The organism is Pseudomonas sp. CP-1 (assembly GCF_021213715.1).
Taxonomy (GTDB): Bacteria; Pseudomonadota; Gammaproteobacteria; order Pseudomonadales; family Pseudomonadaceae; genus Pseudomonas; species Pseudomonas aeruginosa.
In genome coordinates this window covers 1-113,254 of the sequence record NZ_JAJQKY010000002.1, presented here as the reverse complement: position 1 = coordinate 113,254, position 113,254 = coordinate 1, and the positions used below count along the sequence as shown (strand labels likewise).

At 66.1% G+C, this 113,254-nt stretch carries 100 protein-coding genes (1 of these 100 cut by a window edge); 51 read left to right on the top strand and 49 right to left on the bottom strand.

Translation table 11 applies throughout. The features are described from left to right. The 3 genes from LT948_RS04365 to LT948_RS04355 all read right to left on the bottom strand — a co-directional run. On the bottom strand, positions 1–2,675 hold the 5' portion of the coding sequence (locus LT948_RS04365) for a nitrate reductase subunit alpha (protein ID WP_003092960.1). 1,111 nt of this gene lie to the left of the window's left edge; the window shows 2,675 of its 3,786 coding nt (coding positions 1–2,675); it begins with the start codon at positions 2,673–2,675; the stop codon falls past the left edge of the window. Between the two features lie 75 nt (positions 2,676–2,750). Next, entirely contained in the window at positions 2,751–4,157 is a 1,407-nt protein-coding gene (narK2, locus tag LT948_RS04360) for a nitrate/nitrite transporter NarK2 (protein ID WP_003092963.1), read from the bottom strand. A gap of 12 nt (positions 4,158–4,169) precedes the next feature. Further along, positions 4,170–5,465, bottom strand: a complete 1,296-nt coding sequence (locus LT948_RS04355; protein WP_003129535.1) for a nitrate/nitrite transporter — start codon at positions 5,463–5,465, stop codon at positions 4,170–4,172. Between the two features lie 174 nt (positions 5,466–5,639). Between LT948_RS04355 and narX the strand changes: the two genes are divergently transcribed. The 10 genes from narX (at position 5,640) to LT948_RS04305 (ending at position 13,388) form a co-directional block, all read left to right on the top strand. Then, the gene (narX, locus tag LT948_RS04350; protein WP_003092966.1) at positions 5,640–7,508 is read left to right on the top strand and encodes a two-component system sensor histidine kinase NarX; all 1,869 of its coding nucleotides are present in this window, start codon (positions 5,640–5,642) and stop codon (positions 7,506–7,508) included. Next, positions 7,505–8,164 carry a two-component system response regulator NarL gene (gene narL, locus LT948_RS04345; protein ID WP_003092968.1) on the top strand — a complete coding sequence of 220 codons (660 nt, stop codon included), beginning with the start codon at positions 7,505–7,507 and terminating at the stop codon, positions 8,162–8,164. Before narX ends, narL begins: the two co-directional genes overlap by 4 nt. Positions 8,165–8,248: 84 nt before the next feature. Next, complete coding sequence (gene anvM / locus LT948_RS04340; RefSeq protein ID WP_003092971.1) at positions 8,249–8,644, top strand: anaerobic/virulence modulator AnvM; 396 nt, start codon at positions 8,249–8,251, stop codon at positions 8,642–8,644. A 160-nt stretch (positions 8,645–8,804) separates the two neighbouring features. Further along, on the top strand, positions 8,805–9,269 hold the full coding sequence (locus LT948_RS04335; RefSeq protein ID WP_003092973.1) for a hypothetical protein: 465 nt from the start codon (positions 8,805–8,807) through the stop codon (positions 9,267–9,269). A gap of 15 nt (positions 9,270–9,284) precedes the next feature. Then, positions 9,285–10,034 (top strand): class I SAM-dependent methyltransferase, encoded by a 750-nt coding sequence (locus LT948_RS04330; protein WP_003111263.1) that lies wholly within the window; start codon positions 9,285–9,287, stop codon positions 10,032–10,034. 86 nt (positions 10,035–10,120) lie between these two features. Beyond that, a complete protein-coding gene (locus LT948_RS04325) occupies positions 10,121–10,951 on the top strand; it encodes an SDR family oxidoreductase (protein ID WP_023125347.1) in 831 nt (276 codons plus the stop codon). Between the two features lie 20 nt (positions 10,952–10,971). After that, positions 10,972–11,364, top strand: a complete 393-nt coding sequence (locus LT948_RS04320) for a hypothetical protein (protein WP_015502405.1) — start codon at positions 10,972–10,974, stop codon at positions 11,362–11,364. A gap of 87 nt (positions 11,365–11,451) precedes the next feature. Then, complete coding sequence (gene tpbA / locus LT948_RS04315; RefSeq protein WP_003111594.1) at positions 11,452–12,108, top strand: tyrosine phosphatase TpbA; 657 nt, start codon at positions 11,452–11,454, stop codon at positions 12,106–12,108. A gap of 104 nt (positions 12,109–12,212) precedes the next feature. Continuing rightward, positions 12,213–13,112 (top strand): TIGR01459 family HAD-type hydrolase, encoded by a 900-nt coding sequence (locus LT948_RS04310; RefSeq protein WP_033991743.1) that lies wholly within the window; start codon positions 12,213–12,215, stop codon positions 13,110–13,112. 30 nt (positions 13,113–13,142) lie between these two features. After that, on the top strand, positions 13,143–13,388 hold the full coding sequence (locus tag LT948_RS04305; RefSeq protein ID WP_003092978.1) for a YgjV family protein: 246 nt from the start codon (positions 13,143–13,145) through the stop codon (positions 13,386–13,388). A 58-nt stretch (positions 13,389–13,446) separates the two neighbouring features. On the opposite strand, the gene LT948_RS04300 is transcribed toward LT948_RS04305, so the two are convergent. After that, entirely contained in the window at positions 13,447–14,721 is a 1,275-nt protein-coding gene (locus tag LT948_RS04300; RefSeq protein ID WP_003092979.1) for a cation:proton antiporter, read from the bottom strand. 441 nt (positions 14,722–15,162) lie between these two features. On the opposite strand from LT948_RS04300, the gene LT948_RS04295 reads away from it, so the two are divergent. From LT948_RS04295 to LT948_RS04280, 4 genes are read left to right on the top strand one after another with little or no spacing between them, the layout of a single operon-like run. Further along, complete coding sequence (locus LT948_RS04295; RefSeq protein WP_003092982.1) at positions 15,163–15,885, top strand: ABC transporter permease; 723 nt, start codon at positions 15,163–15,165, stop codon at positions 15,883–15,885. Further along, the gene (locus tag LT948_RS04290) at positions 15,885–16,820 is read left to right on the top strand and encodes a glycine betaine ABC transporter substrate-binding protein (protein ID WP_003105663.1); all 936 of its coding nucleotides are present in this window, start codon (positions 15,885–15,887) and stop codon (positions 16,818–16,820) included. The genes LT948_RS04295 and LT948_RS04290 overlap by 1 nt, the downstream gene beginning before the upstream one ends. After that, positions 16,820–17,482, top strand: a complete 663-nt coding sequence (locus tag LT948_RS04285) for an ABC transporter permease (protein ID WP_033991326.1) — start codon at positions 16,820–16,822, stop codon at positions 17,480–17,482. Before LT948_RS04290 ends, LT948_RS04285 begins: the two co-directional genes overlap by 1 nt. Positions 17,483–17,494: 12 nt before the next feature. Continuing rightward, on the top strand, positions 17,495–18,658 hold the full coding sequence (locus LT948_RS04280; RefSeq protein ID WP_003113768.1) for an osmoprotectant ABC transporter ATP-binding protein OsmV: 1,164 nt from the start codon (positions 17,495–17,497) through the stop codon (positions 18,656–18,658). Between the two features lie 127 nt (positions 18,659–18,785). Here the strand turns inward: LT948_RS04280 and LT948_RS04275 are convergent, their stop codons facing one another. Genes LT948_RS04275 through LT948_RS04260 form a run of 4 tightly spaced genes read right to left on the bottom strand, consistent with a single transcriptional unit; the run spans position 18,786 to position 23,603 of the window. Further along, positions 18,786–19,694 carry an efflux RND transporter periplasmic adaptor subunit gene (locus LT948_RS04275; protein ID WP_003113767.1) on the bottom strand — a complete coding sequence of 303 codons (909 nt, stop codon included), beginning with the start codon at positions 19,692–19,694 and terminating at the stop codon, positions 18,786–18,788. A 36-nt stretch (positions 19,695–19,730) separates the two neighbouring features. Further along, on the bottom strand, positions 19,731–19,931 hold the full coding sequence (locus LT948_RS04270) for a DUF1656 domain-containing protein (RefSeq protein ID WP_003111589.1): 201 nt from the start codon (positions 19,929–19,931) through the stop codon (positions 19,731–19,733). Next, the gene (locus tag LT948_RS04265; protein WP_003119252.1) at positions 19,921–22,116 is read right to left on the bottom strand and encodes an FUSC family protein; all 2,196 of its coding nucleotides are present in this window, start codon (positions 22,114–22,116) and stop codon (positions 19,921–19,923) included. The genes LT948_RS04270 and LT948_RS04265 overlap by 11 nt, the downstream gene beginning before the upstream one ends. Continuing rightward, positions 22,113–23,603 (bottom strand): efflux transporter outer membrane subunit, encoded by a 1,491-nt coding sequence (locus tag LT948_RS04260; RefSeq protein ID WP_003105655.1) that lies wholly within the window; start codon positions 23,601–23,603, stop codon positions 22,113–22,115. The genes LT948_RS04265 and LT948_RS04260 overlap by 4 nt, the downstream gene beginning before the upstream one ends. Positions 23,604–23,848: 245 nt before the next feature. Here LT948_RS04260 and LT948_RS04255 point away from each other — a divergent pair, with 245 nt between their 5' ends. Together LT948_RS04255 and LT948_RS04250 are read left to right on the top strand one after the other, a co-directional pair. Further along, complete coding sequence (locus LT948_RS04255; protein WP_003092994.1) at positions 23,849–24,802, top strand: LysR family transcriptional regulator; 954 nt, start codon at positions 23,849–23,851, stop codon at positions 24,800–24,802. 94 nt (positions 24,803–24,896) lie between these two features. Then, positions 24,897–25,874, top strand: coding sequence for a 2-hydroxyacid dehydrogenase (locus LT948_RS04250; RefSeq protein ID WP_003092995.1), 978 nt, complete (start codon positions 24,897–24,899; stop codon positions 25,872–25,874). Between the two features lie 17 nt (positions 25,875–25,891). On the opposite strand, the gene LT948_RS04245 is transcribed toward LT948_RS04250, so the two are convergent. Further along, positions 25,892–26,794, bottom strand: a complete 903-nt coding sequence (locus tag LT948_RS04245) for a DMT family transporter (protein ID WP_003092997.1) — start codon at positions 26,792–26,794, stop codon at positions 25,892–25,894. A gap of 125 nt (positions 26,795–26,919) precedes the next feature. Here LT948_RS04245 and mdrR1 point away from each other — a divergent pair, with 125 nt between their 5' ends. The 4 genes from mdrR1 (at position 26,920) to fecA (ending at position 31,810) form a co-directional block, all read left to right on the top strand. Further along, entirely contained in the window at positions 26,920–27,801 is an 882-nt protein-coding gene (gene mdrR1 / locus LT948_RS04240) for a transcriptional regulator MdrR1 (RefSeq protein WP_073657111.1), read from the top strand. Positions 27,802–27,901: 100 nt separating this feature from the next. Beyond that, complete coding sequence (locus LT948_RS04235; RefSeq protein WP_003092999.1) at positions 27,902–28,411, top strand: sigma-70 family RNA polymerase sigma factor; 510 nt, start codon at positions 27,902–27,904, stop codon at positions 28,409–28,411. Beyond that, the gene (locus tag LT948_RS04230; RefSeq protein WP_073657109.1) at positions 28,408–29,361 is read left to right on the top strand and encodes a FecR domain-containing protein; all 954 of its coding nucleotides are present in this window, start codon (positions 28,408–28,410) and stop codon (positions 29,359–29,361) included. Before LT948_RS04235 ends, LT948_RS04230 begins: the two co-directional genes overlap by 4 nt. Positions 29,362–29,455: 94 nt before the next feature. Next, complete coding sequence (gene fecA / locus LT948_RS04225; RefSeq protein WP_019484967.1) at positions 29,456–31,810, top strand: TonB-dependent Fe(3+) dicitrate receptor FecA; 2,355 nt, start codon at positions 29,456–29,458, stop codon at positions 31,808–31,810. A gap of 95 nt (positions 31,811–31,905) precedes the next feature. On the opposite strand, the gene ivy is transcribed toward fecA, so the two are convergent. After that, positions 31,906–32,367 (bottom strand): lysozyme inhibitor Ivy, encoded by a 462-nt coding sequence (gene ivy, locus LT948_RS04220; RefSeq protein WP_003093002.1) that lies wholly within the window; start codon positions 32,365–32,367, stop codon positions 31,906–31,908. A 220-nt stretch (positions 32,368–32,587) separates the two neighbouring features. Between ivy and LT948_RS04215 the strand changes: the two genes are divergently transcribed. The 6 genes from LT948_RS04215 to tsiT all read left to right on the top strand — a co-directional run bounded on the left by LT948_RS04215 (position 32,588) and on the right by tsiT (position 37,346). Beyond that, positions 32,588–34,171 (top strand): peptide chain release factor 3, encoded by a 1,584-nt coding sequence (locus tag LT948_RS04215; RefSeq protein ID WP_003093004.1) that lies wholly within the window; start codon positions 32,588–32,590, stop codon positions 34,169–34,171. A gap of 384 nt (positions 34,172–34,555) precedes the next feature. Continuing rightward, positions 34,556–34,948: a PAAR domain-containing protein gene (locus tag LT948_RS04210; protein ID WP_022579764.1), complete on the top strand. Its 393-nt coding sequence runs from the start codon at positions 34,556–34,558 to the stop codon at positions 34,946–34,948. Beyond that, complete coding sequence (locus LT948_RS04205; protein WP_024947611.1) at positions 34,945–35,472, top strand: DUF4123 domain-containing protein; 528 nt, start codon at positions 34,945–34,947, stop codon at positions 35,470–35,472. Before LT948_RS04210 ends, LT948_RS04205 begins: the two co-directional genes overlap by 4 nt. Then, positions 35,465–35,848: a hypothetical protein gene (locus LT948_RS04200; RefSeq protein ID WP_024947610.1), complete on the top strand. Its 384-nt coding sequence runs from the start codon at positions 35,465–35,467 to the stop codon at positions 35,846–35,848. The genes LT948_RS04205 and LT948_RS04200 overlap by 8 nt, the downstream gene beginning before the upstream one ends. Continuing rightward, a complete protein-coding gene (gene tseT, locus LT948_RS04195; RefSeq protein WP_003104240.1) occupies positions 35,845–36,630 on the top strand; it encodes a type VI secretion system effector protein TseT in 786 nt (261 codons plus the stop codon). Before LT948_RS04200 ends, tseT begins: the two co-directional genes overlap by 4 nt. Further along, a complete protein-coding gene (gene tsiT / locus LT948_RS04190) occupies positions 36,627–37,346 on the top strand; it encodes a type VI secretion system immunity protein TsiT (RefSeq protein WP_003161898.1) in 720 nt (239 codons plus the stop codon). Before tseT ends, tsiT begins: the two co-directional genes overlap by 4 nt. A 319-nt stretch (positions 37,347–37,665) precedes the next feature. On the opposite strand, the gene LT948_RS04185 is transcribed toward tsiT, so the two are convergent. The 10 genes from LT948_RS04185 to moaC form a co-directional block, all read right to left on the bottom strand. After that, positions 37,666–40,008 (bottom strand): endonuclease/exonuclease/phosphatase family protein, encoded by a 2,343-nt coding sequence (locus LT948_RS04185; RefSeq protein WP_003132624.1) that lies wholly within the window; start codon positions 40,006–40,008, stop codon positions 37,666–37,668. 36 nt (positions 40,009–40,044) lie between these two features. Further along, positions 40,045–41,607 carry an alkaline phosphatase D family protein gene (locus tag LT948_RS04180; protein ID WP_003104245.1) on the bottom strand — a complete coding sequence of 521 codons (1,563 nt, stop codon included), beginning with the start codon at positions 41,605–41,607 and terminating at the stop codon, positions 40,045–40,047. A gap of 251 nt (positions 41,608–41,858) precedes the next feature. Continuing rightward, positions 41,859–42,374, bottom strand: coding sequence for a ubiquinone anaerobic biosynthesis accessory factor UbiT (gene ubiT / locus LT948_RS04175; protein WP_003104247.1), 516 nt, complete (start codon positions 42,372–42,374; stop codon positions 41,859–41,861). Then, positions 42,368–43,258 (bottom strand): U32 family peptidase, encoded by an 891-nt coding sequence (locus LT948_RS04170; RefSeq protein ID WP_003110916.1) that lies wholly within the window; start codon positions 43,256–43,258, stop codon positions 42,368–42,370. Before LT948_RS04170 ends, ubiT begins: the two co-directional genes overlap by 7 nt. Positions 43,259–43,269: 11 nt before the next feature. Next, positions 43,270–44,265, bottom strand: coding sequence for a ubiquinone anaerobic biosynthesis protein UbiU (ubiU, locus tag LT948_RS04165; RefSeq protein ID WP_073657108.1), 996 nt, complete (start codon positions 44,263–44,265; stop codon positions 43,270–43,272). A gap of 114 nt (positions 44,266–44,379) precedes the next feature. Beyond that, positions 44,380–45,603: a molybdopterin molybdotransferase MoeA gene (locus tag LT948_RS04160; RefSeq protein WP_003114306.1), complete on the bottom strand. Its 1,224-nt coding sequence runs from the start codon at positions 45,601–45,603 to the stop codon at positions 44,380–44,382. Beyond that, entirely contained in the window at positions 45,600–46,157 is a 558-nt protein-coding gene (moaB, locus tag LT948_RS04155) for a molybdenum cofactor biosynthesis protein B (protein ID WP_015502392.1), read from the bottom strand. Before moaB ends, LT948_RS04160 begins: the two co-directional genes overlap by 4 nt. Before the next feature lie 101 nt (positions 46,158–46,258). Then, positions 46,259–46,711 (bottom strand): molybdopterin synthase catalytic subunit MoaE, encoded by a 453-nt coding sequence (gene moaE / locus LT948_RS04150; protein ID WP_003093025.1) that lies wholly within the window; start codon positions 46,709–46,711, stop codon positions 46,259–46,261. A 4-nt stretch (positions 46,712–46,715) separates the two neighbouring features. Beyond that, entirely contained in the window at positions 46,716–46,967 is a 252-nt protein-coding gene (gene moaD, locus LT948_RS04145; RefSeq protein ID WP_003093027.1) for a molybdopterin converting factor subunit 1, read from the bottom strand. Further along, a complete protein-coding gene (moaC, locus tag LT948_RS04140; RefSeq protein ID WP_003093030.1) occupies positions 46,964–47,446 on the bottom strand; it encodes a cyclic pyranopterin monophosphate synthase MoaC in 483 nt (160 codons plus the stop codon). The genes moaD and moaC overlap by 4 nt, the downstream gene beginning before the upstream one ends. 217 nt (positions 47,447–47,663) lie before the next feature. Between moaC and LT948_RS04135 the strand changes: the two genes are divergently transcribed. Both LT948_RS04135 and LT948_RS04130 read left to right on the top strand, forming a co-directional pair. Further along, complete coding sequence (locus LT948_RS04135; RefSeq protein WP_003093032.1) at positions 47,664–48,092, top strand: arsenate reductase ArsC; 429 nt, start codon at positions 47,664–47,666, stop codon at positions 48,090–48,092. 162 nt (positions 48,093–48,254) lie between these two features. Next, complete coding sequence (locus LT948_RS04130) at positions 48,255–48,437, top strand: hypothetical protein (protein ID WP_003110789.1); 183 nt, start codon at positions 48,255–48,257, stop codon at positions 48,435–48,437. Between the two features lie 9 nt (positions 48,438–48,446). Here the strand turns inward: LT948_RS04130 and LT948_RS04125 are convergent, their stop codons facing one another. Together LT948_RS04125 and LT948_RS04120 are read right to left on the bottom strand one after the other, a co-directional pair. Next, positions 48,447–49,223, bottom strand: coding sequence for a CHAD domain-containing protein (locus tag LT948_RS04125; RefSeq protein WP_023092466.1), 777 nt, complete (start codon positions 49,221–49,223; stop codon positions 48,447–48,449). Positions 49,224–49,339: 116 nt separating this feature from the next. Then, a complete protein-coding gene (locus LT948_RS04120) occupies positions 49,340–50,731 on the bottom strand; it encodes a PhoH family protein (RefSeq protein WP_003093038.1) in 1,392 nt (463 codons plus the stop codon). Positions 50,732–51,234: 503 nt separating this feature from the next. Here LT948_RS04120 and copA1 point away from each other — a divergent pair. After that, complete coding sequence (gene copA1, locus LT948_RS04115; protein WP_003110791.1) at positions 51,235–53,613, top strand: copper-translocating P-type ATPase CopA1; 2,379 nt, start codon at positions 51,235–51,237, stop codon at positions 53,611–53,613. Positions 53,614–53,644: 31 nt separating this feature from the next. On the opposite strand, the gene LT948_RS04110 is transcribed toward copA1, so the two are convergent. From LT948_RS04110 to LT948_RS04095, 4 genes are all read right to left on the bottom strand, one after another. Further along, the gene (locus tag LT948_RS04110; protein ID WP_023092465.1) at positions 53,645–56,365 is read right to left on the bottom strand and encodes a LuxR C-terminal-related transcriptional regulator; all 2,721 of its coding nucleotides are present in this window, start codon (positions 56,363–56,365) and stop codon (positions 53,645–53,647) included. A gap of 333 nt (positions 56,366–56,698) precedes the next feature. Further along, positions 56,699–58,066, bottom strand: a complete 1,368-nt coding sequence (locus LT948_RS04105; RefSeq protein WP_003103009.1) for a DUF1329 domain-containing protein — start codon at positions 58,064–58,066, stop codon at positions 56,699–56,701. A gap of 60 nt (positions 58,067–58,126) precedes the next feature. Further along, positions 58,127–60,052: a DUF1302 domain-containing protein gene (locus LT948_RS04100; RefSeq protein ID WP_003132618.1), complete on the bottom strand. Its 1,926-nt coding sequence runs from the start codon at positions 60,050–60,052 to the stop codon at positions 58,127–58,129. A gap of 211 nt (positions 60,053–60,263) precedes the next feature. Further along, positions 60,264–61,946: a fatty acid--CoA ligase gene (locus LT948_RS04095; protein ID WP_003453903.1), complete on the bottom strand. Its 1,683-nt coding sequence runs from the start codon at positions 61,944–61,946 to the stop codon at positions 60,264–60,266. Between the two features lie 181 nt (positions 61,947–62,127). On the opposite strand from LT948_RS04095, the gene LT948_RS04090 reads away from it, so the two are divergent. Then, positions 62,128–63,303, top strand: coding sequence for an acetyl-CoA C-acyltransferase (locus tag LT948_RS04090; protein ID WP_003118278.1), 1,176 nt, complete (start codon positions 62,128–62,130; stop codon positions 63,301–63,303). A 56-nt stretch (positions 63,304–63,359) separates the two neighbouring features. On the opposite strand, the gene LT948_RS04085 is transcribed toward LT948_RS04090, so the two are convergent. Beyond that, positions 63,360–64,541 (bottom strand): MFS transporter, encoded by a 1,182-nt coding sequence (locus LT948_RS04085; RefSeq protein WP_033996229.1) that lies wholly within the window; start codon positions 64,539–64,541, stop codon positions 63,360–63,362. A gap of 101 nt (positions 64,542–64,642) precedes the next feature. Between LT948_RS04085 and LT948_RS04080 the strand changes: the two genes are divergently transcribed. Beyond that, positions 64,643–65,431, top strand: coding sequence for an AraC family transcriptional regulator (locus tag LT948_RS04080; protein ID WP_003137733.1), 789 nt, complete (start codon positions 64,643–64,645; stop codon positions 65,429–65,431). 274 nt (positions 65,432–65,705) lie between these two features. Here the strand turns inward: LT948_RS04080 and LT948_RS04075 are convergent, their stop codons facing one another. The 3 genes from LT948_RS04075 to cioA are packed head-to-tail and all read right to left on the bottom strand — an operon-like array spanning position 65,706 to position 68,367. Continuing rightward, positions 65,706–65,876 carry a DUF2474 domain-containing protein gene (locus LT948_RS04075; protein ID WP_003093052.1) on the bottom strand — a complete coding sequence of 57 codons (171 nt, stop codon included), beginning with the start codon at positions 65,874–65,876 and terminating at the stop codon, positions 65,706–65,708. 13 nt (positions 65,877–65,889) lie between these two features. After that, on the bottom strand, positions 65,890–66,897 hold the full coding sequence (cioB, locus tag LT948_RS04070) for a cyanide-insensitive cytochrome bd quinol oxidase subunit II (protein WP_003093053.1): 1,008 nt from the start codon (positions 66,895–66,897) through the stop codon (positions 65,890–65,892). Between the two features lie 3 nt (positions 66,898–66,900). After that, positions 66,901–68,367: a cyanide-insensitive cytochrome bd quinol oxidase subunit I gene (gene cioA / locus LT948_RS04065; RefSeq protein WP_003093054.1), complete on the bottom strand. Its 1,467-nt coding sequence runs from the start codon at positions 68,365–68,367 to the stop codon at positions 66,901–66,903. Positions 68,368–68,804: 437 nt separating this feature from the next. Between cioA and LT948_RS04060 the strand changes: the two genes are divergently transcribed. From LT948_RS04060 to betT, 3 genes are all read left to right on the top strand, one after another. After that, positions 68,805–69,584 carry a MetQ/NlpA family ABC transporter substrate-binding protein gene (locus LT948_RS04060; RefSeq protein WP_003093057.1) on the top strand — a complete coding sequence of 260 codons (780 nt, stop codon included), beginning with the start codon at positions 68,805–68,807 and terminating at the stop codon, positions 69,582–69,584. A gap of 175 nt (positions 69,585–69,759) precedes the next feature. Further along, complete coding sequence (locus tag LT948_RS04055) at positions 69,760–70,734, top strand: sigma 54-interacting transcriptional regulator (RefSeq protein ID WP_073657106.1); 975 nt, start codon at positions 69,760–69,762, stop codon at positions 70,732–70,734. A 189-nt stretch (positions 70,735–70,923) separates the two neighbouring features. Next, positions 70,924–72,885, top strand: a complete 1,962-nt coding sequence (gene betT, locus LT948_RS04050; protein WP_003119234.1) for a choline BCCT transporter BetT — start codon at positions 70,924–70,926, stop codon at positions 72,883–72,885. 108 nt (positions 72,886–72,993) lie between these two features. Here betT and LT948_RS04045 read toward each other — a convergent pair whose 3' ends face one another. The 6 genes from LT948_RS04045 to LT948_RS04020 form a co-directional block, all read right to left on the bottom strand. Beyond that, positions 72,994–75,030, bottom strand: a complete 2,037-nt coding sequence (locus LT948_RS04045) for an OPT family oligopeptide transporter (protein WP_003132610.1) — start codon at positions 75,028–75,030, stop codon at positions 72,994–72,996. Between the two features lie 162 nt (positions 75,031–75,192). After that, on the bottom strand, positions 75,193–76,026 hold the full coding sequence (gene tauD / locus LT948_RS04040; protein ID WP_003159356.1) for a taurine dioxygenase: 834 nt from the start codon (positions 76,024–76,026) through the stop codon (positions 75,193–75,195). Positions 76,027–76,132: 106 nt separating this feature from the next. Beyond that, positions 76,133–76,951, bottom strand: coding sequence for an ABC transporter permease subunit (locus LT948_RS04035; protein ID WP_003114312.1), 819 nt, complete (start codon positions 76,949–76,951; stop codon positions 76,133–76,135). Then, positions 76,941–77,732, bottom strand: a complete 792-nt coding sequence (locus LT948_RS04030; RefSeq protein ID WP_009313396.1) for a taurine ABC transporter ATP-binding protein — start codon at positions 77,730–77,732, stop codon at positions 76,941–76,943. Before LT948_RS04030 ends, LT948_RS04035 begins: the two co-directional genes overlap by 11 nt. A 63-nt stretch (positions 77,733–77,795) precedes the next feature. After that, positions 77,796–78,809, bottom strand: coding sequence for a taurine ABC transporter substrate-binding protein (gene tauA, locus LT948_RS04025; protein ID WP_033995680.1), 1,014 nt, complete (start codon positions 78,807–78,809; stop codon positions 77,796–77,798). 205 nt (positions 78,810–79,014) lie between these two features. Continuing rightward, positions 79,015–79,935, bottom strand: coding sequence for a hypothetical protein (locus LT948_RS04020; protein WP_023082203.1), 921 nt, complete (start codon positions 79,933–79,935; stop codon positions 79,015–79,017). A 324-nt stretch (positions 79,936–80,259) separates the two neighbouring features. On the opposite strand from LT948_RS04020, the gene LT948_RS04015 reads away from it, so the two are divergent. Then, the gene (locus LT948_RS04015; protein WP_223198316.1) at positions 80,260–80,586 is read left to right on the top strand and encodes an HU family DNA-binding protein; all 327 of its coding nucleotides are present in this window, start codon (positions 80,260–80,262) and stop codon (positions 80,584–80,586) included. A 123-nt stretch (positions 80,587–80,709) separates the two neighbouring features. On the opposite strand, the gene LT948_RS04010 is transcribed toward LT948_RS04015, so the two are convergent. From LT948_RS04010 to rocR, 7 genes are all read right to left on the bottom strand, one after another. Further along, on the bottom strand, positions 80,710–81,306 hold the full coding sequence (locus LT948_RS04010; protein WP_033995682.1) for an HAD family hydrolase: 597 nt from the start codon (positions 81,304–81,306) through the stop codon (positions 80,710–80,712). Beyond that, positions 81,303–82,172, bottom strand: coding sequence for an acyl-CoA thioesterase II (gene tesB / locus LT948_RS04005; RefSeq protein WP_003093084.1), 870 nt, complete (start codon positions 82,170–82,172; stop codon positions 81,303–81,305). Before tesB ends, LT948_RS04010 begins: the two co-directional genes overlap by 4 nt. 33 nt (positions 82,173–82,205) lie before the next feature. Beyond that, the gene (locus LT948_RS04000; RefSeq protein ID WP_003093086.1) at positions 82,206–83,801 is read right to left on the bottom strand and encodes a SagB/ThcOx family dehydrogenase; all 1,596 of its coding nucleotides are present in this window, start codon (positions 83,799–83,801) and stop codon (positions 82,206–82,208) included. A 2-nt stretch (positions 83,802–83,803) separates the two neighbouring features. Then, entirely contained in the window at positions 83,804–84,382 is a 579-nt protein-coding gene (locus LT948_RS03995; protein WP_003110395.1) for a GNAT family N-acetyltransferase, read from the bottom strand. 26 nt (positions 84,383–84,408) lie between these two features. Then, the gene (locus tag LT948_RS03990; RefSeq protein WP_003110394.1) at positions 84,409–84,999 is read right to left on the bottom strand and encodes a GNAT family N-acetyltransferase; all 591 of its coding nucleotides are present in this window, start codon (positions 84,997–84,999) and stop codon (positions 84,409–84,411) included. Between the two features lie 214 nt (positions 85,000–85,213). Beyond that, complete coding sequence (locus LT948_RS03985; protein WP_033995685.1) at positions 85,214–88,852, bottom strand: transporter substrate-binding domain-containing protein; 3,639 nt, start codon at positions 88,850–88,852, stop codon at positions 85,214–85,216. 101 nt (positions 88,853–88,953) lie between these two features. Further along, positions 88,954–90,132, bottom strand: coding sequence for a two-component system response regulator cyclic di-GMP-specific phosphodiesterase RocR (gene rocR / locus LT948_RS03980; protein WP_003106013.1), 1,179 nt, complete (start codon positions 90,130–90,132; stop codon positions 88,954–88,956). Positions 90,133–90,413: 281 nt separating this feature from the next. Here rocR and LT948_RS03975 point away from each other — a divergent pair, with 281 nt between their 5' ends. Continuing rightward, positions 90,414–91,043, top strand: a complete 630-nt coding sequence (locus tag LT948_RS03975; RefSeq protein ID WP_003093094.1) for a response regulator transcription factor — start codon at positions 90,414–90,416, stop codon at positions 91,041–91,043. A 292-nt stretch (positions 91,044–91,335) separates the two neighbouring features. Beyond that, positions 91,336–92,577: a TIGR03862 family flavoprotein gene (locus LT948_RS03970; protein ID WP_023092457.1), complete on the top strand. Its 1,242-nt coding sequence runs from the start codon at positions 91,336–91,338 to the stop codon at positions 92,575–92,577. A 22-nt stretch (positions 92,578–92,599) separates the two neighbouring features. Here the strand turns inward: LT948_RS03970 and LT948_RS03965 are convergent, their stop codons facing one another. The 3 genes from LT948_RS03965 to LT948_RS03955 form a co-directional block, all read right to left on the bottom strand. Next, positions 92,600–93,949: a DEAD/DEAH box helicase gene (locus tag LT948_RS03965; RefSeq protein WP_023092456.1), complete on the bottom strand. Its 1,350-nt coding sequence runs from the start codon at positions 93,947–93,949 to the stop codon at positions 92,600–92,602. Positions 93,950–94,026: 77 nt separating this feature from the next. Then, positions 94,027–94,530: a LabA-like NYN domain-containing protein gene (locus LT948_RS03960; RefSeq protein ID WP_003093104.1), complete on the bottom strand. Its 504-nt coding sequence runs from the start codon at positions 94,528–94,530 to the stop codon at positions 94,027–94,029. Positions 94,531–94,595: 65 nt separating this feature from the next. Then, positions 94,596–95,312 (bottom strand): DUF2076 domain-containing protein, encoded by a 717-nt coding sequence (locus tag LT948_RS03955; RefSeq protein WP_023092455.1) that lies wholly within the window; start codon positions 95,310–95,312, stop codon positions 94,596–94,598. A 99-nt stretch (positions 95,313–95,411) separates the two neighbouring features. On the opposite strand from LT948_RS03955, the gene LT948_RS03950 reads away from it, so the two are divergent. From LT948_RS03950 to LT948_RS03935, 4 genes are all read left to right on the top strand, one after another. Next, entirely contained in the window at positions 95,412–95,993 is a 582-nt protein-coding gene (locus LT948_RS03950) for a cysteine hydrolase family protein (RefSeq protein WP_065278638.1), read from the top strand. A 157-nt stretch (positions 95,994–96,150) separates the two neighbouring features. Continuing rightward, entirely contained in the window at positions 96,151–97,245 is a 1,095-nt protein-coding gene (gene sfnG, locus LT948_RS03945) for a dimethylsulfone monooxygenase SfnG (protein ID WP_003093107.1), read from the top strand. Positions 97,246–97,328: 83 nt separating this feature from the next. Further along, positions 97,329–97,985: a hypothetical protein gene (locus LT948_RS03940; protein WP_003093108.1), complete on the top strand. Its 657-nt coding sequence runs from the start codon at positions 97,329–97,331 to the stop codon at positions 97,983–97,985. Between the two features lie 66 nt (positions 97,986–98,051). Continuing rightward, positions 98,052–98,486, top strand: a complete 435-nt coding sequence (locus tag LT948_RS03935; RefSeq protein WP_031635768.1) for a VOC family protein — start codon at positions 98,052–98,054, stop codon at positions 98,484–98,486. Positions 98,487–98,492: 6 nt separating this feature from the next. Here LT948_RS03935 and LT948_RS03930 read toward each other — a convergent pair whose 3' ends face one another. After that, positions 98,493–99,329 carry an SDR family oxidoreductase gene (locus LT948_RS03930; protein WP_031685386.1) on the bottom strand — a complete coding sequence of 279 codons (837 nt, stop codon included), beginning with the start codon at positions 99,327–99,329 and terminating at the stop codon, positions 98,493–98,495. 61 nt (positions 99,330–99,390) lie between these two features. Between LT948_RS03930 and LT948_RS03925 the strand changes: the two genes are divergently transcribed. From LT948_RS03925 to drt4, 4 genes are all read left to right on the top strand, one after another. Continuing rightward, a complete protein-coding gene (locus LT948_RS03925; protein WP_003106827.1) occupies positions 99,391–100,530 on the top strand; it encodes an endonuclease/exonuclease/phosphatase family protein in 1,140 nt (379 codons plus the stop codon). An 89-nt stretch (positions 100,531–100,619) separates the two neighbouring features. Further along, a complete protein-coding gene (locus LT948_RS03920; RefSeq protein ID WP_065278637.1) occupies positions 100,620–101,354 on the top strand; it encodes a substrate-binding periplasmic protein in 735 nt (244 codons plus the stop codon). 23 nt (positions 101,355–101,377) lie between these two features. Further along, positions 101,378–101,785 carry a hypothetical protein gene (locus tag LT948_RS03915; protein WP_003093113.1) on the top strand — a complete coding sequence of 136 codons (408 nt, stop codon included), beginning with the start codon at positions 101,378–101,380 and terminating at the stop codon, positions 101,783–101,785. 342 nt (positions 101,786–102,127) lie between these two features. Continuing rightward, on the top strand, positions 102,128–103,771 hold the full coding sequence (gene drt4, locus LT948_RS03910) for an antiviral reverse transcriptase Drt4 (protein ID WP_231280955.1): 1,644 nt from the start codon (positions 102,128–102,130) through the stop codon (positions 103,769–103,771). Positions 103,772–103,881: 110 nt separating this feature from the next. Here the strand turns inward: drt4 and hrpB are convergent, their stop codons facing one another. Next, on the bottom strand, positions 103,882–106,404 hold the full coding sequence (hrpB, locus tag LT948_RS03905; RefSeq protein ID WP_033995689.1) for an ATP-dependent helicase HrpB: 2,523 nt from the start codon (positions 106,402–106,404) through the stop codon (positions 103,882–103,884). Positions 106,405–106,718: 314 nt separating this feature from the next. On the opposite strand from hrpB, the gene LT948_RS03900 reads away from it, so the two are divergent. The 5 genes from LT948_RS03900 to LT948_RS03880 all read left to right on the top strand — a co-directional run bounded on the left by LT948_RS03900 (position 106,719) and on the right by LT948_RS03880 (position 111,145). After that, positions 106,719–107,333 carry a hypothetical protein gene (locus LT948_RS03900; protein ID WP_033995691.1) on the top strand — a complete coding sequence of 205 codons (615 nt, stop codon included), beginning with the start codon at positions 106,719–106,721 and terminating at the stop codon, positions 107,331–107,333. 24 nt (positions 107,334–107,357) lie between these two features. After that, the gene (locus LT948_RS03895; RefSeq protein WP_033995693.1) at positions 107,358–108,422 is read left to right on the top strand and encodes an ABC-three component system protein; all 1,065 of its coding nucleotides are present in this window, start codon (positions 107,358–107,360) and stop codon (positions 108,420–108,422) included. Continuing rightward, a complete protein-coding gene (locus LT948_RS03890) occupies positions 108,407–108,859 on the top strand; it encodes an ABC-three component system middle component 2 (protein ID WP_124182268.1) in 453 nt (150 codons plus the stop codon). Before LT948_RS03895 ends, LT948_RS03890 begins: the two co-directional genes overlap by 16 nt. Further along, complete coding sequence (locus tag LT948_RS03885) at positions 108,856–110,718, top strand: AAA family ATPase (RefSeq protein WP_052150779.1); 1,863 nt, start codon at positions 108,856–108,858, stop codon at positions 110,716–110,718. The genes LT948_RS03890 and LT948_RS03885 overlap by 4 nt, the downstream gene beginning before the upstream one ends. A gap of 70 nt (positions 110,719–110,788) precedes the next feature. Next, positions 110,789–111,145, top strand: coding sequence for a histone-like nucleoid-structuring protein, MvaT/MvaU family (locus tag LT948_RS03880; RefSeq protein ID WP_033995696.1), 357 nt, complete (start codon positions 110,789–110,791; stop codon positions 111,143–111,145). 583 nt (positions 111,146–111,728) lie between these two features. On the opposite strand, the gene LT948_RS03875 is transcribed toward LT948_RS03880, so the two are convergent. Then, positions 111,729–112,304, bottom strand: a complete 576-nt coding sequence (locus tag LT948_RS03875; RefSeq protein ID WP_033995699.1) for a hypothetical protein — start codon at positions 112,302–112,304, stop codon at positions 111,729–111,731. A gap of 401 nt (positions 112,305–112,705) precedes the next feature. On the opposite strand from LT948_RS03875, the gene LT948_RS03870 reads away from it, so the two are divergent. Beyond that, positions 112,706–113,248 (top strand): PAAR domain-containing protein, encoded by a 543-nt coding sequence (locus tag LT948_RS03870; protein WP_103119294.1) that lies wholly within the window; start codon positions 112,706–112,708, stop codon positions 113,246–113,248. Positions 113,249–113,254 lie beyond the last annotated feature (6 nt).

Here is a 113,254-nt window from a genome sequence, read left to right as displayed (position 1 = left end):
TGCAGCGTCGGCAGGTTGCGTCCCGGCATCGGCTCGCACTCGCCCTTCTTCCAGTCATGGCCGTCGCCGCCGAACGGCTGCGCCAGCTCGGTGGGGGTGTCGTGCAGCAGCGGCACCGTGACCAGGTCCTGCTCCACGCCGAGGTGGCCTTCGGCGACGGCGGAGAACTTCTTGGCGATGGCCTTGTAGATCTCCCAGTCGCTCTTGGCTTCCCAGGCCGGATCGGTGGCCGCCGACAGCGGATGGATGAAGGGGTGCATGTCGGAGGTGTTGAGGTCGTCCTTCTCGTACCAGGTAGCGGTCGGCAGGACGATGTCCGAGTACATGCAGGTGGAGGACATGCGGAAGTCCAGGGTGGTGACCAGGTCGAGCTTGCCCTCGGCACCGTCGTCGACCCAGTCGACCTCGGTGGGACGCGGACCGCCGGCCTTGCCGAGGTCATCGTTCATCACCCCGTTCTTCGCCCCGAGCAGGTACTTGAGCATGTACTCGTGGCCCTTGCCGGAGGAGCCCAGCAGGTTGGAGCGCCAGATGAACATGTTGCGCGGGAAGTTCTGCGGATCGTCCGGCGATTCGCTGGCGAAGCGCAGGCCGCCGCTCTTCAGTTCGCGCACCACGTAGTCGGCGACCGGCAGGCCGGCGGCCTCGGCCTCGGCGGCGATGCGCAGCGGGTTGCGGTTCAGTTGCGGCGCCGACGGCAGCCAGCCGAGGCGTTCGGCCTGGATGTTGTAGTCCAGGGCGTGTTCGGCGAAGCGGCTGGCGTCGGCCAGCGGCGACAGCACCTCGTGCATCGACAGCTTCTCGTGGCGCCATTGCGAGCTGTGCAGGTAGAAGAAGCTGGTGCCGTTCATCTGCCGCGGCGGCCGGCTCCAGTCCAGGCCGAAGGCCAGCGGCGCCCAGCCGGTCTGCGGGCGCAGCTTCTCCTGGCCGACATAGTGCGCCCAGCCGCCGCCGCTCTGGCCGATGCAGCCGCACATCATCAGCATGTTGATGACCGCGCGGTAGTTCATGTCCATGTGGTACCAGTGGTTCATCGCCGCGCCGATGATCACCATCGCCTTGCCGCGGGTCTTGTCGGCGCTGTCGGCGAACTCGCGGGCGACCTGCGTCGCGCGCGCCGCCGGAACGCCGGTGATGCGCTCCTGCCAGGCCGGGGTATAGGGCGTGTCGGCGTCCTCGTAGGAGGTCGCCACGTTGTCGCCGCCCAGGCCGCGGTCGATGCTGTAGTTGGCCATCTGCAGGTCGTAGACGGTGGCCACCCGCAGGCGCTTGCCGTCCGCCGCGACGATCTCGCGGAACGGCACCCGGCGCAGCAGTACCTCGTCGTTGGCGACGCCCTTGAAGTGCGGGTGCTCCTGCCCGGCGAAATACGGGAAGGCCACCTCGCAGGCATGTTCCGGGCCATCGAGCAGCGACAGTTGCAGGCGCGTCTGGTCACCGCTCCTGCCGTCCAGCTCGGCGATGTTCCACTTGCCTGACTCGCCCCAGCGATAGCCGATGGCGCCGGTGGGCGAGACCAGCCCGCCGCTGCGCTCGTCGTAGGCGATGGTCTTCCACTCGGGGTTGTTGTCCTGGCCGAGGTTGTCCGCCAGGTCGGCGGCGCGCAGGTAGCGGGTCGGCTTGAACGCGCCGCCGGCGTGTTCTTCCAGCAACACCAGCATCGGCATGTCGGTGTACTGGCGGCAGTAGTCGACGAAGTAGGCGCTCGGCCGGTCGAGGTGGAATTCCTTCAGGATCACGTGACCGAAGGCCATGCCCAGCGCGGCGTCGGTGCCCTGCTTGGGGTTGAGCCAGAGGTCGGTGAGCTTGGCCACCTCGGAATAGTCCGGGGTGATGGAGACGGTCTTGGTGCCCTTGTAGCGCACCTCGGTGAAGAAGTGCGCGTCCGGGGTCCGCGTCTGCGGCACGTTGGAGCCCCAGGCGATGATGTAGCTGGAGTTGTACCAGTCGGCCGACTCCGGCACGTCGGTCTGCTCGCCCCAGATCTGCGGGCTGGCCGGCGGCAGGTCGCAGTACCAGTCGTAGAAGCTCAGGCAGACCCCGCCGATCAGCGACAGGTAGCGGGCGCCGGCGGCGTAGCTGACCATCGACATGGCCGGGATCGGCGAGAAGCCGATCACCCGGTCCGGACCGTAGGTCTTGGCGGTGTAGACGTTGGCCGCGGCGATGATCTCGGTGACCTCGTCCCAGCTGGAACGGACGAAGCCGCCCAGGCCGCGCTGGCTCTTGTAGCTCTTCGCCTTGGCGGCGTCCTCGACGATGCTGGCCCAGGCGTTCACCGGGTCGCCGTGCTGCGCCCGCGCCTCGCGCCAGAGCTTGAGCAACGGCTTGCGCACCTTCGGGTACTTCAGGCGGTTGGCGCTGTAGATGTACCAGGAATAGCTGGCCCCGCGCGGGCAGCCGCGCGGCTCGTGGTTGGGCAGGTCCGGACGGGTGCGCGGGTAGTCGGTCTGCTGGGTTTCCCAGGTGATCAGGCCGTTCTTCACGTAGATCTTCCAGGAGCAGGAGCCGGTGCAGTTCACCCCGTGGGTGGAGCGCACGATCTTGTCGTGCTGCCAGCGCTGCCGGTAGGCACCTTCCCAGGCGCGGCTCTCGTTGCTGGTCTCGCCGTGGCCATCGGCGAATTCGCCCTGCTTCTTCTTGAAGAACTGCAGGCGGTCGAGCAGGTGACTCATCTTGATCTCCTCACCCGGTCTGTGCCGGGCGTTACAACGCTAATCAGGGGTTGCCGCGGGCTGCTGCCGACGGACTCAACAGGGACTCTCCGCACCCTTGCGCGCGTACCACCACCAGGTGGCGACGATGCAGCTCAGGTAGTAGGCGATGAACACGTAGAGGGCGCCCTCGGCGCTGCCGGTCATGTGCAGCGAGGTGCCGAACGCCTTCGGGATGAAGAACCCGCCGAAGGCGCCGATGGCGGCGGAGAAGCCGATCACCGCGGCCGACTCCATGCTCGCGTTGCGCGCCGCGCCGGCTTCGTCGGCCTGGCCGTCGCGCACCCGCCGGGCCCACTCGTTGCGGAAGATCACCGGGATCATGCGGAAGGTTGAGCCGTTGCCGATGCCGGCGAAGAAGAACAGCAGGATGAAGGCGCCAAGGAAGCCGAAGAAGTTGCCCTGGCCGCCGTCGCCCGGCAGGAAGGCGATCACCGTGAACACCCCGCCGATCATCAGTGCGTAGTTCCACAGGGTGATCCGCGCGCCGCCGAACTTGTCCGCCAGCCAGCCGCCCAGGGGCCGGCTGAGGGCGCCCACCAGCGGACCGAGGAAGGCGTATTGCAGCGGGTTGATGTCGGGGAACTGGGTCTTGCTGAGCATCGCGAAGCCGGCCGAGAAGCCGATGAACGAGCCGAAGGTGGCCACGTACAGCCAGCACATCAGCCAGTTGTGCTTGCGCTTGAAGATCACCGCCTGGTCGCGGAACGAGGCCTTGGCGTCGGCGATGTCGTTCATCCCGAACCAGGCCGCGACCGATACCACGGCGATGAACGGCACCCAGATCCAGCCGGCGTTCTGCAGCCACAGGCGACCGCCGTCGCCGAGCTGCTGCGGCTCGCCGCCGAAGGCGCCGAACAGGCCGCCGGCCACCGCCAGCGGCACGGCGAACTGCATCACCGAGACGCCGAGGTTGCCGAGCCCGGCATTCAGGCCGAGGGCGGTGCCCTGCTGGCTCTTCGGATAGAAGAAGCTGATGTTGGACATGCTCGAGGCGAAGTTGCCGCCGCCGAAGCCGCAGAGCAGCGCGATCAGGGCGAACACCCAGTACGGGGTGCTCGGGTCCTGCACGGCGAAGCCCAGCCAGATGCACGGGATCAGCATCGAGGCGGTGCTCAGGGCGGTCCAGCGACGGCCGCCGAAGATCGGCACCATGAACGAATAGAACACCCGCAGGGTGGCGCCGGAGATCGACGGCAGCGCCGCGAGCAGGAACAGCTGGTCGTTGCTGAAGGCGAAGCCGGCGCTGTTCAGGCGCACGGTCACCGTGCTCCAGATCATCCACACGGCGAAGGCGAGCAGCAGCGCGGGGATCGAGATCCACAGGTTGCGGCTGGCGATGCGCTTGCCGTTGCGCGCCCAGAACTCGGGGTCCTCGGGGCGCCAGTCGAGCAGCAGCGGTCCCCGTGCGGCTTTCAGTTGGGTATTGGCGATCATGCCCATGACGGCATTACCTCAGGAGTGGGTGGGAAGGGTGGGAGGAAGGTCGACGTCGGCCGAGGCGGCCTGGCCGTCGATGCGGCGTTGCTGCTTGATCGCGTAGTGCATCCAGACCATGCAGACCACGGTCAGGCCGAACAGCAACATGAAGCAGGAGGAGCGCACGCCGATGTGGTCGGCGGCGTAGCCGAACAGGATCGGCAGGCAGAAGCCGCCGAGGCCGCCGATCACCCCGACCATGCCGCCGACGGTGCCCATGTTGCTCGGGTAGTAGTCGTGGATGATCCGGTACACGCTGGCCTTGCCGAAGCCCTGGGCGATGCCGACGACGAACACCAGGAAGGTGAACAGCCAGACGTTCAGGCCGATGCCCAGGCTGAGGTCGCCCTGGATGCCGTGGATGGTCATGGTGGTCTGCGGGTAGGAGAGGAAGAACAGGCACACCAGGCAGACCCAGAACACGCCCCAGTTCACCGAGCGCGCGCCGTAGTGGTCGCTGAACCAGCCGCCGAGGGCGCGGATCAGGCCGGACGGCAGGGTGAACAGCATGGTGATGAAGGACGCGGTCTTCAGGTCCAGGCCGTATTCGGCGATGTAGTACTTCGGCAGCCACAGGGCCAGGGCGACGAAGCCGCCGAAGACGAAGAAGTAGTACAGGCCGAAGCGCCAGACGCGCAGCTCGGCGAGCGGCGCCAGTTGCTTGGCCAGGCTCGGCCGCTGGCTGGCCTCGGCGGCACCCTTGAGGTGCGCCGGATCGGTCCAGGTGAACAGCCAGAACAGCACGGCGGTGACCAGCATGGCCACCGAGTAGACCTGCGGCACCATGCGCCAGCCGAAGGCGACCACGATCATCGGCGCCACCAGGTTGGTGATCGCCGCGCCGGCGTTGCCGGCGCCGAAGATGCCCATCGCGGTGCCCTGGCGCTCCTTCTCGAACCAGGCCGAGGTGTAGGCGATGCCGACCGCGAAGGAGCCGCCAGCCAGGCCGACGAACAGGCCGAGCACCAGGTAGTGCCAGTACTGGCTGGCGAAGGCCAGGCCGTAGATCGGGATGGCCACCAGCAGCATGTGGATGAAGAACACGATGCGGCCGCCGAAGCGGTCGGTGATCAGGCCCAGCGGCAGGCGCACCAGGGAGCCGGTGAGGATCGGCAGGGCGACCATCAGGCCGAACTGGGATTCGCTCAGGCCAAGCTCGTCCTTGATGCGGATGCCGATGATCGAAAACATCGTCCACACGGCGAAATTCACCGCGAAGGACAAGGTACTCATGCCGAGGACGGAGTACTGTTTCTGACGTAGGGAAGCCATGGCTAAACTCTCTGCACGGACAGCGTTCAGCGAGAGCCTAGGGAAGGTGTTCCTATGCAAATTTGATAGGAATCAATGAAATACCGGCCGTTCCGTGCCTAGATGCGCGCCCCTACCTCGAAAGAGGTATGGTCTGAATTATTGCGCAACCCACTGTTTTAAAAGGCTTTTTACATGAACAAGGCGACCGCGCCGGACGCTGACCAGCGGGACAGATTCTTTGGAGGTAGTGACAGGGCCGGAAAGCCGATCCTGCGCCGCTCCCTGGTAGTCCGCTTCGGCTGCTACCTCACCCTGCTGGTATCGCTGGCGCTGATCGGGATGTTCAGCGCCCTGCTCTTCGCCGACTACACGCACCAGGACGCCGCGGTGATCAACCACGCCGGCTCGTTGCGCATGCTCACCTACCGGGTCGCCCTGGAGCCCAGCCTGGAAGGCCGCCAGGCGCTGCTCGGGACCCTCGGCGAACGCCTCGACAGCGGCGACATCCGCCGCCTGCTGCAACGCCAGGACGCCGACGACCCGATCCGCCAGCTGCACCAGGAGCTGCGCGAGGGCCTGGCGCGCCTGGACCCGCGCGCGCTGCCCGGACGCGCCGTGCTGGACGCCTACGTCGGCGACATCGACCGTTTCGTCGGCATCCTCCAGGCCAAGGCCGAGCGCCGCTCGCAACTGCTCAGCACGGTGCAGGGCCTGTGCCTGTTCCTCAGCCTGCTGGTGGTGTTCGTCACCCTCTACGACCTCAGCTACCACGTCATCGGCCCGCTGCGCGAACTCACCAGCACCGCCCGCCGCCTGGGCCGCGGCGAGCTGGACGCGCGGGTCACCTACAGCGGCGAGGACGAACTGGCGCAACTGGGCGAGCGCTTCAACCAGATGGCCGGCGAGCTGAAGAGCATCTACGGCGACCTGGAAGAGCGCGTGGAGGACAAGACCCGCGCCCTCTCGCAGAGCCACCAGCGCCTCGAACTGCTCTACGCCAGCGCCCGCCGGCTGGGCGAGAACCCCTACGACAGCCGCACCCTGCAACCGCTGCTGAACCAGTTGGAGAAAGTGCTAGACGCCGGCCGCGTGACCCTCTGCCTGAACAAGGACGGGGTCGAGCGCGCCTACAGTTCGCTGACCACCACCGAGCGCCCGGCGGACTTCTGCCTGCAGGGCGACTGCGGTAGCTGCCGCGAGCAGGCCAGCGCCTGCGACCAACCCTCGTCCCTGGCCCAGCCATTGCTGATGCAGCCCCTGTCCATCGCCGGCCACCGTTTCGGCGAACTGTTCATCGAAAGCCGCAGCGGCCGCCTGGAGAACTGGCAGCAGCAACTGATCGAGACCTTCTGCGACAACATCGCCCGCACCTTCGCCCTGTCCCTGCAACAGGAACAGGAAAGCCGCCTGGCCCTGTTCGCCGAGCGCGGCACCATCGCCCGTGAACTGCACGACTCGCTGGCACAGTCGCTGTCCTACCTGAAGATCCAGGTCAGCCGCCTGGGCACCCTGCTCAAGCGCGAGGCGCCGGCGGAGAAGATCGAGGACACCCTCGACGAACTGCGCGAAGGCCTCAACGGCGCCTACCGGCAACTGCGCGAACTGCTCACCACCTTCCGCCTCAGCCTCGACGAGCCGAGCCTGGAAGCCGCGCTGGGGAACGCCGTGGCCGAGTTCGGCGAGCGCGGCGAGGTGGCGATCGAACTGGACAACCGCCTGCAACACGTGCCGCTGAGCCCCAACGAGGAAATCCACGTCCTGCAGATCGTCCGCGAGGCGCTCTCCAACGTGGTTCGCCATTCGCAGGCGCAACGGGCCTGGGTGCGCCTGAGCAGCCAGGCCGACGGCCAGGTGAGCATCGCCGTCGAGGACGATGGCGTCGGCTTTGATCCGCAGCAGAACCGCAGCGGCCACTATGGGCTTACCATCATGCAGGAGCGCGGCCAGACCCTCGGCAGCCAGTTGCGCTTCGAAGCGCGCGCGCCCCACGGCACGCGAGTGCTCTTCAGCTTCGTGCCGACCGCCCTGCAACCCTCCGCCGCCAAGGAGCCGACCCCATGACGGACATGCCAGCCACCGCCGACGAACCGGTTCGCCTGCTGCTGGTGGACGACCATCCGATGATGCGCAAGGGCGTCGCCCAGTTGCTCGAACTGGAAGACGACCTCAGCGTGGTCGGCGAGGCCGGCAGCGGCGAGGAAGCCCTGCGCCTGGCCGCCGAGCTGGACCCGGACATGATCCTGCTGGACCTGAACATGAAGGGCATGAACGGCCTGGACACCCTGCGCGCGTTGCGCGAGGCCGGAGTCGACGCGCGCATCGTGGTGTTCACCGTGTCCGACGACAAGGGCGACGTGGTCAACGTCCTGCGCGCCGGCGCCGACGGCTACCTGCTCAAGGACATGGAGCCGGAGCGCCTGCTCGAGCACATCCGCCAGGCCGCCACCGGACAGATGACCCTCAGCCCGCAGCTGACCCAGATCCTCGCCCAGGCCCTGCGGGGCGACGACCGCTCGAAGAGCCTCGACGAGCTGACCGAGCGCGAACGGCAGATCCTCCGCCAGATCGCCCACGGCTACAGCAACAAGATGATCGCGCGAAAGCTGGACATCACCGAAGGCACGGTGAAGGTCCATGTCAAGCGGGTGCTGCACAAGCTCGGCATGCGTTCGCGGGTCGAGGCCGCGGTGTGGGCGGTGGAGAACGACCTGGTGTAAGCCGCGCGCGGGCTTGATTCCGGTCAAGAAATCCACCGCGGCGCTGCGTCGATACTGGCGGCTTCCTTCCACGAGGCGCCCGTCATGATGTTCGAACGCAGCCCCGACGATCCCCTTCCCTTGGTCTACGCCTGCTCCGGCTGCTCCAACGTGGCGCAACTGGCCAACGATCTCGCGCTGCGCCTGGATCGCGCCCGGCTGGCGGAGATGTCCTGCATCGCCGGAGTCGGCGGCGACGTCCCGCTGCTGGTCCGCCGGGCCCGCTCCGGGCGACCGATCCTGGCCCTCGACGGTTGCCCGCTGCATTGCGTGAAAGGCTGCCTGGCGCGCCATGAGGTAGTCCCGACCCTGCACCTGACCCTCAGCGAACACGGCCTGAAGAAGCGCTACGGCGAGGACTGCGAGGCGCAGGACGCCGAGCGCCTGTTCGTCGAGCTGGAGCGTCTGCTGACGCCGGGCGGCAAACGCCGCTGCGAATGACGGCGCGGCCGGGGGCGGCGGCTATCCCCAGCCTGCCGCCCGCCTTTCGGCCTCCCTCGCGCATATCGCGGCTCCTCCGCCGCGTAAGCGTGCCCGTACCGCCTGCGATACGCAGCAGTGCGCTAGGATGTCCCCTCGGCTTCGAAGAAAGGACATTTCAATGCTGATCGGTGCGCTGCTGGTTCTCACCTGGGTCATCCTCCTCGTCCGATACCCGGCCAAGGCCCTGCCGGTCTCCCTGGCGGCTCTCGCCGGGCTGGGCCTGGTGGCGGCCTGGGTGATCTGGCAGGACAACGACGAAAGCCGCCACCTGCAACGCCAGGAACTGCGCCTGAGCTATGCGCCGGAACGCTGTCCGGTGGACCGGCCGCTGGCGGTCGAGCTGAAGAACGGCAGCGACCGTCCGTTGCTGGAGCTACGCTGGAGGATCGCCGCCTACCGCCCCGGCGACAGCGTCAACCTGGCCGACACCAGCTTCGACAGCCCGCGCTACCGGGCGCCGAACGCCCTGCTCGGCGGCGACAGCTGGCACGACTGCCTGCCGCTGCCGCCGCTGCGTCCGGGCTATCGCGCCAGCACCCTGGAATTCCGCGCCGAACGCCTGGACGGGCGTTTCGGCAACTGACCGAGGGAGGACCCGATGGAAACCCGCCGTCTGTTCGACCAGGGCTCCGCTGCCTACGCCAGCGCCCGCCCGCGTTATCCCGATGCGCTCTACCGCCATCTCGCCGGGCTCTGCGGCCAGCGCCGGCGCGCCTGGGACTGCGCCACCGGTACCGGCCAGGCCGCGCTCGGCCTGGCGCAGTACTTCGGCGAAGTCCTCGCCAGCGACACCAGCGCGCAGCAGATCGAACACGCCGTTGTCCATCCGGGTATCCGCTATAGCGTGCAGGACGCCGAAGCCACCGACTATCCCGACGCCGCCTTCGACCTGGTCTGCGTAGCCCAGGCCTGGCACTGGTTCGACCACTCGCGCTTCAACCGCGAGCTGCTGCGCGTGCTGCGTCCCGGCGGCGTGTTCGCCGCCTGGGGCTACGGCTGGTTCAGCATCGACGCGCAGATCGATGCCGCCATCGACGAGGAATACCTGCGCCCGATCGGCCCGTACTGGGCGCAACAGAACCGCCTGCTGTGGAACGCCTACCGGGATGTCGAGCTGCCGCTGGGCGAACTCCCCGCGCCGGCCTTCGTCATCGAGCAACAATGGAGCCTGGCCCGGTTGTTCGACTACATGGCCACCTGGTCGGCCAGCCGCCTGTGCCGCGAGGCGCAGGGCAACGCTTTCGTGCGCCAGGCCCTGCAACGGGTCGCCGCGCTCTGGGGCGAGCCGACCTCGACACGCAGGGTTCGCATGCCGCTGGCGCTGCGGATCGCGCGCAAGGACGCCTGACCGAGCCTTCGGGCGGTTTTCCGCGGCCGGCGAATCCAGTACGGTAGGCCGCCCTCCTTCCAACTCCCAGCCAAGGAACGCCGCCCATGAGCCAACCCGTCGCCTTCGTCACCGGCTGCTCCAGCGGCATCGGCCGCGCCCTCGCCGACGCCTTCCAGCGCGCCGGCTACCGGGTCTGGGCCAGCGCACGCAAGGAAGACGACGTGCGCGCCCTGGCCAAGGCCGGCTTCCAGGCGGTGCAACTGGACGTCAACGACGCCGCCGCGCTGGCCCGTCTGGCCGAGGAGCTGGAAGTCGAAGCCGCCGGCCTCGACGTCCTGGTCAACAACGCCGGCTACGGCGCCATGGGTCCGCTGCTGGACGGCGGCGTCGACGCCATGCGCCGGCAGTTCGAGACCAACGTGTTCGCCGTGGTCGGCGTGACCCGCGCACTGTTCCCGCTACTGAGGCGCAAGTCCGGCCTGGTGGTGAACGTCGGCAGCGTCTCCGGCGTGCTGGTCACGCCCTTCGCCGGCGCCTACTGCGCCTCCAAGGCCGCGGTGCATGCGCTGAGCGATGCCCTGCGCCTGGAACTGGCACCGTTCGGCGTCGAGGTGCTGGAAGTGCAGCCGGGCGCCATCGCCTCGAACTTCGGCGCCAGCGCCAGCCGCGAGATGGACAGCGTGGTCGACGAACGCTCGCCCTGGTGGCCGTTGCGCCGGCAGATCCAGGCGCGCGCCGCGGCATCCCAGGACAATCCCACGCCCGCCGAAGACTTCGCCCGCCAGTTGCTCGCCGCCGTGCAGCGCCGTCCGCGCCCGCCGCTGGTGCGCATCGGCAATGGCAGCCGGGCCCTGCCGGCGCTGGCCCGCTGGATGCCGCGCGGCCTGCTGGAGCGGCTGCTGAAGAAGCGCTTCGGCCTCGACACGCGCCTCTGAAACCGCCAGGAGATACCGCTATGGGCGACCGCCTTGCCGTACCCATCCGTTACTACGCCCTGGCCGGGATCGCCGCGGCGATCCTGCTCAACGTGCTGCTGCGCGGGGTGGTCCGCTTCGGCGGCCTGCCGGCCAGCCTGCTGATCGCCGCGCTGGTCGCCGGCGGCCTGGCCTGGTGGTTCGCCCGCGCGCAGCGGCGCTGGCCGACCTGGGGCGAGCGCTTGCGCCTGGTCGCCCTGTATGGCGGAGTGCTCGGGATCCTTTACCTGCTACTGGTCGGCCTCGCCTCGCTGAAAGGCGATCCCAGCCCGGCGGCACTGCTCATCGTGGTGCTGCACTACCTGTGCTATCCGGCGCTGTTGCTGGTGTTCTTCTCCGGCAGGGTCTATGGATTCTTCCTGCGTGACGGGTGAAGCTGCCTCAACGAATTCTTCACATTCTCTTCAGCTCGGCTTGACCCGCCCTCGCCTAGTGTTGGCCACCCACCGCACGAGGCCGACATGCACCGTTCACCGCTCGCCTGGCTCCGCCTGCTCCTCGCCGCCGTGCTCGGCGCCTTCCTGCTCGGCGGCCCGCTGCATGCCGCCGAGACTGCCGCCCCGCGTTCGCCAGCCTGGGCGCAAGCGGTCGACCCGTCGATCAACCTCTACCGCATGAGCCCCACCCTCTATCGCAGCGCGCTGCCCAACGCACAGAGCGTCGCGCTGCTGCAACGCCTGCAGGTGAAGACGGTGGTCAGCTTCATCAAGGACGACGACCGCGCCTGGCTGGGCCAGGCTCCGGTGCGGGTGGTCAGCCTGCCGACCCACGCCGACCGGGTCGACGACGCCGAGGTGCTCAGCGTCCTCCGCCAGTTGCAGGCCGCCGAGCGCGAAGGCCCGGTACTGATGCACTGCAAGCACGGCAACAACCGCACCGGACTGTTCGCCGCCATGTACCGCATCGTCGTGCAGGGCTGGGACAAGCAGGCCGCGCTGGAGGAAATGCAGCGCGGCGGGTTCGGCGACGAGGACGACATGCGCGACGCCAGCGCCTATGTGCGCGGCGCCGACGTCGACGGCCTGCGCCTGGCGATGGCCAACGGCGAATGCAGCCCATCGCGCTTCGCCCTCTGCCATGTGCGCGAGTGGATGGCCCAGGCGCTCGACCGGCCGTAAACACGCGCAGGGCCGAAAGGCTTGGTCCCGTCACGCAAGTTTGGCACCCTTGGGGCTCGCCGCCGCACGCGGCGGCCCACTTCGACAGCCGCGACGAGACTCCCATGAGCGATGCCCCGACCTCCCCGCGCTTCAGCGCCGCCACCAGCACCCGCCTGCTCGACCATGCGCAACTGGAAGCGCTCTGCGCCGACTATGACGGCTTCCTTCTCGATCTCTGGGGCGTAGTGATGGACGGCGCCGAGGCGTTCCCCGGCGCCCTCGCCTGGCTCGCCCGGCGGCACGCCGAAGGCCGCCCGGTCTGGTTCCTCAGCAACTCGTCCAGCAGCGTGGTGGAAATGAGCGCCGGGCTCGAGCGCCTGGGCATCCAGCGCGACTGGTTCGCCGGCATCACCACCTCCGGCCAGTTGACCATCGACGCCCTGCTGCAAACCGCCGACTACCGGCGTGGCGGCATCTACCTGGCCGGCGTCGGCCTGGCCCAGCAGAGCTGGCCGGCGGAAATCCGCGAGCGCTTCGTCGACGACATCGCCCAGGCGGCGCTGATCGTCGGCGTCGGCAGCTTTCCCCAGGAAGAACTGGAACAGCGCTTCGCGCCCCTGCGCGGCGCCACCGACCTGCCGTTCCTCTGCGCCAACCCGGACCGCGTGGTGGTTTCCGGCGGCCGCACGGTATACGGCGCGGGCATGCTCGCCGAGCTGTTCAGCGAGGAAGGCGGCCAGGTCAGTTGGTACGGCAAGCCCGACCCGGCGGCCTTCCGCATCGCCCAGCGGCAACTGGAAGCGCGCGGCGCGCGGCACATCCTGTTCGTCGGCGACTCGCTGGTGACCGACGTCCCCGGCGCCCTCGCTGCGCGCATCGATACCCTCTGGCTGGGCGCCACCGGCATCCACCGCGAAGCCCTGGGCGCCGAGTTCAACGGGGCGCTCGACGAGGAACGGGTCAGGTCGCTGCTGCACGGCTATCCGATCCGACCGCACTTTGCCGCGCCAGGGCTGGTCTGACCCCTCAAAGGTCGGAAAAAGGATGCGCGCATGCATTGGCTGGACTACCTGCAATGGCCCGCCATGCTGGTCACGGTGGTGGCCGCCTGGCTGGTGGCGTCGGCGCACCGGCGAAGACGCAAGGTCGGCTTCTGGGTGTTCCTCGCCAGCAACCTGCTGTGGATCGCCTGGGGCCTGTACGCCCAGGCCTATGCGCTGATCCTGCTGCAGGTCTGCCTGGCGGCGATGAACCTGCGCGGCACCCATCGCAACGAAGCGCCACAGGACAGCGCCTGATGGCCGCCAACGAAAACGCCCGCCATGACGGCGGGCGCTCGCCTTGCGAAGGCCGCGCTCAGTGCGCCCCCTCGCTTTTCTCCAGCGGCTGGCCGGCGTAGATACGACGCACCAGCGGGCCGATGGAAAGCCCCTGGAGCAGGATCGATACCAGCACCACGATGTAGGTCAGGCTGAGGATCAGGTCGCGCTCCGGCCCCAGCGGCAGGGACAGCGCCAGCGCCACCGAGACGCCGCCGCGCAGCCCGCCCCAGACCAGGATGCGGATGGTGCCCGCCGGTACCTGCCGGTTGGCGCCACGGAAACGGCGCAGGACCAGGATCGCCGGCCCCACCGTGAGCAGGCGCGAGACCAGCACCGCGCCGCCGAGAGCGAAGGCCGCCGCCACGTGCAGCCAGGAGAACGGCAACAGCAGCAGCTCCAGGCCGATCAGGGCGAACAGCAGGGCGTTGAGGATCTCGTCGATCAGCTCCCAGAACTTGTCCACGTAGCGCCGGGTCTCGTCCGACATCGCGTAGTGGCGTCCGTGGTTGCCGATGATCAGCCCGGCCACCACCATCGCGATCGGCGCCGATACGTGCAGGCGCGCGGCCAGCGCGGCGCCGCCGATGACCAGGGCGAGGGTCAGCATGACCTCCACCTGGTACTGGTCGATGCCGCGCATCATCACGAACACGCCGTAGCCGAGCACCGCGCCGAAAAGCACGCCGCCGATGGCTTCCTGGACGAAGAGGATCGCCGTGGCGCTGACCGTGGGCGCCTCGCCGAGCTGGAGGATGCCGAGGATGATGGCGAACACCACCACCGCGGTGCCGTCGTTGAACAGCGACTCGCCGACGATGGTGGTCGCCAGCGGTTTCGGCGCGCCGGCGGACTTGAGGATGCCGAGCACGGCGATGGGGTCGGTCGGCGAGATCAGCGCGCCGAACAGCAGGCAGTAGATGAAATCCACCTGCCAGCCGAACAGCGGGAAGGTGTAGTAGGCCAGGCCACCGATGACGAAGGTGGCGATCAGCACCCCGGCGGTGGCCAGCAGGCCGATCGGCCACTTGTAGCTGCGCAGGTCGGAGAGGTCGACGTGCAGTGCGCCGGCGAACAGCAGCGCGGGCAGGAACCAGGTCATCAGCACTTCGGAGAAGTCGATGCGGCGGATGATTTCCTGCATCTCCACCTCGAGGATCGGATAGCCCAGTTCCGACAGACCCTGGACGATCAGCGAGAACACCAGCGCCGTGGCCATCACGCCGATGGTCGGCGGCAGGCGGATGAAGCGGTAGTTGACGTAGGTGAGCAAGGTGGTCAAGGCAATGAATGCCGCGACGAGATCGAGCATGACGCGGGGTACTCCCTTAGCAGAAGGTAAAACACCTACCCCAAAAGGCCGATCCGTGAACCGTGGGGTGCGAATGTCTGGAAAAGCCCGAGAAAATTTCGGAACCCGCATCATAACCGCAGAAAAGCCCTGGGCGTCGATCGCACCGATACGGTGCATGGCGCGCCGCCGACGCGGCAACGCCCTTCTCGCCCGCTCCCCCGGGAAAATTTCTTCGTTCGCCGCCAGCCCAGGCGAGACGGCGGCTGCGGCCGCTTGCCCAGGCCCGGTCATGGCACAAGCATGGCCGTTTCGTTGAACCTCCGCGAACGACGAACGGTCAACCCTTTCAGGGTCGGCAATTCGGTGCCCATCCGAAGCCTTTGATTTCCGGCCTGTTTCCGCGCTTCGACGAAGCGCCCGACAGCGTAGCCAACGCTCATTCCGAAGGGAGTCCCGACCATGGTGAAAACCTGTGGCAAGGCCCTGCTCGGCCTCTGCGCCGCAGCCGCCGTACTGGCCTTGCTGATCCACTGGATCACCCCCGCGACCATCCTCCACTACCGCGAGGACCTGCTGTTCTACTTGCAGGCCCACCTGGTGCTGGTCTTCAGTTCGATGGCGGCCGCCCTGCTGGTCGGCGTGCCGGCCGGCATCCTGCTCAGCCGTCCCGGCATGCAGGCCCAGGCCGAACGCCTGATGCAGGTGTTCAACGTCGGCAACACCATCCCGCCGCTGGCGGTGCTGGCCATCGCCCTGGCGATCATCGGCATCGGCAACGGCCCGGCAATCCTCGCCCTGTTCCTCGCCTCGCTGCTGCCGATCGTGCGCAACACCTACGAGGGCCTGCGCAATGTCTCGCCGGCGCTGAAGGAAGCCGCCACCGGCATCGGCATGACGCCCAACCAGGTGCTGCTGCGGGTGGAACTGCCGAACGCGGTGCCGATCATCGTCGGCGGCGTGCGCGTGGCCCTGGCGCTGAACGTCGGCTCCGCGCCGCTGGCGTTCCTGATCGGCGCCAACAGCCTGGGCAGCCTGATCTTCCCCGGCATCTACCTGAACAACCACCAGCAACTGCTGCTCGGCGCCGCCTGCACGGCGCTCCTCGCCCTGCTGCTGGACGCCCTGGTGGTGCTGTTCAGCCGCATGTTCCTGGAACGCGGCCTGACCGCCAAGGAGGCCTGATGAACCGACTGATCCGCTCACTCTGCCTGGCCTGCGCCGGCCTGTTCGCCGCCGGCCTGGCGCAGGCGGAAACCCTGCGCATCGGCGGCAAGACCTTCACCGAGCAGCGCATCCTCACCGCCATCACCGCGCAGTTCCTGCAGAAGCGCGGCTACGACGTGACGGTCACCACCGGCCTGGGCAGCACCCTGGCCCGCGCCGCCCAGGAAAGCGGCCAACTGGATATCGTCTGGGAGTACACCGGCTCGTCGCTGATCGTCTACAACCACATCGACGAGAAGCTCGACGCCGCGGCTTCCTACCGCCGGGTCAAGCAACTCGACGAAGCCCAGGGCCTGGTCTGGCTGAAGCCGACCCGCTTCAACAACACCTATGCCCTGGCCATGCCCGAGGAACAGGCCGAGCGCCTGGGCATCCAGAGCGTCAGCGATCTCGCGCGGGTGCTCGCCGAACAGCAGGAGGCCGAGCCCGGGAGCACCCACCTGTTCGCCATGGACCCGGAGTTCGCCGGCCGCCCCGACGGCCTCGGCCCCATGAGCGAGCTGTACGCCCTGCACTTCACCCGCAACGACATCCGCCAGATGGACGCCGGGCTGGTCTACACCGCGCTGAAGAACCGCCAGGTGTTCCTCGGCCTCGTCTACACCACCGACGGCCGCCTGAAGGATTTCAAGCTGCGCGTGCTGAAGGACGACAAGCAGTACTTCCCCTTCTACAACGCCGCCCCGGTGGTGCGTAAGGAGGTCATGCAGCGCCATCCGGAGTTCGCCACGCTGTTCGATCCGATCATCGAGCGGCTCGACGACGCCACCATGCAGGCGCTCAACGCGCGGGTCGATATCGAGCAGCAGACGCCACAGAAGGTCGCCGCCGACTTCCTCCGCGAACACCACCTGCTCGACGACGGCCAGGCCGGCCAGGGAGGTAGCCAGTAATGGACTTCTTCAGCGTGCTTTCCCATCTCGACTGGTCCCAGGTCGGCCAGCTCACCCTCCAGCACCTGCTGCTGGTACTGGTCGCCGTAGGCCTGGCGATCCTCGTCGGCGTGCCGCTGGGCGTGCTGATGACCCGCTTCACGTGGCTGGCCGGCTCGTTGCAGGGCGCCGCCACGGTGATGCTGACCATCCCCTCGATCGCCCTGTTCGGCCTGCTGATGCCGGTCTACTCGGTATTCGGCCAGGGCCTCGGGCCGCTGCCGGCGATCACCGCGGTGTTCCTCTATTCGCTGCTGCCGATCCTGCGCAACACCTACCTCGCCCTGACCGGCGTCGAAGCGGGCATCCGCGAGGCCGGCAAGGGCATCGGCATGACCTTCTGGCAACGCCTGCGGATGGTCGACATTCCCCTCGCGGTGCCGGTGATCCTCGCCGGCGTACGCACCGCCGTGGTGATGAACATCGGCGTGATGACCATCGCCGCGGTGATCGGCGCCGGCGGCCTGGGCGTGCTGATCCTCACTTCCATCAGCCAGAGCAACATGCCGATGCTGGTGGTCGGCGCGGTACTGGTCAGCCTCCTGGCCATCGTCGCCGACCTGCTGCTGCAATGGCTGCAACGCATCCTCACCCCCAAGGGACTGCGCGCCAGCGCGCACTGACAGGAGCCGAACATGATCGAACTGGACAAGCTCAGCAAGACCTTCACCCAGAAGAACGGCAAGGAGTTCCGCGCCGTCGATTCCGTCAGCCTGACCGTGGAGAAAGGCGAGATCTGCGTCTTCCTCGGCCCCTCCGGCTGCGGCAAGACCACCACCCTGAAGATGATCAACCGGATCATCCCGCCGACCTCCGGCCGCGTGCTGATCGACGGCCAGGACACCGCGGACCTCGACGAGGTCACCCTGCGCCGCCACATCGGCTACGTGATCCAGCAGATCGGCCTGTTCCCGAACATGACCATCGAGGAAAACATCATGGTCGTGCCGCGCCTGCTCGGCTGGGACAAGGCGCGCTGCAAGGAGAAGGCCCGCGAGCTGATGAGCATGGTCAAGCTGGAGCCCAAGCAGTACCTGCAACGCTACCCGCGCGAACTCTCCGGCGGCCAGCAGCAGCGCGTCGGGGTAATCCGCGCGCTGGCGGCGGACGCGCCGCTGCTGCTGATGGACGAGCCGTTCGGCGCGGTCGATCCGATCAACCGCGAGTCGATCCAGAACGAGTTCTTCGAAATGCAGCGCAAGCTCGGCATGACCGTGATCATGGTCAGCCACGACATCGACGAAGCCATCAAGCTGGGTGACAAGGTGGCGGTGTTCAAGAGCGGCCGGCTGCTCCAGTACGACCACCCGGACACCCTGCTGGCGCACCCGGCGGACGAGTTCGTCAGCGCCTTCACCGGCCAGGACAGCACGCTCAAGCGCCTGCTCCTGGTGCGCGCCGAAGACGCCGCCGACAGCAGCCTGGTCACCGCCCGGCCGCAGACCCCGGTGGCCGAGGCGCTGGAACTGATGGACGAGAACGACCGGCGCTACCTGATCGTGGTGGATGACCAGGGCAAGGGCCTGGGCTACGTGCGACGCAAGGACCTGCGCCGCCAGGAGGGCACCTGCGCGCCGTTCGTCACCCCGTTCCGGGTCACCGCCAGCCACGACGAGCACCTGCGCATCCTGTTGTCGCGGATGTACGAGTTCAACAGCTCCTGGCTGCCGGTGCTCGACCCCGACCAGCAGTTCCTCGGCGAGGTCACCCAGGAATCCATCGCCGACTACCTCAGCTCCGGCCGCTCGCGCGGCGGCAAGGGCCTGATCGTGTCGCCGGCCGAACAGGTCGGGGCCTAGGCCGCCGGGTGGATATTCACCGCCGGCAGCCGCCAACCGCAGCGTATTCCTGGCGAGTGGCGCCCTCTTCCGCCCCGCCGAAACGAAAAAGCCCGGCATCCGCCGGGCTTCTCCCTGCCCCTTCCACTCAACCGGCCCGCCCCGGCGCCTGCGCCGCCGAGGCCTGGTCGTCGCGCCCTTGCGGCTTGACGATCACCGTGCAGGTGATCCCCGCCGAGAGCAGCACGCCGTCCGGCACTTCGTCGATGTGTACCCGCACCGGCACGCGCTGGGCCAGGCGCACCCAGTTGAAAGTGGGGTTGACGTCGGCGGTCAGCTCGCGGCTTTCCGGGTTGTCGCGGTCGTAGATGCCGCGGGCGATGCTTTCCACGTGGCCCTTGAGGTGTTCGCCGCTCATCAGCTGCATGTCCACCGGGTCGCCTTCGCGGATGTACGGCAGCTTGGTTTCCTCGAAGTAGCCGTAGACCCAGTAGGAGTTCTTGTCGATCACCGCCATCTTCGCCTCGCCGACCCGCGCGTAGTCGCCACGGTGCACGTTGAGGTTGGTGACGTAGCCGTCGACCTGCGCCACCACCCGGGTGCGCTCCAGGTTCAGGCGCGCGGCGTCGAGCTGGGCCTTGGCCTGCTCGTAGTCGGCCATCGCCGCGGCGGCGGTGTTGTGGGCGTCGTCGCGGCTTTCTCGGGAGACCACCATCTCATCCATTTCCGCGCGCCGCCGGGCGTTCAGCTGGCGCATCTCCAGGGTCGCCTTGCGCGAGGCGACCAGCGACTCGGCCTGCTTCACCGCGATGCGGTAGTGGTCGGGGTCGATCTGCATCAGCAGGTCGCCTTTCTTCACCAACTGGTTGTCGCGCACCGGGACGTCGACGACGATCCCGGAAACGTCGGCGGCGACATTGATCACGTCGGCGCGCACGCGACCGTCACGGGTCCAGGGGGTGTCCATGTAGTTGACCCACAGGGTCCGCCCGATGAATACGGCGACCAGCAGGATCAGCAGGGTCGCCAGCAGGCTGATTACGGATTTCAAGGTCATGGTCGGCTCACGATAACGAAGAGGTGCGCTACCGCCTCAGCGGTAGATGGTCAGGGACAGGCCGCCGTACAGGCAGGCGAACAGGCTGACCCGGAACAGCGCCGGGTGCCAGGTGAAGCGATACAGGCCGAGCGAGGCGAAGATCCGGTCGAGCCCCCAGGTGAGCGCCGCGGCGATCACGAACAACAGCGTCAGGGTCGGCATGTAGACCCCATGGATGGCGATTTCACGAGGCATGGACGGTACCTTGGCCGCTCGTCCGACCGGCCAGTTCGGTCAGCGGCGAGGTCGGCGCGAGCAAGGAAGAACGGATGAAGTGCAGGTAGCTGCGCACCCGCCGTAGCGGCGAGCTGTCGAAGTGCGGCGCGCAGGGTTCGTCGGTGTGCCTGGCCGCGTGGATGGCCTGGTCGACGGCCGCCAGGGCGCGCTCCAGGTTCTCCGCGCCGGGGCGCACGAACAGCCGGATCAGGGCCCGCCCCATGGCGCGGATCGCCTGGCGCCAGGGCATGGCCTCGGCGTAGCAGGGTTCGTCCGGCAGGCGCTCCTGCTCGCGACGCAGCTCGATGATCGCGTGGCCGACCTCGAGCACCAGGAACATCCAGCGCAGCAGGCCGCGCTGCACGTCCGGGCGCCCGGCGGCGACGCCATAGGCCTGGTTCAGCAGGTCGCGGGTGCCGCTTTCGAAGGCCGAGCCAAGCCCCCTGCTCCTGCCGCTGATGGCGAATACCACGCGCATCCGCAGGTCGCGCTCGAGGCGCTTCCACAGCCAGGCGCTGTTGGGTGGCAGAATGACCGCGGCGGCCGCGGCCGAGAGCAGCATCGAGAGGATCAGGGCGATGTACTCGTTGATCACGTGGGCCGGGTCGTAGACGGTCAGGTTCGCCGGCACCGAACCGAAGCAGAAGAACACCAGCAGGCCGAGACCGTAGCCGGCCCACTGCGGCCGCGAGGAGATGAACGCGCCGAGGGCGAACACCGGCGCCAGCACCAGGCATAGCAGCGGGAAACCGTCGATGTGCGGGTAGACGAAGAACATCTCGCTGAAGCCGAGCAGCGCCGCCGCCATAGTGCCGATGGCCATCTGCATGGCGACCTTCTTCGGGTTCGGCGCCGCCGAGGCCAGCGCCGAGACCGCCACCGCGTTGAGGGCGAAGGTGCCGCCGCTGGGCCAGGTGCTGTAGATCCAGAAACAGCCGAACAGCAGGATCATCAACCCGGTGCGCATCCCCGCCACTGCCGCCGCCACCGCGTTGGCCTTGGCGGTGAAGGCGTCCTTCCACTGCTCGCGCTCGTGGCGGTGGGCGGCCAGCGAGGCATGGGTCAGGGCGTAGTCGTGCATTTCCTCGGCGAAACGGTAGAGCAGCTCGGCGGCGGTATTGAAGTCCAGCCGCGCCTCTTCACCCGGCTCCCGCGCCAGCAGCTCGCCGCGCGCCTGGCGGATACGCGCCATCAGGCGTTCGCGGCAGTCGGCGAGGCGCTGGGCGAAGCGCTCGGCGTCATGGTCGGTGACGGCGCGGCCACGGATCTCCTCGAGCAGCCCGGTGATTTCCTCCAGGCACGGCTCGAACGCATCCAGCACCTGGGTGGAGCCCTGCGCGCGCAAGCGTTCGAGCAACTGGTGGAGGGCGTGGAAACGGGTATTCATGGCCATGAACTCGCTGCTCAGGCGAATCAGCCGGCCATTGCGCAGGCGCATGTGCGGATCCTCGAAGGCGCTCGCCGCGCGCATCGTCTCCAGGCCCACCGCCTGGGCGGCGAAGGCCACGTTGCTGCTTTCGAAGCGCTCGCGCCCGCCGACCCCGCGCAGGCTGTCGAGGACGAACGCAGCGAACAGGCCGAAGCGCACGTACAGCGCATTGCGCATCGCCGCGCTGGTGGTCTGCGGCATGATCACCGCGCTGACCACCCCCGAGCAGAGAATCGCCAGGCTGATTTCCAGGACCCGCCAGATCGCCTGCATGAAGGCGCCTTCCGGATGGCTGGTGGCGGGGATGCCGATCAGCGTCGCGGTGTAGCCGGCGAGCACGCAGGCGTAGGAGCGGAAGTCACGGTAGCGGGCGGCCCCGGCGGTGCAGAGACCGATCCAGATCGCCGAGCTGAGCAGGAACAGCACCCGCTCCTGGGCGAACAGGGCGATCAGGGTGACCATCACGCTGAGGCCGACCAGGGTGCCGAGGATGCGGTAGAAGCTCTTGGCGAACACCTGGCCGCTCTGCGGCTGCATGACGATGAACACGGTGATGGTCGCCGTGCTCGGTTGCGGCAACTCCAGGCGCATCGCCAGCCAGAGGGTCAGGAAGGCCGCGCAGAGCACCTTGAACACGTAGATCCAGGTCGCCCCGTCGCTGCGCGCCCACTCGGCCAGCGCGCGCCGCCACTCGTCGCGGCTGGGCAGGGCGAAACCAGCGGAGCGGCCACTCATCGCGAAGATACCGCTCTGACCGGGACGTTCTCCGGCGCCAGCTTCCGCTGCGCCGGCGTATCGGCGCCGGCCCCGACGCCGCCGCCGAGGGCGGTGAGCAGGCTGGCATGGGCGGCCAGCCGGGCGGCCTGCACCTGCTCCTGGACCAGTTGCTGCTGGAACAGCCGAGTCTGCGCGTTGAGCACGTTGAGGTAATCGGTGAGGCCACGCTGGTAGGCCAGGGTGGCGATATCGTAGGTCTTCTGCGCGGAAGCCACCGATTGCGCGGCGAAGTCCTTCTGGATGTCCACCGAATGCAGGCGGATCAACTGGTCGGAAATGTTCTTCAGCGCATCCACCAGGGTCTGGTTGTATTGCTCCACCGCCGCGTCGTAGCCGGCCGCCGCCTCGCCCAACTGCGAACGCAGGCGGCCGCCGTCGAAGATCGGCAGGGTCACCGCCGGGCCGGCGCTGTAGGTGTACTTGGCGCTGCGGAAGAACTCCAGCATGCCGCCGCCGACGGCACTGAAGCCGACCGAGGCCATCAGGTCGACGTTGGGATAGAAGTCGGCGCGCGCCACGTCCACGCCCTTGGCCAGGGCGGCGACCTGCCAGCGGCGGGCGACCACATCCGGGCGGCGACCGAGCAGTTCGGCCGGCAAGGCGCTGGGCAGGCTCGGCTGCGCCGCCAGGTTCAGGCTTGGCCGGCGGATCGTGCGGCCCTCGCCCGGGCCCTTGCCGGCCAGGGCGGCGAGCAGGTTGCGGGTGAGCTGGATTTCTTCGTCGATCACCTCGATGCGGCGCTCGGTCTCGGGCAGCGGCACTTCCGCCTGGCTGACCTCGAAATGCGTGCCGATGCCGCCGCGCAGGCGACGCTGGGCCAGGGCGAGGATGTCGCGCTGCTGTTGCAGCATGGCCTTGGCGATGTCCATCTCGGCGTACTGCAACGAGAGCTGGACGTAGGCGCGCACGATGTTGCCCTCCAGCTCGAGCTGCGCCTGGCGCGCCTCGGCGGCGGCCATGTGGGCCAGGTCGACGGCGCGCTCGCTGTCGCTGCGGTCGCGCCCCCAGAGATCGAGCTTGTAGTTCAGGCCGATCTCGGTGGAGTTGTTCCAGGAAGTGGTCCGCGCCAGGTCGCCGGGGCCGTAGAAATAGTCGTCCGGCCAGCGGTGGCGGACCAGCGAGCCCTTGCCCTCGATCTGCGGCGACTCGATGGACTCCACCAGCCCGGCCATGGACTTCGCCTGGCGTACCCGCGCATGGGCTACCGCCAGGCCTGGATTGCCGTCCAGCGCCTTCTCGATCCAGGCGTCCAGCTGCGGATCGGCATACACCTTCCACCACTGCGCCTGCGGCCAGCCGGCCTCGCGGGCGGCAGCCTGGATCGCATGGTCGGTGGCCAGGGCGTTGGCGTCGAGCGTGGCGGCCTCGGGGGCGATATCGCCTGTACTGACACAACCGGATATTGCGGAGAAAACGACGAGAAAACCGACGAAGGAGCCGACCAAGGTCAGTTCCTTCCTGAGAGCACGCGGCACGTTGTCTGATCCTGGAGGGGCGAAGCACGGAATTTGAACGGTACGGGCGCCGTTCAACCCGCTCGAGCGTTCGTGCGCTCGGGGGCCGATGAATTTTAAGAGGCTGGCGGCTGCTGATAAGCTGGCTCAAGTGCGATTGTTTATTGCGTAATGTGAAATAATCCGCCCTCGCAACAATCTGACACACTTCTGCGCGTGCCTAGGAGGCCCCGTCGATGGACACCCTGCAAAACATGCGAGCCTTCGTCTGCGTGGCGGAAACCGGAAGCTTCACCGCGGCGTCCCAGCAGCTCAACACCACCACCGCCTATGTTTCGCGGGCGGTGGCCAACCTCGAGACGCACCTGCGCACCCGCCTGCTCAACCGTACCACTCGTCGCATCGCCCTCACCGAGGCCGGCCAGCGCTACCTGCTGCGCTGCGAGCAGATCCTCGCCTACGTCGAGGAAGCCGAGGCCGAAGCCAGCGATGCCCATGCCCGTCCCGCCGGCAAGCTGAAGCTGCATTCGATGACCGGCATCGGCCAGCACTACGTGATCCGTGCCATCGCCGGCTACCGCCAGCAGTACCGCGACGTGACCTTCGACCTGACCATGGCCAACCGCGTGCCGGACCTGCTCGACGAGGGCTTCGACGTGGCCATCGTGGTGGCCTCCGAGCTACCCGATTCCGGCTTCATTTCCCAGCGCATCGGCGAGACCTACAGCATTCTTTGCGCCTCGCCGGAGTACCTGCGCCTGAACGGCACGCCGAGCGAGCCTTCGGAGCTGGCCAGCCACGACTGCCTACGGCTGGTCAGCCCGGTGGTGCCGCTGGATCGCTGGCTGTTCGACGGCCCCAACGGCCAGGAAATGGTCTCCATCGGCGCCTCGCCGTTCCAGGTCAATGTCGGCGACGCCATGACCGAGGCAATCCGCTCCGGGCTGGGCATCGGCATCCTGCCGGTGTATTCGGCCATCGAGGACCTGGGCAAGGGCACCCTGGTGCGGGTCCTGCCGCAACACCGCCTGCAACAGCTCAACGTCTATGCGCTGTACCCTTCGCGGCAGTATCTCGACGCGAAGATCAAGACCTGGGTGGAATACCTCAAGGAAAGCCTGCCCGGCCTGCTCCAGCGCGACGAAGCGGCGCTGGTGGAGCTGGGCCTGGAACTCGGAAGACCCTCCTGAGCCGATAATCGCCCGCCCAGTGGCGGGCCCCTGCCCGCCGCTTCGATGGCGGTGGTATGGTCGGCGCTTTCGCTCCCGCTTGCAGAGTCCCGTCATGAAAAAGAACGTCTTCGTCTTCAGTCGCCTCGCCCCCGAGCATCTCGAACGCCTGCAACGCCAGTTCAACGTCCGCGTGCTCGAACCGAAACAGGGCGACATCGACGCCCAGTACGCCGCCGCCCTGCCCGATACCCACGGCATGATCGGCGTCGGCCGGCCGCTCGGCGCCAGGCAACTGGAACAGGCGAAGCAACTGGAAGTCATCTCCAGCGTCTCGGTCGGCTACGACAACTATGACCTGGACTACCTGAACCGCCGCGGCATCGCTCTCACCAACACGCCCGACGTCCTCACCGAGACCACCGCCGACCTCGGCTTCGCCCTGCTGATCAGCGCCGCGCGACGGGTCGCCGAGCTGGACGCCTGGGTCAAGGCCGGGAACTGGAAGCGCACCGTCGACGCCCCGCAGTTCGGCACCGACGTGCATGGCAAGAAACTCGGCATCCTCGGCCTCGGCCGGATCGGCGCGGCCATCGCCCGGCGCGGCCGTTTCGGCTTCGGCATGCAGGTGCTCTACCACGGCAACAACCGCAAGCCGGAACTGGAACAGGAACTCGGCGCGCGCTTCCTCGGCTTCGACGAACTGCTCGGCGAGGCCGATTTCGTCTGCGTGGTGGTGCCGCTGGGAGCGCAGACCCGGCAGTTGATCGGCGCGCGCGAACTGGGCCTGATGAAGCCCTCGGCGATCCTGGTCAACGTCGCCCGCGGCCAGGTGGTCGACGAGGCCGCGCTGGTCGCCGCCCTGCGGGAGAAGCGCATCCTCGGCGCCGGCCTGGATGTCTACGAGAAGGAACCGCTGGCCGAATCGCCGCTGTTCGCCCTGGACAACGTGGTGACCCTGCCGCACATCGGCTCGGCCACCCACGAGACCCGCCGGGCCATGGCCGAGCGGGCGCTGCAGAACTTCGAGGCGGCCTTGCGCGGCGAGCGGCCGCTGGACCTGGTCAATCCACAGGTGTGGCGACGCGGCTGAGCGCGCCTCCCTCTCCGCTAGGTCGAGCGCGCCGGCCCGGCCAGCGCCGGCGCCTTCGGCTTGCGGAACACCAAGACGTTGCCGAGCATCACCAGGACCAGCCCGGCCAGCGCCGGTGCGGTCCAGCGGTAGCCCTCGGCGAAGGCCGAGATGTTCAGCGCCACCACCGGGAACAGCACGGTGCAGTAGGCGGCGCGATCCGGGCCCATGCGCCCGACCAGGGTCAGGTAGGCGGTGAAGCCGATCACCGAGCCGGGGATCGCCAGGTACAGCAGCGAGCCGACGTAGCGCGCGCTCCAGTCGAAATTCAGCGGCACGCCCTGGAACAGGCACAGCGCCAGGAGGATCAGGGTGCCGTAGAGCATGCTCCAGGCATTGCCGGTGAGCGGGCGGATGCCGGCCTTCTGTTGCAGGCTGGAAAGCATGTTGCCGGTGGAGAAGCACAGCGTGCCGAGCAGGGCCAGGCCGAGGCCGTAGAAGGTTTCCGGGGTGGCCTGGTGACCCACCAGTTCCGGCCAGAACAGCAGCCCCAGGCCGAGCAGGCCGAGACCGCCACCGGCCATCACGTTCGACGCGATGCGCTGGCCGAACCACAGGCGGGCGTTCAGCGCATTCCACAGGGTGGCGGTGGAGAACACCACGGCCACCAGGCCGCTGGGAATCCACTGGCTGGCGGTATAGAAGCAGATGAAATTCAGGCAGAACAGGCATACGCCCTGGGCCATGCACAGGCGTTGGCCCCGTGCGTCGAGCCTTTGCAGGCGGCGGCCGAGCAGCAGCACGGCGAACAGCACCAGCGCCGCCAGGGCGAAGCGGTAGGCGATCGACAGGGTGATCGCCACCGGGCCCATCTGCAGTTTGATGGCGATCCAGGTGGTGCCCCAGATGAGCACGGTGAGCAGGTACAGCGAAAGATTCATGGCGACTCCGCAACGACAGGATGCCGTCAGTCTGCGGGCGAAGCCGGGCGCGACCATTGTCCATTCTTGCGCTTTTCATCCGCCGCCTCTCGCGGCAGCGTCCGGGCGCGGGTAGCATGGCCGGCATGCACCAACCCAGCGATTTCCAGGTATTCCGCACCCTCGACCGGACCTCCAATGCGCGCCTGCTGCGCAGCAGCACGCTCAGCGACGGCCTGGCGCTCGCCCATTGGTACCGCGACGAAGCGGAGATCCTCGGCTACAGCGACCCCGGCCATCACACCCTGTCGCTCTACCTGCAGGGCGGCTGGCAGACCTTCCGCCGCGATCGTCCCGGGCTCTATGGCGGCCCCGATCGCTTCTGCGTGATGCCGGCCGAACACCACTCCGACTGGGCGGTGACACGCGGCCTGGGCTTCATGCACCTGTACATCAGCCCGGAACGCCTGGCCGGCGCGGCGGTACGCACCCTCGATTGCGAACCGCGCAGCCTGCAACTGGAGGAGCGCACCTACATCCAGGACGAGCCGCTGGCCGCCCTGTGCCGGACCCTGGAACGACAGGACTGGAACGAACCCGGCGAGCGCCTGCTATGCACCAGCCTCGCCCACCAGGCGGTGGACCACCTGCTGCTCACCGGGTGCGGCAGACGTACCGACGTGCGCTGGCAGGGCGGGCTGGCCGCGCACGTGCGGCGGCGCCTGGCCGACTACATCGAAAGCCACCTGGAGCAGCCGCTGGAACTGGGGTCGCTGGCGGAGCTGGCGGCGCTCTCCGAGTACCACTTCGCGCGCATGTTCCGCGTCTCCTTCGGCCTGCCGCCGCACCGCTACTTGCTGGAACGACGCCTGGCGCGGGCCCGCGACCTGCTGGCGTACTCCGCGCAGTCGCTCCAGGAGGTCTCGCTGGCCTGCGGCTTCGCCAGTCCGAGCCATTTCAACCGGCGCTTCCGCGAAGCCCATGGCGCCACCCCGGGGCAGTACCGCGCCGCCCTGAAAGCCTCCTGAAAGCCAGGCGCCGACAGCCTGCGGTTGTAGGCAGGCATTCCCGCAGCATAAAATGATAACTATTATCATTCGTTAATCCTTCTGCTCCGGGAATGTCCAGGTGTCGAGCGCCGACCTCGCCCATGCGGCCGCGTTGCATACCCTCTACAGCGACCACCACCACTGGCTCACGGGCTGGCTGCGGCGCCGCCTCGGCTGCCCGCAGAACGCCGCCGACCTGGCCCAGGACACCTTCGTCAAGGTCCTGGTTTCGCGCCAGGCCGCGCGCATCGACGAACCGCGCGCCTTCCTCACCACCATCGCCCGCCGCGTGCTGTGCAACCACTACCGCCGCCAGGACGTCGAGCGCGCCTACCTGGAAGCCCTGGCCAGCCTGCCCGAGCGGGAAGTCCCCAGCGAAGAGACCCGCGCCATCGTCCTGGAGACCCTGGTCGAGCTGGACCGCCTGCTCGACGGCCTGCCGCCGCTGGCCAAGGAGACCTTCCTGCTGGCCCAGCTCGACGGCCTGGGCTACGCCGAGATCGCCACGCAGCTGGGCATCTCCCTGAGCAGCGTCAAGCGCTACATGCTCAAGGCTGCGCAACGCTGCTACTTCGCCGAGCTGCCATGAGCCTGCCCGCCGCACCCAAGGTGCCGCCGCAGGTGGCCGAACAGGCCGTGCGCTGGCTGGTCGAGCTGCAGGGCGGCGCCGACGACGAACGCCTGCGCCAGGCCTGGCGGCGCTGGCGCCAGGCGGCCCCGGAACACGAGCAGGCCTGGCGCCACATCGAGGCGGTCAACCAGCGCCTGGCCGGGATAGGCACGCCACTGGCCCTGGCCGCCATCAACGCACCGCATTCGCCGCAACGCCGGCGCGCGCTGAAGACCCTGCTGCTGGTCCTGGCCGCCGGCGGCAGCGCCTGGGGCCTGCGCGAGAGCGGCAGCCTGCAGCGCTGGAGCGCCGACTATGCCACCGGCGTCGGCGAACGCCGGCGCCTGGCCCTGGCCGACGGCAGTCGCCTCGAGCTGAACAGCGACACGGCGGTGGATGTCCGCTTCGATGCCGGCGAACGGCGCCTGCTCCTGCTGCGCGGAGAAATCCAGCTCAGCACCGGCCAGGACCCGCGCCCGCTGCACGTGTACAGCGCGGAAGGCCGGCTGCGACCGGTGGGCACCCGGTTCGACGTGCGCCAGTTCGCCGGACGCACCCGCGTCGCCGTCCACGAAGGCGCGGTGCAGGTGGAGAACCACGCCGGCCAGGGCCTGCTGCTGCCCAGCGGCCGGCAGCTGGACTTCGACCGCGAGCGACTCGGCGCTCCGCAGCCGCTGCCGGTCGGCAGCGGCGCCTGGACCGACGGCATGCTGGTGGCCGCCGGCATGCGCCTGGACGAATTCCTCGCCGAAGTCGCGCGCTACCGCCCCGGCCGGCTGGGCTGCGACCCGCGCATCGGCGGCCTGCGGATTTCCGGCAGCTATCCGCTGGACGATAGCGAGCGGATCCTCGCCACCCTGCCGGCGGTGCTGCCCGTGGAGGTACGGCGCGTCACCCGCTACTGGGTCGGCGTGCACCCGCGCGAATGAGCGGAAAGATATTTCCGCGCACCTGAGCCTTTTTCCCCACCTCGCGTGACAGAGGAGGAAAGCCAACCTCGAAAGATCCACTGGAGTGTCCCTCATGTCCCCGTCACGCGCCCTGTCGCCGCTCAGCCGCGCCCTGCTCCTCGCCTGCCTCGGCGGTCCCGTCCTGGTTTCCGCCGGCAGTGCCTGCGCCGCCGAGATCCGCACCGATGCCCGCCAGTACTACCGCCTGCCTGCCGAGCCGCTGGAGCAGGCGCTGAACCACCTAGGCCGCCAGGCCGGCGTGCTGATCGCCTTCAGCCCGGAACAGACCGCCGCGCGACGCAGCCAGGCGCTGGACGGCGAGTACACCCTGGAGGAAGCCCTGGCCGCCCTGCTCGCCGGCTCCGGCCTGGAGGCGCGCGCCCGCGGCGACGGCGCCTATACCCTGGAGGCGCTGCCGGTGGAAGACCCGGCCAACCTGCAGGCGCTCACCGTGGTCGGCGACTGGCTGGCCGACGCCAGCGCCGCCGACGTCTTCGAGCATCCCGGTGCGCGCGACGTGGTCCGCCGCGAGCAGTTCCAGGCCCAAGGCGCGGCCAGCACCCGCGAAGTGCTGGAGCGCATTCCCGGGGTCAGCGCGCCGCTCAACAACGGCACCGGCAGCCACGACCTGGCATTGAACTTCGGCATTCGCGGCCTCAACCCGCGCCTGGCGTCGCGCTCGACGGTGCTGATGGACGGCATCCCGGTGCCCTTCGCTCCCTACGGCCAGCCACAGTTGTCGCTGGCGCCGGTGTCCATCGGCAACATGGACGCGGTGGACGTGGTCCGCGGCGGCGGCGCGGTGCGCTACGGGCCGCAGAACGTCGGTGGCATCGTCAACTTCGTGACCCGGGCGATCCCCGAGGACTTCGCCACCAAGCTCGACGTGCACAGCGAACTCAGCCCCAGCTCCAGCCAGGACGGCCTGAAGACCACCCACAACGTGCTGATCGGCGGCACCGGCGCCAACGGCCTCGGCGGCGCCCTGCTCTACTCCGGCACCCGCGGCGGCGATTGGCGCGAGCACAGCGATACGCGGATCGACGACCTGATTCTCAAGGGCCGCTTCCAGCCCAGCGACGAACACGCGTTTTCGGCGATGACCCAGTACTACGACGGCGAGGCCGACATGCCCGGCGGCCTCAGCGCCGCGGCCTACCGCGACGATCCGTACCAGTCGACCCGTCCCTACGACAAGTTCTGGGGCCGCCGTACCCTGGCCAGCGCCAGCTACGAATACACCCCCAACGCCAGCCAGAAGCTCAACGTCACCGGCTTCTTCACCAAGACCCTGCGCAGCGGCTACCTCGACCAGGGCCGCAACCTCACCCTGTCGCCGCGCGAATACTGGGTGCGAGGCCTGGAAACCCGCTTCAGCCAGGGTTTCGAGCTGGGCGAAAGTCGCCACGAAGTGGGCATCGGCCACCGCTACGTCAACGAAGCCAGCCACGAGCTGCGCTACTGGACCCGCGCCGACAGCGGCCAGCTACCCAGCACCGGCAGCCGCAACGACCGCGACACCCGCGGCAGCACCGAAGCCAACGCGTTCTACATCGACGATCGCATCGATATCGGCAACTGGACCATCACCCCCGGCATCCGCTACGAGAAGATCGATTCCGAACAGAAGAACCTACTGAAGAACAGCAAGGACAGCGGCCGCTACAACGCCTCGCTGCCGGCGCTCAACGTGATCTACCACCTCACGCCGAGCTGGAACCTCTACGCCAACACCGAGGGCTCGTTCGGCACCGTGCAGTACAGCCAGATGGGCAAGGCAGTGCAGAGCGGCGACATCGAGCCGGAGAAGGCCCGCACCTGGGAACTCGGCAGCCGCTACGACGACGGCATCCTGCGCGCCGAACTGGGCGCCTTCCTGATCAACTTCGACAACCAGTACGAGAGCAACCAGCAGACCGACAGCGTGACCGCCCGCGGCAAGACCCGGCACAAGGGCATCGAGGCGGCGATCGCCTACGACCTGGCCGATCTCGACCCGCTGCTCTCCGGCTTCGACGTCTATGCCAGCTACGCCTACGTCGACGCGAGCATTCGCGAGGACGGGCCGAACAAGGGCAACCAGGTGCCGTTCTCCTCGAAGCACAAGGGCACCCTTGGCGCCAACTACCGCACCGGCGCCTGGAGCTACAACCTCGACGGCAGCTTCCAGACCAGCCAGTACGCCGACAACGCCAACACCGAGAGCGAAAGCGCCGACGGCAGCACCGGGCGGATCGCCGGCTGGATGGTCTGGAGCGCGCGCGGCACCTACGACTTCGGCCCGCAACTGAACGACCTCAAGCTCGGCCTGGGGGTGAAGAACCTGTTCGATCGCCGCTACTACACCCGCTCGTTCGACGACAACAACAAGGGCCTCTACGTCGGCCAGCCGCGCACCCTGTACGTACAGGCCTCGGTCGGTTTCTGAAGGAAGACCGCGGGAGCGCATGGCGCAACGGCGGACGATCGCCAGCGATCATCCGCCCTTCCCGCCGCCGGGCCTGGTCCCCCTCAGGCCCGGCGTCACTTCCAGTTCGGATCGCTCTCCAACTGTTTCATCAGCAGCTCGCGGACCTGCCTGGAGGGTTCGCCGTACCAGCGATAGGTGGCGTACTTGCTCGGCGTCTGCATGACTTCGGCGGGCTCGTCCGGCAGGCTCACCTGCAGCCCGTAGGCGGCACTCTTGTCGCCACGGAACGCCACCAGCAGGCGGTTGTTGCCGCAATCGTGGGGTTTGCAACTGTTGGCCAGGACGTAGGGCTGGCCCTCCAGGCTCAGGCTGGTGGACGGGGAACTCGGGCCGCTGGCGTCGGAAACCCATTTCGGCACGTCGCTCTCGCCCTTGAACATGGCGTGCCAGGTGGCCTTGTAGCCGGGCTGGCCGAGCAGTTCGAACAGCCGCGGCTGCTCCTCGGCCTGCGCCGGCGCCCAGTGCAGCGCCGCGCCCAGCAACGCCAGGGAGAGCAGTCTGGATACTCCGTTCATGGTGATTTCCTTCGATCGGGTGAAATGAAAGCAGTCTATCCGGCGGTGGCCGCCGCTGGCTGCTTGGAACGGCACGACTGCGACAAGTTCGCTGTCCACCGGCCATTCCATCGATCGCCGGATGACAGGCATCCCGACGCGCCGCGTTTTACCGCTATAATCCCGCGTTTTTCCGGGCCGTCCCGCGCCCACGCCAACGGATTCCAGCAGGCACGCATCCATGACCACTCAGGCCGCCGAAGTCGCGAAGCGCCGTACCTTCGCGATCATTTCCCACCCCGACGCCGGTAAGACCACCATCACCGAGAAGCTCCTGCTGATGGGCAAGGCGATCGCCGTCGCCGGTACCGTGAAGTCGCGCAAGTCCGACCGCCACGCCACGTCCGACTGGATGGAGATGGAAAAGCAGCGCGGCATCTCCATCACCACCTCGGTGATGCAGTTCCCCTACCGCGAGCACATGATCAACCTGCTCGACACCCCCGGCCACGAAGACTTCTCCGAAGACACCTACCGCACCCTGACCGCGGTGGACTCGGCGCTGATGGTGCTCGACGGCGGCAAGGGCGTCGAACCGCGGACCATCGCCCTGATGGAAGTCTGCCGGCTGCGCGACACGCCCATCGTCAGCTTCATCAACAAGCTCGACCGCGACATCCGCGACCCCATCGAGCTGCTCGACGAGATCGAGGCGGTGCTGAAGATCAAGGCCGCGCCGATCACCTGGCCGATCGGCTGCTACAAGGACTTCAAGGGCGTCTACCACCTGGCCGACGACAGGATCATCGTCTACGTCCCGGGCCACGGCCACGAGCGCATCGAGACCAAGGTCATCGAAAAGCTCGACTCCGACGAAGCCCGTGCCCACCTCGGCGATCTCTACGACAATTTCGTCGAAGAGCTGGAGCTGGTGCAGGGCGCCTGCCACGAATTCGACAAGGACGCCTTCCTCAAGGGCGAGATGACCCCGGTGTTCTTCGGCACCGCGCTGGGCAACTTCGGCGTCGACCAGGTCCTCGACTGCATCGTCGACTGGGCGCCGCAGCCGCTGTCGCGCGCCACCCACGAACGCAGCGTGGAGCCGACCGAGGAGAAGTTCTCCGGCTTCGTGTTCAAGATCCAGGCGAACATGGATCCCAAGCACCGCGACCGCATCGCCTTCATGCGCATCTGCTCGGGCAAGTACGAGAAAGGCATGAAGATGCGCCACGTGCGCCTGGGCAAGGACGTGAAGATCGCCGACGCGCTGACCTTCTTCTCCTCCGAGCGCGAGCAACTGGAAGAGGCCTATGCCGGCGACATCATCGGCCTGCACAACCACGGCACCATCCAGATCGGCGACACCTTCAGCGAAGGCGAGAACTTCGGTTTCACCGGCATCCCGCACTTCGCCCCGGAACTGTTCCGCCGCGTGCGCCTGAAAGACCCGCTGAAGTCCAAGCAGTTGCGCCAGGGCCTGCAGGAACTGGCCGAGGAAGGTGCGACCCAGGTGTTCTTCCCCGAGCGCAACAACGACATCATCCTCGGTGCGGTGGGCGTGCTGCAGTTCGACGTGGTCGCCAGCCGCCTGAAGGAGGAATACAAGGTCGAGTGCGCCTACGAGGCGATCAACGTCTGGTCGGCACGCTGGATCGAGTGCGACGACGAGAAGAAGCTCAAGGAGTTCAAGGACAAGGCCTTCGAGAACCTCTCCGTGGACGGCGGCGGGCACCTCACCTACCTGGCGCCGACCCGCGTCAACCTCAGCCTGATGGAAGAACGCTGGCCGGACATCCGCTTCCGCGCGACGCGCGAGCATCACTGATCGCACGGGAGGAGCCAGGAACAGCCTCCCTGTCTCCTCCCGCGGCGGTCTCGGCGCAGGGCGGATAACCCTATCGCGGCTATCCGTCGCTCCAGCGCGGTATCGGCGGACAGCCCCTGCGCAGGCAAAGCGAACGCGACGCTGCGCGAAACGCCTCCTTCCCTCCTCCCAGACTCCCCTCCCCATCGCGCCATCGCTCCGTACGCCTGCGCCTTTCGCAGGCGGGTGACGAGACTTCCAGGTAGGAAATCCCTTCAAGCGCAACCAGGCAAGGACGCGGTTGCCCAAGCCGTTTCCGAAGGTGCCTCCTGAGCAGTTCAGATAGGTTGTCCGCCCCCGAGTGGCACGGCAGAGTGCCAGGGTTTATCTCATAGGGACTTGAGCATGAGCGGCAAACCCGCTGCGCGCCTGGGCGATCCGACCGCGTGTCCGCTGCCGGGCCACGGCAGCAACCCGATCGTCGGCGGCTCGCCCGACGTCTTCTTCGACCATCGGTCCGCCGCCCGCCAGGGCGACGCCACCGCCTGCGGCGCCACCCTCAGCGCCAACGTCATCGCCAACGTACTGATCAACGGCAAGCCCGCCACCGTGGTAGGTAGCGTCGGCACCCACGGCAACCTGGTGGTCGGCGGCGCGGGCACGGTGCTGATCGGCAACAGCGGCGGCGCACCCGCTCTCGCCCTCGCCCCACCGAAGCTGTGCCTGCAATGCCTGCTGCTGGCGGCACGCCGCAACCAGGCCCTGGTGCCCCTGGAAAGCCTCGGCGGCGCACCGTGAGCCGGCTCCAGCCGGCGCTCGCGGCGCCTACGCCGGACAGCCGCCTGTTCGCCCTGGCGGACGGCGCCCGCTACCTGACCCTGGACACCCGCCTGGAAAAGGCCGCGGGGGAAATCCGCTCGCGCTGGCTGCTGGCCGGGAGCGAGCTGGACGAAATCGCCCATGCCGGGCCGGTCCTGATCGAATTCATGGACAGCGCCTCGCTTTCGTCATCGGGCGAATTCCTCGGCTGGCTGCGCGACTGGGACCGCCGCTCGCCCATGACCTCCTGGCTGTGGAGCCGGGCGTCCTTCGAAAACCTCGCGAAACACTTCGCCGGGCTGCTCTTCACCCGCATGCCCGACGGCCGCCGGGCGCTGTTGCGCTACTACAGCCCGGAAGTGCGCCGGGCGCTGGAACAGGTCATGACCGCGCGGCAATGGACGCAAGTGATGGCGCCGCTGGAGCGTTGGCAGGTCTGGCAGCCCCTGCAGGGCGCCTATCTCGTCTATGACCGGGAAACGGAGCGGACCGCCGATGCTTGAACTGGATGCCGGCCAACTGGATCGCCTGCAGCGGGTCCGCGACGACGAAGTCATCGAGCGGGTCCTGCTGGAGGTACGCCGGGAGGCTCCCGCCTGGCTCGAACGGCGCGGCCTGCTGCCCGCCATCCGGCAACTCGGCGAGCTGCGCACGACGGCGCTGGAACTGGGTATCGAAGAGCCCGGGACGATCGAACGCTTTCTCCTGCACGGCCTGGCCTTCCCCGGCTTCCAGGACACGCCGGCGTTTCTCGCGCACATGCGCCGGCCGCTGGCTGACAGCCCGGAACAACGCTTCCAGGACTACGAACGGATCGTCGAGTTTCGCCTGGCCAGCCAGAAATGGCGCGCGTACGAAACCTCGGGGAGACCGGCATGAGCGGCATAGGCGCGCTTTTCCGACCGCTGCCCCGCATGGGTCCGCGGCTGCCCTTCGAACTACCCGCGCCACCCCGGCCGCACTTGCCGATGCCGGCGCCGCGCCCGCTGCCGCGACCGGCCCCCGGCGCGCTGCCCAGGCCGGTACCGCGTCCGATGCCGGTGCCGCAGACCCTGCCCAGGACCGAGACCGGCACGCTGAGCCGCGACCGGACCCGGGAAGCCGAGCGCGATTGCAGCAAGAGCCAGGGCCGCGACAAGGACTGCGTGGAGTGCCCGCCGTCCCGGGGCGAAATGGCCATCGCCAATAACGGCAAGGGCCACAGCATGTCGGACCTGTCCGCGCGCTACCAGCAGTGGGTGACCAATTTCCCGTTTCCCCACGAATGGTTCTGGAGCGGCACCTGGTGGGACGGCTTCGACGAGCCGCGCTGCACCCTGCTGGAGGCGAAGGCCAACTACGCCTTCCTGTTCGTCCCGCTGCTCGGCGTGCCCAGGCCCTGGGCGCGGGCCAAGGTGAAGTCGGACCTGCTGCAGAAGGCCGAGGTCCACAGCGACAAGGCCCGACCGACCCCGCCGGTGTTCGTCGAATGGCACTTCCTGCAGCGGATCGTCTACGAGTACTGCGCCGCGGAGTACCTGCGCATGGGACTGGCCAACCTGAAGGCATTCTGGAATCCGATGCCGGGAACGGACGAGCACGACGACTACCAGGAAACCCGCGCGAAGGAACAGGAAGAGATGAAAAGGTTTTGCGAAGAGAACCCGGGGTATTGCGCATGACGGACGCCAAGGCTTTCAGGCGCTACATATTCGAGCTGTACTTCGATCCGGCACGGCTCCTCGAACTGGACGACGACCAGCACCTGCAACGGATAGAGCGCTTCCTCGATGCCCTCGCGCCCCTCCATCCGGTGCTGGAGAACTGGTACCTGTGCGGCGACTCCCTGCGCGACGCCCTCAGCCACAACGTCACCGAGCACCGCCAGGATCTCGCCAAGGCCCTGTCGCGTGACCGGCGCACCCGGGCGGTGGAACTGGTGCTATGGAACGGCGAGGAGGATCCGCTCAAGGGCGGGTTGTCGCTGGACTACGAGGCCAGCGGCAGGGCCGTCTCGACCAGGCTCCAGTTGGAAGATGCCGGCAGCCTGCTGCAGGTGTTCGACGCACCGGCTTCCTCCTTCGTCGCGATCTTCCTCGCGGCGCTGGAAATCTGGCCCGAAACGACCTGGGGCATGCTCGCTCCGCATACGTATTTCGTACACCAGCGGACCTTCCCGGACCGCCGCAGCATCGGCTGGATCGGCTTCTGCCCGCATCCGCTAAGGGCCACGGACTTCCCGGCGGCTACGGAGCTGGTCGACATTCCCGGCCGTGGCACCCTGCTGCTGAACGGCCGCGAACCGATGGACGAAACCCGTCGCGAACATTTCGAGCGCGTCGGCGAAGCGGACATCAAGCTGATGGAACTGGGCTACCTGCCGCCGCTGCGCGGTTGACGACGTACGAAGCAAAAGCCGCCTGCGTTCCGTAGGGCGAATACGCTACCGGCGTTATCCGCCGGCATCCGCCGCAACGGCGGATAACCGCAGGCGGTTATTCGCCCTACCAGGCCCACGTGCCACACTGGAAGGGCACCCTGGAGGGGGCTCCGTTCCGTGGGGCGAATACGCCACCGGCGTTATCCGCCGGTATCCCGCCGCAACGGCGGATAACCGCAAGCGGTTATTCGCCCTACAGGCCCACGTGCCATGCAGAAAGGCCACCCTCGGGTGGCCTTTCTGCATGGCGACCAACGCCACGGGCGCTATCCGCTGCCTACCTGCGGTGCTTCTTCATCGCCACCCGGCGCAGGTCGATACCGATCACCACCGGGTCGTGGTCGGAGGCCCGGTACGGCTCGGCGTTGTACAGGCTGTCCTGCTGCCGAGGGGTCTTGAACTCGACGTTGTAGTCCAGCACCCGGGGCTCGTCGGCGTTGATGTGCCACTCCACCGCGCCGCGTACCTGGCGCGCCAGGCTGGCGTTGGCGAGGGCGTGGTCAAGGTAGCCGGACTGCCCGGAGAACACGTAGGAGTAGCCCTTTCCTGCGCCCGCCTGACGTGCCACCAGGTCGGTGTAGCCGGCGCCGCGGATGACGTTCACCGGGTCTTCCTTGGCATAGGAATTGAGGTCGCCGATGATCAGGCGGTCAGGTTCCTTGGCGCCCGTCGGATCGCCCGCCAGCCAGTCCACCAGGGCCTGGGCGGCGCGCGCCCGGGTCAGGTTGCAGTTGCCCTGGCCGTCGCCGGTGTCCGGGTCGCCGTCGCAGGCCGAGCCCTTCGACTTCAGGTGGTTCACCGCGATGGTCAGGCGTTCGCCGCCATTGATCTCCTGGAAGGTCTGGGCCAGGGTCGGACGGTTGCGGGTGTCGTCGAACTCCGGGTTCACCGAACTGTCGAGCACCGCCGCGGATCGATAGGTGCGGACCTTGTCGCCGCGATAGATCAGCCCCACGGCAATCTCGTCGCTGCCCAGCTTCGCCCGGTTCGGGTTGACGAAGGCATAGCGCTGGCCCTGGGGCAGGCTGGCGTTGAGGCCGTTGACCAGGTCGGCGATGGCGCTGAACTCGCCGTAGCCGTCGTTCTCGATCTCCATCAGGCCGACGATGTCCGCCTTCGAGGCGAGGATCGCCGCGACGATCTTCGCTTTCTGCCGTTGGAACTCCTCGACCGTGTTGGCTCCGCGCGAGGTGGGGAAACCGCCGCCCTTGCCATCGCCGTTGAAGTAGTTGAGCACGTTGAAGCTGGCCACCCGCAGGCGCCCTTCCACCGCCGGCTGGGCCGGACGCGGATTGGCCGCCTCGAAGGTCGGCGTCTGCAACGGCTGGATACGGTAGCTGCCGGCCGAGTAGTCGAGCACGCCGTCGATGGCGCTGGTGCGATCGCCGACGCGCAGGCTGTTGTAGGCGCTCAGTTCCGGCGCCGGGTAGCGGATCGGGTCGGGGTTCTGCCCGCTGCGGCCGTCGTCGAGGAGAATCCGGTCGAGGTCGTTGCGCGCCTGCATGGCCTTGGCCTGTTCGCCGGGAGCCACCACGTTGGTCGGAGTCATCTGGCGGCCGCCGGAGGACAGCAGGACCTCGCCGTAGCGGCCGAGGTTGTAGACCTCGTTGACGGTCAGCGTCTGGCGGAGCTGCACGCGCATGCCTTCGTAGCGCTCCAGCGCATCGGCGCTGGCCAGCGGCAGGCTGATGCCGGCCGGCGTCGGCAAGGCCACGCCGCTCGCCAGGACGCTGACCTGCAGCGGCCCGACCAGTTCGGTGAGGCCGTTGAACTCGCGGACCTGGCCGGTCACCCGGACGCGGTCGCCGAGCTTGACGTCGCTGCCGTTGCCGCCGTCGTAGACGAAGATGCCTTCGGAGGTCGCCGGGTCGCCGTCCACCGTGGCATCTTCCTGCTGCACGTAGAAGCCCTTCAGCTCGCTGGCGTTCTGGAAGTCGCCGACCACCACGCCCTCGATGGCGACCCGCTGGTTCACCAGCGGACTTTCGGCGCCGGCGCCCTGCACCTCGTGGATCGGTCGCAGGCCGGCCTCCTCGCCGCCGCCGGGCTCGCCAGCGCCATGCTGGCCGAGGTTGGCGAAGGTGTCGCGCGGGTAGCCCAGCCATTGCGCCGCCGGGTCGAAGGCGTCGCTGGGATCGCTGTCGCCGTCGCGGATGTCGGCCTTGCGCACCAGGCTCCGGTCAAGGGTCTGCACATCGCCGCTGCCCCAGGTCGTGCCGGGGTTGAAGCCGACCTGGCCGAGGCTGTCGAGGATCTCGCCGCTGCGCCGGCGCAGCAGCACCGCATCGTTGCCATTGAACCAGCTGCCTTCCACCCGCTGGCTGGCCAGCGCCAGCAACGCCGGGTCGGCCACGCCGTTGGCGAGGACGAAGGTCTTGCCCGGCGCCAGGCTGCCGCTCAGGTCGATGCTGCGGCCCGCCGCGCTGGCGCCGTTGAAATAGAACTCGACGCGGTAGGCGGAGAGGTCGAGGACCTGGCTGCCGCTGTTGTAGAACTCCAGCGCCTTGTTGTTGCCGCTGCCTTCGACATACTCGGAGATGATCAGCTCGGCGGCGTTGGCCACCGGCAGGCCCAGCAGGGCCAGGCCGCCCAGCAGGGCGGCGTTACGCAAGGGGTGCATCGGGATACTCCTTTATCGGAATGGGGTAGCCGCGGCTCAGGCGCCGTCGGGCTGCAGTTCCTGGGAAAACACCGGCTCGCCGTCGAGGTCGCGCAGGGTGACGGTGAGCGCGCGGCTTTGCGCATCGATCTCCACCTCGCCGAAGAACTGGTAGCCGGCGAAGGGGGAACTGTTCTGGACCAGCGGGGCCTTCTGGAACATCACCTGCGGGCCGAACGTGCCATCCAGCGCGTTGGGTCCGAAACTACCGGCATTGAGAGGCCCGGCGACGAACTCCCAGAACGGCGCGAAGTCCTTGAACGCGGCGCGCTCCGGGCTGTAGTGGTGGGCAGCGCAGTAATGCACGTCGGCGGTCAGCCAGACGGTGTTTCGCACCTCGGCGCGCTGGACGAAGCGCAGCAGGTCGGCGATCTCCAGCTCGCGGCCGAGGGCGGCACCGTCGTTGCCGTTGGCGATGGCCTCCCAGCGGTCGCGCCCCTGGGCGTCCTTGCCATCGGGCACGCAGAGGCCAATCGGCATGTCGGCGGCGATCACCTTCCACTGCGCGCGCGAACCGCGCAACTCACGCTTGAGCCATTGCAACTGTTCACGGCCGAGGAAATCGGTGGCGGCGCTGCGCCGCGCCTGCAGGTTGGCGCTGTTGCCGCCGCGGTAGCTGCGCATGTCGAGGACGAACACGTCGAGCAAAGGGCCGTAGGCGACCTTGCGGTAGATCCGCCCGTCGCGCCCCTGGCGCTGGAAGCGCAGCGGCGCGTATTCGAGGAACGCCTGGCGCGCGCGGGCCGCCAGCACGTCGATGTCCTTCACCTGGTAGCGCTCGTCGAGCTGCTTGCTGGAGGACCAGTTGTTGGTGGTCTCGTGGTCGTCCCATTGCCAGATCTGCGGCACCTCGGCGTTGAAGCGGCGCAGGTTGTCGTCGAGCAGGTTGTAGCGGTAGTTGCCGCGGAACTCGTCGAGGGTCTCGGCGACCTTGCTCTTGGCCTCGGTCACCCGGTTGCGCCAGATGCGCCCGCTCTCGGTCTCGATGCGTTCGGGGATCGGCCCATCGGCATAGATGGTATCGCCGCTGTGCAGGAAGAAATCCGGCTGGCGCCGGCGCATGGCTTCGTAGATACGCATGCCGCCGATATCCGGATTGATCCCGAAACCTTGCCCGCAGGTGTCGCCGCTCCAGACGAAACGGATATTGCGCGCCTCGCTCGGCGCACTGCGCAGGTGGCCGAACCAGGGCTTGCTCAGGCTGCCGTCGCGGGCATCCTCGAAGCGCACCCGGTAGAAGATCGACTGGTCGGCTGGCAGGCCACGCAGGTCGATGCGCGCGGTGTAGTCGAGGCGCTCGTCGGTGACCGGCGAGACCAGCCGACGCGGCTCGCTGAAGACGCTACGGGTGTCCCATTCGACGATCATCCGCGCCGGGCGGTCGGTGCGGCTCCAGACCAGCGCGCGGTCGCCCTGCACGTCGCCGGATTGCACGCCATCGGTCAGCTTCGGCCGCGCCCTGGGCGAGGCGATCACCGCCGGCGCGCCCAGCGCCGGCAACAGCAGTCCAGCGCCCAGGCCTTGCACGACGCGGCGGCGCTTGAGGTCCATCCCACTCATACCGGAGTTCTCCGCAGGCTTCACGAAGGTCCGGTTTACCGGGGCAAGTTGACAGGGGCGTTACGGGGACAGACAGGCTATCCGTTTGGTCAGGGGAAACGCCCATTCGCTCCGCGCCGCCCATGCGGCAACGAACCGGGCGTTGCCTCGCTGAAAAGAGCCTCAGTGAGTTTCAGGCTTCAGGGAATACACCCAATCGGAGGGGCGCGCCCAGCGACATTGGCGTCGCTATACGCCCCTTTCCACCGACCTCAGCCGCCCCGCGCCCCCTGGACCGGCCCCTGGGGCGCCTCGCCGCGCTCCTCCTGCACTGCCCGCCCGGCCCGTTCCACGGCGTTCCACAACCAGGGCGGCAGGTGCTCCGGATCGAGACTGTCGAGGAGGTTCTTGACCGCCAGGCCCAGCTCGGTGTCGCCCTCGATCACCAGGCGGCGGCGGAAGAACAGGGTATCCGGGTCCTCATGCCGGCTGGCCAGCAGCAGGAAGTCGCGCCAGTCGCCGCGGATGGTCACGCTGGCCCGTGGCCGTTCGACCAGGCGCAGGCCGCCGGGCACCCGGGTGACGCACCAGCCGACGCCGAGGTCCCTGACTTCCAGGCGCAGCCAGCGACCTTCCAGCAGGTCGAAGGCGCCCTCCTCCAGCGGCTGGGCGAACAGCCGGTTGGCGACCCGTTGCAGGACCAGGTGCTGGAGCCCGCGCGGAACCTTCGCCGCCAGCGGCAACAGGCGTCCGGCGACGCCGAGGAGCAGGCGTTGGCGGTTCAGCATAGCCCCGCCTCCTCTGCCCGCAGCATCCCCGGCCGGCCGTGCCAGTAGCCGTTGCAGCCTTCCACCGCGAGCGGCGGAGCGGCGCCCTTGCGTACCCGGTCGAAGGCCGCGATCACCTCGGCCATGCCCTGCGCCCGAGGGCTCAGGCGTAGCAGGTCGGCGCCGCTATGTTCCAGCGAGCGGTAGTCGGCCAGCAGGTTGCTGACCTTGCCGGACATGGTCTGGATGCCGTTGAGGGTGAACAGCGCCTCGCCCTCCTGGCTGAGCAGCGGGATACCTTCGGGATACTGCTGGCAGCAGAACTGGCAGTCGTCCTTGGGCCGGTTCTCCGCCCGCGCGGTGAAGCAGCGCGCCGAGTAGGCCAGCGGCAGGTGACCGTAGGCGAAGACCTCGGTCTGCAATTGCTCCAGGCCCAGCTGCGCAGCCTGGTCGAGCACCCCGCGCAGCAGCTTGCCGGAGACTTCCACCGGCGGAATCCAGCGGCGCATGCCCCAGGAATACAGTTCGGCCAGGGCATGACCGTTGTAGAGGTTCAGCGCCGGACCGCCGACAAAGGGCACGCCGCGCTGGCTGAGGTAATAGACGGCGGCCATGTCGTTGGCCTCGACCCGGAGTTCGCCGTTCTCGCATAGCCGGCGCAGGCTGGACAGCTCCGAAGCGGCCTCGATCAGCGCCAGCCCGGAGAGCACCAGCTCGGCACGGGTCGCCTGCGCCAGCTCGCGGGCCAGCGCCTGCCAGTCATTCAGGGACAGCGCCCGGCGCTTGGCGCAGACGGTCTCGCCGAGGTAGATGACGTCGAGCGGCTGGCCGGCCATCTCGGCGTAGAAATCGAATATCTGCCGCTTGTCCCAGTAGAACAGCAGCGGTCCCAGGCTCAGTTTCATCGCGGCGGTCCTCACTGCCAGGAACGGTGATAGGCGCCCAGGGTGGTCTGGTGCCCTTCGGAAAGTCCGGCCAGCGCGCGCTGCCATTGCGGCTGCACGCTATAGGCGCCCGGCGCGCTGGCGTAGCTGTCCAGCGCCTGGCGCCAGACCCGGGTGACCTGCTCGACGTAGGCCGGGCTGCGCTGGCGGCCTTCGATCTTCACCGCCGCCACGCCGATTTCCGCCAGTTGCGGGACCAGGTCCAGGGTGTTCAGGCTGGTCGGTTCCTCCAGCGCATGGAAGCGCTGGCCATTGACCAGGAAACGGCCCTTGCAGAGGGTCGGGTAGCCGGCCGCCTCGCCGGCGGCGTAGCGGTCGATGAGCACTTCGTTGAGGCGCGAGGTCAACCCCTCCGGTTCCTCGCTCCAGCGCACCGCCCTGGCCGGCGAACAGACGCCGCAGAGGTTCGGCGACTCGCCGGTGACGTAGGAGGACAGGTGGCAGCGGCCCTCGGCCATGATGCACAGGCTGCCGAAGGCGAATACCTCCACCGGCACCGAACTGCCGGCCGCCACCTGGCGTACCTGCGCCAGCGATAGCACGCGAGGCAGGACCGCGCGACGGATGCCGTAGCGTTCGTGATAGAGGGTCAGGGCCGCGGCATTGGTTGCCGAGCCCTGCACCGACAGATGCAGATTGAGCCGCGGATAACGTTTCGCGGCATAGCCGAGCACCGCCACGTCGGCGGCGATCAACGCATCGACGCCGAGGTCGGCGGCCTGGTCCACCGCGCGCTGCCAGCGCTCCCAGCCCTGCGCGCTGGAATAGGTGTTGACCGCTACGTAGAGCTGCCGCCCGGCCTCGTGGACTCGCCGCAGGCCTTCCTGCAACTGGCGTTCGTCAAGGTTGAGGCCGGCGAAATGGCGGGCGTTGGTGTCGTCGCGGAAACCGACGTAGATGGCATCGGCGCCCTGTCGCAGGGCCGACTTCAAGGCGGGCAGGCTGCCCGCCGGACAGACCAGTTGCATGGGGTTGCTCCTCTGGCGAAAAACGCGCTCCGCGGCAGTGGGCAACCCCGGGGCACAAGCGCCACACTCTAGAAAGACGCTCCCGGTCGGCGCTTGACCGGGATCAAGAAGGCCTCAGGCCATCAGTGCGGAGAACGGCAGAAAGTCGATCGCATCACCCACGCCCAGGGTGGCGCCGCGCTCGATCACCGCCAGCCCGTCCGCCCAACTGGCGGCAAGCAGCATCGCCGAGCCCTGCTGGGGGTGGATTTCCACCCGCCCCCGCTCATCGAGCCGCGCCCGCAGGTACTGGCGACGCGCCCGCGGTTGCGGCCAGTCGAAGGCCGCCGGCAGCGCCAGCGGCCGCGGCACTACGTCGAACAGTCCCTGCTGGCGAAGCAGGAACGGACGCGCCACCAGCAATGCGGTGACCAGCGCCGCCGCAGGGTTGCCGGGCAGGCCCAGCCAGGGCTTGCCGGCCACGGAGCCGAAGGCGAACGGCTTGCCCGGCTGGATCGCCAGGCGCCACAGGTTGACCTCGCCAAGCTCGGCGATGGCGCGCTTGAGGTGGTCTTCCTCGCCTACCGAGACACCGCCGCTGGTGACCAGCGCGTCCCATTCGGAGGCCGCCAGGCTGAGCGCATCGCGGCTGGCCACCAGTTCGTCGGCGAGCACTTCCTCGTCGTGCACCTCGAAGCCGAGGCCGCGCAGCAAGGCGCCGATGCAGTAACGGTTGGCGTTGTAGATCTGCCCGGCCAACAGTGTCTGGCCGGGCTCGCGCAATTCGTCGCCGCTGCTCAGCAGGCCGATGCGCAAGCGCCGACGCACCGAGACCGTGGCGACGCCGAGACTCGCCAGCAGGCCGAGTTCCTGCGGGCGCAAGCGCTGTCCGGCACGCAGCACCGGCGCGCCGCGACGCAACTCCTCGCCGCGCCGGCGCACATGCTGGCCGGCGCTCACCGGCGGCAACTGCACGCGCTCGCCGTCGACCACGCAGAGTTCCTGCGGCACCACGCAGTCGGCGCCGGTCGGCAGCGGCGCGCCGGTGAAGATCCGCGCCGCCTGGCCCAGCGGCAGGCTCATGCCGCGGGTGTCGCCGGCGGCGATCCGCGCGCCGACCGTCAGGCTGCCGCCGCTGCGCGGCAGGTCGGCGGAGCACAAGGCGTAGCCGTCCATCGCGCTGTTGTCCCAATGCGGCAGGTCCATCGGCGCCAGCAGGTCCTCGCCGAGCACTCGTCCCAGCGCCCGCTCCAGGGCCAGGCTCTCGCAGGCTGGCGGGCGCGGCGCGCGCGCCAGCAGTTCGGCCAGCGCCTCGTCGAGCGGGCGCAGTTGGCCGCCATCGCAGGCGCAAGCGCTCACGAGCGGCACCCGCAGCCGGCCACCGGCGCCACGGCTGGCGGGGTCTTCAGGTGCGGGACGAAATTGCACGGGCGGGTGCGGCTGTCCAGTTGCGCCAGGAGAATCTCGTTCCAGGCGGTGCGACAGGCGCCCGGCGAGCCGGGCAGGCAGCACACCAGGGTACCGTTGCTGAGCCCGGCCAGCGCTCGCGACTGGATGGTGGAAGTGCCGATCTCGCGCTGCGAGACCTGGCGGAACAGTTCACCGAAGCCCTCGACCTCGCGCTCGAACAGCGGCCCGACCGCCTGCGGGGTGTTGTCCCGCGCGGTGAAGCCGGTGCCGCCGGTGATCAGGCCGACCTGTACCTCGGGGTCGGCGATCCAGGCCGAGACCACCGCGCGGATCTGGTAGATGTCATCGGACTTCAGGCTCCGCTGGTGCAGGCGATGACCGGCGGCCAGCAGCGCGTCGGCGAGGGTCTGGCCGGAAGTATCGGTTTCCAGGGTACGGGTGTCGCTGACGGTGAGGATGGCGATGTTCAGCGGCTGGAAGGTGGAGGTGGCCAGGTGGCTCATGGAAGGGAGTCCTCGGAACGGGCGATGCCTCAGCCTGAACCGCGGGCCCCCGGCTGGCTATTCCTCCGAAGAGGTAAGCCGGCGGCGCGAGGAGGTAGCCGTCACTCCTCCCAGCGCTGCGCGGCGGCCTGGTCGCTGCAGCGGCCTTCGACCCAGCGCGGGCCTTCGGCGGTGTCTTCCTTCTTCCAGAACGGCGCGCGGGTCTTCAGGTAGTCCATGACGAAGTTGCAGGCGTCGAACGCCGCCTGCCGGTGGGCGCTGGCGCAACCGACGAAGACGATCGGCTCGCCCGGCTCCAGGCGGCCGATGCGGTGGAGGATCTCCAGGCGCAGCAGCGGCCAGCGCTGCCCGGCCTCGGCGGCGATCTTGCCGAGGGCCTTCTCGGTCATGCCCGGATAATGTTCGAGGAACATCCCGCCGACCTCGCGACCGTCGTTGAAGTCGCGCACGTAGCCGACGAAGCCGACCACCGCGCCGATGCCGACGTTCTGCGCATGCAGGGCGTTAAGCTCCTGCCCCGGATCGAAAGCGGCCTGCTGGACGCGGATGGCCATGGGTTCAACCTCCGGTGACGGTGGGGAAGAAGGCGACTTCGTCGCCGTCCTGCAACGGCTCGTCGAGGCCGCACAGTTCCTGATTGCGCGCGCACATCAGGTTCTGCTCGCCGAGGGTACGCTCCCAGGCCCCGCCGCGCTCCACCAGGAGCTGGCGCAAGGCGCCGAGGGTCGCCAGCCCGGCGTCCCAGTTCAACTGCTCGCCGTCGATGCCGAGGGCTTCGCGGTAACGGGCGAAATACTGCACGCGGATCATGCCTGCCCTTCCTCCTCTTTGCGGTAGTGGCCGCTCTTGCCGCCGAGCTTCTCCAGCAACTGGACCTGCTCGATGACCATCCCGCGGTCCACCGCCTTGCACATGTCGTAGATGGTCAGGGCCGCGACGCTGGCGGCGGTGAGCGCCTCCATCTCCACGCCGGTCTGCCCGGCCAGCCGGCAACGCGCGCGGATGCGCACGGCGTCCGGCGCCTCGGCCTGCAGTTCGAGCTTGACGCTGGTGAGCAGCAGCGGATGGCACAGCGGGATCAGTTCGTGGGTGCGCTTGGCCGCCTGGATGCCGGCGATCCGTGCCACGGCGAAGACGTCGCCCTTGGGATGGCCGCCGTCCTGGATCAGTTGCAGGGTTTCCGGGCGCATGCGCACCACGGCCTCGGCCGTGGCTTCACGGGAGGTCACGGCCTTTTCCGTGACGTCGACCATGTTGGCGCGGCCCTGGGAATCGAGATGGGTCAGCACGTGGGTGCTCCTGATGGAAGGTACTGGCCAGTCATTGTAAGCCCTGGGACGCGAGCGGGGATGGTTTGGCCGGATTCTGAAGGGGAATGATTGTATACAGAAAGAGGTATGCCCTCGTTGGCGAATGACCACCCGGTGAAATTTTCCTGACAGCCCTGCCGGTCCGTGACGATCGGACTAAGATCGCAACAGGCTTCCCGCTCCGGAGAACGGAAAGATGACGGACCGACTGCGCGTACTCTTCGTCTGTATCGCCAATGACGCCCGCTCCCTGATCGCCGAGGCCATCCTGCGGCACACCGACGGCGAACATTTCGCCGCGTTCAGCGCCGGCGTGCGCCCCGCTGGCGTCGACCCGCGCACCCTGAGCGTGCTCGAACACGCCGGCATCCCGACCCAAGGGTTGAGTAGCAAGCCGCTGGAGACCTTCGCCGGGGAGTCCTTCGACTATCTCATCGACCTCTGCGACAAAGACACCGACGAACTCGCACAGTTGCCGCACTCCGCCCAGACCCTCGCCTGGAGCTGCAGCGACCCGACCCTCCAGGAAGGCCTGGAAGGATTCAGCCATGTCCTGCAGGAGCTGAACGACCGGGTCCGGCTGTTCCTGGCAGTGAAGAACCGCCCCCATGGGGAACGCTCCTGAGCCGCGCCACCAGCGACGCCCCAGTCGCCGTGCCTCCCGGCGACCTGCCAGTCCTGACAGGTAGATGAAGGTTTGATGACGTCGTCGAGAAAGCTCGACTAGCGTTGGTCAATACCTATACCGCGCCGGGAGCGCTGGACAGGGCCCACAGGGAGGTGCCCCATGCAACTGCGAATGCACCCTTCGACCAAGGGCGGATGGATCGTCCAGGTCGGCGCCTATCGCATCCCCTTCCATACCGAACGGGAAGGTCGGGAATATCTGCGCAAACTGCGCGAGCGGATCGAAGCCCCCCACGCGCTGCCCGGTTCGCCCAAGCCCCGGATAATCCGCCAGGCCAGGTAGCCGACCCGCTCAGGTGCGGCCGATGGCTTTCCCCAGCAACCTGGCAAGGCGCCGAACGGATTCCTCGGCCCGGTCCAGGGCGGCGGCCTCGGACCTGCGCCATTCCGCGCTCAGGGGGCGCAGGTCGGCCTGCTCTTCGGCCCTGAGGCACCATTGCTGGTGGTCGTGCCAATCCCCCTGCATGGTCTGTAGCGTTTTCAGCGTGTCGAGCACCTTTCCCGGCAGGGGGCAGAGGTCCGGGTAGGCCTCCTGCGAATAACGTGCGCGCTTCACCAACAGGCGGATGTCGTGAAGATCGTGTCCGGGATCGTCGAGCGCCGCCAGCAGCTTGCGCAACTGGTGCCTGATTCGCTTGCTCGCCTCCGCCTCGAGATCGTCGAGGCGACCTTCCGTCATCGCCCGCCGGACACCGTCCGGCCAGGCGTCCAGCGCGTCCAGCAAATCCTTGATCTGTGGACTGCTCCCTGCCTGCCGATACCAGCGGAGCACCGCCTGCCTGCGCAGCGAAGCCGGAATCAGCAGGCCATGGCGCTCCAGCTCGGCCGCCATCACTTCCATGTCGCGGATCGGATTGGTGGCCTGCCCGAGGGCTTTCGCCGCGCGATCCAGGTCCTCGGCCAGAGCCCCCAGGCGCAACGGTTTCAACAGGCTGCGCAGGCGCCTGGCGGCGACGCGCAGATCGTGCAGCGCTTCCGGGTCGGTGCCCTCGACGATCCTGGCATAGGCATGCATGACCTCGACTTCGAGGCCGGAAACGGTGCGAATCACGGATGCGGCGAAAGCCATACGGCGGACTCCCGGAACTGGGGCCCGAAGTCTAGGACATGTTGCAGATCCGTGAACGCCAGCCGCTGCGCCCGGCTCGAGGCCGGGCGCAGCGCAACGCCTGCGACGCCGCGTGGTTACATATGCGCCTCGGCGTACTCCGCCAGCACCGAGCGCGGCACCCCTTGCAGGGTCACGTGCACGCCGTGGGGGAAGTCCTTGAAGCGTTCGGTGAGGTAGGTCAGGCCGGAGCTGGTGGCGGACAGGTAGGGCGTGTCGATCTGCGCCAGGTTGCCCAGGCAGATCACCTTCGAACCGCTGCCGGCGCGGGTGATGATGGTCTTCATCTGGTGCGGCGTGAGGTTCTGGCATTCGTCGATGAGGATCAGGCTCTGCTGGAAGCTGCGCCCGCGGATGTAGTTCAGCGACTTGAACTGCAACGGCACCTTGCTGAGGATGTAGTCGACGCTGCCATGGGTGCATTCGTCGTCCATGTGCAGCGCTTCGAGGTTGTCGGTGATGGCGCCGAGCCAGGGCTCCATCTTTTCCGCCTCGGTGCCGGGCAGGAAACCGATGTCCTCGTCCAGGCCCTGCACGCTGCGGGTGGCGATGATGCGCCGGTAGCGCTTGCTGACCATGGTCTGCTCGATGGCCGCGGCGAGCGCCAGGATGGTCTTGCCGGAACCGGCGGCACCGGACAGGTTGACCAGGTGGATGTCCGGGTCGAGCAGCGCGTACAGCGCCAGCGACTGGTACACGTCGCGTGGCCGCAGGCCCCAGGCTTCCTGGTGCAGGAGCGGCTCCTGGTGCAGGTCGAGGATGGTCAGCTCGTCCTGCTGGATGCCCTTGATCCAGCCGACGAAGCCCTGTTCGTCGACGATGAACTCGTTGATGTGCACCGCCGGCAGGTTGTCGGTGAGCTGCACGCGATGCCAGGTACGGCCGTGGTCCTGGCGGGTCTCGACCTTGCTCACGCGGTCCCAGAAAGAGCCGGCGAGGGAATGGTAGCCGCGCGACAGCAGGGCCACGTCGTCGATCAGCTGGTCGGTGTGGTAGTCCTCCGCGTCCACCCCGCAGGCGCGCGCCTTCAGGCGCATGTTGATGTCCTTGGTCACCAGCACCACGCGTACGCCGCTGTGGCGGCTCTTCAGCTCGACCAACTGGTTGATGATCTTGTTGTCGTTGAGGTGCTCCGGCAGCCAGGTGATGGGCTCGGCACGCTTGCTCATGAGGATCGACAGGCTGCCGCTGGGGCCGTTCTTGCCACGCTGGATCGGTACCCCTCCCTCGACCTGCTCGGGCGTGGCCTCGCCGAGTACCTGGTCGATCAGGCGGATGGCCTGGCGGCACTCGGCGGCGATGGTGTGCTTTCCGGTCTTCAGCTTGTCCAGCTCTTCGAGCACCGTCATCGGGATCGCGACGCGGTGTTCCTGGAAGTTCAACAGGGCATTCGGATCGTGGATCAGGACATTGGTATCGAGGACGTACAGGGTGGGCTGGGTGGGGCGGGAACGTCCGTGGTCATCCATACGCGATCACCTTCTGCTAAGGGCCTGGCGACGGAATGCCGGGTCGGCGCTCCGCCGGGGGGCGAGCCGCCTTCTCTCTTCCGGTGGGGAGAGCCTGACAGCAGAGGTGAGGGCCGGGGCCGCCACCTGTGCTGCAGGGTTCGGCGGTCTACGGTTCCACAAATACCGCAAAAAATATGACGGTAAAAAGTACTTTTCGTCATCAGCAGGTTTTTTTTCCGCAAGCGACGAAATACCTTGGCGCAGCCCTTCGCGAGGTCTAGTGTTATCGGTCCCACCCCTGTGAAAACCCTGCGCTTTTCCGTGCCGCAACGGTTTTCCAGCGCCATTCCCCCTCCCCCCTGCCCCTGCGACATAAAGCCGCCACTGCGCCCTGCGCCGCCTTCCTGTATGAATCCGGGGCTTGACCTTGACACGATGTCAAGGCTGAACCTGGCGACAGATCTCACCGGCGCCTCCCAGGGCGTCTGCGGTGCCACTTCTGTCCATTCCAAGGAGGACTCATGAACAGCGCCACGCTAACCGAGCTCGATCTGCCGGTCAGCGGCATGACTTGCGCGTCCTGCGCCGGCCGTGTCGAACGAGCCCTGAAGAAAGTGCCCGGGGTCGCGGCCGCCTCGGTCAACCTGGCCAGCGAGCAGGCCCGCGTACAGGCCCCGGCGGACAGCCTGCCGGCCCTGGTGGCGGCGGTCGAGCAGGCCGGCTACCAGGTTCCGGCGCGCAGCCTGGAACTGTCCATCGAGGGCATGACCTGCGCCAGTTGCGTCGGCCGGGTCGAGCGGGCGCTGAAGAAGGTGCCCGGCGTACGCGAGGTCAGCGTCAACCTGGCCAGCGAGCGCGCCCACCTCGACCTGCTCGGCGCCGTGGACAGCCAGGCCTTGCTGCAGGCGGTGGAACAGGCCGGCTACAAGGCCCGCCTGCTCGACGCGGGGCAACCACGCCAGGACGATGCCGAGCGCCGCCTGCGCCGCGAACGCTGGTGGGTGATCGCCGCGCTGTTGCTGGCGTTGCCGCTGGTGCTGCCGATGCTGGTGGAATGGGCCGGCCTGCACTGGATGCTGCCGCCGTGGGCGCAGTTCCTCCTGGCGACCCCGGTGCAGTTCGTCATCGGCGCGCGCTTCTATGTCTCCGCCTGGCGCGCGGTGAAAGCCGGTGCCGGCAACATGGACCTGCTGGTCGCCCTCGGCACCAGCGCCGGCTACGGCCTCAGCGTCTACCTCTGGCTGACCGCCCCGCCCGGCCACATGCCGCACCTCTACTTCGAAGCCTCGACCGTGGTGATCGCCCTGATCCTCCTCGGCAAGTACCTGGAAAGCCGCGCCAAGCGCCAGACCGCCAGCGCCATCCGCGCCCTCGAGGCGTTGCGCCCGGAGCGCGCGGTGCGCCTGCGCGACGGTCGCGAGGAAGAGGTGGCGATCGCCGAGTTGCGCCTCGGCGACGAGGTGGTGGTGCGTCCCGGCGAACGCTTCCCGGTGGACGGCGAGGTGCTCGACGGCAGCAGCCACGCCGACGAGGCGCTGATCACCGGCGAGAGCCTGCCGGTGCCCAAGGCTCCCGGCGACAAGGTCACCGGCGGCGCGATCAACGGCGAAGGCCGCCTGCTCCTGCGCACCACCGCGCTCGGCGGGGAAACGGTGCTGGCGAAGATCATCCGCCTGGTGGAAGACGCCCAGGCCGCCAAGGCGCCGATCCAGAAGCTGGTGGACAAGGTCAGCCAGGTCTTCGTCCCGGTGGTGATCCTCATCGCACTGGTCACCCTCGGCGCCTGGCTGGTCGCCGGGGTCGGCCTGGAGCAGGCCCTGGTGAACGCCGTGGCGGTGCTGGTGATCGCCTGCCCCTGCGCCCTCGGCCTGGCCACCCCGACCGCGATCATGGCCGGCACCGGCGTGGCCGCACGCCACGGCATCCTGATCAAGGACGCCGAGTCCCTGGAAGTCGCCCATGCGGTCACCAGCGTGGCCTTCGACAAGACCGGCACCCTGACCTCCGGGCGACCGCAGATCATCCACCTCGGCGGCGACGATCAGGAGCAACTGCTCAGGCTCGCCGGCGCCCTGCAACGCGGCAGCGAGCACCCGCTGGCCAAGGCCGTGCTCGAGCGCTGCGCCGAGCGCGACCTGGAGGTTCCGCCGGTGAACGCCAGCCAGGCCCTCAGCGGTCGCGGCATCCAGGGCGAGGTCGAGGGTCGCCGGCTGGCCCTAGGCAACCGCCGCCTGCTCGACGAGCAGGAACTCAAGCCCGGCGCGCTGGCGAGTGCAGCCGCGGACTGGGAGGCCGAGGGCCGCACCCTGTCCTGGCTGCTGGAACTGGCTCCGGAGAAACGCGTGCTCGGCCTGTTCGCCTTCGGCGACAGCCTCAAGGACGGCGCCGCCGAAGCGGTGGAGGCCCTGCGCGAACGGGATATCCACAGCCACCTGATCACCGGCGACAACCGCGGCAGCGCGGCGGTGGTGGCCAAGGCCCTGGGCATCGACGACGTACACGCGGAAGTGCTGCCGGCGGACAAGGCCGCCACGGTCGCCGAGCTGAAAGGCCGGGGCCGGGTGGTGGCGATGGTCGGCGACGGCATCAACGACGCCCCGGCGCTGGCCGCCGCAGACGTCGGCATCGCCATGGGTGGCGGCACCGACGTGGCCATGCACGCCGCCGGCATCACCCTGATGCGCGGCGACCCGCGCCTGGTGCCGGCGGCGCTGGACATCTCGCGGCGGACCTACGCGAAGATCCGCCAGAACCTGTTCTGGGCCTTCATCTACAACGTGATCGGCATCCCGCTGGCGGCCTTCGGCCTGCTCAACCCGATGGTGGCGGGCGCGGCGATGGCCTTCTCCAGCGTCAGCGTGGTCGGCAACGCCCTGCTCCTGCGACGCTGGAAGCCCTGAGCCAGCACGCCAGGCACATGGGGTGGCGCGCCTAGCGCAACAACCCCATGTGCTTGGCCCGCGCCACCGCCTGGGTGCGGCGCTCGACGCCGAGCTTGTCGTTGATATGGCGGGCGTGGCTCTTCACCGTATGCAGCGAGATGAACAGCCGCTCGCTGATCTCCTGGTTGGACAACCCCTGGGCGATCAGCTCCAGCACCGCCAGTTCGCGCCCGCTGAGCACCTCGCCCGCACTGCCCACGGGCTCGGCGGGCGGCTCCGGCAACAGCGCGCGCATGCGCTGGGCGCCGGGACAGGCAGGGAAGCGCTGCAACTGTTCGCGCAACCATTCCGGCTGCTGCACGAGCAATTCGTGGAGCGGCAGCAAGGCTCCGCCGACTGCGCCCTCCATGGCTTGTTGCAGGGTCGCCAGCGCCTCGCGCTCGCGGCCCTGCTCCAGGTGCAGCGCGGCCAGTTGGCCGAGGGCCAGGCGAGCCGGCAGCAATGCGCCGTTCTCCCGCGTCGAGCGGGCCAGCCGATCCAGACGCCGGGCGGCCTCCTCCGGGCGTCCTTCGCGGCGCTCCAGGCCGGCCTGGAGCAACTCCACATGCAGCGGCAGCAGCGGACTGCATTCCGGCGGCGTGGCCGCCTGCCCGCCGTAGGTGCCGCCCAGGCGCTGTAGCCAGACGCCGGCCAGTTCGGTCTGGCCCTGGGCCAGCCAGAGTTCGCACTTGATCAGGGTGATCGCCGCCAGGTAGTAGATCGGCGGGATATCCCAGGCATGCATCAGCCGCTCGACGTCGCCAAGCCGGGCGAACGCCGCCGCGTAGTTGCCCAGGCGCCCTTCCAGGCTGGCCAGGACGCAATAGCCGATCACCAGGCTGACATCCCGGCAACTGCGGGTTTCCTCGATTCCCTGCTTGATCCACTTGCGCGCTTCGTCCGGCTGCAGCGCCAGGCTGCGCAGGTAGCCGCGGTACAGCAGGAGCCGCCCGCGCACCGCGTAGCGGCGTTGCGCCGGCAGGTGCTGGAGGCGTTCCAGGCCCTGGCGCACCTCCTCCTCAGCGCGCGCCACCTCGCCGCGCGCCTGGAGGACGCGGGCGCGGTCGTAATGGACCAGTGCCTCGAACAGCGGGTTGCCGTAGCGCTGGGCGAACTCCAGGGCGTCGCGGTTGTAGTTGCGCGCCTGCCAGAAGTCGCCACGGGTCACCGCCAGGTTGCTCAGCGTCGACAGGCATTGCAGGCGGGTGCCATAGCGCTCCCCGGCGAGGTCCTGCAAGGCCTCGCGGCAGTGCGCCTCGGCCTTGTCGATGTCGCCGCGGCCGCGCGCGATCACCCCGCTCAGGGCCTGCCACTGGGCCAGCAGGTCGCGCTGCGCAGACTCGTCCGGCGCCGGCAGGAAACGCGCCAGTTGGCCAGCCAGCTCTTCCGCGGCATCCAGCTGGCAGGCCAGCGCCAGCGCCCAGCCGTACAGCAGGATCAGGCGCGGCGTGCTCGCCAGGAGGCTGTCCGGCAGGTCCATCTTCCAGCGCAGCAGGGTGGCGATGTTCTGCTCCGCCAGCAGTTGCTCTTCCGACAGGTTCTGCACCAGGCTCGCCGCCACGTCCGGCTGGCCGGCGCGCAGCGCCTGCTCCACCGCCTGGTCGAGCAGGCCATGGCGGCTGAACCAGCCGCAGGCGCGCAGGTGCAGGGAGCCGGCGGACGGACCGAAGTCGGGCAAGGGACGCGCCAGCAGCAGGTCGGAGAACAGGTGGTGGTAGCGGAACCACTGGCCGTTTTCGTCCAGCGGCACGAGGAAGACCTGGTGCTGCTGCAGGTGGTCGAGGATCGCCGCGCTGTCGCCGGCCTCGCGCACGGTATCGCAGAGTTCGGCGCAGAAGCGCTCGAAGCGTGCGGTCTGGGCGAGGAACGCCTGGACCTCGGACGGCTGCCGCTCGATCACCTCCTCCAGCAGGTAGTCGCGGATCAGCTCGTCGGCGCCGTGTACCCCGGGACTGACCTGCTCCTCTGGATCGCCGCGCGCCAGCAGCCAGAGGCGCAGCCCGGCGACCCAGCCTTCGCTGCGCTCGAGCAGCGCGTCCAGCGCGTCCTCGTCGAGTTCGAGGCCGCTGGCGGCCATCAGCGCCCCGCTCTCCTCGGCGGTCAGGCGCAGGTCCTGTTCGCTGAGTTCGAGCAATTGCCGCGACAGGCGCAGGCGCGCCAGGTGCCAGTCCGGCCGCTGCCGGCTGGTGACCAGCAGCACCAGGCCTTCGGGCAGGTGGTTGAGGAGGAATTGCAGGCAGCGGTCGAGCACCGCGCCCTGGGCCAGGTGGTAGTCGTCCAGCACCAGCAGCAGGGGACGCTGCGGGTCCAGGCAGGGGCCGAGTTCGTCGAGCAGGTCGTCGAGCCAGGTCTCGAAGGCGAACGGCTGGTGGCGCTGGCGCATCTTCAGCAGGCCAAGGGCCTCTTCGCCCAGGGTCGGGTGGTACTGTCGCAAGCCATCGAGCAGGCGTTCGAGGAAACGTCCGGGATCGCTCTCGCGGCTGCTCAGTCCCAGCCAGAGGCTCTGCCAGCGCGGGTCGAGGCTTTCGCAGAACTCGATGGCCAGGGAACTCTTGCCGAATCCGGCGGGCGCAGCGATCAGCAGCAGGCGACCGTCCAGTCCGTCGCGCAGTCGACGGCAAAGACGCGGGCGCGCCACATGGGCCGACGGCAGCGGGGGGCGGAAAAAGCGGTTGGCCGTCGGCAGGACGGCGGATGGAGTGCCCGAGAAGGTACGCGAGAAGTCAGTCATCACCCGGTTTCTTGGTTTATGTATGGGGCGTGAACGCTCCGGAGACTAACCACAAGTGATGGCTATTTGAAGCACTATCCATCGGCTCGGACGAAATAGCGCACCGGCGCTTCAGCTCGATAACCAAGGAAAGACCGGTTTCCCGGCGCGGTCCAGGCGCGGCAAACGTTTCCCGGCCACACAGGTGCCCGCCGGGAGGATGGCGACGACGGAATCCGCGGGCGAGGCGGGAAAACACTTTGTAATGAATTGACGGCCGGAGCGGCAGCGCCACCCGCGAAAACGAAGAAACCGGCACAAGGCCGGTTTCTTCGTGGCTAGGAACGCCGTTTCTCAGCGTACCCCTTCCTGGCGCAACGCCGCCGGAGTGTAGTCGCTTTCCGAAGCGCTGTAGTTGAAGTCGTAGGCCTGTTTCTCCTCGTTCTTCATGCCCAGCGCCAGGTAGCGGCCGGAGAGCAGGTCGTAGAGGGTTTCCACCGCGTACCAGGGCACCTGCTTGTCGTAGTACTGCTCGGCATGCGCCTCGGCCACGCGCCACAGGGTGCCGCGACCGTCGTAATGGTCGATCTCGGCGGCCTGCCAGGTGTCCTCGTCGATGTAGAAGTCACGCTTGGCGTAGATGTGCCGCTCGCCCGGCTTCAGGGTCGCGACCACATGCCAGACGCGGTGCAGCTCGTAGCGGGTCAGGTCCTGGTTGATGTGGCCGGCCTTGACGATTTCGCTGTACTTGATCTTCGGATCGTCGAGCTTGTAGCTGTTGTAGGGAATGTAGATTTCCTTCTTGCCTTCCAGCTTCCAGTCGTAGCGGTCCGGCGCACCGTTGTACATGTCGAAGTTGTCCGAGGTGCGCAGGCCGTCGGCGGCGGTGCCGGGACCGTCGTAGGACACCTGCGGAGCCCGCCGCACGCGGCGCTGGCCGGCGTTGTAGAGCCACGCCAGGCGCGGCTCCTTGACCTGGTTGAGGGTCTCGTGGACCAGCAGCACGTTACCGGCCAGGCGCGAGGGCGCGGTGACCCGCTGTTTGAAGTAGAACAGCACGTTGCTCGGCTTGTTCGGGTTGTAGTCCTTCAGGTTGGTACGGAAGGTGAAGGCATCCTGGAAGTAGACCAGCTGGTAGGAGCCGTTGACCTGCGGAGTGGCCTGGGTCACCAGGCGCCGGACGCTGCCGCCGCGATAGCGGGTGATGTGGTTCCAGATCACCTCCAGGCCGTTCTGCGGGATCGGGAACGGGTTGGCGGTATCGAAGTTCTCCAGGCCGTTGCCGCCTTCCACCAGCTTGGTGGTGGTGGCGTTGCGCTTGGCCGCCTCCTGCACCGCCGCCGGGACGGTGGCGCTGCGGTGGGTCTTGTATACCGGGATCTTGTAGGTATCCGGGTAGCGCTTGAACATGGCCAGTTGGCCGGGAGTCAGCTTGTCCTTGTACTGGTCGACGTTCTGCGCGGTGATGGTGAACAGCGGTTGCTCGCTGGCATAGGGGTTGGCGAGGAAGCCACGGCTGTCGACGCTGCCGGCGTTGGTCGCCAGGCCGCCATCCCAGGCGGGGATGCTGCCGTCGGCGTTGCCGGCCTTCTCCGCCCCCAACGGAGTCAGGCTGGTGCCGAGCTTGGCCGCCTCGTCGGCGGATACCGCCGCCATCACCTGGGTGGCCAGCAGGCTCAGGGCCAGTACACCGGTATGCAGAAGAATCTTCGTTGTTTTCATTCGCTCGTCGTCCTCGTTAAGTCCTGCTCGCCGGCCCGGTTCGCACCGGGCCGGCGTACATCAGAAGTTCATGCCGAAGCTGAGCGCGACGAAGTCGCGATCGTCCACGGTGGTGTACTTGCCGTCGAAGAAGTTGGTGTAGGAGAGGCTCGCGGTGTAGGTGTTCTGGTACTCCGCGTCCACCCCCAGGCTGACCGCCTTGCGGCCTTCCTCGAAGTTGGCGCCGGGGCCGGGCGAATAGCCATCGACGTCGTGCGACCAGGCCACACTGGGCTTGAGGTTCACGCCCATGAACACGTCGTTGTAGTCCCAGATCGCACGGGCGCGATAACCCCATGCGTCCGAGGTGGTATAGCCATCGTTCTCGCAGTAGCGGCTGACGTTGTTCGCTTCGGCGGTGCCCAGCGTGCTGATGTTCAGCGCCTGGCAGCTGGCCAGGCCGGAGATGGTCCCCGGCAGCGGCCCCGGTCCGAAGACCGGGTCACGCCCGTAGCGTGCCTTGGAGGTGCTTTCCAGGCCGCCGACGTGGGTCCAGCCGATCTCGCCCACCAGGGTCAGGCGCTCGGCGCCCATCACCTGGTCGAAGAAGTGCGTCAGGGTGGTCTGCAGTTGGGTGATCTCCTTGCGCCGATAGCCGTGCAGGTCCTGCCCGGCCTGGCCGTTCAGCACCGAGGCGTTGTCGTAGGGGCGGTTGCCGCCGATGCTCACCGGGTCGAGGCCGGCGAAGAGGATGTCGGTGGTGTTCAGCTGCACCGGCGCGTTGGGCCGGTAGCTGACTTCGCCGCTCCACGCGGTGCCGTTGGGCAACGTGGTGGAGAAGCTCAGGCCGAACATGCGGATATCTTCCGGGTACTCGATGAAGTAGCTGGAGTTGCCGGCGGTGGCCGCCGCCGCGGCCTGGGCGGCCAGTGCCGGGTTGATCGCGGCGAGGCGGGTGGCGAGGTCATTGATCGCCGCCATGGTGCTGGCCGAGGCGCCCTGGCCGCTGAAGATCGGCAGGCGGCTGTGGTAGTTCATGTAGTAGGCGCCGAACTCGGTGTTCAGTTCGTCGGCGAAGTAGCGCAGGGCGAAGCCGTACTGGCCGCTGTCGCGAGCGTCGCGGTCCGGCCCGCGGCGGACCAGGATGCCCTCGTCCCAGGGCGACGGGGTAACGCTCAGGCCAGCCCCGGCGAGCACGTTGTTGAGCAGGTTGATGGACGCCTTGTTGTTGGTCAGCACCGCCAGGTTCTGGTCGCAGCCATCGGCCACCACGTCCGGCTGGGAGAAGAAGGTGCCGCAGTTGTCGACCACCGTCTGGTCCCACTCGATCTGGTAGAAGCCTTCGGCGGACAGGTTGTCGGTGAGGTTCTGCGACAGGTAGAACATGTTCACCGGGATCAGGCCTTCCTTGATCTCCGAGCCGGGCCGGCGGAAGGCGGTGACGTCGATCGGGTTGATGGCGCTGATGCCGTTCTGGATGAAGGTGCTCTCGCCCCAGTTCACCACCTGCTTGCCCAGGCGCACGCTGCCCGGCAGATCGCCGATGGCATAGTTGTGGTAGATGAAGGCGTCGAGCAGTTCGGCGCCGGAGGACTTGGCCAGGGTCTTGCGGCCGCTGTCGTCGATGTCCTTGAACTCGCGGTGCTCGTCCTTCAGTTCGAAGTCGTACCAGTACTTGCCGCGCAGGAACACACCGGTATCGCCGTACTTCAGTTCGAGGTCATGGATGCCCTTGAAGACCTTCGAGAACGTTTCCCCACGCTTGAAGTTCAAGTGGCTGTCGTCGGAGGTCTGGGAAAGTCCCTTGCCGCCGTTGTTCACACCGATCAGGTTCTTGTTCGGCTTGGCGGTCGACCAGCTGGCCCCGACCGACAACGCCGAGTCGAAGGAACCTTCGATTTCCCCGATGTTGAAGGTCACCCCAAAGGCCGGAGCCGCCAGCGAGGAAGCCAGGCTGACGGCCAACGGCAACCGGGCCCGACGCGAGAACGGATTACGGGTTGTCATCGACGCTACTCCATGTGTGTTTTTTGTTATGAGTGCGTGGACTATAGCTAGCGCTGCCTGCCGCTTGATCCCTCGAAAGTGTGATTTGCGCGGCGCAACCACTCTGGCTCGCGCCTTTGCGGCGGATGGAGAATGACCGGGCGGTCGCGAAAACGCGGAGACCAAGCGTTTGCTTGGCCTCCGGGCGTTTCAGCGGTGTAGGAAAGCCCCGTCAGACGGTCGACAGGAAGGCGCTGCCAGCTTCCTGCCACTGGGCGATCTCGATACGGATGCGCTTCTTGTCCAGCTTGCCGACGCTGGTCTTGGGAATATCGGTAACAACCGCGATCTGCGAGGGGATCGCCCACTTGTTGATGTTGCCCTGCTCGACGAAAGGCTTGAGGTGCTCCTTCAGGCCCCGGGCGTCCAGTTGCTGGCCCTCGCGCACCACCAGCAGGGCGAACGGGCGCTCGCCCCATTGCGGATCGGGCACCCCGACCACCGCCACTTCGCGTACCGCCGGATGGCGGCTGATCAGGTCTTCCAGCTCCAGGGAGGACAGCCACTCGCCGCCGGTCTTGATCACGTCCTTGATGCGGTCGCGGATCTCGATGAAGCCCATGCCGTCCAGGGTCGCCACGTCGCCGGTGTGCATCCAGCCGCCGCGCCACAACTCCTCGCCGCGCTCGGGTTCGCGGAAATACCCCTGGGTCAGCCATGGCGAGCGCAACACCAGCTCGCCCTGGGACTCGCCGTCGGCCGGGAGGAAGCGGCCCTGTTCGTCCATGATCGCCGCATCCACCAGCGGCACCGGCACGCCGGCCTTGATCCGGTAGGTGGTGCGCTCGTCCTCGCTTCCGGCCAGCAGTTCGTCGTTGAGGTAGGCGCAGGAAATCAGCGGACAGGTCTCCGACATGCCGTAGGCGGCGGTCAGCTGGATGCCGCGCGCCTTGGCCGCCTCGTAGAGCGAGCGGTTCAGCGCGCTCCCGCCGATGATCACCTTCCAGCCCTTGAAGTCCACGCCCTGGGCAGCCCTGGCGTTCATCACCATCTGCAGGATGGTCGGCACGCAGTGGGAGAAGGTGACCTTCTCGCGCTTCCACAGTTCGACCAGCAGTTCCGGATCGTAACGCCCGGGATAGACCTGCTTGACCCCGAGCATGGTCGCCACGTACGGAGTGCCCCAGGCGTGGACATGGAACATCGGGGTGATCGGCATGTACACGTCGCTGGTACCGAGCAGGCGGATGCTGTCCAGGCTGCCGATGGTCGAAGCCATCGCCAGGGTGTGCAGGACCAGTTGCCGGTGGCTGAAATACACACCTTTCGGATTGCCGGTGGTGCCGGTGGTGTAGAAGGTGGTGGCGATGGAGTTCTCGTCGAAATCGGGGAAGTCGTAGCGCGGGCTGGCCGCGGCCAGCAGCGACTCGTATTCGCCGACCAGGCCGGGCAGTTCCGCGCTCTTCTCCGTGCCGTCGGTGAGCAGGATGGTCCGCTCCACCGTGGCCAGCTGCCCCGCCACCGCCTGGTAGAGCGGGACGAACTCGCTGTTCACCAGCACGAAGCGATCCTCGGCGTGGTTCATGGTGTAGAGGATCTGCTCCGGGGAGAGGCGGATATTGATGGTATGCAGCACCGCCCCGATCATCGGGATGGCGAACATGCATTCCAGGTAGCGATGGCTGTCCCAGTCCATCACCGCCACCGTGTCGCCGGCCTTCACCCCGGCCTCGCTGAGTACGTTGGCCAGGCGCGCGACGCGCTCGTTGAAGGTGGCGTAGCTGTAGCGCACCTGGTCGCGGTAGACGATTTCATGACTCTTTTCGTAACGACGGCCGGAAAGCATCAGGCTCTTGATCAGCAACGGATACTGATAAGCGCCGGCGGCGGCCGGGATGAGACGGGTCTTCAGCATGGGGCGTACACCTGGGAGCGGGTTCGTTGTCAGGATGAGGCCGACTCTAGAGCCGTCGGCGGGCTTTGTTCATCAGTCAAAAGAGTGATTTGCCCCGTGACCTTTCGGAGCCTCCCGGTCACAAGATAGAATCCGCCCACTGAATCGTTCAGACCCTATCCAGAACAAGAGGTAACGTTCCATGTCCGATATCGTCATCGTCGCCGGCGCCCGTACTCCCATGGGCGGCTTCCAGGGCAGCCTGGCCGGCGTTTCCGCGGTCGACCTGGGTGCCGTCGTGATCCGCGAAGCGGTGCAGCGCGCCGGCATCGCCGCCGAGGACGTACAGGAAGTGATCATGGGTTGCGTCCTGCCCGCCGGCCTGAAGCAGGGCCCGGCCCGCCAGGCCGCGCTGGCGGCCGGCCTGCCCGCCGCCACCGGCTGCACCACCATCAACAAGCTGTGCGGCTCGGGGATGAAGGCGGTGATGCTGGCCCACGACCTGCTCAAGGCTGGCACCAACCAGGTGATGGTCGCCGGTGGCATGGAAAGCATGTCCAACGCGCCCTATGTCCTGGAGAAAGCCCGCAGCGGCCTGCGCATGGGCCACGGCGAGATCAAGGACCACATGTTCCTCGACGGCCTGGAGGACGCCCGTACCGGCCGTTTGATGGGTTCGTTCGCCCAGGAGACCGCCGACAAGTACGGCGTGACCCGCGAGGAGATGGACGCCTATGCCATCGAATCGCTCAAGCGCGCCCAGGCCGCCATCGCCGATGGCTCGCTGGCGGCGGAAATCGTCCCGGTCACCGTCACCAGCCGCAAGGGCGAGAGCGTGGTGAAGGACGACGAGCAACCGCTGACCGCCAACCTGGAGAAGATCCCCAGCCTCAGGCCGGCGTTCCGCAAGGACGGTACCATCACCGCCGCCAATGCCAGCTCGATCTCCGACGGCGCCTCCGCGCTGGTCCTGATGACCGCCGAGGAAGCCCAGCGCCGTGGCCTGAAGCCGCTGGCGCGAATCGTCGGCCATGCCACCCAGAGCCAGGACCCGAGCGAGTTCACCCTGGCGCCGATCGGCGCGATGACCAACCTGTTCGCCAGGACCGGCTGGAGCAAGGACGACGTCGACCTGTTCGAGATCAACGAAGCCTTCGCCATGGTCACCATGCTCGCCATGCGCGAACACGGCCTCGATCATGCCAAGGTCAATGTCTATGGCGGCGCCTGCGCCCAGGGCCATCCGGTCGGCTCCACCGGCTCGCGGATCATCCTCACCCTGATCAACGCCCTGCGCCAGAAAGGCGGCAAGCGCGGCGTCGCCTCGCTGTGCATCGGCGGCGGCGAAGCCACCGCCGTGGCGCTCGAACTGCTCTGATACGGCGTTGAGCCATCGGCGCCCGGCCGGCTCGCGCTGTCCGGGCGCCCTCTTCCTCAGGTGCCCACCGCGGCGCTGCGCGCCGGACGCGGAAACACCAGCGCCGCGGCGAAGGTCAGCGCGGCGAAGCCCGCCAGTACCAGGTACAACCCCAGCAGCCCCTGCCGTGGCTCCAGGTAGGCGATCATCGGGATCGCCGCCGCGCTGGCGCCGAACGACAGGAAATAGCGCAGGGCGAAGACCCGCGCCTGCCACTGCGGCGCGACGAAGTGGGCGACCATCGCGTCGTTCACCGTCACCTGGCCGAACACCGCGAACATGAACAGCGCGCCGAACAGTACCACCGCGCTGCCGTGGCCGCAGGCCAGGGCCAGCAGCAGCGGCACCTGGCAGAAGGTGAGGAAGACGAACGGCAACTTCAGGTTCAGGCGATCGATCAGGCGGCCCATGATCAGTTGCGCCACCGCGCCGAAGGCATAGGCCAGGCTGACCACCACGCCAAGGGTCTGCGGCGACGCCAGCAAGTCGCTCAGGCGCTCCTGGAACAGCTTCGGGTAGGTCACGGTGCTGGCGTTGAACACCACCCCGCCGGTGGCGGTGACCAGCGCCAGCACGCCGAACACCCGGCGCATCGACAGACCCTCGCTGTCCTCGCCACGCGCCGCGGCCTTGGCCGACAGGTGCGGCGATGGCTCCTCGCGCACGCAGAAGAAAAAGCCGATGCCGAGCAGGATGGCCACCCCGCCGGGCAGGATGAACGCCGCGCGCCAGCCGAAGTGCGCGGTGAGAAAGCCGGTAAGCAGCGCGGCGAAGGCGACCCCGAGGTTACCCCACATGCCGTTGATGCCGATCTCGCGGCCGCGGTTCTCCGCGTGTGCCACCAGCATCGCGGTGCCGACCGGGTGGTAGATCGCGGCGAACACCCCGATCAGGGTCAGCCCGGTCACCAGCATCGGTACGCTGCCGGCCAGCCCGGTGAGCAGCACGGCGGCGCCGATGCCGAAGAAGAACAGCAGCATCATCCGCCGCCGGCTCCAGGTATCGCCCAGCCAGCCGGCCGGCAGCGAACAGGCGCCGAAGGCGATGAAACCGCCCAGCGACAGGCCGATCAGACCGGCGTAGTCGAGGTCGAAGCTGCCGGCCATGCCGAGCACGGCGGCGGGGAAGATCAGCATGAACATGTGGTCGATGACATGCGCGGCGTTGATGAAGCGGATAACGGTTCGAGGTCGGTTCATGGCGTGCGGTCTGAATGGTCGGTGAGGAATGGGCGTCATGACCCGGGCATGATAGGTTGACCGAAAAGCGCAGACAGGACAGCGAGGTCATCGAAACGGACATGCTGATCGAGCACCGCCCGGACGGCCTGCTGGCCGCCATCTCCCTCGACTTCCCCGACAGCCATCACCTGGGGCGGCATTTCCACCCGCAGGCGCAGTTCCTCTACGCCGCTCGCGGCCTGATGCGCCTGGCCACCCACCACGGCGCCTGGGTGATCCCGCCGACCCGCGCGGTATGGATTCCGCCCCGGGTGGAGCACGAGATATTCATGTCCGGCGAGGTGCACATGCGCACCCTGTTCATCGAGCAACCCGAAACGCCGACACCGCTAAGCGACTGTTGCGTACTGGCGGTGACGCCGCTGCTGCGGGAAATGATCCTGCGCGCCATCCACCTCGAGAGCCAGCCGCGCCTGGACGACTTCCGCCAGCGCCTGCAAGGGCTGATCCTCAGCGAGATCGCCAACCTCGAACGGATGCCGCTGTACCTGCCGATGCCCCGCGACCGCCGCTTGCAGGCGATCTGCCAGGCATTGCTGAAACAGCCGGAACTGGGGCTGACCCTCGATGACTGGGGCCTGCGGGTCGGCGCCAGCTCGCGCACCCTGGCGCGGCTGTTCGCCCAGGAATTGCAGATGAGCTTCCATGAGTGGCGCCAGCAACTGCGCCTGACCGAAGCCCTGCCGCGCCTGCTGGCCGGCGACAGCGTGCAGGTGGTCGCCCGCGACCTCGGCTACGGCAGTACGCGGGCCTTCAGCAGCATGTTCCGCCGCCTGCTCGGCGAAACCCCGCGCGACTACCTGGGGCGACTGGAGCAACTGGCACGGGTCAGGGGCCGCGAGGACTGATGCCCCACGGCGCAACGCCAAGCAACCGCGAATCGGCGGATAACGCCTGCGGCGTCATTCGCCCTACCAAGGCGCCGCTAGGGCGCATCCGCCGCCAAGGCTCCCGTAGGGCGCATAACCGCAGCGCGGTTATCCGCCATGGTGCAAGGCGGGAACGCGAGGATTGACGCCCTACGGCGCAACACCAAGCACTGGCGGATCGGCGGACAAAAAGAAGCCCTCCAGCGGAGGGCTCTCGGAAAAGGGCGCCGGAGCGCCCGGATGGGATCGTCGATCAGTGCGGAACGCCCAGCCCCGCCGCGCTCATGAACAGGCGCATCAGCCAGGCGGCGACGCCCAGGGCCAGCACGCTGGCGGTCCAGATACCCGCCAACCAGGCCAGGCGTCGCCAGAGCGGTGGTTTGGCCGCGCTATCTCGTTCGGGATGACTCGGCGTACGGACCATATGCGGCGCCTCCTCAGTGATAGCCATCGCCGTGCTTCACCTTGCCGCGGAACACGTAGTAGCTCCAGGCGGTGTAGCCGAGGATGAAGGGAATGATGAACAGCGCGCCGACCAGCATGAAGCCCTGGCTCTGCGGCGGCGCCGAGGCCTCCCAGATGCTCACCGCCGGCGGGATGATGTTCGGCCACAGGCTGATCCCCAGGCCGCTGTAGCCGAGGAAGATCAACACCAGGGTGAGCACGAACGGCTTCACGTGGTCGTTGTTGGCCACCGAGCGCAGCAGCGCATAGAAGGTCACCAGGACCAGGATCGGCACCGGCAGGAACCAGAACAGGTTCGGCAGGCTGAACCAGCGTGCGGCGATCTCGGCATGGGCCAGCGGCGTCCACAGGCTGACCACCCCGATGATCGCCAGCAGCACCAGCGCCAGCGGGCGCGCCAGGTCGTGCATGCGCTCCTGCAGGCGGCCTTCGGTCTTCATGATCAGCCAGGTGCAGCCAAGCAGGGTGTAGGCGACGATCAGGGCCAGGCCGCAGAACAGCGGGAACGGCGCGATCCAGTCCAGCGAACCGCCGGCGAAGCTGCGGTTCTCCACCGGGATGCCTTCGATGAAGGCGCCCAGCGCCACGCCCTGGAAGAAGGTCGCCACCAGCGAACCGCCGATGAACGCCTTGTCCCAGATGTGCTGCTTGGCCGGCTTGGCCTTGAAGCGGAACTCGAAGGCGACGCCGCGGAAGATCAGCCCGACGAGCATGAAGATCAACGGCAGGTAGAGCGCCGACAGGACCACCGCGTAGGCCAGCGGGAAGGCCCCGAACAACGCCGCGCCGCCCAGCACCAGCCAGGTCTCGTTGCCGTCCCAGACCGGCGCCACGGTGTTCATCATCACATCGCGGTCGCCGCTGTCCTTGAAGAACGGATAGAGCATGCCGATGCCCAGGTCGAAGCCGTCCATCACCACGTACATCATGATGCCGAAGATGATGATGACCGCCCAGATGAGGGGAAGATCGATACCCATGTCTCAGTTCCTCTTGTCCTGGTCGCGGTCGGCCGCTTGCGCGTGGCCGTCGTGCTCTTCGTCGAAACCTTCGCCGGCGGCCGACAACGGCCGCGCCGGCGTGCGCTTCTGCCCGGCGCCTCCCGGGTTGGTCTCGCGTCCCTCATGGGTGACCGGGCCCTTGCGCACCAGGCGCATCATGTAGCCGATGCCGACGCCGAACAGCGAGAAGTACACCACCACGAAGGTCAGCAGGGTCAGGCTCATCTGCGTCACGCTCTGCGCCGAGGAGGCGTCGGCGGTGCGCATCAGCCCGTAGACCACCCAGGGCTGGCGGCCCATCTCAGTGGTGAACCAGCCGGCGAGGATCGCGATCAGGCCGGACGGTCCCATCAGCAGGGTCAGGCGCAGGAAGGCCTTCGAGTTGAACAGCTTGTCCTGGCCGCGCCAGCGCAGCCACAGGCTCCAGACGCCGACCAGGATCATCAGCATGCCGAGGCCGGCCATGATCCGGAACGACCAGAACACCACGGTGGAGTTCGGCCGGTCTTCCGGCGGGAAGTCCTTCAGCGCCGGGATCGGCTCGGTCAGGCTGTGCTTGAGGATCAGGCTGCCGAGCACCGGGATCTCCACCTTGAAGCGGGTTTCCTCGCGCTGCATGTCCGGCCAGCCGAACAGGATCAGCGGGGTCGGCTCGCCGCTGCTGTTGTCCCAGTGGCCTTCCATCGCGGCGATCTTCGCCGGCTGGTGCTCCAGGGTGTTGAGGCCATGGGCGTCGCCGATCAGCGCCTGTACCGGGGCGACGATCAGCGCCATCCACATGGCCATCGAGAGCATCTTGCGGATCGCCGGGTTGTCGCGCCCGCGCAGCAGGTGCCAGGCGGCCGAGGCGCCGACGAAGAAGGCGGTGGCGAGGAACGCGGCGACCGACATGTGCAGCAGGCGGTAGGGGAACGACGGGTTGAAGATCACCGCCACCCAGTCCACCGGGATCACCCGACCGTCGACGATCTCGAAGCCCTGCGGGGTCTGCATCCAGCTGTTGGAAGCGAGGATCCAGAACGTCGAGATCAGCGTGCCGATCGCCACCATCACCGTGGCGAAGAAATGCAGGCCCGGTCCCACGCGGTTCCAGCCGAACAGCATGACACCGAGGAAACCGGCCTCGAGGAAGAACGCGGTGAGCACCTCGTAGGTCAGCAGCGGACCGGTGATGGACCCGGCGAAGTCGGAGAAATGGCTCCAGTTGGTGCCGAACTGGTACGCCATGACCAGCCCGGACACCACGCCCATGCCGAAGTTGACCGCGAAAATCTTCGACCAGAAATGATAGAGGTCGCGGTAGACCTCTTCGTTCGTTTTCAGCCAGAGGCCTTCCAGTACGGCCAGGTAGCTGGCCAACCCGATGGTGATCGCCGGGAAGATGATGTGGAAGGACACGGTGAACGCGAACTGGATGCGGGCAAGGTCGATAGCCTCCAATCCGAACATGGCAACTCCTCTTCAGGTTCTCGGCCCTTCCGGCTTACGTGCGGATTCGGCCGTGCTTCCTCACGCGCAACGCTACGCAAGGTTTTAGAACACATCCTTCAGCTATCGTTCTTGTCATTGGAAAGCGACCGCAGCCCTGGATGGCAGGAATGCGGGAAGGGTCGCAAGCAGATTCCCGGACCACCCGCCTTGATGCAGAGCAATTCGGTACGAAAATCTTACCCGTTAGCCTAGACCGTCCTGCTGTGGTCGGTTGTCGCGAGACAAATTGCCTCAGCTCTCGCATATTCATTAATAGAATATAAAAATAAATAAATAATATTTTTATGGAATAAAAAGAGTCGCTACTCTCCCCTTCAAGCCGCCCCTCGCGTGTTGGCGCCCCTCCTTCACCGCCCTGCGCGCAGCGGCGGACATCGCCCTACAAGGATCGAAGAATGAAAAAACTGCTCCTGCTGACTGCCCTGGCCTCCGTCATCAGCGTTTCCGCCAGCGCCGCGGAAAAGCTCATCGTCGCCGCCACGCCGATCCCCCATGCGGAAATCCTTGAGCTGATCAAGCCGACCCTGGCGAAGGAAGGCGTCGACCTGCAGATCAAGGTGTTCACCGACTACGTGCAGCCCAACGTGCAGGTCGCCGAGAAGCGCCTGGACGCCAACTACTTCCAGACCCTGCCGTACCTGGAGAACTTCAACAAAGGCAAGGGCACCAACCTGGTCACCGTGGTCGGCGTACACGTCGAACCCTTCGGTGGCTATTCGAGGAAATACAAGTCGCTGGCCGAGCTGCCCGACGGCGCCACCGTCGCCATCCCCAACGAAGGCAGCAACAGCGGGCGCGCCCTGCTGCTGTTGCAGAAGGCCGGCCTGCTCAAGCTGAAGGACCCGAACAACGCCCTGGCCACGCCCAAGGACATCGCCGAGAACCCGAAGAACCTGAAGTTCAAGGAACTCGAATCGGCCCTGTTGCCGCGCGTGCTGGACCAGGTCGACCTGGACCTTATCAACACCAACTACGCGCTGGAGGCCAAGCTCAACCCGGCCAAGGACGCGCTGGTCCTGGAAGACCGCGACTCGCCCTATGTGAACTACCTGGTGGCGCGTCCGGACAACAAGGACAGCGACGCCCTGAAGAAGCTTTCCGCCGCGCTGACCAGCCCGGAAGTGAAAGCCTTCATCGAGAAGAAATATGCCGGCGCGGTGGTCCCGGCCTTCTGACCCCAGCCCGTCCCGACTCCCACGCTGGGCGCCGTTGCAGCGCCCCTTGTTCACGCCGGTGTCGCATGGCTTGCACCGGCGTTTCTTTTTCCGCAACGGCCCCCGCCCGCAGCCGTCCCGGTCCGTCGTCGCGGCGCAGGCGCTGGAGGCGCCCCGTGCCGTCAAGGAGTTACCCATGAGCGAGAAACCACGCCCCGCGCCGTTGACCTTCCCCGACGCCGACCGCAGTCCGCTGAGCATCCGCGCCAAGGCCCTGGTGTTCTTCGACCCACGCTCGCACCGGGTCCGCGAAGAACTCGAGCGCCTCGCGCCGCAGGGCCAGCCGGTGCTGATCGAAGGCGAGACCGGCACCGGCAAGGAGCTGCTCGCCCGGCAGATCCACCGCCACAGCGAACGCGCCGGTCTGTTCGTCGCGGTCAGTTGCAGCGCCCTCAGTCGCAACCACGCCGAAGCCGAGCTGTTCGGCTACGCCCCCGGCGCCCACAACGGCCCGGTCGGCAGCCGCGCCGGCTGGTTCGGTTCGGCCAATGGCGGCACCCTGTACCTGGACGAGATCGGCGACCTGCCGCTGACGTTGCAGGCCAGGCTGCTACAGACGCTGGAGGAACGCGAGGTGCTGCGGGTCGGCGCGCAGCAGCCGATTCCCCATGACGTGCGCCTGGTCACCGCCACCAGCGTCGACCTGGACCAGGCGGTGCGCGCCGGCAAGTTCCTGGCCGGCCTGCAGCAGTACCTGCACGACGGCCGCCTGAGCCTGCCGCCATTGCGCGAACGTCCGGGAGACATCCTGCCGCTGGCGGAATACTTCATCGGCGTCTATGCCCAGCGCCTGGACCTGCCGGTGCCGGCCATCGGCGTGGAAACCCAGCGGGTCCTCGAGAGCTATCCCTGGCCAGGCAACATCCGCGAGCTGGAAAACGTCGTCCACTTCGCCCTGCTGGTCTGCGACAAGGAAGAAATCCTGCCGCAGCATCTGAATTTTGGCGGGGCAACGCCAGACCCATCGCTGGCCGGTCTGCGGCGCCTGCTCGGCCAAGCCAGAGCGCCGTCGCTGGAGCAGGTACAGGCCCTGCTCCTGCAACTGGCCACCGAGCAGGCAGGCGGCGACGAGGAGGCGGGAAGGCGGCGCCTGGGACTGGCGGCGAACTGAAGGAATCCTTCGGCGAACGTGCGGGAAAAGCGCGGCGCCGAAGGCTTCCATACGTCCGAAGGATTGGCTCCCGAGCCCTTGATCGTGTTTATATTGAACGCTTGATCAAATTAAGGACGAGGAGACCAGCCTGTTTTGACTGACGCACAATCGCCCTCCGCCACCCCCTCCACCCCCACGCCCATCCGCATGAATCCCCCGGTGTTCTACGGTGCGGCGATCCTGATCCTGCTGTTCGCCGCGGTGGTCATCGGCTTCCCCCAGCGCGCCGGCGAATGGCTGCTGGCCGCACAGACCTGGGCCTCGCAGACCGTCGGTTGGTACTACCTGCTGGCGATGACGCTGTACCTGATCTTCGTGGTGGTCACCGCGCTTTCCGGCTACGGCAAGATCAAGCTCGGTGCCGACCACGACGAGCCGGAATTCAGCTACCTGTCCTGGGCCGGCATGCTGTTCGCCGCCGGCATCAGCATCACCCTGTTCTTCTTCTGCGTATCCGAGCCGTTGACCCACTTCCTCCAGCCGCCGCAAGGCGAGGCCGGAACCCAGGAAGCCGCGCGGCAGGCCATGGAACTGCTGTTCCTGCACTGGGGCCTGCACGGCTGGGGCGTGTTCGCCCTGGTGGCGATGGCCCTGGCCTACTTCGCCTACCGCCACAACCTGCCACTGGCCCTGCGCTCGGCGCTCTACCCGTTGATCGGCAAGCGCATCAACGGGCCGATCGGCTACACGGTGGACTGCTTCGGCATCATCGCCACGGTGTTCGGCCTCGGCGCCGACATGGGCTTCGGCGTGCTCCAGCTCAACTCCGGGCTGGACTACCTGTACGCCATCCCGCATACCCACCCGGTGCAGATGGCGCTCATCGTGCTGATGATGGGCGCGGCGATCTCGGTGGCGGTCTCCGGGGTCGACAAGGGCATCCGCATCCTCTCCGACATCAACATGCTGCTGGCCTGCAGCCTGCTGCTGTTCGTGCTGTTCGCCGGTCCGACCCAGCACCTGCTCAACACCCTGGTGCAGAACGTCGGCGACTACCTCGGCCACCTGCCGGGCAAGAGCTTCGACCTCTACGCCTACGGTGGTCCCAGCGACTGGCTGGGCTCGTGGACGGTGTTCTACTGGGCCTGGTGGATCGCCTGGGCGCCCTTCGTCGGCCTGTTCATCGCGCGCATCTCGCGCGGCCGGACGATCCGCGAATTCGTCTTCGGCGTGCTGTTCATCCCGCTCGGCTTCACCCTGGCGTGGATGTCGATCTTCGGCAACAGCGCCCTGGAGCAGGCCCTCGGCGGCGCCAGCGAACTCGGCCGGGTGGCCATCGAGCAGCCGTCGATGGCCCTCTACCAGATGCTCCAGAACTACCCCTGGAGCCGCGCGGTGATCACCGTCACTGTGCTGGTCAGCTTCGTCTTCTTCGTCACCTCGGCGGACTCCGGCACCGTGGTCCTCTCCACCCTCTCCGCCCACGGCGGCAGCGCCGACGACGACGGACCGAAGTGGCTGCGGGTGTTCTGGGGCTCGGTCACCGCGCTGGTCACCGGCGGGCTGCTGTTCGCCGGCAGCATCGACGCGCTGAAGTCGGCGGTGGTGCTGACCTCCCTGCCCTTCTCGCTGATCCTGCTATTGATGATGTGGGGCCTGCACAAGGCCTTCTACATGGAGTCGCAGCGCCAGCGGGCGCGGAGCCACTCCCTGGCGCCGCTGATGAGCGGCAACGGCAAGCGCTCCGGCGGCTGGAAGCGACGCCTGTCGCAGGCCGTGCACTTCCCCTCGCGGGACGAGGTGTACCGCTTCATGAACGATGTGGTGCGCCCGGCGATCAGCGAGGTTTCCGAGGTGTTCCGCGAGAAGGGCCTGGCGGTGGACGCCCAGCTCGACCCGGGCAACGCCTCGCTGAGCCTGGAGATCGGTCATGGCGAGCAGCATCGGTTCCTCTACCAGGTGCTGATGCGCGGCTACTTCACGCCGTCCTTCGCGCGTGCCGGCATGGGCGGCCTGCACCTGAAGAATCGCCGCTACTTCCGTGCCGAGGTGCATCTCGCCGAAGGTAGCCAGGACTACGACCTGATGGGCTACACCAAGGAGCAGATCATCAACGACATGCTCGACCAGTACGAGCGGCACCTGCAGTTCCTGCACCTGGTGCGTTGAGCGCAGGAAAAGGGGCGCGCGCAGGGCGCCCCTTCCCTCATCCTCCGTCCCTGACCGCAGGGAATGACGCTAGCGGCAACATCCCCTCCCCGTGCAGCCACGAATCCCTCAGCGCGCCAGCACTCGCCGGTAGAACAGCACGCAGATCGCGACGAATACCACCAGTCCCAGCCATTGGGCGATGCCCGCGAAGCCGGCGCCGGCCAGCGCCAGCGGCGCGTCCTCGCCGGTGGCGCCGATCACCCCGGCGAGCAGGATGCCCATCAGGCTCTCGCCGACGATCAGCCCCGAGGCCAGCAGCACGCCGCGTCGCTTCGGCTCTTCGGCATAGGTCTCTTCGTCGACCCCGGCTGCCGCCGCGCGCTTCTTCAGGGCATTTTCCAGCAGCCAGGAAATCAGCGCGCCGACCACCAGGGTCATGCCGATGGTCGGCGGCAGGTAGATCCCCAGGCCCACCGCCAGCACCGGCAGGCAGGCCTTGCCGGTACGGCGCAGGAGCAGGTCGACGAGGATCAGGGCGATGCCCAGGGCGACGCCGATGAGGATCATGTTCCAGTTCAGCGCGTCGTGGAAAATCCCGCTGGCGATCGCCGTCATCAGGGTCGCCTGCGGCGCGGCCAGGGCCTGGCCGGGGTCCATTCCCTCGCGCGGCAGGGCCCCGGTGAAGCCGTAGGCGCTGTAGAGCAGTTCCAGCACCGGGGGGATCACCAGCGCGCCGACGATGCAGCCGACGATCAGCGCGACCTGCTGGCGCCAGGGCGTGGCGCCGACCAGGTAGCCGGTCTTGAGGTCCTGCAGGTTGTCGTTGGAGATCGCCGCGATGGCCAGCACCACCGAGGTGGTGAACAGCGCCAGGGCGATCGCCAGCTTGCCGTTCTGGCGGTCCAGCAGGCCGCCCTCGATGCTGCCGAAGCCGAGTATCAGCAACGACACCAGGATGACCGCGATGATTCCGATCCCCGAGATCGGACTGCTCGACGAACCGACCAGGCCGGCCATGTAGCCGCAGGCGGCGGCGATCAGGAAGCCGAAGAAGAAGGCGAACACCACGCATACCGCCACCAGGCTCCAGAACTGCGGGCTGGCCATGTCCGGCGCGGCGGCACCGAGGAAGTGGCTGAAGACCACGAACAGCGAGACCAGCAGTATCCCGGCGATCAGCAGGATCCACTTGGCCGGCATGTCCAGCTCGGTGCGCAGGCTGTTCGCCTGGCTATTGCCGCGCACTGCCCCGAGGGAGGCCCAGACGCCCCGCACCATCGGCTTGAACAGGGTCGCCAGGGTCCACAGCGCGGCCACGCCGATGGTGCCGGCGCCGAGGAAGCGCACCTGCGAACTCCACAGTTGGGTCGCCAGGTCCGACAGGCTCTGGCCGTCGGCCGGCACGCTGTTGACGGTCAGCAGCGGCACCGCGACGCCCCAGGAGATCACCACGCCGATGAGGATCGCGATGCCGGCGGTGATGCCCATCAGGTAGCCGGCACCGACCAGCGCCAGGGAAAAACCGGTGGAAAGGCGGAACGCCGCCTGCCCGGCACTGAGCCAGACGCTGAAGCCTTCGGCGAGAACCTTGAAGCCGCTGCTCCAGAGGCTGAACAGCGCCGCCACCAGGCCGCCGCCGAGGATGTCGTAGAGCCCCGGCGCGTTACCGGCGGCACGCGGCGCGCGGGCGTCTTCCTCGTCCTCGGCGCCGTCGCTGCCGACCCGGAGGATTTCCGCCGCCGCCACCCCTTCCGGATACGGCAGTTCGCTCTGCACCACCATCACCCGGCGCAGCGGAATGGTATAGAGCACCCCGAGAATGCCGCCGATGGAGCAGATCGCCGCGGTCTGCCAGAACGGGAAGCCACTCCAGTAGCCGATCATCAGCAGGCCGGGAAGGATGAAGATGATCGAGGACAGAGTGCCGGCCGCCGAGGCCTGGGTCTGCACCATGTTGTTCTCGAGGATGTTGGCGCCGGAGAAGTAGCGCAGGACGGCCATCGAGATCACCGCCGCCGGGATCGACGAGGCGAAGGTCAGGCCGACCTTCAGACCGAGGTAGACGTTGGAGGCGGTGAAGACCACGGTGATCAGCGCACCGAGGATCAGGCCACGCAGGGTGAGCTCTGGCAAGGTCAGCTCATCCGGGATGCGTTCTTGCATGGATGAAAACTCTCGAAACAATTGGACCCGCCAAGCTTAGGCGAGAGCGGCACGCCGGGACACGACAGCGAATGTCGCAGAGGCGACCTTTTCGAGAGGAAAAGCTGGCGGAACGGACAGTTGCCGGCGCGGGCCGCCGGAGGAAGCCCGCGCGCGGCGTCGTCAGAAGGGCTTGTCGCCGAGGATGGTGGCGCGATGCATGACCCGCCGCTGTGGCCGGTAATCGTCCACCGCGTAGTGCTGGGTCACGCGGTTGTCCCAGAACGCCACGTCGTTTTCCTGCCAGCGCCAGCGCACGGTGAATTCAGGTCGCGTGGCATGGGCGAAGAGGAACTTCAGCAGCGCATCGCTCTCGGCCGGCTCCAGTTCGTTGATGCGGGTGGTAAAGCCATCGCTGACGAACAGGCCCTTGCGCCCGGTGACCGGATGGGTGCGCACCACCGGATGCGAGCGCGGCGGATTCTTCAGGCGGGCCTCCTCCAGGCGCGCCAGGTCGGCCTCGGTGACGCCGAAGCGCTCGCGGGGGAAGGACTTGCCGATGTCGTGGGTCGCCGTGAGACCGTCCAGCAGACGCCGCAGCGGCGCCGACAGCGCCTCGTAGGCCGCCGTGCTGCTCGCCCAGAGGGTGTCGCCGCCGTACGGCGGCAATTGCTTGGCGGCGAGCACGGCTCCCAGCGCCGGGGTCTCGAGGAAGGTCACGTCGGTGTGCCAGATGGCATTGTCGCGCACGTCGGTGACCGCGGTGTCGAGGACGATGACCTCCGGCTGCTCCGGCACGCTGGGGTAGATCGGATGGATGTGCAGGTCGCCGAAGCGGGCGGCGAAGCGCGCCTGGCTCCTGGGTTCCAGCGACTGGTCGCGGAAGAACAGCACCTGGTGTTCGAGCAGGGCCTGCTCGATGGCCCGCTGGCCGGCGTCGTCCAGCGGCGCGCCGAGGTCGATGCCGGAAACGATGGCGCCCAGGGCCGGGCTGATGGGTTGGATGGTCAGGCTCATGTCGTGCTACTCGTCGGGCAGGTTGCGGGCGCGCCCTGCGCGCCCTCGCTCCGGCCTTCGCCGCGTGGGTGAAGGTCGGTTCGGAAATGACTCGGGACTCTCGCGCTCAACCCCAGGCGGCGAAGCGCCGCTGGACCCAGCGCAGCCCCAGTTCGAAGGCCAGGGCGATGGCGGCGATCAGCAGGATGCCGACCACCACCACGTCGGTGGCGAGGAATTGCGCGGCGGACTGGACCATGAAGCCGAGGCCGCGGTTGGCCGCGATCAGCTCGGCGGCGACCAGGGTCGACCAGCCGACGCCGAGGGCGATGCGCAGGCCGGTGAGGACCTCCGGCAAGGCGCTCGGCAGGATCACGTAGCGCACCACCTGCCAGCGGCTGGCTCCCAGGCAGCGCACCGCCTGCACCCGCGATCGGTCGACGCGACGCACGCCGGCGGCGGTAGCGATGAGCAGCGGCGCGAACAGCGCCAGGTAGATCAGCAGCACCTTGCTCAGCTCGCCGATGCCGAACCAGATGACGATCAGCGGCAGGTAGGCCAGCGGCGGGATCGGCCGGTAGAACTCCACCAGCGGATCGAGGGCCGCTCCGGCCAAGGGGTTGAGGCCCATCAGCACGCCCAGCGGGATCGCCGTCAGCACCGCCGCGCCGAGCGCCAGGAGCACCCGCAGCAGACTGGTGCCGACGTGTTGCAGCAGGCTGGCATCGAGGTAGCCCTCCTGCCATAGCCGTTGCAGGGCTTCGAAGAGCTGTTCGGGCGCCGGCAAGAACAGCACGTCGACCCAGCCGAAACGGGTCGCCGCCCACCACAGCAGGGCCAGGGCCAGCACGCTGGCACCGGCGGCCCAGCGCCGACGGTCGCCGGGCAGGCGCCGCTTGCGCGGGACAGGATTGGCGACGGCGAGTCCGAGGGTATCAGTGGGCATGTTCGGCCTCCGCGACATCGAGGAATTCGTCCAGCAACGCCTGGCGCAAACGGCCGAACTCGGGATCGGACTTGATCGAACGCACCGTTTCGCCGGCGGCGTAACGCCGCGCGAAGTCCACCGGCAGGCGCTTGACGATGCGCGCCGGCGGGCCGTCCATCACCACCAGGTCGGTAGCCAGGAACAGGGCTTCGTCGACGCTGTGGGTGATCAGGAAGAGGCCCTTGCCGGTCTGCTTCCACAGGTCCAGCAGGAGCACCTGCATGCGCTCGCGGGTCAGCGCGTCGAGCGCGCCGAACGGCTCGTCGAGCAGCAGGAAGTCCGGCTCGACCGCCAGCGCGCGTGCCAGCCCGAGGCGTTGCCGCTGGCCGCCGGAGAGCTGGGCGACGGACTGCTCGGCGTACTCCTGGAGGCCCACCAGTTGCAGGACCTGGCGCGCCCGCGCGGTGCGCTCGGCCTTGCCCAGGCCACGGATGCGCAGGCCCAGGGCGACGTTGTCGAGGGCGTTGAGCCAGGGCATCAGGGCGTCGTCCTGGAATACCACGCCGCGCTCGCCGCCAGGCCCTTCGAGTGTCCGGCCGTCGATCTGCACGCGTCCCTGGTCCGGCGTCTGGAAACCGGCGAGGATGTTCAGCAGTGTCGACTTGCCGCAGCCCGAAGGACCCAGCACCACCAGCGACTCGCCCTTGGCCAGGCCCAGGCTGAGATCGCGGAGGATGGCGCGGCGCTGGCCGCGCTGTTCGAATGAGAGGCTGATCGCCTCGGCCGTCAGACGGCTCATGTGTTCTGCCCTCCGTAGGGTAAGAAAGCCTCCGCTTCGACAGGCGGAGCGGAGGCGCGGAATTCAGCGCTGGCCGACCTGGACCTGCTCCGCCTGGCGCACGAAGTCGGCGCTGACGTATGGCGAGTAGTCGCCGAGGACGGCCGGCACGCGCTTCTGTTCCTTGAGGAATTCGGCAGTGCCGGCGATAGCCTTGGCGGTGCCGCCGCCGAGCAGGTCGGCGGACAGTTGCGCCTGGCTTTCCGGGAAGGTCGAGCCGGCCAGCAGTTCGGGGACGTCCCTGGGATCGGCGCCGGTCAGCCGGGCGATCTTCTTCACCGGCTCGGAGTCGGCGGTCCATTCGGCCTTGTGCGCGTTGTAGTCGGCGAAGGAATCGAGGCTGACGCGGGCGAAGCGGGCGACGATTTCAGGATGCTTCTCGGCGAAGTCCTTGCGCGCCACCCACACCTCGAAGGTCGGCGCACCCCACTGGCCGACTTCGGCGGCGTCGGTGAGGACCTTGCCGCTTTTCTTGATCTCGCCCAGCGCCGGCGACCAGACGAAGGCCCCGTCGATGTCGCCGCGACGCCAGGCGGCAGCGATCTCGGCCGGGTTGAGGTTGACGATCTTCACCTTGGACGGATCGATCTGCCAGTGCTTGAGGGCGCCGAGCAGGCTGTAGTGGGAGGTTGAAACGAACGGGGTAGCGATGGTCTTGCCGACCAGGTCCTCGGGTTTCCCGATCCCGCTTCCATTGCGCACCACCAGCGCCTCGGCGGCGTTGATCTGCGCGGAAACGATGAAGGCGACGATCGGCAGCTTCCGCGAGGTCGCCGCTGCCAGCGGGCTGGACCCGATGTTGCCGAGTTGCAGGTCGCCGGAGGCGAGCGCGGCGATCACTTCCGGACCGCTGTTGAAGCGGCGCCAGTCGATCTTCTCGCCGATGGCTTTCTCGTACAGGCCATCGGCCTGGGGCACCTTGGTCGGGTCGATGCCGGTCTGGTAGCCGACCGTGATGTCGGCGGCCTGGGCGGCGACGGAAAGGCTGGCAAGGGCCAGGGCTGCCACCAGGCGGTGCAGGGAATTCGGGCGTTTCATCGGGCGAACCTCGGAGGCAACGGTGCCGCGCTCCGGAGGAGAACGGACCAGGGACGGGCAATGGGTGGCGACAGCGAGTCCGGTGGTCCGGTGCGATGCAGATTACAGATATAAAAAAAGCGATATAAATAATATTTTGGAATTAGTTTATGAGCGCGAATGCGCACCCGGATGCCCTTCCGCCCTTGCTCCATGCCCCCCGTCCCTACAGGGCCGCGCCCAGCAGACGGGCTTCCAGGGCCTGTCGGCGCAGGCAGGCGAGCAGCCCGGCGCGGGCCACCGCCTCCGCCTCGCTCGCCAGCAGCGACGCCGCCGCGCTTTCGCGGAATGTCAGCGCGCCGCCGCGGGCGAATGCCGCCTGGAAGGACTCCGCCGCCAGTTCGACAAGACGCAGCGCGAGGGCGAGGAGACGCGGCGCCTCTCCCTGCCCCGCCACGTCGCCCGGCACCCGCGCAGCCTGGCCCAGGTCGAGGTTAGCCTGGGCCAATCGGGTCAAGCCTTCGCGCAGTTGCCCGCACGGGGTCGGCGGCAGGCCGGGCGGCACCAGGATGTCCTCGGGATGCAGCCGCAGCCGCTGGTAATGCAGCCGCTGCCCGGCGGGCAAGAACAGCCCCGAGCCATCGGCGAGGCCGGAGATGTCGATGCCTGCCCGCCCCGTTTCGGCGACAGCGATCAGGTGAGCGCGGGAGGGCGCGTGCCAGGCTGAGATCAGCAAGCGATCCACGTCTTCCACGGCGAAGCAATCGCTACCCCGTCCACCCACCAGGAAACCGCCCCGCCAGTGCTCCTGCGCTTCGGGCTGGGCGCGCCGCAGATCGACCGCCTCGCTCCACAGCCAGCGGCGCTCGACGCTGGCCGGCAACAGGCGGCGCTGCTGTTCAGGACTACCCAGCAGGCGAATGGAAGCGATCTGCAGATGATGCAGGGCCAGGCGCCGTGCCAGCTCGAGTTCCTGCTCGGCCAGGTGGCGGACGCCAGCGAAGATTTCCCCCCAGCCCCGCTCCATGCCGGCGAACACGCGCGGCACTGCCAGCGCCAGCAGTCCACTGTCGCGCAGGCTTGCCGCCCAACCGGCCATGGGTCGCGGTGTCCTGGGGTCGGGCGAGTGGAGCCGGGCTTCGCTCATGCGGCACCTCGAACGGGGAGCGAGGGCCAGGCGTTGGCGCGAGGTAAGCAGGCTCCGGTGATGGAAAGGGACGGGATGTCCTGCTTATAACCCTAATGGATGAAACCCTAACTCATAAATAACCAATAATCCTTAACTAAGAACCGGAGGCATGCGCCCCTGGCAGAACCATGAGGATGCGTCGGGCAACCGACGCCGGCATCATTCCGGACAGCCGCGAAAACCTCTGTAACGGCTCTGTCATGCGCGTCGTGCGAGGAAACAAATAAGCGGAGAAAAGGGAACCTTATTCGCGCCAAGCTGTTTAAAATCACGCCCGTTTCTGTGCGAGGCCCCTCGCGCAGTCTTTTACCAAGGAGCTACACCACCATGGCACTGACCAAAGACCAACTGATCCAGGACATCGCCGAAGCCATCGACGCGCAGAAGACCACCGTTCGCAGCGCGCTCGACCAGCTCGCCGAGATCGTCAAGGACGCCCTGGAGAACGATGGCGAAATCACCCTGCCGGGTATCGGCAAGCTGAAGGTCTCCGAGCGTCCCGCGCGCACCGGCCGCAACCCGCAGACCGGCAAGGCGATCGAGATCGCTGCCAAGCGTGTAGCCAAGTTCGTTCCGGCCAAGGCGCTGACCGACGCGATCAACGGCTGATAACGGCCGCCGCATCCCGCACGGATGCGCAGGAAAAAAGCGCAGGAGCCTGGCCTCCTGCGCTTTTTTCGTTTTCGGGGAGCCGCTGGCGCTGCCGCCCTCGAGGTTTTCCGCCGGATATTCCTACGGCGTTTGCAGTTGCTCGAGCAACGCATGGCAATCGGCAGCGTGCCAGTCGGCCAGCTCCGGCCAGGGGTTTTCCGGCAGGTTGACCAGCACCGTGCGACTACCCGCGGCGCGTCCGCAGTCGAGGTCGAAACGGTAGTCGCCGACCATCACCAGCTCCGCCGGCGTCACGTTCCAGCGTCGGGCGATGCGCAGCAAGCCATCAGGGTCCGGCTTGGGCCGCGCCTCGCCGCGCCCGAGGATGTGCTCGGTGGGGAAGCAGCCGCCCAGGCCGATCGCTTCGAGGGTGATCAGCGCCAACTGGTGGTCGTTGCGGGTCAGGATGCCCAGGCGCATGCCGCGCCGCTGCAACTCGCGCACCAGTTCCAGTGCACCCGGCGCCGGCCGCGCGGCCTCGGCCAGGGCGCGCTCGTGTTCGAGCAGCCAGGCGTGCTTGGCCGCCGCCTCGGCCTCGGGCAGGGCGGTGAGGTGCAGCAGGATGTCGTCCTGCTCGGGGATGTCCAGCGCTCGGCGGATCGCCGGGAAGTCGTGCACGGCCCGGGTCAGGGTGCCGTCCATGTCGAACACCCAGTGGCGGATGTCGGCCAGCCTCACGCCCAGTCCTCACGCTTGCGGATCAGGCCTTCCTGGCTCGACGAGGCGACCAGCTGGCCGCTCTGGTTGAAGATGCTGCCGCGCACGAAACCGCGTGCGTTGCCGGCCCAGGGGCTGTCGATGGCGTAGAGCAGCCACTCGTCCGCGCGCAGGTCGCGGTGGAACCACAGGGCGTGGTCGAGGCTGGCGACCTGCATGGTCTTCTGCCACACCGAAACGGCATGGGGCTGCATCGAGGTGGTAAGGAAACCGAAATCCGAGGCGTAGGCCAGCAGGTACTTGTGCAGCGCCGGGACGTCCGGCAGCTTGCCGTCGGCACGGAACCAGAGGTACTTCACCGGTTCGTCGGGCTGCGGGTCGTAGGGGTCGTGCTGGGTGACCGGACGAATCTCGATGGGCTTCGGATACAGCAGCTTGTCGCGGATGCGCTCGGGAATCCGCTCGGCGCGCTGGCGGGTCAGCTCCAGTTCCGAAGGCAGATTATCCGGGCCAACCACCTCGGGCATCTCGATCTGGTGGTGGAAACCTTCCTCGTCGTACTGGAAGGAGCTGCTCAGGGTGAAGATCGGCTGGCCTTTCTGGATCGCGGTGACCCGGCGGGTGCTGAAGCTGCCGCCGTCGCGCACCCGGTCCACCTGGTAGACCACCGGCATGCTGGCGTCACCGGGACGCAGGAAGTAGCCGTGCATGGAGTGTACGTGGCGATCGTCCTCCACCGTCTGGCTGGCCGCCGACAGTGCCTGGCCCAGGACCTGGCCGCCATAGAGCTGGCGGAAGCCGAGATCCTGGCTCATGCCCCGGAACAGGTTCTCCTCGATGGGTTCCAGGCTCAGCAAAGCCACCAGGTTGTCCAGTATCTGGGTCATGGGGTGTTTCCTCGAATTCGGGCTGTCGACGGGCTAGTCGCGGCGCAAGGCCGGGTACGCGGGCATGTTGCAAAGACGAGTGTCCCACACCGCGCGGCCGAGGGTGAAATGGTAGAGACTGGCCATGGACTCATCCGTTAGTCCAAGCAGCTCATGCACCAGGGGGTCGTAGTAGCAGCCGATACCCGTCCCAGACAGCCCAGCGGCCTCCGCCTCGAGGTAGAGCAACTGGCCGAGCTGCCCGCATTCCCAGTACAGCCGCGGATAGCACCAGGGGCCTTCTTCGAGCGCCGCGCCGAGATGGGCGAGCATGGCGAGCGCGACGCAGCCGTCGCCGGCGATGTCCTGCTGGCAGGAGAGATACGCCGACAGCGCGCGCGCATCGCCTTCCTGCAACAGGTACAGCGGCAACTCCGGATCGACGCGCTGCCAGAGGAAGTCCTCACGCATCGGCGGCCGCCGCAGGCCGCTGCGATCCAGCCAGTACAACCCCGGCACCAGGCCCCGGACGCGATGGACGAACAGCAGTAGATCGACCCGCGCGGCCTCACCGGTGACCGCGAAAGGCACCGGCGAGCGCTCCGGCAGCAGCCTGCGCAGCCAGGCCCGCAGCAGTTCGACATCGATGCCGGCGCGCCCGTCCATGCGCTGCGCGCTACGCCGCCGATGCAGCAGCGGTCGCAGCGGCAGGCCGGGGTTGTCGTTGCCGGGCACGCCCGGTGCGACCCTCCACGGGCGTGCCGGCAGGCGCGGCGCCCGGCATAGCCCATGTATCCGCTGCAACTCCGGCCAGTCCCGGTACTCCCGCGACAGCCGGTTCGGTGCGCCGGCCAATGGCAGGGCCGCCAGCCCTTCGCACAGGCGCGGCGAAAGGGAAGGCTCCTGCGTGAGCGCCGGCCCGATCCAGAACAGTGCGTCGACGCTCTCGCACTCGGCGAAGCCGTCCCGGTCAAGGCCGAACAGGCCGTCCAGTGCGCTTTCGGCGACGCCGCGCAGCAGGCGCATCTCCCAGCCCTGGATCGCCGCGGCGATCGAGAGGCAGGCCAGCGCGTGGCCGAGGTCATGCTGGCAGTAGCGATAGGCTCGCTCACCGTATTTCCAGGCCTCGCGCCAGGGCACGCTGGTCAATGCCAGGAGGCAGCCGCCGGCCGGCAAGCAGTCATCCAGCAGCGAAGCCAGCGGCGCCGGCAGTTCGCCGCGCACCTCCAGGGCATGTTTGTCGGGACGGTAGTGGGCGAGCAGTGGCGCCGGCTCCAGGGTACCGCCGGGAAGCAGCAGGTAGGCTTCGGTGGGATGCAGGTTGCCGCTCGACGGATTGACCCGTAGCGCCCAGCGAGTGCCGCCGGCCTCCTTCCAGGCCGACAGCGCCAATCCGTCGTAGAGCATCTGCGAGAGGCTGCGGCGATCGAGCCGGGAGGGCGCGGCCGCCGGCCCGGAAAACACCCCGTCGTAGGGTGGCGACTCCTCCAGCGGCCGATGCAGCAGTTCGACTTGCCGGCAGCCCCGGTACTGGCGGAACGGCGCCGGCTGGGTCGCCCAGTCCAGTCCGCCGGGACCGGGAGCGTAGCGCTCCGGGCGATGCATGCTGAGGCGATGGTAGGAGAGCACCTCGCCGCCGCCGTCGCCCATGTTCACCGCTCCGCCCAGCGGGCCGCGTCGACGCGATAGAGGATATGCCGGCGCATCGGGTGATCCGCTGCCAGGAGTGGGTGGTCGAAATCCTCGGCCGGATCGCGACGCATGCCCAGGCGCTCCATCAAGCCCCAGGAGCGGCGGTTGGGCGGCGTGGTGAAGGCCACCACCTCGGGCAGGCGCAGCCGCTCGAAGGCGAAGTCCAAGGCGGTTTCCGCCGCTTCGCGGGCGAATCCACGGCCCCAGTAGGCGGGCGCCAGGCGCCAGCCGATCTCCACGGTCGGGGCGAAGTGCACGTCCATGGTCACGTCGAACAGGCCGGTGAATCCGATGAACGCCGCCTCGCCCGGTAGCTCCAGGGCCCAGGGCCCGTAGCCACGCTCGGCAAAATGCGCCTGGACGCGATCGACCAAGGCGTCGCTCTGCGCGCGGTCGAGCACACTGGGGAAGAACTCCATTACCTGCGGATCGGCGCACATCTCGGCGAACGCCTCGCGGTCGCTGTCGCGCCAGGCGCGCAGCAGCAGGCGCGGGCCATGCAGTTCGGAAATGGCGGAAGGGGGAAGGTTCGCGTTCATGAGAGGCCTTTTCGGAAACGGCCGACTCATCTGCGAAGCCAGTCCTCGCGCGTCAACCGGTACAGCACATGATGCCGCAAGCGGTGGCCGGGAGGCAGGTCGGGATGCTCGAAGTCGTCGGTGGGATCGCGATGCATCCCCAGGCGCTCCATCAGTCCCAGGGAGTTCTCGTTGGCCGGTACGGTGAAAGCCACCACCTGGTCCAGGCCAAGGGTATCGAAGGCGTAGCTCAGCGCCGCCTCGGCCGCCTCGTGGGCGAAGCCCTCCGCCCAATGCTCGGCGGCGAGACGCCAGCCGATGGCCACCGCGGGTACGAAGGGCGCATCGAAGTCCACGACCTCCAGCCCCACGTAGCCGATGAAAGGATCGCCGCCCTTGACCTGCAGCGCCCACCAGCCAAAACCGTGCTCGGCGAAGTGCGCGTCGATGCGGCGCAGCAACGCGTCGCTCTGGGCGCGATCCAGGCAGGACGGAAAGAACTCCATCACCCGCGGGTCGGCATTCAGCTCGGCGAACCTGGCTCGGTCCTGCACCAGCCAGGGCCGCAGGATCAGACGGTGGGTATACAGCCGTGGCGAGCGCAGATGCTCGATGCTCAGGCTGGTCAGGTCGGCCATCGCTTGGTTCCTTTCGTTCAACGCACTCCAGAAGGACTATCTGACCGCAGGAATCGGCTGGGGTGCCCGCGAGGGCGGTATTCCGATCTTTGGTCAGGCTTCGCGGAAAAGGCTACCCAACCGGAGTGTAGTCTTTTCCGCGCCTGGACATGCCCGATCCTCGGGCAAAGCGATGACGATTGGTTTACCGCCCGGGCAACGGGCGCAAGCCACGTCAATCCGTGCACTCTTCCACCAGACTCTCGTCCAGGGCGAGGATCGCCAGTTTCACCCCAACGGCGCACTCCTCCACCCAGGCGAACGAGGCGTTCGGGCTGAGGCAGGCATCCTCGAGGCGCCGGCAGCTTTCCACCAGTTGCTCGCCACGCACCACCCTCGCCGCGCCCTTGATCCGATGCGCCAGCTCGGCCAGTTCGCCGGTCTCCTGGCGTTGCACCAGTCCCTCGAGGGTCTCCAGGTCCTTGCGGTTGCTGGTCAGCAGTTCATCGAGTAGCCGCCTGAGCATCGTCGGCTCGCCGCCGGTCAGCGCATGCAGGGAATCCAGGTCGTAGAGACGGGGGTCCGACGGTATCGCGACGGGTTCGGCGTCGATGGTGACGGGCAGGTCGTCGTCGGCGAAGCCCAGGGCCAGAAGACGCTCCTCGAGAACATCGAGGCCGATGGGCTTGATCAGGCACTCGTTCATTCCAGCCTGGATGCAGCGCTCGATCTCCTCCGGCTGGGCGTCCGCGGTGAGGCCGATGATGACCACCGGTTCCTCGCCATTCTCGCGCTCCTCCTGGCGGATCGAACGGGCGAGGTCGGAGCCGCTCATCAGCGGCATGTGGCAGTCGGTGATGACCATGTCGAACGGTTGCCCATGCCACAGGTTGAGAGCGCTCAGGCCGTTCTCCGCTTCCTCCACGTCATGACCGAGGAAGCTCAGCTGTTGATGGAGGATCTGCCGGTTGACCGCATGATCGTCCACCACCAGCACCTGCAACCGCCGCGCCTGGCGACTGCCGAGCGGGATCGCCCGCACGTTCTCGACGATCGGTTCCAGCACCTGCAGGCGCAGCTCGACGTCGATCCGCGTCCCCTGCCCCAGCTCGCTGCTCATCACCAGGCGCCCTCCCATCATTTCGCACAGCGAGCGCGAGATCACCAGGCCGAGCCCGGTGCCCTCGGTGTTCTGCAGGTTGCGGTTGACCTGGGCGAAAGGCCGGAACAATTGCTGCTGGTCGCCCAGGGAAATACCGATGCCGGTGTCTTCCACACAGAGATTGACCTGCAACAGCGACGGCTCCACCTGGCGGCCATCGATGCGGATGCGGATCGAGCCCTCGTCGGTGAACTTGATCGCGTTGCTGACCAGGTTGGAGAGGATCTGCTTGAAGCGCATGGCATCCAGCAGTACGTCGCCGTTGATGCTCGAATCGATCTCCAGCACCAGGCTCAGGCGCTTTTGCCGGGCCAGGCCTTCGAACACCCGTGCCACCGATTCCACCAGCTCGCGCAGGTTGGCCCGTTTCGGCGACAGGCTGAGGCGACCGGACTCGATGCGGGCGATGTCGAGAATATCGCCGATCAGCTCCAGCAGGCTCTTCGCCGAGGCATAGGCGATCTCGATGCTGGAGCGGTCCACCCGACCGGTCTCGGCACGCTTGAGCGCCAGTTCGAGGATGCCGATCACCGCGTTCATCGGCGTGCGGATCTCGTGGCTCATGGTCGCCAGGAAGGTGGTCTTGGCCCGGCTCGCTTCGTCGGCCAGGTTCTTCGCTTCTTCCAGTTCGTCGATCAACTGGCGGTGCTCGGTGATGTCCAGCCAGCCACAGATGACACCGCGGATGGTCCCGCTGGAATCGCGGAACGGCTGGATCCAGTGGTCGATCCAGCGCTCCCGACCGCCCAGCGCCACCGGGTAGACCGCCTCGATGGTCCTGCCCTCGCGCATGGCCATCAGGTAGCTGCGATGGAACTCCGGAGCGGTCTCGAAGTTTTCCATGGGCAGTTCGAGCACGGTGCGGTTCATCACCTCCTCGGAACTCAAGCCGACGCTCTGCAGGTAGCTGCGGTTGCAGGACAGCATCCGTCCGTTGACATCGCGCACATATAGCGGCGGAGGCATGCAGTCGGTCAGGGCCTCGACGAACCGCAACTGGTCGCTGAGCGCCTGTTCGACCCGCGCGCGCACCCTGATCTGCCGGCGCTGATAAGTGACCCAGCCCAGGCAGAACAGCAGCAAGGCCGCTGCGATCGCCAGGATCTCGGTGATCACCAGGATGTAGTCGACCCAGGTCTGGCCACTCATCCCCGGCGGCGAGCGCCAGCGATTGACGATATCGCTCAGGTCGTCCGGCGAGATGCTCAGCAAGGCCTTGTCGAGAATCGACTGGAGTTCGGCGTCGCCACGGCGAACGGCAAAGTGGGCGGTGGCCGCGCCGATGGGGACCAAATCGGCGATCCCCAGCCTCTCGCGGAACAACCGGACGATGTAGTAGCGAGCGGTGACCAGCGGCACCACCGCCGCGTCGGCCCGCCCTTCGTAGACCAGGTTCATGGCATCCAGCGCGACGCCGACCTCCACCATCGAGGCCTGCGGATAGCGCTCGCGCACCTGTTGCATGCCCACATGGCCGGCGGGAATCGCTATGCGCTTGCCGTCGAGGCTTCCGGGGCTCTCCGCGCGTCCCTTGTCGTCCGCCCGGGTGACGAGGACGTACGAGGTGGACAGGAACGAGCGGGTGAAACGCAGCATTTCCTCGCGCTTGCTGCTGCGGCTCATGATCGCCAGGTCCGCCTCCTTCCTGGCCAATACGCCGATCTGCTCGGGGAAGCCGCCACTGCGAGGCGTGACCTGGAAATGCAGGCCGGTGCGGCGGGAAATCATGTCCAGCAGGTCGGAGGCGATGCCCGAGAAGGTCTCGTCGGAATTGAAGAAGGCCAGCGGCGCCAGGTCGTCGTTGATGACCAACCGCACCACCGGGTGGCGAGCGATCCAGCGGCTCTCCTGCGGCGTCAGCGCGATACGCTGGCCCGTTGGCAGGGAGCCGCTGCCGACCCAGCGCCTGGCGATGCTTTCGAGACGGTCCTGGTTGATCGCGCCGATGGCCGAGTTGACGACGCGCAACAGGTTCGTATCGCCGCGACGAAGGAGGAAGCCGTAGCCCCCTTCCAGGCGGGCATCGGCAAACCGCTCGAACCTCACGTAGCCGTAATAGGATCGATTGATCCGGTGGTAGGCGCTGAGCACATCGTCGAGATACAGGTCGGTATGTCCGAAAGCCACCGCGGCAACGGCCTCGTCATGGCTGCCGAAGACCACGAAACGCGCCCGCGGGAAACGCTGGCGCAATTCCCCGACATGCTCCCGGGCCACCGCCACGCTGAGTCCGGCGAGATCCTCCGGCGAGTTGCGCTTTTCCCCCATCCGCTTGAACACCGCCAATCGGTCACGGGCGTAGGGTTGGCTGAGCACCAGGGAAGAATCGCCCGCCGAGCTGTAATGGCTGCCAAGCAGGTCGATCTTTCCGGCAGCGAGCGCCGCCACGGCATCCGCATGGGTATCGAAGCTCACGACCTTGATGCGCATGCCGAGCAACTGTCCGACCAGGGTGGCGACGTCCGCCGTTATGCCTTCGTAGTTCTCGTCGTCGAGCCGGACGTTGAAGGGCGAGGTCTCGTCCAGCGCCGCGCCGAGCCTCAGGTGACCCTTGTGGCGCAGCCAGGCCCAGTCGTCCTCGGCGATCGCCATGTCCTCGTGCTCGATGCGCAACTGGCTGAACAGCGTCAGGGACGGATGCGCTTCGACGGCGAACAGGCGTCCGCCCGACAGCAGCAGGCAGAAGAACAGCAGGAATAGTTTTGATCGCATGAAAGGTCTGTGCGGCAGGGCCGGCAGTTGTATGGAAAGGAAACGCGTCCGGCGCGAGGCCCGGCGTTCGGCTAGCGGCAGCCGAGGCCAGGGCGGCGGCGTCAGGATCCGGAGCAATAGTCGAGAAAGTGCTGTTCCGGCATCGGCCGGGCGAACAGGTAGCCCTGGGCTATGGAGCAACCGAGTTCGATCAGGCGTACCCGTTGTTCGTCGCTCTCCACCCCTTCCACCACCAGGGAAATTCCCAGCGCCTGCGCCAACGCCACGACACTGCTGATGACGGCGCAACTCCTGGGCTGGGTCTTCATCTTCTGGACGAAGGTTCTGTCCAGCTTGATCTGGCTGAAGGGAAACTCGCAGAGCCGGTCGAGGGACGAATAGCCGGCGCCGAAATCGTCCATCGCCAGGCCGCAGCCCATGATCCGCAGACGCACGAGGTTCTCCAGGCTGCTGGCAGGAGCGCTGATCAACCCGGTCTCGGTGATCTCGAACATCACCGAACTGGGCGGCAGGTGGAACTCGGTCAGCAACGCCGAGATGTTCTCGGCCAGCGCACGCGAACCCAGTTGCGAAGGATGGACGTTGAACGCCAGGTTGATCGGCTGCCCCAACTGCGCCAGCTTCCTGCGCGTCGCCAGACCCTGGCTGAACAGTTGCCAGAACAGCTTGTCGACCAGGTTGTAGGTTTCCATCACATAGAGGAAATGCGACGGCGGCAATACGCCGAGATGCGGGTGGTTCCAGCGTGCCAGGACCTCGGCGCCGATCAGGCCGCCGCCATCCAGGGCCACCTTGGGCTGGTAGTAGGCTTCGAACTCGCCGTTGTCGAGGCCGCGCACCACGTCCGCCACGGAGGGCAGCTCGGCGACTTCGATCTGTCGCGGCAGGTCCTGGCGACGAGCGTTGTAGCGGGTCAACAGGGCGGTGATCCGCTCCAGGCTGAATGGCTTGCCGAGGTCGCCGAGAAAATTGAGGCCCAGGCACTCGATCATCGAAATGGTGGCCTGGCGCAGGATGGGATCCACCTCGCTGCTGAGGATCACCGAATGGACCTTGCCGCTCAGGCTTGCGTGGCGAAGGAACGCCAGGCCGTCCATGCCGCTCATCTGCAGGTCGCAGATGGCGATGTCGACGTGTCCGCAGGACTCCAGGATCGCCACCGCCTCCTTGCCGTCCGCCGCCTCGAGGATCGATCCGGGCACCACTTTCTTCAGGGCTGTGACGGCTACCAGGCGCTGAAAAGGCTCATCCTCCAACACCAGAACATTCAAATCATTCATCACGGTCCACACAGGGTTTCCAGGAAATACCGGCGATATACTGCTGTGTTTCCCTTACTAGACCTATGGGACAAGTCCCCATGTTTTGTGGGAATTTTCCTACTGATTTGGAGGTTCGGTTGGATTAGCATGGTTCCACATGAAAAACCGAATCGCCCCGCCTCAACAGGCTATTCTGGACGGCGATCTCGGCCTAGCGCCCAACATGGATGACCACCGGCGGCAGCGCCCGGGAAATCGAATCCCGACCCTGCCCCGGTCCCTCAAGGTAAATCGAATTTATGCATACCGTCCTGATCGTCGACGACCACCCCGTCATCCGCCTCGCCGTGCGCGTCCTGCTGGAAAAGCATGGTTTGCAGGTGGTGGCCGAGACGGACAATGGCGTGGATGCCATCCAGTTGGTCCGGGAGCACGAACCGGACGTGGTGATTCTCGACATCGGCATTCCCAAGCTCGACGGCCTGACCGTGATCTCGCGGATCAAGTCGCTGGAACTGCGCACCCAGGTGCTGGTACTCACTTCACAATCCGCAGAGGCGTTCTGCAAGCGCTGTATCCAGGTCGGCGCCCGTGGGTTCGTCAACAAGGAAGAAGACCTGAACAACCTGATCAACGCCCTGAACGCCGTGATCGCTGGCTACACGTTCTTTCCTTCGCTCACGTTCGATACCCTCGGCACCCCGCCGGAGCGCATTTCCGAAAGCGAGCTTATCGGCCTGCTCTCCGACCGCGAGATGATCGTCCTCCAGCATCTCGCCATGGGCTATTCGAACAAGGCCATCGGCGAGAAGCTGTTCCTCAGCAACAAGACCGTCAGCACCTACAAGACCCGCCTGCTGCAGAAGCTCGGCCTGGGTTCGCTGGTCGACCTCGCAGAGTTCGCCAAGCGCAATTCGCTGATCCACTGACCTGGCGCTTCGCTGTCGAAGCCCAGGCCTAGGCACCTTCGGGCAAGCGCGACCGGAAGTCGTTCCTGCCACGCGACGAGCATCGGCGGATTTCCACAAAGCATGTGGAACCGCCTGTGGATAAGGTGCGAAAAACGCTCCGTGCAGCGCATCGTGCCTGGCCTCCCGACGGTTGATCAGTTCCTGACCAGGCGCACGGCGAGCGGACCAGGTGGCATCGACAAGGCTCGGAGGCGGTCTTCGCCTCGGTTACACTGCACGCCGGTTTCCCCAGGTCTCGCTCGTCGTCCACATGCCCAGTCAAGCATCCTCCCCTTCCCCCCAGGTCGCCATCGTCGGCGGCGGTCCCGCAGGCCTGATGGCCGCGGAGGTCCTGAGCCAGGCGGGCGTACGCACGGAAGTGTTCGACGCCATGCCCTCGGTCGGCCGGAAATTCCTCCTCGCGGGCGTCGGCGGCATGAACATCACCCATGCCGAGGCCAGGGAACAATTCCTCGGCCGCTATGGCAGGCGCCAGAAGGAAATCGCCGCACTGCTCGGCGAATTCGACGCGGATGCGTTGCGCGCCTGGATCCACGGCCTGGGTATCGACACCTTCGTCGGCAGTTCCGGCCGGGTGTTCCCCTCCGACATGAAGGCCGCGCCGTTGCTCCGTGCCTGGCTCAAGCGCCTGCGCGAGCAAGGCGTGCTCATCCATACCCGCTGCCGTTGGCTGGGCTGGAACGCGGACGGTACGCTGGACATCCAGAGCGCCGCCGAGCGCCTGTCGATACGGGCCGACGCCGTGATCCTGGCGCTCGGTGGCGGCAGTTGGCAGCGCCTGGGCTCCGACGGCGCCTGGGTGCCCCTGCTGCGGGCCCGCGGCGTCGAGGTCGAGCCCCTGCGGCCAAGCAATTGCGGTTTCGAGATCGGCGGCTGGAGCGAGCTGTTTCGCGACAAGTTCTCCGGCGCTCCGGTCAAACCGGTGGCCATGGGACTGGCGGGCGAAACGCCGCGCCAGGGCGAATTCGTCGTGACCCGCGACGGTATCGAGGGCAGCCTGGTCTATGCCCTCTCCGCCGCCATCCGCGAACGGATCGAGGCACAGGGATCGGCCGAAGTATGGCTGGACCTGTTGCCGAACAGGCGTCGCGAGCAGATCGAGGCAGCCCTGGCTCGCCCGCGCGGCTCCAGGTCGATGGCCAATCACCTGCGCAGCCAGTTGGGCATCGATGGGGTTCGGGCCGGCCTCCTGCGTGAACTCACCCCCGCCGCCACCTATGCCGAGCCGGCCCGCCTGGCGGTGGCGATCAAGCGCCTGCCGCTGACGCTGCTGCGCCCGCGTCCGCTGGACGAGGCGATCAGCAGCGCCGGCGGCGTGCGCTTCGAGGCGCTCGACCGCAACCTGATGCTCGCTGGCTTGCCCGGCGTGTTCTGCGTCGGGGAAATGCTCGACTGGGAGGCGCCCACCGGCGGCTACCTGTTGACCGCCTGCTTCGCCAGCGGGCGCGTGGCCGGACTCGGCGCGCTGGCCTGGTTGCGCGGCAGGCGCTAGAGACCGGTACGCCAGCGCCTCGCTATTTGCCGGACGGCCGCTTCTTCGGCTTGCCCGCCGCGCCCGCGCCGAAGCCCGGCGCCTTGCGCACCGCCTTGACCGTCGGCGCGCTGCTGTCGAACCAACTGCCCAAGTGGATCTTGCCGGGCTTGCCGGCGCTCTCCGCGGCCTTGGGTTTCTTCGGTTTCTTCGGTTTCTTCAGCACCACGCCGCCCGGTGCGGTCTGCGGCACCCGGTGCTCCGGCTCGAAGTCGGGCTCCTCGCGGCGCTGCAGGGTCTGCCCGATCAGTGTCTCGATCGCCGCCAGCAGCTCCACTTCGTCGGCGCAGACCAGCGACACCGCCTGGCCGGAGGCACCGGCACGGCCGGTACGGCCGATGCGATGCACGTAGTCCTCGGCGACGATCGGCAGGTCGAAGTTGACCACCAGCGGCATTTCCTCGATATCCAGGCCACGCGCGGCCACGTCGGTGGCTACCAGCAGGTCTACCTCGCCGGCCTTGAACCGCTGCAAGGCGCGCAGCCGCGCCGGCTGCGGCTTGTCGCCATGGATCGAGTCGGCGGCGATACCCTGCCGCTGCAACAGTCCGACCAGTTCCTCGACGCTCTTGCGGGTCTTGGCGAAGACCAGCGCCTGGCGCCAGCGATTGGCCTGCAACAGGTGGCAGAACAGCTCGGCCTTGCGCTTCTTGTCCACCGGCACCAGCCATTGCCTGACGCTCTTCGCCGCGGTATTGCGCGGACTGACCTCGATGGACAGCGGGTCGCGCAGCAGTTCACGGGCCAGCGTGCGGATGGCGTCGGAGAAGGTCGCGGAAAACAGCAGGGTCTGGCGCTTGCGCGGCAGCGCGGCGAACAGTTCGTCCAGCTCGCGGGCGAAACCGAGGTCGAGCATGCGATCGGCTTCGTCCAGCACCAACGCCTGGAGCTGGGCGAACTTCACCGCGTTCTGCCGATACAGGTCGAGCAGCCGCCCGGGAGTGGCGACGAGGATATCCACTCCCTTGCGCAGCTTCATCATCTGCGGGTTGATGCTGACCCCACCGTAGGCCACCGCGGTACGCAGCGGCAGGTGCTGGCCGTAGTCGCGGACGCTGGCGTGGACCTGCTCGGCCAGTTCGCGGGTCGGAACCAGGACCAGTGCGCGCACCGAGTTCGCAGCGACCTGCGGCCCCTCTAGGGTCAGCCGCTGCAGCAACGGCAGGGCGAAACCGGCGGTCTTGCCGGTGCCGGTCTGTGCTGCGGCGAGCAGGTCGCGGCCCTTGAGCGCCGGGGGTATGGCTTGGGCCTGGATCGGCGTAGGCGTGCCGTGGCCGAGCCCTTCGAGGGCCTTGAGCAGGGGGTCGAGCAGACCGAGGGAAGCGAACGTCATGAGCGACTCGGAAAAAAGGAAACGGACGGCATTCTAGCGGATTCGCCGTCTCCCATCGTCCTCTGGAGCGCGGCCGGTCAGCCCTTGAGCAGCAGTCCGCCCTCGATCGGCACGTAGCGCGACGCCGCTCGGATCAGCGCGTTGGCGGTCAGGCCAGGCACCCCGTAGGCCGTAGCCACGACGCCGTGGGCGCGGATGACCTTCTCCAGCAGCAGATCGAAGTCGCCGTCACCGGACAGCAGCACCACTTCGTCCACCCGTGGCGCGGCATCCAGTACGTCGATGGTGATGCCGACATCCCAGTCCCCCTTGGCCGAGCCGTCGGCACGCTGGATGTAGGGCTTCAGCTTCACCGTGAAACCGAGGTTGCGCAGAATCTGCTGGAACTGCTGCTGACGCGGGTCGCCGCGGTCGATGGCGTAGGCATAGGCCTCGACGATGCTCCCGCCGCGAGCGATGTCTGCCCACAGGGCGGCGTAGTTGAGATGGCAGCCGTAGGCCTGGCGCACGGTGTAGTAGAGGTTCTGCACATCGGCGAAGACAGCGATCTTCTTCGCCGCGGGCGACTCGGGACGACTCAAGGGGAACTCCGGAACGACGGCAGTGGGCCACCATTATCGCAGCCCACGGCCCGCAACCCTAACGGTCAGGTGAACAAATCGTCGTCGCCGAGGAAGCTGGAGTCGTCGTTGAAGTCGCTATCGCTGAAATCGCCATCGGCGAAACCGCCGTCGGTGGGATAGTCGCTATCGGCGAAACGCTCGGTCGCCGGCTCGGGATCGGCAAACTGACTGGCGTCGAGGTTATCCACCGGGACGTCCTGGATCACCTCGACGATTTCCTGCGGTTGGCTGTGGCGGAACATGCCGGTGAGCAGGTCGGCCACCAGCATCCCGCCAGCGACCCCGGCGGCCGTCTGCAACGCGCCGCCGAGAAAACCGCTGGCCCGCGAAGGCGCGGCCGCCGCGGCGGGCGCCATACCCGGACGCATGTCGCCGGCCGCCACCGCCGGATTGGAGAAACGCGTCTCGCCCCAGCCCGCCGGGCGCCCCGATTGGCTCGGCGCCGGCTCGTCGCGCGCGCCGCCGCCGAACAGGCCGGAGAGGAAGCCGCCGCTGCTCGGACGGCTCTGCTGCAACTGGGCGACCTGCGCCTCGAGCTCCTTCACCCGTTGGTCGAGGCGCTTCAGCGCGGCTTCCTGGATCAGCACCACCTGCGCCATGTAGTACGGCGCCGCCGGCTGCCGCACCAGGTGCTGGTTGATCTGCGCCTCGGCCTCGGCGTCACGCGGAGCGGACTGCCCCTCGGCCTCGCGCAGGCGGCTGAACAGGCCGTCGATCAGGGTTTTCTCATCGGATTTCATCGCACGCCTCGACTGCATTTCGAGAAGGAAGGATGGATTGCACCAAAGGGAAATATTGGAGCACCCTGCACGATCTCAAGTTCCTCCGGTGAATTCCCGATGAATGACCACGCCCAGCGCTCCGCACGGCCCCAGGTCGCCCTGCTGATCGTCGACCTGCAACGCGGCATGCAGCGCGACGACCTGCCGCCGCGCAACAATCCCGGCGCCGAGGCGCGCATCGTCGAACTGCTTGCCGCCTGGCGCGCCGCCGGCTGGCCGGTGGTGCACGTCCGGCACATTTCCCGGCAGCCCGGCTCGCCCTTCGCGCCCGGCCAGCCCGGCGTGGAGTTCCAGCCAGCGCTGGCGCCGCGCGACGACGAGGCGGTGTTCGAGAAGAACGTTCCCGACGCCTTCATCAACAGCGGCCTGCAACGCTGGCTCCATGTCCGCAACATCCGCCAGGTGGCGCTCGTCGGGGTAGCCACGGAGAACTCGGTGGAAGCCAGCGCACGCAGCGCCGGCAACCTCGGCTTCCAGACCTGGGTAGTGGCCGACGCCTGCTTCACCTTCGCCAAGCCCGATTTCCATGGCACCCCGCGCAGCGCCGACGAGGTACATGCGATGGCGTTGGCCAACCTGCACGGCGAGTACGCCGTGGTACTGCGCGCCGCCGAACTGTTGCAGCGCTTGCCGGCCTGACTGTCTGCCGGGCAACAGCGGGACAACAGGGCTGTCCGGCAGAAGACAGGCCGCCTCCGCCATATCCCCCATAAGCCATTGATTCGAAAACATGAATCCGGGATGGCACGGTTCCTTCATAGACACCGGACCACGCCCCTACCCGGAGATACCCCCGATGAGCCAAGAGCAACAGCCGATCCGCTTCGCCTACTGGGTCCCCAACGTCAGCGGCGGCCTGGTGGTGAGCAAGATCGAGCAGCGCACCAGCTGGGACATCGACTACAACCGCAAGCTGGCCCAGTTGGCGGAACGCAACGGCTTCGACTACGCCCTCTCGCAGATCCGCTTCACCGCCGGCTACGGCGCCGAGTACCAGCACGAGTCGGTGGCCATCAGCCACGCCCTGCTGGCGGCCACCGAGAAGCTCAAGGTGATCGCGGCGATCCTGCCTGGCCCCTGGCATCCTGCGGTGGTGGCCAAGCAACTGGCGACGATCGACCAACTGACCAATGGCCGGGTCGCGGTGAACATCGTCAGCGGCTGGTTCAAGGGAGAGTTCACCGGCATCGGCGAACCCTGGCTGGAGCACGACGAACGCTATCGGCGCTCCGAAGAGTTCATCCGCGTGCTGAAAGGCATCTGGACCGAGGAAAACTTCACCTTCAAGGGCGATTTCTATCGTTTCCACGACTACACCCTGAAACCCAAGCCGATCCAGCAGCCGCACCCGGAAATCTTCCAGGGCGGCAGCTCGCGGGCGGCGCGGGACATGGCCTCGCGCGTGTCCGACTGGTACTTCACCAACGGCAACAGCATCGACGGCATCCGCGCCCAGGTCGAGGACATCCGCGCCAAGGCGGCGGCCAACGGCCATTCGGTCAAGGTCGGAGTGAACGCCTTCATCATTGCCCGCGACACCGAGGAGGAAGCGCGGGCGGTGCTCGACGAGATCATCGCCAAGGCCGACTACGAGGCGGTGAACGCCTTCGGCGACGCGGTGAAACAGGCCGGCAAGGCCTCGCCGGAGGGCGATGGCAACTGGGCCAAATCCACCTTCGAAGACCTGGTGCAGTACAACGACGGCTTCAAGACCAACCTGATCGGCACGCCACGGCAGATCGCCGAGCGCATCGTCGCGCTGAAGGCGGCCGGGGTCGACCTGGTGCTGTCGGCCTTCCTGCACTTCCACGAAGAAGTGGAGTATTTCGGCAAGCACGTGTTGCCGCTGGTCCGCGAACTGGAGCAGGCCCAGGCTCGCGAAGCGGCCTGAACGGCAACGGCGGCCGCCAGGCGTTGGCCTCGGCGGCCGGCTGGGTTAGAGTCGCGGGCTCGTATCCGATCTGCCGACCCGCGATGAATCCTCTGCTGCCGCTGCGTGACGCCTGGTTCTTCTTCACCCGCCACCTGACCACCCTGGTGCCGCTCTGCCTGCCCTGGATATTCCTCGAAAGCCTGCTCCAGCAGCAGATCGACGAAGCCGTCGGCCCCCAGCAGATGGGCGCCTGGAGCCTGGTCGCCGGACTGCTCTTCTACCCGCTCTACACCGCAGCCCTGATCCTGTTCATGGACGCGCGCGGGCGCGACGAGCGGCCTCGCGTCGGCCAGCTGTGGAGCGCCGCGCTGCGCCTGTGGCCAGCCTTCGCGCTACTCGCGGCGCTGACTTCGCTGCTGATCGTGCTCGGCCTGTCGCTGCTGATCCTGCCGGGCATCTTCGTCATGGTGAAGCTGGCCTTCGCCGAATTCTGCCTGGTGCTGCGCGGCCGTAGTCCGCTGCAGGCGCTGCGGGAAAGCTTCGAGTTCACCCGTGGGCGATTCTTCCTGATCCTCGCCTGTTCGCTGGTGATCCTGCTGCCGGTCTGGAGCCTGGAAGCCTGGCTCGCCGATTCGGCCGGCGACGCCGTCGTGCTGCGGGTCGCCCTGCATACGCTCAGCGGGTTCTTCCAGCTGCTATTGACCATCGTCGCCTTCCGCATCTACAGCCTCGGTCCGGCGCCACGCAACGGGATGTGAACGGCGCCGCGCGCCGATTCGCCGCGCTGGCCTATGCTTGACGAGCCCTGCCTCGAGGAACGGACCATGAGCGACGAATCGGCCAACCCCAGCTGCATTTCCCACCTGTCCATCGGCACCAACGACTTTCCCCGTGCCCGAGCCTTCTACGACACGGTGATGGCCGCCCTCGGCTGCAAGGTGATCCTCGAATACCCCGGCGCCGTAGCCTACGGCAAGCTCTATCCGGAGTTCTGGGTGCAGGCGCCGATCGACGGCCGTCCCGCCAGCGTCGGCAACGGCAGCCACGTCGGCTTCTTCGCCGACAGCAAGGCCCAGGTCGACGCCTTCCACGCCGCGGCCCTGGCCGCCGGCGCAAACGACGAGGGCGCGCCGGGCCCGCGTCCGCTTTACGGCGAGCCCTACTACGGGTGTTTCATCCGCGACCTCGACGGGCACAAGGTCGAGGCCTCCTACTGGGACATGAGCCAGGGCTTCGACGCCCACGACCACGCCCACTGAGCACCGTCAGGGTTGCGGCTTGAGTCCCGACAGGCGCGGCACCAGCAGCTTTTCGAAGAGACGCGGAAAGAAGCGCGCCAGCAGCCGCGCCCGCCAGTTGACGTTGGACAGCACCAGCAGGCGCCGGCGCCGCGCGGCGCCCTGGAAGATCGCCTCGGCGACCTCCACCGGCGATGCCACCTGGCTGCCCAGCACTTGCACCGGCTGGCGAGTCACCGAGCCATCGCCGACCAGCGCGTTCTTGCGCAGGTCGGTGGCGGTGAATCCCGGGCAGGCCAGGGTCACGCTGACGCCGGTGCCTTCCAGCTCCATCCGCAGGGTATCGAACAGACCGTGCAAGGCATGCTTGCTGGCGTTGTAGGCGCTGCGGTAGAGCAACGGGGCGAAACCGGTCAGCGAACCGAGCACGACGATCTGCCCGCGCCGTTCGAGCAGGCTCGGCAGCGCCGCGCGGGTGCAATGCACGGCGCCGAAGAAGTTCACCGCCATGACCTTGCGGAAAACCCCCAGGCCGGTTTCGGCGAAGGTACCGCGGTGGGTGATGCCGGCGTTGTTGACCAGCACGTCGATGCCGCCGAAGCGCTCCAACGCCAGCGCCACGGCACGCTCCACCGCATCGGCGTCGGCGACGTCGCAGCGCAGGCCGAGCGCCTCGCCGCCGAGGTGGTCGCGCAGGTGCTGGACCAGGCTGTCCAGCGCCGCCTGGTCGAGGTCGAGGATCGCCAGTCGCGCACCGGCCCGGGCGAAACGCAGCGCCAGCGCGCGACCGATGCCGGAACAACCACCACTGACCAGCACCACCTTGTGGCGGTAGGCCTGGCTGCTGAATACCTTGCGCGGCATGCGATACCCTCCCGCTCGAAAAAACGCGAACCCTTGCGTCAATTCGACCGGCAAGGGTGAAATGCGCGGCGGCAAGCTCTATGCTCTGGTCCTTTCCAGCATAGTCTCGATTGCGATGTCACTGCCCCGTCTACGCAACCTGCTGTTCGTCGGCCTGCTCCTGCTGGTCGGCGGTGCCCTGCTCGCCAGCTACCTGCTGAGCTGGCAACCCGCCGATCGCGAAGCCGCGCCCCTGCATTGCCAGGGCGCCGCGCCGGCGCTGAAGCCGGGGCAGGCCCTGAAGGTGATGACCTGGAACATCCAGTACCTGGCCGGCAAGCGCTACGTCTTCTGGGACGACCTGCCGGATGCCACCGGCCCGGACCAGCGTCCCACCGCCGAAGACCTGGCGTTCACCCTCGACGAGGTGGTCCGGGTGATCCGCGACGAGCAGCCGGACCTGGTCCTGCTCCAGGAGATCGACGACGGCTCCAGCGCCACCGACGATCAGGACCAACTGGCGCTGATCCAGGAGCGCATCAACGATCTCTACCATTGCAGCGCCCAGGCCTACGAGTGGAAGTCGGCCTTCGTGCCGACGCCGCACATCTTCGGCAGCGTCGGCCGCAAGCAGGCCACCCTGAGCCGCTATCGCATCGATAGCGCCGAGCGGCGCCAGTTGCCGCCACGCGACGGCGGGCTGTTCGACCGCCTGTTCGGGCCGCGCCCGGCGATCCTGGTCAGCCACCTGCCGATCGACGGCGGCGGCGAGCTGGCCGTGCTCAACGCCCGCTTCGACCGCCCGCAGGCGAACGACGACACCCTCGAGCGCCAGGTCGAGACCACCCGTACGCTGCTCGACGAACTGCAGGCCAGGCGCACGCCCTGGCTGCTCGGCGGCGACCTCAACCTGCTGCCGCCCGGCCAGTATCCCTACCTGCTGGCGCCGCTGCGCGCGCCCTACCGGGAAGACAGCGAACTGGCCATCCTGAGCGGGCGCTTCCCGATGGTGCCGTCGCTGGAAGAGGCCAGTGGCGTCGACCAGGTTCGCTGGTACACGCACTTCCCCAACGACCCACGGGTCCAGGGGCCGGATCGGACCCTCGACTACCTGTTCCACAGCCCCTCGCTGACCCGTCTCGATGCCCGGGTCCGGCGCAGCGATACGCTGCAGATCTCCAACCACCTGCCGCTCGCCGCGCGCTTCCTGCTGCCCCATTGACCGGGCGCGCGCCGGGCTGGACAAGCGGCCCGGCGCGCCGCATGCTTCGCCCCCATTCATAACAACAAAAAACGGCAAGGCCGCACACCATGCCCCTACGCACCACAACGCCCCTGCTCGCGCTGCTGGCGTTCGCCCTGCTGGCCGCCCCGCAGCTCCATGCGCAGGACGCAAGGCCGTCGTTGAACGTCGGCTACTACGAATTCCCCCCCTACATCTATACCGCCCGGGATGGCCACGCCGCCGGTTCCGGCGCCCGCCTGGTCCGCCTGCTGCTGGAGCGGGCCGGCTATCGTCCGGCGTTCCGCGCCCTGCCCAGCGCGCGCCTGTACCTGGGGCTGCAGGATGGCAGCGTGGCGCTGTGGGCCGGCGCGGCCAAGCCGGAGCTGGCCGCCGACACCCTCCAGGCGCGGCGCGTGCTCGGCCACGTCAGCCTGCACCTGTACTACCCGGCGCACCAGCCGGCACCGCGGGTTCCCCAGGACCTGGCCGGACGCCGGCTGATCCTGATCAGCGGCTACAGCTACTGGAAACCGGTCACCGACTTCATCCAGGACCCCAACCTGCACCTGCGCCTGTACCGCACCGGCACCCACCACGCTGCCTTGCGCATGCTCGAACTCGGGCGCGGCGACTACCTGCTCGACTACCAGGCGCCGGTGGAAGCGGCCAGCCGCCAGGCGTTGGCAAGCCAGGAACTGTACCGCCTGCCGCTGCGGATGATCGTCTCGCGCCACATTCCCGGCGCCGAAGCGCTGCGCGACCGCCTGGACCAGGCCTACGACCAGTTGCGGAGCGACGGCGCCGACCTGTCCCTGCTGTGAACCGACCCCGGAGGAGGAGCCCGATGCATACCGCCATCCCCTGCTGCACGATCAACGGCGAACAGCCCGCCCTGCGCGGACAGGTCTGCCAGTCGCTGCTGATCCAGGAATGGTGGTGGGAAGGCCGTCCGGCCGATCCGGTGAACGTGGTCTACCTGCAGTTCGAGCAACGCTGGTATCGCCTCTACTTCGAGGGCGAGACGGTGTTCTGGCGCAGCGGCGAAGCGCCGCGGCCCTGCGAGAACGACGAAGGCCCGGGCGAGTACCGCCTGCACGACCTCGGCCGGCAGCGCGGCCTGGTCGGTGTGCGCCTGCTGGCCCTGGAGTTCGTCCTCAACGGCCCGACCCTGGACAGCCACTTCGACTTCGCCGACGGCCAGCGCCTGAGTTTCCGGCACTTCCTCGACGACGACCTGACCCGGGTGCTCTGAGCGCCGTCGACTACTTGCGTGGCTTGGCCCGGGCAGTGGCCTCGGCCACCAGCGGGTCGTCCGGCCAATATTGACACACCGTCACCGCGACTACCCCTGATCACTCCTGTAGCGGCCACTTCAATTTCCTCGATTGCCCTACGGTGGCTCCAGCAGCTGCTATCTCAAGCCGACCATCCTTCTAGCAGGGCTAAATAAAAGCAACCAAGTAGATCTATCGACCACCTGGGCTACCAGAAGTATGATCAGGGAAGAAAGCTGGCTAGCCCCATAAAATACATCTGAAATTCGATACTGCTAAACAATAACAATACCAAAATCATCAAGGGAGATTTAAATTCCGTGAAAGAATTCACCAGCCCCGCATCAAATGTCGCGATCTTTCAAAGCAAAGAAAGGCATTTCCTAGAAGCATTAACTCGCTGGAATTACTTTCCAAATCAAAAGGACTCCACCCCAGAGCTCCCTCCTTGCTTCTCTTCCAGCCGCTTTACACCTGAAGTCGCTGAAGAGCTATCCAAGATAAAACTCAGCAAGGAGCGGACAACTTATTGGTTCGATCTAGTAGAGTTCCGAGCGACTCGCTTTAACAATGTCCCCAGGACATTAAGCCTTATCCACCCCCTGGCCTACTCTAGGATATATGTAAAACTAAAAGAGCACAGGGAGGAAGTAACAAGACTGATGAAAGATAAGAACAGCGCCGTCACCGCTGAACAGCATAATGATGGCCGAATCTTCATCATGAATTATGACGACCATGAAACCAGAACAAAGAGCACATTAGAGTTAAGCTTCGCGGCAGGCTTCAGAGCACACGCTGATGTAGCAAATTGCTTTGGCTCTATTTACACACATTCTCTGGAATGGGCGATCCAAGGTTATGCGGAGGCCAAGGAGCGGCTTCGCGTCAAGAAAGGAGAAAAACACTGGAGCTCTGAACTCGACGCTGTACTCCGTAATGCAAAGCGCAATGAGACCTCGGGCCTTCCCATTGGTCCCGCCTCATCAAGCATCGCAGTTGAAATCATTCTGGCAGCCGTAGACCGGGAGTTAGCGGGTAAATTCCGCTTTGTGCGGTACATTGATGACTATACAGCCTATTGCACTACACATTTGGAAGCGCAGGATTTCATTCGCTCCCTCAATATCGCGCTCTCGCGCTACCGCCTATCGTTGAACCTCAGTAAAACAAAAATCACCGAACTCCCCGAGCCATTAGTAGACTCATGGGCCACACAGCTACACAACGCCTTGCCTTGGAAAAATGACTCAAGCGGCGCCTTAACGCTTTACACCCACGACGCAATCAATTTCTTGGATTATGCCGTCCACTTAAACAGGGCGGAGCCTGACGGCAGCGTACTCAAACTTGCAGCCGGCCTAATTTGCCATAGAGCCCAAGGCAGCACTGCCGCAACAGTGTTTGACTACGCCCTCAACTTAAGCTGGCACTACCCGATACTCTTGCCATTGCTTGAGAAGATCGATGTGACCTCGGAATACTATGACACCGACCTGGTGGTTGAAAAATTCGACAAGATCCTCGAAGTGAATGCTTTGCACCGTCGCTCAGATGGTATGTGCTGGGCTTTGTATTACTTGAAGCAACTGAAATCCTATCCGTCACCCGAAAACATTGCTCTAGTGATCGAGAGCGGTGACGCCGCTGCGATTACATTGTTAAGCGGCTTCGATGCTGGTGTAGATACTGCGGTAGCCTTTGCGAACGAGTTAGTTCAAAGCAGCACGCTCTATGAACTCGACCAGTATTGGATACTGCTCTATCAACTGTTCTTTCACGACAGAATCGGCAACCCTTATGAGGACGAACCCACCTTCGAAATTTTGAAGAAGTACGACGTCCAGTTCGTAAACCCTCCAGCTCGTCAGTCCAAGGCCGAAGACTATTGCTTCCACTTCTCACATCCCTTTATTAAAAAGGAGGACAGGCTTAGTTTTCAGGACTACCTGGAGAAGAACTGAGAATAAAACTGCCGACAACCTTAGAACCCATGATCACTGAGCCCCCTCTAGCCACGCGGAGGGCTGGAGCAAGCACACCTACCTCCAAAACAGCCCAGCCCCTGCATCCCTCAACTCCCCCTCGGCTTCGCCCGAGCCGTAGGCTCCGCCTCCATCGGATCGTCGGGCCACCAGTGCTTCGGGTATCGGCCCTTCAGATCCTTCTTCACTTCAAGGTAGGTGCTGCGCCAGAAGTTCGCGAGATCTTGGGTCACTTGGACAGGTCGCCTTGCCGGCGAAAGGAGGTGCAGTTTGATCGGCAGTTTGCCACCGGCAATACGAGGGGTATCCGCCAGCCCGAACATCTCCTGAAGCCGCACGGCCAGCACTGGCGGAGACTCGCTGTAGTCCAATTTGATCGACGAACCTGACGGCACTTTGATGTGGGTGGGAGCCAATTCATCCAGTTCCTGCGGAAGAGGCCAAGGAAGCGCGCCGCGCAGAATGGAGCCGAGGTCTAACAGGCTGAAATGACTCAACCGGCTGACGTTGTTCAAATACGGAAGCAGCCACTCCTCCAAAGTTGCGAGCAACGTGTCATCACGAAAACACGGCCACTTACTTTGCCCTTGCTGCGCCATATCCAGCTCACGCAGCAGCGCCACGCGCGCCTGCCATTGGCGCAGCTCAGACGTCCAAGGCAGCAATTCCAACCCTTTCTTCCTAACAAGCCCCAGAAGCGCACGACTACGAGCATCCGCATCGAGCTCCTTGAGCGGCTCGCGGCTCAACACCAGCTCACCCACCTTGCGCTGCCGCTCAGCGACCAAGGCTCCAGCACGATCATCCCAGTCGAGCTCGTCGACGACCGTTACCTGCTCTGCGAGTACGTTTTCGAACAACGAAGGATCGAGGTCGGTCGCGAGGTAGATGCGCTCTTCACGTTGGCCCTGACGGCTACCCAGCTCCGCCACTACCAACCAGGAGTGCTTCATCAGCGCATCAGGCTCAGTGAATATGGCCGCACGCCCATTGGCGAGTCGGTACTCACCGCCTCCAGCTCGGCGCTGTTGAGCCACCCGGTCGGGGTAGGCCAGCGCCAATAGACAGCCAAGCCAACGAGGATGCTCGGGATCAGCCACTGCCTCGGTAACGCTTCCGCGTTGGTAACTCCGATACTGACGAGCCAGCTGCTTAATCCTTTGTGCCGCCCCCTGCGCATGACGCGGCATACGCTGGCTACCCTCCAGCATCGCGAGCCTACTGTGCAGATCAGCCCCACCACCAGGCAGCACATCACGCTCACCTAGGAGCGCCGCCACATCGCAAGCGAGCGCCCCGAGCCCAAGCGCATGCCCACGCAGCAGCAAGTGAGCAATACGCGGATGCGCAGGCACCTCTGCCATCGCCTGGCCATGCGAACTCAAACGACCATCCGCCTCCAAAGCCCCCAACCGGCCCAACAGATCTCGCGCCTGGGTAAAGGGAGCTGCGGGTGGCATATCGAGCCATCTCAATTGATCAGGCGTAACACCCCAGCGCGCCAATTGCAGCGCCAGAGCCGCCAAGTCGGCCTGGTGAATTTCCGGGGCGCCATAGGCCGCCATCTGCTCATGTTGAGTTTGAGACCAAAGCCGATAACAAATGCCCGGCTCCAAGCGACCAGCACGGCCAGCACGCTGAGCGGCACTGGCCTGGGATATGCGTTGTGTCGCGAGGCGGGTCATTCCGCTTGACGGGTCAAACCGTGGCACCCGCTCCAGACCGGAGTCGATCACTACGCGCACACCCTCAATGGTCAAGCTCGTCTCAGCAATGTTCGTCGCCAGCACGATCTTGCGCTTGCCCGGTGGCGCCGGTTCGATAGCCGCGCGCTGGGCACTCAGATCCAGCTCGCCATGCAGGGCACACAACAGAAGGTCATCACGCCCCGCGAGTTTGTCGCTGAGCTCCTGATGCACGCGGCGGATTTCGGCCTGGCCGGGCAGGAAGACCAGAATGCTGCCTTGTTGATCGTGGACAGCATCAAGGCAGGCTCGGACAACCTTGGGCTCGATGTACTCACCAGTCTGGTAGGGCTGACCCCATACAGTGTCGACGGGGAACATCCGTCCCTCACTGGTCACGACCGGAGCATCCTCCAGGAGACTCGAAAGGCGCGCGCCTTCCAAGGTCGCCGACATCACTAGAAGCTTCAGTGGCTGGTCATCACGGAACAGCTCACGGCCATTCAGGCATAGCGCGAGGGCCAAATCAGAGTCCAAGCTCCGAAGGTGGAATTCATCGAATATGACGAGACCAACCCCCTCCAGCGAAGGGTCATCCTGGAGCCGGCGCGCAAGGATCCCTTCAGTGACGACCTCGATCCGCGTACTCGGGCCGACCCGACTCTCCAGGCGAATACGGTAACCAACGGTCTCACCCACCTTCTCGCCCAGCTCACTGGCCATCCGCTCAGCAGCGGCACGTGCAGCCACCCGGCGAGGCTGGAGCATCAGGATGCCCTGATCGGCCAACCATGACTCGTTCAGCAGCGCGAGGGGAACGCGTGTGGTCTTTCCGGCACCAGGCGGCGCTTGTAATACGACGGAGTCGTGGCCTGTCAGGGCCTGGCGCAGAGAGGGGATGGCGGCATCGATGGGCAGCTGGATCATGTTGGCTCCATATCAAGCTGCACAGTATATCGCTGAGGCAGACGCCCACTTTACCCACTAACGCTGTCGTAAAACTTATACCGTCAAGGTGATGACCTAACTGCGCCCCCAAAGCACCGGGTCACCACTCATCCACCCCGCGCCCCTTGACGATTTAAGCCCTCATGCCCCGAGGAATCAGCCAAAGGAGGCGGCCCGTGGATTCAACGCCAGAGCTTCCCTGCACGTACTTGCCACTAGTACCGGCAAGTTGACATTGCCTCTAATTGACCACGCAGGTTATAAGGCTTCATCTCGCCGATACGGATATCACCATGCAATTCCCCGAATCCCTGAAATCCCTTGGACTAATAGTCACTGGCTTTACGGCGGGAATTGCGGCCTTTCAAAGCATTCTTTCCATAGCCGGTCTAGAGGTTGGCCCCCGCCACTCCTCGTGCCCCAATGGCCAGGTCGCCCTGCGGGTTGAGGCCTATCCATTTGACGCCAAAGTCGACATCACTGAGCTCGACAAGCCCTTCTATAACGGCATGTGCCTCAACCAAGGCCGCTACGGCGTCACAGTCAAGGCCGACCGATATCAACAAGAACACCGCGTTGTTCAGCTTGGGGCATCAGATCAGATCTCACTGTTCTCCCTGAAGCCCAAGATCATTGTCCATCTGGCCAAAGAACATATCGTTGCAGACAGAAAATTCACTGGCGAGGCGATATCAATCAGACTGCTGGATATTGACGTGCGATCTGCCGTCCAGTTGATCGCGGACTTTGCAGGCAAGAACTTCGTCGTTTCGAATGACGTGGAAGGGACAATAAGTCTAGCGCTGGAGAATATCCCTTGGGACTTGGCGCTGGATTCAATACTGATCGCCACCGGAAATCAGCTTGAGGAAAGGAACGGGCTGTTTTATGTGTCCAAGAAATACTAACGCCCTGTCCAGAAGGGGCTCGAAATGATTGAGAGCGAAATCCCTCCACCAAAGCCAGCTGATTTTTCAGCAACGGCCCTGGATGTCCAAGTGGGGGCTCCCGTTCCCGTGCTGGACAGGCTGTTAATAATGTCCTCCGACGACTGGGAGGATTTCACGCTTGAGTTAGTGCACTACCTCAAGGAGCAGTACCGAAAGGTCACCAAATGTGGTGGCGGCGGGGATATGGGACGTGACGTAATCGCCTATACCGCGAGCGGGTGGAACAATTACCAGTGCAAACATTATAAAGAAAAGCTGAGTGTTGAGGATGCCGTCCTAGAGATAGGCAAGATTTGCTATTACACCTACATCGGCGAATACCTGCTTCCAGAGCGCTACTACTTTGTAACGCCCAAGGGCTGTGGCACCAACCTCATCAAAGCTCTCCACGACCCTCAGAAGCTGAAGTCTGAGCTTTTGAGCCGATGGGATAAAACATGCGCTAGCAAAATCACCAAATCCAAAATCATCGAACTGGATTCAGAATTTCTTGCACATATCGACACCATTGACTTCTCGATCTTCGACGATATTCCTCCGCTGGCGTTGATCGAACTGCACAGCAAAACCCCTTTCCATGCGCTGCGCTTCGGATTCTACAACAGAAGAAGGCCTGAAATACCCAAAGCCCCTGAAGCCATTGCGGCATCAGAGCACATTTATACAGCGGCTCTGCTTGAAGCTTTTTCCGATAAAAAGGGAGAAGTCATTGACCTTTCCTCTATCGCCAACTATCCAGACTTCAAGACTGAACTAAAAAGCGCTCGCAATAACTTCTACGCCGCCGAGTCCCTGGAGCGGTTCTCCAGAGACTGGTTGCCCAGCGGCTACTTCAGTGATTTGAAAGAAGAGTGCCACGAGGCCATATCTGCCACCGTGAACCAGCAATACATCGACGGCTATGCGCGCTACTTAAAGACTTGTGAGATATCGGCTCTTGCCCAGTACAGCTCCCATCCGCTCCACCCCTTTATAAAAATTCAAGACAAAAAAGGGCTATGTCACCACATCGTCAATGACCAGGTTTTTCGGTGGGTAAAAAAATGACTCTCCCAGTCGAAATCTTCAATGGCACAGTTGAGGTCGGCACTCGCATAGCGCTGATTCTGACCAATATTGAAAACATAGAGCTCAACCTGGATCAGCTTGCTTTCTTCGATTATGTATTAATCTACTCCAAAGAGTTCAACGGCGTAGCCAATGTTCATCCTCCTCTTCCCAATCATTTTGCCGAGATTATCAAGCGAAGAGAAACACTTCCCGCCACACTGGCTTACTTTATATCCAAGGGCATAATCACGACCAGCATTGGTCGTGATGGCATCATGTACAAGGCCACCGACAAGGCGATTTACTACACAAGCGCGCTGAAATCCTCTTACTACAAAAAGCTTATTCAAAATCTCTCGTGGATCGAGAACAACATTGATGAGCTGTTTGAAGAGCAGAAAAGCTTGTTTACCACAAGGGTTCGCTACAGATGATTATTCGCAGCCTGACTGTCAGCGGCGAGAACAAAGTTTCCTCTGCACTATTTTTTGAGCGTGGCGCCAACATAGTCGTGGGCGCATCCGATACCGGGAAGTCCTACGTCGTCCAGTGCATAAAATTTATTCTTGGCGCCGAAGAGCCTCCCAAGCCTATCGATGAATCTGCCGGCTACACCACACTGACCGTTCAGTTCGAGCATGACGATGGCTCTGGCTTCACCTTAACGCGGGAACTGAGCGAAAAGGCGCCCATATTTCTATATGAGCCAGGTTGCTCGCCTCGCAAGCTCAAAACGAAGCATCAGTTTGGCGACCTCAACAATTTATCGAACTACTTCCTAGACAAGATTTCCTTAAGTGATAAGAAACTTCTCCAAGGAAAGGAAAAGTTAACCACCACCTCGCTGTCTCTACGAAACCTGGAGAAGGTATTCGTTATCGATGAGACGAGGATTGTGGCTGAATACTCGCCCCTCGGGACGGGGCAGAATAATGAGGCCACGTCAGAACTGTCGCTGCTGCGCACCTTACTAACCGGGGTGGATGACTCCGAGGTCGCGTCGATCAAGAAAGACTTGGCGTCCAAATCCACCCTGAAACAAAAGGTCTCCACCGTCGAGTACTTGTTGGAGCGGCTTTACCCTGAAGGAAGGGTGCCGTTGGAGACCGAGATTGATGAACTTGAAGAGAACCTAGAAGCACAAGAAACGCTCCTCGAACTCAGAGAGCGGGAGCTTAACGCCCTGATCTCCGAAAATGATCACCTATTGAACTTCAAGCAATCAATATCGATCAATCTTTCGGCGGCAGTTGAAACTCTTGCAGAAAACCAAGGACTGATGGATAGGCTTGTCGCACTGCAAGGAAAATATCGCTCTGATGCGGAACGTCTTTTAGGCATAAGCGAGGCCTCTGGCCTGCTTGAGCTATACGAGGAAGTTTTATGTCCAACCTGTGGCAGCAAAGTTCCCCATGAGCACTTAGAGAACTCCCCTACAGATATCCTGCCTGCTGTAGAGGCCGAAAGGGCAAAAATTGACTTTCACCTGAACGAGCTGACGGTTGCACTCGCAGACCTAGGCAATACGATTTCTACTGAACAAACCTCAATCAACAGCCTGAAGGATATTCTTTTCAATGTTGAACAGAAACTTTCAATGTCCTTTACTGATGTGCTGGACGCAGTGAATGGTATTAGAGATAACTGCAACGAGCTGAAGCGAAAAATCCTGGCACTCCGACATAAAGCCAGTTCCTTCGACGAGCTTGCCCATGAGCTGGATCTACTCAAAGAAAAGCTCGATGAGAAGCAAGATGATTACGCAATTCCAGACTTCGACAGCGAAATCAAGCAACTGTCCGCAGCCGTAGAAAGTGTTTTGGCGCGCTGGGACTTTCCTAACCACAAGCCAACTGAGTTCGACACGAAGAAACGAGACTTGGTGATCGCTGGCAAGAGAAGACCACACTTCGGAAAGGGTTATCGCGCCATCGGCTTTTCGTCGTTTGTCATTGGCCTCATGCAACACCTTGCCCCACTGGGTCGACACCCTGGTTTTGTAGTACTTGACTCGCCTCTTACCACTTACAAACAGGCCGACCAAGACCGTGGCGAAGAGCAAAGCGAGGCTGACAAGATTGCTGGAGACATGGTGTATTCGTTCTATAGCGATGTTGCCGAAAACTACAAAGATCGGCAGATAATCATCTTCGATAACCAAGAGCCTGACGTATCCCTGATCCCTAGCGTGACCTATTACCATTTCTCGAAAAATAGGAATATGGGAAGATTTGGTTTCTTCCCACCCGTTGATGGGAAGGACTACTCTCAAGCTAAAAGGGAATCGCGCTAGAGAAACCTGCGTGCCTTGCTTAGTGCCTGCGAACGCAGTAAAAACTGATCTCCAAAAAGTAGGACTCACTATGTCTATCATTGCCGAATACAAAGCCCTCGAAGCTCAAATTGCCGAGCAAACCGCCCGCCTCGAAGCGCTCAAAAACGACCAAAAGCTTCAGAAAGAGATCGAGTTTGAAAACAAACTCCGCGCCTTGCTCGCCGAGTACAACTACTCCCTGCGGAACGTGATCGCCCTGCTCGATCCGAACGCTGGCAAGGCTTCTGTGGCCCCGGTGAAAGGTGCTCGCCGCGAGCGCGCCGTTAAGGTCTACAAAAACCCGAACACAGGTGAAGTGGTCGAAACCAAGGGCGGCAACCACAAGGTGCTGAAAGCTTGGAAAACCGAGCACGGCGCTGACGTTGTCGAAGCTTGGCTGCAATAAACTCGTTTCGAGTTGACCAGAGGGCCGCGTAAGCGGCCCTTTTGGTTTGGGCGATACATGACGAGGAATCAAGAGCGGTGTCTGTGGTCGACAGTGCTCTCGGCCTTTGGCGCCCAGCGGGTAGAACAGTTGGTTTGCAATCACCTGCGTTCACTACAGGATCAAGGGGAGTTCAGTGGGCTGCATGACCTTGTCAGTGCCGAAGGCATAGCTGAGCTTGCCGGGATTCTCTTGACCAACATTGAGACAGGTGAGCGCCCGTTGCTCGGGCTTCATCGCACCATGAACCCGGTGCATTTTCGTGTACTACGCCAGGTCAGGAGGCCGCTGTCACTTCTCCTCCTGGCTGACCTCCCAATTGATTTTGTCCCGGCGGAGTTGCGTAGGCTCAGGATTCAGCTTGATCTCAGTATTTGAGCGCCCGGAGGAAACGCCTGGCTTCCTGCCGGTCGGGCACTATCGAGCTTGCAGTACACAAGCGGAACTCCGGAACGAGTCCGGAGTGCTGATCGGACAGGAATGCCTCCTGGTTGGCCCGATCTCACGAGCGGGTCGAATGATCGATGCGGATTTTTGCGAACTTTCAAATATGCTTTCTCATTACACGCGCTATTGATGCACTCAAATCATGCGTCGCGCTTTCGCACCGAAGGCGTGCATAGGCAGTCTCATTCAATGACTCGTCTCTTTCCAGCATCTTCTCAGAATCAGAATAAGATACCAGCTTGGAGATAGTTGGTCGCCCTGCATCACGGGCTTCCAAAATCAAGTGCGTCGATGCATAAATGGAAAACTCCTTGGCACATTCGGAAAGGCTCTTTACTTCGCCCGCAATGTCATTAGCGTAGAGATCACTTATTTTCTTGATGGCCAGGATTTCATCTTGGTATTTCTCAAATGCACTTGAATACATCGCCATGTGAAAGTCAACGCTATTCGCATCAAGCTTGTTAGTAGCTGCCGAGTTCAAGTTAAGCGCAAGCTTAGGTAAAAGCATGGTCTTATCATAAGCCACCTCTAGCTTTTCTCGAATAACCTTATTCCCCTCATTCGAGGCGCTCATGGACTGGCCAACATATATCCCGCCTATACCAGCTGCCCCGGACAGCAATAGACTGACAACCTTAAATATGTCTGGGTAGATCTTTCGCTTCTGCATACTGATTAAGTTTTCCTGTGTTATCTGTTGAGCAGCATAGCGACTGCTTATTGGCTGATGCCATTATGTTGGCGTTCTTCTAACCAATGGAGTCAAATTCTTCAATGTCTGACGTTTACTAGATTATTTTCTGGGCGGGATCCTAAGGTGAGGGTGCACCGCTGCAAGAATGATACTGCCCCAGCCCCGGTTAATATCATAAGAAATAATTTGTTACATACACATAAAACTCAGTACTTACGCGGTCTGGCCCTGATCTGAGCAAGATGTTGCGCACTTCTTTCCTGCTAATTTCGCGAGCGACTTTCCAGGAGTACAGGTTCCTCCCTGCCCGCAGAGCTCAGACAGGGTGGCACGGCAAGCTCCTTCATCTCCAATCACTCTTTGCAGGGATATGCACCATGAGTGGAAAACCCGCCGCCCGCGTAACTGACCCAACGGCATGCCCACTACCCGGACATGGCACTAACCCCATCGTTCAAGGCTCTCCAAACGTCATCTTTGATGGCCTAGCTGCTGCACGTCAAGGCGACAACTCGGCTTGTGGAAGCCCCATCGCCTCGGCAGTTTCATCAACGGTGTTCATGAATGGTCAACCTGCTGCCACCCTGGGCAGTGTTGGGGCCCACGGGAATGTAATCATCGGCGGCTCTGGGACGGTCATTATCGGTGACGCATTCGCTCCCGCCCCTTTCATTCCTGTAACCCCACTACCCAGTAACACGGCACCGTACTCAGGGCGCTTTCAACTGATAGACCAAGAGACAGGCAAGCCCGTTGCCGGACGCAAGGTCAAGGTTTGGTCTAGTGGCGGATGGAGCACCGTCGACGCGACGGATAGCGAAGGGATGACGTCGTGGGTCAACCACGATGCATCGGAGTCCATACATATCGACTTGGTGCAGGTGACCTGCCCCCCGATTTCAGTACCACGTCAAACTTAGTAGAGT

Bases quoted from the DNA above. Each gene is read 5' to 3' on its own strand.
- anvM (WP_003092971.1), top strand. From the start codon at position 8,249: ATGATGTTCGAACGCAGCCCCGACGATCCCCTTCCCTTGGTCTACGCC.
- LT948_RS04335 (WP_003092973.1), top strand. From the start codon at position 8,805: ATGCTGATCGGTGCGCTGCTGGTTCTCACCTGGGTCATCCTCCTCGTC.
- LT948_RS03900 (WP_033995691.1), top strand. From the start codon at position 106,719: ATGCAATTCCCCGAATCCCTGAAATCCCTTGGACTAATAGTCACTGGC.
- LT948_RS04035 (WP_003114312.1), bottom strand. From the start codon at position 76,951: ATGCCCACTGATACCCTCGGACTCGCCGTCGCCAATCCTGTCCCGCGC.
- LT948_RS04090 (WP_003118278.1), top strand. From the start codon at position 62,128: ATGTCCGATATCGTCATCGTCGCCGGCGCCCGTACTCCCATGGGCGGC.
- LT948_RS04275 (WP_003113767.1), bottom strand. From the start codon at position 19,694: ATGACCTTGAAATCCGTAATCAGCCTGCTGGCGACCCTGCTGATCCTG.
- moaB (WP_015502392.1), bottom strand. From the start codon at position 46,157: ATGAGCCACCTGGCCACCTCCACCTTCCAGCCGCTGAACATCGCCATC.
- LT948_RS04200 (WP_024947610.1), top strand. From the start codon at position 35,465: ATGCTTGAACTGGATGCCGGCCAACTGGATCGCCTGCAGCGGGTCCGC.
- LT948_RS04185 (WP_003132624.1), bottom strand. From the start codon at position 40,008: ATGCACCCCTTGCGTAACGCCGCCCTGCTGGGCGGCCTGGCCCTGCTG.
- tseT (WP_003104240.1), top strand. From the start codon at position 35,845: ATGAGCGGCATAGGCGCGCTTTTCCGACCGCTGCCCCGCATGGGTCCG.
- LT948_RS04060 (WP_003093057.1), top strand. From the start codon at position 68,805: ATGAAAAAACTGCTCCTGCTGACTGCCCTGGCCTCCGTCATCAGCGTT.
- cioB (WP_003093053.1), bottom strand. From the start codon at position 66,897: ATGGGTATCGATCTTCCCCTCATCTGGGCGGTCATCATCATCTTCGGC.
- LT948_RS04255 (WP_003092994.1), top strand. From the start codon at position 23,849: ATGGACACCCTGCAAAACATGCGAGCCTTCGTCTGCGTGGCGGAAACC.
- LT948_RS03940 (WP_003093108.1), top strand. From the start codon at position 97,329: ATGAATCCTCTGCTGCCGCTGCGTGACGCCTGGTTCTTCTTCACCCGC.
- LT948_RS03965 (WP_023092456.1), bottom strand. From the start codon at position 93,949: ATGACGTTCGCTTCCCTCGGTCTGCTCGACCCCCTGCTCAAGGCCCTC.
- LT948_RS03885 (WP_052150779.1), top strand. From the start codon at position 108,856: ATGATTATTCGCAGCCTGACTGTCAGCGGCGAGAACAAAGTTTCCTCT.
- LT948_RS04075 (WP_003093052.1), bottom strand. From the start codon at position 65,876: ATGGTCCGTACGCCGAGTCATCCCGAACGAGATAGCGCGGCCAAACCA.
- LT948_RS04285 (WP_033991326.1), top strand. From the start codon at position 16,820: ATGGACTTCTTCAGCGTGCTTTCCCATCTCGACTGGTCCCAGGTCGGC.
- narK2 (WP_003092963.1), bottom strand. From the start codon at position 4,157: ATGGGCATGATCGCCAATACCCAACTGAAAGCCGCACGGGGACCGCTG.
- LT948_RS04215 (WP_003093004.1), top strand. From the start codon at position 32,588: ATGACCACTCAGGCCGCCGAAGTCGCGAAGCGCCGTACCTTCGCGATC.
- LT948_RS04170 (WP_003110916.1), bottom strand. From the start codon at position 43,258: ATGAAACTGAGCCTGGGACCGCTGCTGTTCTACTGGGACAAGCGGCAG.
- tauD (WP_003159356.1), bottom strand. From the start codon at position 76,026: ATGAGCCTGACCATCCAACCCATCAGCCCGGCCCTGGGCGCCATCGTT.
- LT948_RS04280 (WP_003113768.1), top strand. From the start codon at position 17,495: ATGATCGAACTGGACAAGCTCAGCAAGACCTTCACCCAGAAGAACGGC.
- LT948_RS04120 (WP_003093038.1), bottom strand. From the start codon at position 50,731: ATGGATGACCACGGACGTTCCCGCCCCACCCAGCCCACCCTGTACGTC.
- LT948_RS03950 (WP_065278638.1), top strand. From the start codon at position 95,412: ATGAATGACCACGCCCAGCGCTCCGCACGGCCCCAGGTCGCCCTGCTG.
- cioA (WP_003093054.1), bottom strand. From the start codon at position 68,367: ATGTTCGGATTGGAGGCTATCGACCTTGCCCGCATCCAGTTCGCGTTC.
- LT948_RS04180 (WP_003104245.1), bottom strand. From the start codon at position 41,607: ATGAGTGGGATGGACCTCAAGCGCCGCCGCGTCGTGCAAGGCCTGGGC.
- LT948_RS04330 (WP_003111263.1), top strand. From the start codon at position 9,285: ATGGAAACCCGCCGTCTGTTCGACCAGGGCTCCGCTGCCTACGCCAGC.
- tsiT (WP_003161898.1), top strand. From the start codon at position 36,627: ATGACGGACGCCAAGGCTTTCAGGCGCTACATATTCGAGCTGTACTTC.
- LT948_RS03995 (WP_003110395.1), bottom strand. From the start codon at position 84,382: ATGAACGCGAACCTTCCCCCTTCCGCCATTTCCGAACTGCATGGCCCG.
- LT948_RS04290 (WP_003105663.1), top strand. From the start codon at position 15,885: ATGAACCGACTGATCCGCTCACTCTGCCTGGCCTGCGCCGGCCTGTTC.
- LT948_RS03975 (WP_003093094.1), top strand. From the start codon at position 90,414: ATGCATACCGTCCTGATCGTCGACGACCACCCCGTCATCCGCCTCGCC.
- tauA (WP_033995680.1), bottom strand. From the start codon at position 78,809: ATGAAACGCCCGAATTCCCTGCACCGCCTGGTGGCAGCCCTGGCCCTT.
- LT948_RS03985 (WP_033995685.1), bottom strand. From the start codon at position 88,852: ATGCGATCAAAACTATTCCTGCTGTTCTTCTGCCTGCTGCTGTCGGGC.
- LT948_RS04110 (WP_023092465.1), bottom strand. From the start codon at position 56,365: ATGACTGACTTCTCGCGTACCTTCTCGGGCACTCCATCCGCCGTCCTG.
- LT948_RS03925 (WP_003106827.1), top strand. From the start codon at position 99,391: ATGCGCGGCGGCAAGCTCTATGCTCTGGTCCTTTCCAGCATAGTCTCG.
- LT948_RS03875 (WP_033995699.1), bottom strand. From the start codon at position 112,304: ATGCAGAAGCGAAAGATCTACCCAGACATATTTAAGGTTGTCAGTCTA.
- LT948_RS04000 (WP_003093086.1), bottom strand. From the start codon at position 83,801: ATGGGCGACGGCGGCGGCGAGGTGCTCTCCTACCATCGCCTCAGCATG.
- LT948_RS04320 (WP_015502405.1), top strand. From the start codon at position 10,972: ATGGGCGACCGCCTTGCCGTACCCATCCGTTACTACGCCCTGGCCGGG.
- hrpB (WP_033995689.1), bottom strand. From the start codon at position 106,404: ATGATCCAGCTGCCCATCGATGCCGCCATCCCCTCTCTGCGCCAGGCC.
- LT948_RS04030 (WP_009313396.1), bottom strand. From the start codon at position 77,732: ATGAGCCGTCTGACGGCCGAGGCGATCAGCCTCTCATTCGAACAGCGC.
- LT948_RS04270 (WP_003111589.1), bottom strand. From the start codon at position 19,931: ATGCCTCGTGAAATCGCCATCCATGGGGTCTACATGCCGACCCTGACG.
- LT948_RS03990 (WP_003110394.1), bottom strand. From the start codon at position 84,999: ATGGCCGACCTGACCAGCCTGAGCATCGAGCATCTGCGCTCGCCACGG.
- rocR (WP_003106013.1), bottom strand. From the start codon at position 90,132: ATGAATGATTTGAATGTTCTGGTGTTGGAGGATGAGCCTTTTCAGCGC.
- tesB (WP_003093084.1), bottom strand. From the start codon at position 82,172: ATGACCCAGATACTGGACAACCTGGTGGCTTTGCTGAGCCTGGAACCC.
- LT948_RS03915 (WP_003093113.1), top strand. From the start codon at position 101,378: ATGCATACCGCCATCCCCTGCTGCACGATCAACGGCGAACAGCCCGCC.
- moaD (WP_003093027.1), bottom strand. From the start codon at position 46,967: ATGATCCGCGTGCAGTATTTCGCCCGTTACCGCGAAGCCCTCGGCATC.
- LT948_RS04135 (WP_003093032.1), top strand. From the start codon at position 47,664: ATGACGGACCGACTGCGCGTACTCTTCGTCTGTATCGCCAATGACGCC.
- LT948_RS04085 (WP_033996229.1), bottom strand. From the start codon at position 64,541: ATGAACCGACCTCGAACCGTTATCCGCTTCATCAACGCCGCGCATGTC.
- LT948_RS04095 (WP_003453903.1), bottom strand. From the start codon at position 61,946: ATGCTGAAGACCCGTCTCATCCCGGCCGCCGCCGGCGCTTATCAGTAT.
- LT948_RS03920 (WP_065278637.1), top strand. From the start codon at position 100,620: ATGCCCCTACGCACCACAACGCCCCTGCTCGCGCTGCTGGCGTTCGCC.
- LT948_RS03870 (WP_103119294.1), top strand. From the start codon at position 112,706: ATGAGTGGAAAACCCGCCGCCCGCGTAACTGACCCAACGGCATGCCCA.
- LT948_RS04100 (WP_003132618.1), bottom strand. From the start codon at position 60,052: ATGACAACCCGTAATCCGTTCTCGCGTCGGGCCCGGTTGCCGTTGGCC.
- ubiU (WP_073657108.1), bottom strand. From the start codon at position 44,265: ATGCAACTGGTCTGTCCGGCGGGCAGCCTGCCCGCCTTGAAGTCGGCC.
- LT948_RS04250 (WP_003092995.1), top strand. From the start codon at position 24,897: ATGAAAAAGAACGTCTTCGTCTTCAGTCGCCTCGCCCCCGAGCATCTC.
- ubiT (WP_003104247.1), bottom strand. From the start codon at position 42,374: ATGCTGAACCGCCAACGCCTGCTCCTCGGCGTCGCCGGACGCCTGTTG.
- LT948_RS03880 (WP_033995696.1), top strand. From the start codon at position 110,789: ATGTCTATCATTGCCGAATACAAAGCCCTCGAAGCTCAAATTGCCGAG.
- LT948_RS03930 (WP_031685386.1), bottom strand. From the start codon at position 99,329: ATGCCGCGCAAGGTATTCAGCAGCCAGGCCTACCGCCACAAGGTGGTG.
- moaE (WP_003093025.1), bottom strand. From the start codon at position 46,711: ATGGCCATCCGCGTCCAGCAGGCCGCTTTCGATCCGGGGCAGGAGCTT.
- LT948_RS03970 (WP_023092457.1), top strand. From the start codon at position 91,336: ATGCCCAGTCAAGCATCCTCCCCTTCCCCCCAGGTCGCCATCGTCGGC.
- narX (WP_003092966.1), top strand. From the start codon at position 5,640: ATGAACAAGGCGACCGCGCCGGACGCTGACCAGCGGGACAGATTCTTT.
- LT948_RS04125 (WP_023092466.1), bottom strand. From the start codon at position 49,223: ATGGCTTTCGCCGCATCCGTGATTCGCACCGTTTCCGGCCTCGAAGTC.
- LT948_RS04210 (WP_022579764.1), top strand. From the start codon at position 34,556: ATGAGCGGCAAACCCGCTGCGCGCCTGGGCGATCCGACCGCGTGTCCG.
- copA1 (WP_003110791.1), top strand. From the start codon at position 51,235: ATGAACAGCGCCACGCTAACCGAGCTCGATCTGCCGGTCAGCGGCATG.
- narL (WP_003092968.1), top strand. From the start codon at position 7,505: ATGACGGACATGCCAGCCACCGCCGACGAACCGGTTCGCCTGCTGCTG.
- betT (WP_003119234.1), top strand. From the start codon at position 70,924: ATGAATCCCCCGGTGTTCTACGGTGCGGCGATCCTGATCCTGCTGTTC.
- fecA (WP_019484967.1), top strand. From the start codon at position 29,456: ATGTCCCCGTCACGCGCCCTGTCGCCGCTCAGCCGCGCCCTGCTCCTC.
- LT948_RS04305 (WP_003092978.1), top strand. From the start codon at position 13,143: ATGCATTGGCTGGACTACCTGCAATGGCCCGCCATGCTGGTCACGGTG.
- LT948_RS04045 (WP_003132610.1), bottom strand. From the start codon at position 75,030: ATGCAAGAACGCATCCCGGATGAGCTGACCTTGCCAGAGCTCACCCTG.
- LT948_RS03935 (WP_031635768.1), top strand. From the start codon at position 98,052: ATGAGCGACGAATCGGCCAACCCCAGCTGCATTTCCCACCTGTCCATC.
- LT948_RS04020 (WP_023082203.1), bottom strand. From the start codon at position 79,935: ATGAGCGAAGCCCGGCTCCACTCGCCCGACCCCAGGACACCGCGACCC.
- LT948_RS04355 (WP_003129535.1), bottom strand. From the start codon at position 5,465: ATGGCTTCCCTACGTCAGAAACAGTACTCCGTCCTCGGCATGAGTACC.
- LT948_RS04310 (WP_033991743.1), top strand. From the start codon at position 12,213: ATGAGCGATGCCCCGACCTCCCCGCGCTTCAGCGCCGCCACCAGCACC.
- mdrR1 (WP_073657111.1), top strand. From the start codon at position 26,920: ATGCACCAACCCAGCGATTTCCAGGTATTCCGCACCCTCGACCGGACC.
- LT948_RS04130 (WP_003110789.1), top strand. From the start codon at position 48,255: ATGCAACTGCGAATGCACCCTTCGACCAAGGGCGGATGGATCGTCCAG.
- LT948_RS04300 (WP_003092979.1), bottom strand. From the start codon at position 14,721: ATGCTCGATCTCGTCGCGGCATTCATTGCCTTGACCACCTTGCTCACC.
- LT948_RS04055 (WP_073657106.1), top strand. From the start codon at position 69,760: ATGAGCGAGAAACCACGCCCCGCGCCGTTGACCTTCCCCGACGCCGAC.
- LT948_RS04325 (WP_023125347.1), top strand. From the start codon at position 10,121: ATGAGCCAACCCGTCGCCTTCGTCACCGGCTGCTCCAGCGGCATCGGC.
- LT948_RS04295 (WP_003092982.1), top strand. From the start codon at position 15,163: ATGGTGAAAACCTGTGGCAAGGCCCTGCTCGGCCTCTGCGCCGCAGCC.
- LT948_RS04230 (WP_073657109.1), top strand. From the start codon at position 28,408: ATGAGCCTGCCCGCCGCACCCAAGGTGCCGCCGCAGGTGGCCGAACAG.
- tpbA (WP_003111594.1), top strand. From the start codon at position 11,452: ATGCACCGTTCACCGCTCGCCTGGCTCCGCCTGCTCCTCGCCGCCGTG.
- sfnG (WP_003093107.1), top strand. From the start codon at position 96,151: ATGAGCCAAGAGCAACAGCCGATCCGCTTCGCCTACTGGGTCCCCAAC.
- ivy (WP_003093002.1), bottom strand. From the start codon at position 32,367: ATGAACGGAGTATCCAGACTGCTCTCCCTGGCGTTGCTGGGCGCGGCG.
- LT948_RS04245 (WP_003092997.1), bottom strand. From the start codon at position 26,794: ATGAATCTTTCGCTGTACCTGCTCACCGTGCTCATCTGGGGCACCACC.
- LT948_RS04265 (WP_003119252.1), bottom strand. From the start codon at position 22,116: ATGAGTGGCCGCTCCGCTGGTTTCGCCCTGCCCAGCCGCGACGAGTGG.
- LT948_RS03955 (WP_023092455.1), bottom strand. From the start codon at position 95,312: ATGAAATCCGATGAGAAAACCCTGATCGACGGCCTGTTCAGCCGCCTG.
- LT948_RS04080 (WP_003137733.1), top strand. From the start codon at position 64,643: ATGCTGATCGAGCACCGCCCGGACGGCCTGCTGGCCGCCATCTCCCTC.
- LT948_RS04105 (WP_003103009.1), bottom strand. From the start codon at position 58,066: ATGAAAACAACGAAGATTCTTCTGCATACCGGTGTACTGGCCCTGAGC.
- LT948_RS03895 (WP_033995693.1), top strand. From the start codon at position 107,358: ATGATTGAGAGCGAAATCCCTCCACCAAAGCCAGCTGATTTTTCAGCA.